At 61.9% G+C, this 115,343-nt stretch carries 83 protein-coding genes and 2 tRNA genes (1 of these 85 running past the window's edge); 31 read left to right on the plus strand and 54 right to left on the minus strand.

The window, feature by feature from the left end:
- Positions 1–147: 147 nt before the first annotated feature.
- Both J0O65_RS02130 and acs read right to left on the minus strand, forming a co-directional pair.
- Positions 148–238 (minus strand) — tRNA-Ser (locus tag J0O65_RS02130).
- 184 nt (positions 239–422) lie between these two features.
- Complete coding sequence (gene acs / locus J0O65_RS02135) at positions 423–2,429, minus strand: acetate--CoA ligase (protein WP_215403679.1); 2,007 nt, start codon at positions 2,427–2,429, stop codon at positions 423–425.
- A 294-nt stretch (positions 2,430–2,723) separates the two neighbouring features.
- Here acs and J0O65_RS02140 point away from each other — a divergent pair, with 294 nt between their 5' ends.
- The 4 genes from J0O65_RS02140 to J0O65_RS02155 all read left to right on the plus strand — a co-directional run bounded on the left by J0O65_RS02140 (position 2,724) and on the right by J0O65_RS02155 (position 6,081).
- Positions 2,724–3,338: a YqhA family protein gene (locus tag J0O65_RS02140; protein WP_152253637.1), complete on the plus strand. Its 615-nt coding sequence runs from the start codon at positions 2,724–2,726 to the stop codon at positions 3,336–3,338.
- 79 nt (positions 3,339–3,417) lie between these two features.
- On the plus strand, positions 3,418–4,959 hold the full coding sequence (locus J0O65_RS02145; protein ID WP_215403681.1) for a fumarate hydratase: 1,542 nt from the start codon (positions 3,418–3,420) through the stop codon (positions 4,957–4,959).
- Positions 4,960–5,026: 67 nt separating this feature from the next.
- The gene (gene murI / locus J0O65_RS02150; RefSeq protein ID WP_215403683.1) at positions 5,027–5,872 is read left to right on the plus strand and encodes a glutamate racemase; all 846 of its coding nucleotides are present in this window, start codon (positions 5,027–5,029) and stop codon (positions 5,870–5,872) included.
- 133 nt (positions 5,873–6,005) lie between these two features.
- Positions 6,006–6,081, plus strand: a tRNA-His gene (locus J0O65_RS02155).
- A gap of 144 nt (positions 6,082–6,225) precedes the next feature.
- Here the strand turns inward: J0O65_RS02155 and J0O65_RS02160 are convergent.
- Both J0O65_RS02160 and J0O65_RS02165 read right to left on the minus strand, forming a co-directional pair.
- Complete coding sequence (locus tag J0O65_RS02160) at positions 6,226–6,702, minus strand: hypothetical protein (protein WP_215403685.1); 477 nt, start codon at positions 6,700–6,702, stop codon at positions 6,226–6,228.
- Positions 6,703–7,076: 374 nt separating this feature from the next.
- On the minus strand, positions 7,077–7,523 hold the full coding sequence (locus tag J0O65_RS02165) for a response regulator (RefSeq protein ID WP_215403687.1): 447 nt from the start codon (positions 7,521–7,523) through the stop codon (positions 7,077–7,079).
- Between the two features lie 287 nt (positions 7,524–7,810).
- Here J0O65_RS02165 and J0O65_RS02170 point away from each other — a divergent pair, with 287 nt between their 5' ends.
- Complete coding sequence (locus tag J0O65_RS02170) at positions 7,811–9,931, plus strand: TonB-dependent receptor family protein (RefSeq protein ID WP_215403689.1); 2,121 nt, start codon at positions 7,811–7,813, stop codon at positions 9,929–9,931.
- A 240-nt stretch (positions 9,932–10,171) separates the two neighbouring features.
- On the plus strand, positions 10,172–10,621 hold the full coding sequence (locus tag J0O65_RS02175) for a hypothetical protein (RefSeq protein WP_215403691.1): 450 nt from the start codon (positions 10,172–10,174) through the stop codon (positions 10,619–10,621).
- A 365-nt stretch (positions 10,622–10,986) separates the two neighbouring features.
- Here J0O65_RS02175 and J0O65_RS02180 read toward each other — a convergent pair whose 3' ends face one another.
- The 21 genes from J0O65_RS02180 to J0O65_RS02280 all read right to left on the minus strand — a co-directional run bounded on the left by J0O65_RS02180 (position 10,987) and on the right by J0O65_RS02280 (position 36,581).
- Positions 10,987–11,367, minus strand: a complete 381-nt coding sequence (locus J0O65_RS02180) for a hypothetical protein (RefSeq protein ID WP_215403700.1) — start codon at positions 11,365–11,367, stop codon at positions 10,987–10,989.
- A 161-nt stretch (positions 11,368–11,528) separates the two neighbouring features.
- Complete coding sequence (locus tag J0O65_RS02185; RefSeq protein ID WP_215403702.1) at positions 11,529–12,101, minus strand: hypothetical protein; 573 nt, start codon at positions 12,099–12,101, stop codon at positions 11,529–11,531.
- Positions 12,102–12,268: 167 nt separating this feature from the next.
- On the minus strand, positions 12,269–12,595 hold the full coding sequence (locus J0O65_RS02190) for an energy transducer TonB (protein ID WP_139143398.1): 327 nt from the start codon (positions 12,593–12,595) through the stop codon (positions 12,269–12,271).
- 81 nt (positions 12,596–12,676) lie between these two features.
- Positions 12,677–14,416, minus strand: a complete 1,740-nt coding sequence (locus J0O65_RS02195; protein ID WP_215403951.1) for a methyl-accepting chemotaxis protein — start codon at positions 14,414–14,416, stop codon at positions 12,677–12,679.
- A 532-nt stretch (positions 14,417–14,948) separates the two neighbouring features.
- A complete protein-coding gene (locus tag J0O65_RS02200; protein ID WP_215403704.1) occupies positions 14,949–15,410 on the minus strand; it encodes a hypothetical protein in 462 nt (153 codons plus the stop codon).
- Positions 15,410–16,405, minus strand: a complete 996-nt coding sequence (gene dusA, locus J0O65_RS02205; RefSeq protein WP_076569141.1) for a tRNA dihydrouridine(20/20a) synthase DusA — start codon at positions 16,403–16,405, stop codon at positions 15,410–15,412. Before dusA ends, J0O65_RS02200 begins: the two co-directional genes overlap by 1 nt.
- A gap of 119 nt (positions 16,406–16,524) precedes the next feature.
- A complete protein-coding gene (gene typA / locus J0O65_RS02210) occupies positions 16,525–18,357 on the minus strand; it encodes a translational GTPase TypA (protein ID WP_215403706.1) in 1,833 nt (610 codons plus the stop codon).
- A 207-nt stretch (positions 18,358–18,564) separates the two neighbouring features.
- Positions 18,565–19,500, minus strand: a complete 936-nt coding sequence (gene truB, locus J0O65_RS02215; RefSeq protein ID WP_215403708.1) for a tRNA pseudouridine(55) synthase TruB — start codon at positions 19,498–19,500, stop codon at positions 18,565–18,567.
- A gap of 2 nt (positions 19,501–19,502) precedes the next feature.
- Positions 19,503–19,919 (minus strand): 30S ribosome-binding factor RbfA, encoded by a 417-nt coding sequence (rbfA, locus tag J0O65_RS02220; protein ID WP_215403710.1) that lies wholly within the window; start codon positions 19,917–19,919, stop codon positions 19,503–19,505.
- Positions 19,920–20,033: 114 nt separating this feature from the next.
- Entirely contained in the window at positions 20,034–22,892 is a 2,859-nt protein-coding gene (gene infB, locus J0O65_RS02225) for a translation initiation factor IF-2 (protein WP_215403712.1), read from the minus strand.
- A 46-nt stretch (positions 22,893–22,938) separates the two neighbouring features.
- Positions 22,939–24,504: a transcription termination factor NusA gene (nusA, locus tag J0O65_RS02230; RefSeq protein WP_086144982.1), complete on the minus strand. Its 1,566-nt coding sequence runs from the start codon at positions 24,502–24,504 to the stop codon at positions 22,939–22,941.
- Positions 24,501–24,989 carry a ribosome maturation factor RimP gene (gene rimP, locus J0O65_RS02235; RefSeq protein WP_035828693.1) on the minus strand — a complete coding sequence of 163 codons (489 nt, stop codon included), beginning with the start codon at positions 24,987–24,989 and terminating at the stop codon, positions 24,501–24,503. Before rimP ends, nusA begins: the two co-directional genes overlap by 4 nt.
- Positions 24,990–25,334: 345 nt before the next feature.
- Positions 25,335–27,371: a 23S rRNA pseudouridine(2605) synthase RluB gene (gene rluB, locus J0O65_RS02240; protein WP_215403714.1), complete on the minus strand. Its 2,037-nt coding sequence runs from the start codon at positions 27,369–27,371 to the stop codon at positions 25,335–25,337.
- Positions 27,364–28,158 carry an SMC-Scp complex subunit ScpB gene (gene scpB / locus J0O65_RS02245; protein ID WP_215403716.1) on the minus strand — a complete coding sequence of 265 codons (795 nt, stop codon included), beginning with the start codon at positions 28,156–28,158 and terminating at the stop codon, positions 27,364–27,366. Before scpB ends, rluB begins: the two co-directional genes overlap by 8 nt.
- Before the next feature lie 204 nt (positions 28,159–28,362).
- A complete protein-coding gene (locus tag J0O65_RS02250) occupies positions 28,363–28,539 on the minus strand; it encodes a hypothetical protein (protein ID WP_215403718.1) in 177 nt (58 codons plus the stop codon).
- 17 nt (positions 28,540–28,556) lie between these two features.
- The gene (locus J0O65_RS02255; protein ID WP_215403720.1) at positions 28,557–29,576 is read right to left on the minus strand and encodes a glucokinase; all 1,020 of its coding nucleotides are present in this window, start codon (positions 29,574–29,576) and stop codon (positions 28,557–28,559) included.
- A gap of 389 nt (positions 29,577–29,965) precedes the next feature.
- Positions 29,966–30,928, minus strand: a complete 963-nt coding sequence (locus J0O65_RS02260) for a VTT domain-containing protein (protein WP_215403722.1) — start codon at positions 30,926–30,928, stop codon at positions 29,966–29,968.
- Between the two features lie 27 nt (positions 30,929–30,955).
- Complete coding sequence (locus J0O65_RS02265) at positions 30,956–32,647, minus strand: ABC transporter ATP-binding protein (protein WP_215403724.1); 1,692 nt, start codon at positions 32,645–32,647, stop codon at positions 30,956–30,958.
- 9 nt (positions 32,648–32,656) lie between these two features.
- The gene (locus J0O65_RS02270) at positions 32,657–33,772 is read right to left on the minus strand and encodes an ABC transporter permease (RefSeq protein ID WP_215403726.1); all 1,116 of its coding nucleotides are present in this window, start codon (positions 33,770–33,772) and stop codon (positions 32,657–32,659) included.
- 9 nt (positions 33,773–33,781) lie between these two features.
- Entirely contained in the window at positions 33,782–34,720 is a 939-nt protein-coding gene (locus tag J0O65_RS02275) for an ABC transporter permease (protein ID WP_131374152.1), read from the minus strand.
- A 28-nt stretch (positions 34,721–34,748) separates the two neighbouring features.
- Positions 34,749–36,581, minus strand: a complete 1,833-nt coding sequence (locus tag J0O65_RS02280; RefSeq protein WP_251373301.1) for an ABC transporter substrate-binding protein — start codon at positions 36,579–36,581, stop codon at positions 34,749–34,751.
- A 621-nt stretch (positions 36,582–37,202) separates the two neighbouring features.
- Between J0O65_RS02280 and J0O65_RS02285 the strand changes: the two genes are divergently transcribed.
- The 3 genes from J0O65_RS02285 (at position 37,203) to J0O65_RS02295 (ending at position 45,846) form a co-directional block, all read left to right on the plus strand.
- On the plus strand, positions 37,203–39,983 hold the full coding sequence (locus J0O65_RS02285) for a TonB-dependent receptor (protein WP_215403728.1): 2,781 nt from the start codon (positions 37,203–37,205) through the stop codon (positions 39,981–39,983).
- Positions 39,984–40,162: 179 nt separating this feature from the next.
- Positions 40,163–42,838, plus strand: a complete 2,676-nt coding sequence (locus J0O65_RS02290) for a TonB-dependent receptor (protein ID WP_215403730.1) — start codon at positions 40,163–40,165, stop codon at positions 42,836–42,838.
- A 374-nt stretch (positions 42,839–43,212) separates the two neighbouring features.
- Positions 43,213–45,846, plus strand: a complete 2,634-nt coding sequence (locus tag J0O65_RS02295; protein ID WP_215403732.1) for a TonB-dependent receptor — start codon at positions 43,213–43,215, stop codon at positions 45,844–45,846.
- A 74-nt stretch (positions 45,847–45,920) separates the two neighbouring features.
- Here J0O65_RS02295 and aroG read toward each other — a convergent pair whose 3' ends face one another.
- Positions 45,921–46,985, minus strand: a complete 1,065-nt coding sequence (gene aroG, locus J0O65_RS02300; RefSeq protein WP_285896773.1) for a 3-deoxy-7-phosphoheptulonate synthase AroG — start codon at positions 46,983–46,985, stop codon at positions 45,921–45,923.
- 508 nt (positions 46,986–47,493) lie between these two features.
- Here aroG and J0O65_RS02305 point away from each other — a divergent pair.
- Positions 47,494–50,340: a TonB-dependent receptor gene (locus J0O65_RS02305; RefSeq protein WP_215403735.1), complete on the plus strand. Its 2,847-nt coding sequence runs from the start codon at positions 47,494–47,496 to the stop codon at positions 50,338–50,340.
- 147 nt (positions 50,341–50,487) lie between these two features.
- Here J0O65_RS02305 and tldD read toward each other — a convergent pair whose 3' ends face one another.
- From tldD to J0O65_RS02320, 3 genes are all read right to left on the minus strand, one after another.
- Positions 50,488–51,948, minus strand: coding sequence for a metalloprotease TldD (tldD, locus tag J0O65_RS02310; protein ID WP_215403737.1), 1,461 nt, complete (start codon positions 51,946–51,948; stop codon positions 50,488–50,490).
- A gap of 68 nt (positions 51,949–52,016) precedes the next feature.
- Positions 52,017–52,817, minus strand: coding sequence for a carbon-nitrogen hydrolase family protein (locus J0O65_RS02315; RefSeq protein WP_215403739.1), 801 nt, complete (start codon positions 52,815–52,817; stop codon positions 52,017–52,019).
- Positions 52,818–52,847: 30 nt separating this feature from the next.
- Positions 52,848–57,032, minus strand: a complete 4,185-nt coding sequence (locus J0O65_RS02320) for a YhdP family protein (protein WP_215403740.1) — start codon at positions 57,030–57,032, stop codon at positions 52,848–52,850.
- A 233-nt stretch (positions 57,033–57,265) separates the two neighbouring features.
- Between J0O65_RS02320 and glnE the strand changes: the two genes are divergently transcribed.
- Together glnE and J0O65_RS02330 are read left to right on the plus strand one after the other, a co-directional pair.
- Positions 57,266–60,019 (plus strand): bifunctional [glutamate--ammonia ligase]-adenylyl-L-tyrosine phosphorylase/[glutamate--ammonia-ligase] adenylyltransferase, encoded by a 2,754-nt coding sequence (gene glnE, locus J0O65_RS02325; protein ID WP_215403742.1) that lies wholly within the window; start codon positions 57,266–57,268, stop codon positions 60,017–60,019.
- Between the two features lie 13 nt (positions 60,020–60,032).
- Positions 60,033–60,797, plus strand: a complete 765-nt coding sequence (locus tag J0O65_RS02330; RefSeq protein WP_215403744.1) for a YoaK family protein — start codon at positions 60,033–60,035, stop codon at positions 60,795–60,797.
- A gap of 54 nt (positions 60,798–60,851) precedes the next feature.
- Here the strand turns inward: J0O65_RS02330 and J0O65_RS02335 are convergent, their stop codons facing one another.
- The 4 genes from J0O65_RS02335 to tkt all read right to left on the minus strand — a co-directional run bounded on the left by J0O65_RS02335 (position 60,852) and on the right by tkt (position 69,458).
- The gene (locus tag J0O65_RS02335) at positions 60,852–62,858 is read right to left on the minus strand and encodes a S9 family peptidase (RefSeq protein WP_215403746.1); all 2,007 of its coding nucleotides are present in this window, start codon (positions 62,856–62,858) and stop codon (positions 60,852–60,854) included.
- A gap of 123 nt (positions 62,859–62,981) precedes the next feature.
- Positions 62,982–65,690: a TonB-dependent receptor gene (locus J0O65_RS02340; RefSeq protein WP_215403755.1), complete on the minus strand. Its 2,709-nt coding sequence runs from the start codon at positions 65,688–65,690 to the stop codon at positions 62,982–62,984.
- 683 nt (positions 65,691–66,373) lie between these two features.
- The gene (gap, locus tag J0O65_RS02345; protein WP_152258909.1) at positions 66,374–67,384 is read right to left on the minus strand and encodes a type I glyceraldehyde-3-phosphate dehydrogenase; all 1,011 of its coding nucleotides are present in this window, start codon (positions 67,382–67,384) and stop codon (positions 66,374–66,376) included.
- Between the two features lie 76 nt (positions 67,385–67,460).
- Complete coding sequence (gene tkt, locus J0O65_RS02350; protein ID WP_215403758.1) at positions 67,461–69,458, minus strand: transketolase; 1,998 nt, start codon at positions 69,456–69,458, stop codon at positions 67,461–67,463.
- A 188-nt stretch (positions 69,459–69,646) separates the two neighbouring features.
- On the opposite strand from tkt, the gene J0O65_RS02355 reads away from it, so the two are divergent.
- A complete protein-coding gene (locus tag J0O65_RS02355) occupies positions 69,647–70,372 on the plus strand; it encodes a 16S rRNA (uracil(1498)-N(3))-methyltransferase (RefSeq protein WP_215403760.1) in 726 nt (241 codons plus the stop codon).
- 267 nt (positions 70,373–70,639) lie between these two features.
- Here the strand turns inward: J0O65_RS02355 and J0O65_RS02360 are convergent, their stop codons facing one another.
- Entirely contained in the window at positions 70,640–70,978 is a 339-nt protein-coding gene (locus J0O65_RS02360) for a hypothetical protein (protein WP_215403762.1), read from the minus strand.
- A gap of 229 nt (positions 70,979–71,207) precedes the next feature.
- On the opposite strand from J0O65_RS02360, the gene J0O65_RS02365 reads away from it, so the two are divergent.
- Together J0O65_RS02365 and J0O65_RS02370 are read left to right on the plus strand one after the other, a co-directional pair.
- Positions 71,208–73,910, plus strand: a complete 2,703-nt coding sequence (locus J0O65_RS02365) for a TonB-dependent receptor (RefSeq protein WP_251373305.1) — start codon at positions 71,208–71,210, stop codon at positions 73,908–73,910.
- Between the two features lie 242 nt (positions 73,911–74,152).
- Complete coding sequence (locus J0O65_RS02370; protein WP_215403767.1) at positions 74,153–75,781, plus strand: NAD(P)/FAD-dependent oxidoreductase; 1,629 nt, start codon at positions 74,153–74,155, stop codon at positions 75,779–75,781.
- A gap of 8 nt (positions 75,782–75,789) precedes the next feature.
- On the opposite strand, the gene J0O65_RS02375 is transcribed toward J0O65_RS02370, so the two are convergent.
- The 6 genes from J0O65_RS02375 to glnA all read right to left on the minus strand — a co-directional run bounded on the left by J0O65_RS02375 (position 75,790) and on the right by glnA (position 83,118).
- A complete protein-coding gene (locus J0O65_RS02375; protein ID WP_215403769.1) occupies positions 75,790–77,163 on the minus strand; it encodes a GAF domain-containing sensor histidine kinase in 1,374 nt (457 codons plus the stop codon).
- Between the two features lie 134 nt (positions 77,164–77,297).
- Positions 77,298–78,263, minus strand: coding sequence for a magnesium/cobalt transporter CorA (gene corA / locus J0O65_RS02380; protein WP_131688820.1), 966 nt, complete (start codon positions 78,261–78,263; stop codon positions 77,298–77,300).
- 139 nt (positions 78,264–78,402) lie between these two features.
- The gene (gene ntrC, locus J0O65_RS02385; RefSeq protein ID WP_215403771.1) at positions 78,403–79,893 is read right to left on the minus strand and encodes a nitrogen regulation protein NR(I); all 1,491 of its coding nucleotides are present in this window, start codon (positions 79,891–79,893) and stop codon (positions 78,403–78,405) included.
- A 48-nt stretch (positions 79,894–79,941) separates the two neighbouring features.
- Entirely contained in the window at positions 79,942–81,030 is a 1,089-nt protein-coding gene (gene glnL / locus J0O65_RS02390; RefSeq protein ID WP_215403773.1) for a nitrogen regulation protein NR(II), read from the minus strand.
- A gap of 5 nt (positions 81,031–81,035) precedes the next feature.
- Complete coding sequence (locus tag J0O65_RS02395; protein WP_353056147.1) at positions 81,036–81,545, minus strand: DUF4124 domain-containing protein; 510 nt, start codon at positions 81,543–81,545, stop codon at positions 81,036–81,038.
- 157 nt (positions 81,546–81,702) lie between these two features.
- On the minus strand, positions 81,703–83,118 hold the full coding sequence (gene glnA, locus J0O65_RS02400) for a type I glutamate--ammonia ligase (RefSeq protein WP_070219258.1): 1,416 nt from the start codon (positions 83,116–83,118) through the stop codon (positions 81,703–81,705).
- A gap of 384 nt (positions 83,119–83,502) precedes the next feature.
- Between glnA and J0O65_RS02405 the strand changes: the two genes are divergently transcribed.
- The 3 genes from J0O65_RS02405 to J0O65_RS02415 all read left to right on the plus strand — a co-directional run bounded on the left by J0O65_RS02405 (position 83,503) and on the right by J0O65_RS02415 (position 84,753).
- On the plus strand, positions 83,503–83,964 hold the full coding sequence (locus J0O65_RS02405) for a rhodanese-like domain-containing protein (RefSeq protein ID WP_215403775.1): 462 nt from the start codon (positions 83,503–83,505) through the stop codon (positions 83,962–83,964).
- A 157-nt stretch (positions 83,965–84,121) separates the two neighbouring features.
- Entirely contained in the window at positions 84,122–84,472 is a 351-nt protein-coding gene (locus tag J0O65_RS02410; protein WP_215403777.1) for a type II toxin-antitoxin system RelE/ParE family toxin, read from the plus strand.
- Entirely contained in the window at positions 84,469–84,753 is a 285-nt protein-coding gene (locus J0O65_RS02415) for an XRE family transcriptional regulator (protein WP_215403779.1), read from the plus strand. Before J0O65_RS02410 ends, J0O65_RS02415 begins: the two co-directional genes overlap by 4 nt.
- A gap of 4 nt (positions 84,754–84,757) precedes the next feature.
- Here the strand turns inward: J0O65_RS02415 and J0O65_RS02420 are convergent, their stop codons facing one another.
- The gene (locus tag J0O65_RS02420; protein WP_215403782.1) at positions 84,758–86,110 is read right to left on the minus strand and encodes a TAXI family TRAP transporter solute-binding subunit; all 1,353 of its coding nucleotides are present in this window, start codon (positions 86,108–86,110) and stop codon (positions 84,758–84,760) included.
- A 130-nt stretch (positions 86,111–86,240) separates the two neighbouring features.
- On the opposite strand from J0O65_RS02420, the gene J0O65_RS02425 reads away from it, so the two are divergent.
- The gene (locus tag J0O65_RS02425) at positions 86,241–86,846 is read left to right on the plus strand and encodes a glutathione S-transferase family protein (RefSeq protein WP_215403784.1); all 606 of its coding nucleotides are present in this window, start codon (positions 86,241–86,243) and stop codon (positions 86,844–86,846) included.
- Between the two features lie 45 nt (positions 86,847–86,891).
- Here the strand turns inward: J0O65_RS02425 and J0O65_RS02430 are convergent, their stop codons facing one another.
- The 6 genes from J0O65_RS02430 to J0O65_RS02455 form a co-directional block, all read right to left on the minus strand.
- Positions 86,892–90,020 carry a transglycosylase domain-containing protein gene (locus J0O65_RS02430; protein ID WP_215403786.1) on the minus strand — a complete coding sequence of 1,043 codons (3,129 nt, stop codon included), beginning with the start codon at positions 90,018–90,020 and terminating at the stop codon, positions 86,892–86,894.
- A 525-nt stretch (positions 90,021–90,545) separates the two neighbouring features.
- A complete protein-coding gene (locus J0O65_RS02435; RefSeq protein ID WP_215403788.1) occupies positions 90,546–91,331 on the minus strand; it encodes a competence/damage-inducible protein A in 786 nt (261 codons plus the stop codon).
- Positions 91,332–91,362: 31 nt separating this feature from the next.
- Positions 91,363–92,190: an EI24 domain-containing protein gene (locus J0O65_RS02440; RefSeq protein ID WP_215403790.1), complete on the minus strand. Its 828-nt coding sequence runs from the start codon at positions 92,188–92,190 to the stop codon at positions 91,363–91,365.
- Positions 92,190–93,230 carry a sterol desaturase family protein gene (locus tag J0O65_RS02445; protein WP_215403792.1) on the minus strand — a complete coding sequence of 347 codons (1,041 nt, stop codon included), beginning with the start codon at positions 93,228–93,230 and terminating at the stop codon, positions 92,190–92,192. The genes J0O65_RS02440 and J0O65_RS02445 overlap by 1 nt, the downstream gene beginning before the upstream one ends.
- On the minus strand, positions 93,227–94,054 hold the full coding sequence (locus tag J0O65_RS02450; protein WP_502793531.1) for a polysaccharide deacetylase family protein: 828 nt from the start codon (positions 94,052–94,054) through the stop codon (positions 93,227–93,229). The genes J0O65_RS02445 and J0O65_RS02450 overlap by 4 nt, the downstream gene beginning before the upstream one ends.
- Positions 94,054–95,025 (minus strand): YVTN family beta-propeller repeat protein, encoded by a 972-nt coding sequence (locus J0O65_RS02455; protein ID WP_215403794.1) that lies wholly within the window; start codon positions 95,023–95,025, stop codon positions 94,054–94,056. The genes J0O65_RS02450 and J0O65_RS02455 overlap by 1 nt, the downstream gene beginning before the upstream one ends.
- 197 nt (positions 95,026–95,222) lie before the next feature.
- Here J0O65_RS02455 and J0O65_RS02460 point away from each other — a divergent pair, with 197 nt between their 5' ends.
- The gene (locus tag J0O65_RS02460; protein ID WP_034760263.1) at positions 95,223–95,579 is read left to right on the plus strand and encodes an FKBP-type peptidyl-prolyl cis-trans isomerase; all 357 of its coding nucleotides are present in this window, start codon (positions 95,223–95,225) and stop codon (positions 95,577–95,579) included.
- Positions 95,580–95,778: 199 nt separating this feature from the next.
- Positions 95,779–96,033, plus strand: coding sequence for an acyl-CoA-binding protein (locus tag J0O65_RS02465; RefSeq protein ID WP_034782468.1), 255 nt, complete (start codon positions 95,779–95,781; stop codon positions 96,031–96,033).
- A 141-nt stretch (positions 96,034–96,174) separates the two neighbouring features.
- Here J0O65_RS02465 and proX read toward each other — a convergent pair whose 3' ends face one another.
- The 4 genes from proX to J0O65_RS02485 all read right to left on the minus strand — a co-directional run bounded on the left by proX (position 96,175) and on the right by J0O65_RS02485 (position 100,431).
- Positions 96,175–97,227: a glycine betaine/L-proline ABC transporter substrate-binding protein ProX gene (gene proX, locus J0O65_RS02470; protein ID WP_215403796.1), complete on the minus strand. Its 1,053-nt coding sequence runs from the start codon at positions 97,225–97,227 to the stop codon at positions 96,175–96,177.
- Between the two features lie 12 nt (positions 97,228–97,239).
- On the minus strand, positions 97,240–98,343 hold the full coding sequence (gene proW, locus J0O65_RS02475; RefSeq protein WP_215403798.1) for a glycine betaine/L-proline ABC transporter permease ProW: 1,104 nt from the start codon (positions 98,341–98,343) through the stop codon (positions 97,240–97,242).
- Positions 98,340–99,572, minus strand: coding sequence for a glycine betaine/L-proline ABC transporter ATP-binding protein ProV (gene proV / locus J0O65_RS02480; RefSeq protein ID WP_215403800.1), 1,233 nt, complete (start codon positions 99,570–99,572; stop codon positions 98,340–98,342). The genes proW and proV overlap by 4 nt, the downstream gene beginning before the upstream one ends.
- Positions 99,573–100,146: 574 nt before the next feature.
- Positions 100,147–100,431 (minus strand): polyhydroxyalkanoic acid system family protein, encoded by a 285-nt coding sequence (locus tag J0O65_RS02485; RefSeq protein WP_077400202.1) that lies wholly within the window; start codon positions 100,429–100,431, stop codon positions 100,147–100,149.
- 199 nt (positions 100,432–100,630) lie between these two features.
- Between J0O65_RS02485 and J0O65_RS02490 the strand changes: the two genes are divergently transcribed.
- The 4 genes from J0O65_RS02490 to J0O65_RS02505 all read left to right on the plus strand — a co-directional run bounded on the left by J0O65_RS02490 (position 100,631) and on the right by J0O65_RS02505 (position 104,552).
- Positions 100,631–102,028 (plus strand): gluzincin family metallopeptidase, encoded by a 1,398-nt coding sequence (locus tag J0O65_RS02490; protein ID WP_215403802.1) that lies wholly within the window; start codon positions 100,631–100,633, stop codon positions 102,026–102,028.
- Positions 102,029–102,116: 88 nt separating this feature from the next.
- Positions 102,117–102,404, plus strand: a complete 288-nt coding sequence (locus J0O65_RS02495; protein ID WP_215403804.1) for a protealysin inhibitor emfourin — start codon at positions 102,117–102,119, stop codon at positions 102,402–102,404.
- Positions 102,405–102,736: 332 nt separating this feature from the next.
- A complete protein-coding gene (fdxA, locus tag J0O65_RS02500; RefSeq protein WP_215403806.1) occupies positions 102,737–103,060 on the plus strand; it encodes a ferredoxin FdxA in 324 nt (107 codons plus the stop codon).
- A gap of 271 nt (positions 103,061–103,331) precedes the next feature.
- Complete coding sequence (locus J0O65_RS02505; RefSeq protein WP_215403808.1) at positions 103,332–104,552, plus strand: polyhydroxyalkanoate depolymerase; 1,221 nt, start codon at positions 103,332–103,334, stop codon at positions 104,550–104,552.
- 52 nt (positions 104,553–104,604) lie between these two features.
- On the opposite strand, the gene J0O65_RS02510 is transcribed toward J0O65_RS02505, so the two are convergent.
- The 3 genes from J0O65_RS02510 to J0O65_RS02520 form a co-directional block, all read right to left on the minus strand.
- Positions 104,605–105,282, minus strand: a complete 678-nt coding sequence (locus tag J0O65_RS02510; RefSeq protein WP_215403811.1) for a DOPA 4,5-dioxygenase family protein — start codon at positions 105,280–105,282, stop codon at positions 104,605–104,607.
- Between the two features lie 48 nt (positions 105,283–105,330).
- Complete coding sequence (locus tag J0O65_RS02515) at positions 105,331–107,895, minus strand: TonB-dependent receptor plug domain-containing protein (protein ID WP_215403813.1); 2,565 nt, start codon at positions 107,893–107,895, stop codon at positions 105,331–105,333.
- 126 nt (positions 107,896–108,021) lie between these two features.
- Positions 108,022–108,762 carry a substrate-binding periplasmic protein gene (locus J0O65_RS02520; protein ID WP_215403815.1) on the minus strand — a complete coding sequence of 247 codons (741 nt, stop codon included), beginning with the start codon at positions 108,760–108,762 and terminating at the stop codon, positions 108,022–108,024.
- A gap of 43 nt (positions 108,763–108,805) precedes the next feature.
- On the opposite strand from J0O65_RS02520, the gene J0O65_RS02525 reads away from it, so the two are divergent.
- The 6 genes in view from J0O65_RS02525 to J0O65_RS02550 are tightly spaced (at most 52 nt apart) and all read left to right on the plus strand, a layout consistent with a single transcriptional unit that may run on beyond the window.
- Positions 108,806–109,105: a hypothetical protein gene (locus J0O65_RS02525; protein ID WP_215403817.1), complete on the plus strand. Its 300-nt coding sequence runs from the start codon at positions 108,806–108,808 to the stop codon at positions 109,103–109,105.
- 19 nt (positions 109,106–109,124) lie between these two features.
- Positions 109,125–109,856: an electron transport complex subunit RsxB gene (gene rsxB / locus J0O65_RS02530; protein ID WP_215403819.1), complete on the plus strand. Its 732-nt coding sequence runs from the start codon at positions 109,125–109,127 to the stop codon at positions 109,854–109,856.
- Positions 109,853–110,500, plus strand: coding sequence for an endonuclease III (gene nth, locus J0O65_RS02535; RefSeq protein ID WP_215403821.1), 648 nt, complete (start codon positions 109,853–109,855; stop codon positions 110,498–110,500). Before rsxB ends, nth begins: the two co-directional genes overlap by 4 nt.
- A 28-nt stretch (positions 110,501–110,528) precedes the next feature.
- A complete protein-coding gene (locus J0O65_RS02540; protein ID WP_215403823.1) occupies positions 110,529–113,387 on the plus strand; it encodes a class I adenylate-forming enzyme family protein in 2,859 nt (952 codons plus the stop codon).
- A gap of 14 nt (positions 113,388–113,401) precedes the next feature.
- Entirely contained in the window at positions 113,402–115,195 is a 1,794-nt protein-coding gene (locus J0O65_RS02545; RefSeq protein WP_215403825.1) for an AMP-binding protein, read from the plus strand.
- 52 nt (positions 115,196–115,247) lie between these two features.
- A protein-coding gene (locus tag J0O65_RS02550) for a hypothetical protein (protein ID WP_215403827.1) crosses the window boundary here: on the plus strand, positions 115,248–115,343 show its start. 741 nt of this gene lie beyond the right edge of the window; only the first 96 of its 837 coding nucleotides appear in the window; it begins with the start codon at positions 115,248–115,250; the stop codon falls past the right edge of the window.

Below are 115,343 nucleotides of genomic sequence, written 5' to 3' on the forward strand. Positions count from 1 at the left end.
AGCGGCAGCAGTTGGTCGATTCGGAGAGGGCCGGGCCGGTAGGCCCGACCCTTCGAATCCCCCGCGCACGCCCCGCAGGGGGCGTGCTTCTCTCCGCGTACAGACGAAAAAAAAGCTACCCGAGGGTAGCTTTTTCTTTTTCGTCTGTGGCGGAGAGAGGGGGATTCGAACCCCCGATAGGCTATGAACCTATACACGCTTTCCAGGCGTGCGACTTCAACCACTCATCCACCTCTCCTGCAGGCAATGCGTCTACTTGCTCGCATTGCGTACTATTTCTCGCTTGTCGCGAAGCCGCAGATTATAGCAAAGATTCTACGGACTGCCAAAGTTATTTACCGTGGGGTAAAAGTTAAAGCGCACAGCGGCAAGCGGCAGCCCAACCGAGGCCATGGTCGGCCCCCGCAGGGACCGACCTTCCATTACGACGCTTCCTTCAACTGCTCCAGGATGGCCGGGTTTTCCAGGGTCGAGACGTCTTGCGTGATCGTCTCGCCCTTGGCCAGCACGCGCAGCAGGCGGCGCATGATTTTGCCGGAGCGGGTTTTGGGCAGGTTGTCGCCGAAGCGGATTTCCTTCGGCTTGGCGATCGGGCCGATTTCCTTGCCGACCCAGTTGCGCAGCTCCAGCGCCAGCTTCTTCGCTTCCTCGCCTGTCGGACGCGTTTGCTTGAGCACCACGAAGGCGCAGATCGATTCGCCCGTCGTGTCGTCCGGTCGGCCCACCACGGCCGCCTCGGCCACCAGCGGGTTGGCCACCAGCGCCGATTCGATTTCCATCGTGCCCATGCGGTGGCCCGACACGTTCAAGACGTCATCGATGCGGCCCGTGATGGTGAAGTAGCCCGTTTCCTTGTTGCGGATGGCGCCGTCGCCTGCCAGGTACATCTTGCCGCCCAGCTCTTCCGGGAAATAGCTGGACTTGAAACGGTCCGGATTGTTCCAGATCGTGCGGATCATCGATGGCCATGGGCGCTTCACCACCAGAATGCCTCCCTGGCCGTTCGGCACGTCCTGGCCCGCTTCGTCGACGATGGCGGCCATGATGCCTGGCAATGGCAGGGTGCAGGAACCGGGGACCATCGGCGTGGCGCCCGGCAGCGGGGTGATCATGTGGCCGCCTGTCTCCGTTTGCCAGAAGGTATCGACGATCGGGCACTTCTCGCCGCCGATGTGCTTGTAGTACCACATCCACGCTTCTGGATTGATCGGCTCGCCGACCGTGCCCAGCAGGCGCAAGCTGGTCAGGTCGTAGTTGCTTGGGTGGACTTTCGGGTCCACGTCGGCCGCCTTGATCAGCGAACGGATGGCCGTTGGCGCCGTGTAGAAGATGCTGACGTTGTGCTTCTTGATGGTTTCCCAGAAACGGCCCGCGTTCGGGTAGGTCGGGATGCCTTCGAACACCACTTGCGTGGCGCCTACGGCCATCGGGCCATACGCGATGTAGCTGTGGCCCGTCACCCAGCCGATGTCGGCCGTGCACCAGAACACGTCGTTCGGTTTGATGTCAAAGCTCCATTTCATCGTCAGCGCGGCCCACAGCAGGTAGCCGCCGCTCGAGTGCTGCACGCCCTTCGGCGTGCCCGTCGAACCGGAGGTATACAAGATGAACAATGGATGCTCGGCATCGACCCATTCCGGCTCGCATTGCGCGCTCTGGCCTTCGACCAGCTCGTGCAACCACGTGTCGCGGCCGGCCACCATCGGCAAGTCGCTGCCCGTGCGTTTGTAGACGATGACGTTTTTCACGCAATCGCAGCCGCCCAGCGCCAGCGCTTCGTCGACGATGGATTTCAACGGCAGCTTTTTGCCGCCGCGCAATTGCTCGTCGCCCGTGATGACGGCCACGGCGCCCGCGTCGATGATGCGTTCCTGCAGGGATTTCGCCGAGAAGCCGCCGAAGACGACCGAGTGGGTGGCGCCGATGCGCGCGCAGGCTTGCATGGCGGCCACGCCTTCGACGGACATCGACATGTAGATGATGACGCGGTCGCCCTTGGCGATACCCTTGGATTTCAGGCCGTTGGCGAACTTGCAGACTTTTTCATGCAGCTCTTTATAGCTTGCCTTGGTGACGGTGCCGTCGTCCGCTTCGAAGATGATGGCCGTCTTGTCGCCCAGGCCGTTTTCGATGTTGCGGTCCAGGCAGTTGTACGACACGTTCAGCTGGCCGTCTTCGAACCATTTGTAGAATGGGGCGTTGTCTTCGTTCAGGGTGCGGGTAAACGGCTTTTTCCAGCTCAGGTTTTCGCGCGCCAGCCTGGCCCAGAAGCCTTCGTAGTCGCGTTCGGCATCGGCCACCATGGCGCGGTAGGCGTCCATGCCGGAAATCGTTGCCTGTGCGGCAAACGCCGCCGACGGTTCAAATATGCGCGACTCTTCTGGTCCCTGCTGCTGTGTGCCCTGCCCTTGGTTCTCTGTACCGGCCATGCTAGTCTCCAGTGTAGTAATTGTTTGCTAACACAATATTCCTGCTGTCTTACGGACGCCTTACAGTCGGCGTTTTCCCCGATCAATTCTAACCATAATCGCCACAGGCGATGGGCGTCAAGCGTACGCCGCCCAGCATTCTGGATGGAAAAACTGAGAGCAAGTCAATTAGTTGACGTCGCTTTGTGTTTCATCAAGGCCAAGAATCCGGATCGAGGGCATGCGCAGTGATCAGCAGCAAGTGTAAAATGTCGGGCATACCAAAAATTGGTATTTACCCCCAGGAAACTCCAGATGATCGACCACTCACAAAAGCCCTCACATAGCAAACTGCATCCCCTGTCCGCCTTCATCTTCATGTCGCGCTGGCTGCAGCTGCCGCTGTACCTGGGCCTGATCCTCGCGCAATGCGTTTATGTATTTCACTTCTGGGTGGAACTGTCGGACCTGATCGGCGCCGTGTTCGGCAATGACGCGGCCCTGCAGCACGTCTTGACGGCCGTGGCCGTACCAGGCGGCGCCCTGCCGACCAAGCTCAATGAAGCGACCATCATGCTGGTGGTGCTGGGCTTGATCGACGTGGTCATGATCTCGAATCTGTTGATCATGGTCATCATCGGCGGCTACGAAACGTTTGTGTCGCGCATGCACCTCGATGACCACCCGGACCAGCCGGAATGGCTGTCGCATGTGAATGCGTCCGTGCTGAAGACGAAACTGGCGATGGCCATCATCGGCATCTCGTCCATCCACCTGCTGAAGACCTTCATCAACGCCAACTCGTACAAGATCGAAGTGATCATCGCGCAAACGGTGATCCACATGGTCTTCATCCTGTCGGCGATGGCGATTGCGTACACGGACCGCATCATGACCGTGACGCAAAACCAGGCCAGAGCACCACATTAAAAAAAAGCCCATGGCTGCCAGCGGCGGCCATGGGCTTTCAGCAAAGAGTCCTACCCTTCTTATCCACCGCGAGAACACCATGACTGTCATAAAGCAAGAAGACCTGATCGAATCCGTCGCCGCAGCGTTGCAGTACATTAGCTACTACCACCCTGCTGATTACATCGAGCACCTGGCGCGCGCCTACGCGGCCGAGCAAAGCCCGGCGGCAAAAGATGCGATCGCGCAAATCCTGACCAATTCGCGCATGTGCGCGGAAGGCAAGCGTCCGATCTGCCAGGACACGGGCATCGTCAATGTCTTCCTGAAAATCGGCATGGGCGTGCGCTTCGAAGGTTTCAGCGGCACCGTCACCGACGCCGTCAACGAAGGCGTGCGCCGCGCGTACAACTTCGACGACAACAAGCTGCGCGCCTCCATCGTGGCCGATCCGCATTTCGACCGCAAGAACACCAAGGACAACACGCCAGCCGTCGTGCACATGGAACTGGTCGAAGGCAATACCGTCGACGTGAAAGTCGCTGCCAAGGGCGGCGGCTCGGAAAACAAGTCGAAGATGATCATGATGAACCCGTCCGACTCGCTGGTGGACTGGGTCATGAAGACCGTGCCGACCATGGGCGCCGGCTGGTGCCCGCCGGGCATGCTGGGCATCGGCATCGGCGGCACGGCCGAAAAAGCCATGCTGATGGCAAAAGAGGTGTTGATGGAAGACATCGACATGTTTGAGCTGAAACAACGCGGCCCGCAGAACAAGCTGGAAGAACTGCGTATCGAGCTGTGCGACAAGATCAACTCGCTGGGCATCGGCGCGCAAGGCCTGGGCGGCCTGACGACCGTGCTCGACGTGAAAATCATGATGCACCCGACGCACGCCGCCTCGAAGCCGGTCGCCATGATCCCGAACTGCGCCGCCACGCGCCACGGCCACTTCGTGCTGGACGGCTCGGGCCCCGCCTACATGACGCCGCCATCGCTGTCGTCGTGGCCGGAAGTGCACTGGACGCCAGACACGGAAAAATCCAGGCGCGTCGACCTGAACACCCTGACGAAGGAAGAAGTCGCTTCGTGGACGCCGGGCCAGACCTTGCTGTTGAACGGCAAGATGCTGACGGGCCGCGACGCGGCGCACAAGCGCATCCAGGACATGCTGGCCCGTGGCGAAGAGTTGCCGGTCGACTTCAAGAACCGCGTGATCTATTACGTCGGCCCGGTCGACCCGGTGCGTGACGAAGTGGTCGGCCCGGCCGGTCCGACGACCGCCACGCGCATGGACAAGTTCACCGACATGATGCTGGAAAAGACGGGCCTGATCGCCATGATCGGCAAGGCCGAGCGCGGCCCGGTCGCCATCGAATCGATCCAGAAGCACCAGTCGGCCTACCTGATGGCCGTGGGCGGTTCCGCCTACCTGGTGTCGAAAGCCATCAAGGGCGCGAAAGTGCTGGGCTTTGCCGACATGGGCATGGAAGCGATCTACGAATTCGACGTCGTCGACATGCCGGTGACGGTGGCCGTGGACTCGAAAGGCACCTCGGTGCACAACACGGGTCCGAAAGAGTGGCAGGCGAAGATCGAGCAACTCAATAGCGTCAGCAAGATTCCCGTGACGGTTGCTTAAACAGGCTCTACCATGAACGCCGCGCGGCCACATCAGCGCGGCGTTTTTTTATCTACTTCGGCTTTATATGACTTCTATTGCAAGCACTGCCCGCCCGGACGCGCCCATCGGCATCTTTGACTCCGGCGTGGGCGGCCTGTCGGTGCTGCGCCATATCCGCGCGCAGCTGCCGCAGGAAGACCTGATGTACTTTGCCGATTCCGGCTACGCCCCGTATGGCGACAAGACGGAACAGCAAGTGGTCGACCGTTCGCTGGCGATCACCGCCTTCTTGTTGCAGCAAGGCGCGAAGGCGCTGGTGGTGGCGTGCAACACGGCCACCATCGCCGCCATCAAGGCGCTGCGCGCGCGCTATCCCGACCTGCCCATCGTCGGCGTCGAGCCGGGCTTGAAACCGGCGGCAAGTATCAGCCGCAACGGCAAGATCGCCGTGCTGGCCACGGAACGCGCCTTGCGCGGCGACAAGCTGCTGGCCCTGCGCGAGCAGGTAAGCGCCGCCACGGGCGCCACGTTCATCTTGCAGCCGTGCATCGGCCTGGCCGACCGCATCGAGCAGTGCGAGCTGGGCACCGATCCGCAGGACGCCACCAGCACCATGCTGGAACGCTACATCGCCCCCATGCTGGAACAAGGCGTCGACACCCTGGTGCTCGGCTGCACGCACTACCCCTTCGTGCAGGACGCCATCACCCGCACGGTGCGCGCGCATACGCAGGAAACGATCACCCTGGTGGACACGGGCGACGCCGTGGCGCGCCAGCTGGCCCGTTTGCTCGATGCCGCCGGCTTGCGCCGCATCAGCAACGACGCGCCGCGGCTGCAAGGCTACACGACGGCCAAAGTCGAGTCCCTGGCGAAAGCCTTCGCCGGTTTGCTGGACTTGCACCCGCCCGTGGAACACCTGTCCGTATGAGCGAAAACAGCCGTTTTCAAGCAATCTTTCGATTCTTTAAAAAAGACTGCATTTAGATTTGCCACTTTGCCGAGTTCTTTGTATAATTCGGCACCTGTTCAGCAAAACAGCTAAACAGGCAAGTAAGACAGTGGTGGCTGTAGCTCAGTTGGTAGAGTCCAGGATTGTGATTCCTGTTGTCGTGGGTTCGAGCCCCATCAGCCACCCCACAGAATTAGTGGTAAATAAAAAGGGTTACATGCTTCGGCTTGTGACCCTTTTTTGTTTTCAGGATAATTCATTGCGAGCATCATTGCACATGTTAATGACAGGCAGCCGAGACTGCCCGTAAGCCCGCACAGGGTCACCGGATTTTACGATTTCGCCACCAGCGCAGGGTGCTGCGCATCGACACAATAACCATTCCAGTACACTTCCTCGAACGAAGTCAGGGAAATCCCTTTTCTTGACGCCTCTTTGTCCTGCATGCTGGCCTCATCCATCTCGACAATATACGTGTCAAAGGTGTTGAGCTTTTCATTATCGGCACTGACGGAAACAAAACGCGTGCCGCCGGTATATGCCCCGAAGCCATTCTTGCCGTCAACGATACCGCACACGATGATTTCCATCGTTTCGCTATCCTTGCGCTTGTGAACGAGATACGAGGAGCGGATCACCGTCGAATCGGGATCTTTCATTTTCGCCTTCAATGCCTTGAGGGCATCGTCCTTCGCCCAGCCATCGGGTCCAGCCATCTTGTTACGCACATAATAACCTGCAGCCATTAGCGATGGCACGCCAATAACAAGCACCACCACAGCAATAAGCAACCACTTCAGAATTTTCATACCCACCCTTCAAAGACCAACATCAGAGAATGCACCGGCAGTGCAAATACACTGCCAGCGAGCAATAAAACTATCGCATGATCTTTTGGATATGTATGAATGTCAACTTCCAAAAATCCCCGCTATTCGTACACCAAGTTTGGCCAGCTTGCTCACGGCACCAGAATCGCATGGAGCCAATAGCAACACGTTAAGAACAAGAATTGTGCGAACGCAACGAGAAACACTCGACGCGGAGGACGTGCTTATGCTTGCGCACAGCATAGGGAGACAATCCCGGCACCTGCGGGACAGAGTGCTTTCGTGCAAGCGGGGCAGCTTAACCCAGGCAGGTAAGCAAAGGCTCGCCAGGCGGTGCTTGATGACGCGAAACCCTACCCCGCCAGCACCGACTGCACCGTCGTCGCCAGGTCTTCCAGCCGCACGGGTTTGACGAGAAAGTGGCGGAAGCCGACGGCCAGCGCGTCGTCCATGTACATGGGCAGGCTGTGGCCGGTGACGGCGATCAGCACGGCGTTGGCCGTTTCGGGATTGTGGTGCAGGCGGCGGCCGATTTCGATGCCGCTGATGCCGGGCATCTCGATATCGAGGTAGACGGCGTCGGGCACGCATAGCTTGACTTGCTCGACGGCCATCTGCCAATTGCGCACCACCACCGCATGGTGGCCCAGCGCTTCGAGCAGCATGGCCAGCGATTCGCCCACTTCCTGGTTGTCGTCGACCACCAGCAGATTGAGTTTGCGCGCAGCACGTGCCGGCTGGCCGCCCTGGCGGCGTTCCACGGGGGGATTGCCTGGTGTCGTTTCAGTTGTCTGGCTCATTGTACGTTCACGTCTGACGGCTGCAAAAACGGGAGTATACAAGAAGCACGCAGAATGCCGCCGCACCCGAGCAATGGTGCCAAGCGGCAATCGAAGTCGCCCGCTGTACCGTGTCAGCAACACTTGCCTGCTTCTCACAAGCAAAGCCGGCACTACGCAGTGTTCGCAATTGACGGATAAAATGAGAATCATTATCATTCTTATCCCCTTGCGCCGGATGTCCACGCCACGATGTTGTCGCGCCGCCCGATTGCCCGCGCAACCATCGTCATTACGGAGATCCATGCATGGCCGCCACACCTTCCCCACTGTCCTTGTCGCTGCGCCCGTGCGCGCTGGCCATCGCCCTCGCCTGCCTGGGCGCTCCACTTGCCGTGCAGGCACAGGAAGCCAGTGCGCCCAACACGGCCGATAACGCCGGCCCCATCCTGGAATCCATCCAGGTCAGCAGCAACCTGCTGGGCACCAGCATGGCCGCCAGCACGAAGAATTTCGCGGGCGCCCGCACGGTGGTGCAAAAGGACGATATCGACAACGCGGGCGCGTCCAGCCTCAGCGACGTGATGCGCCGCATTCCCGGCGTGCAGATCAGCGACAACTCGGGCAGCGCCGGCAGCGCCATCTCCCTGAATATCGGCGTGCGCGGCCTGGCCGGGCGCTATTCGCCGCGCAGCACGGTCTTGCTCGATGGCATCCCGATGTCGGTCGCGCCCTATGGCCAGCCGCAACTGTCGTTCGCACCCGTCAGCCTGGCCAATGTCGAGACGGTCGACGTGGTGCGCGGCGGCGGCGCCGTGCGCTTCGGCCCGCAAAACGTGGGCGGCATCATCAACTTCAAGACGCGCCGCGTGCCCACCACGCCAGGCGTCACGGGCGACGCCAGCGTGCGCTACAACTCGTACAGCGAAGTGGGCCACAACACGCAGGCCAGCGTCTTCGCCGGCACCCAGCTCGACAGTGGCCTGGGCCTGGCGGTGCTGTATTCGGGCATCCGCGGCAGCGACTGGCGCGTCGGCAGCGACGAGAAGGTCAACGACTTCGCCCTCAAATTCCGCTACGACCTGAGCCCGACAGCCGAGGTGTACGGCAAGCTGTCCTACTACGACGTGACGTCGCGCACACCGGGTGGCCTGACCGCCGCGCAATACAAGCAGGACCCGTTCCAGAACACGCGCCCGACCGACTTCTGGAGCGGCGAGCGCAAGGCCTTCGACATCGGCTACCTGAATGCCATTTCCGGCACGCAGGAATTCGAGGTGCGCGCCTATTACAACAAGAGCTCGCGCGAAAGCACCTTGATCAGCGCCAATCTGAAAGGCCTGGGGCATCAGCCGCGCAACTATGAAACGATGGCCATCGAGCCGCGCTATACGCAGCGTTTTATTACCGGCAAGGTATCGCAGGACGTCACCGTCGGCTACCGCTACCTGGCCGAACGGGCCGACGAGGCCATCTACAACGTGGTCATCGCCAGCGGCGTGCGGCAGGCGCCGACGCGCTACGCCGACAATGCCACCGATGCCCAGGCCGTGTATATCGACGACAAGATCGCCATCGACGCATGGCGCATCACGCCCGGCGTGCGCTACGAGCACATCAAGACGGTGCGCTACAACCACTTGCCGACCGACCAACAAATCGAGTTGCTCAACAACAAGGCTCTGCCTTCGCTGAACGTGGCTTACTTGCTCAACAACAACGTCACCCTGTTCGGCAACTACAACAGCTCGTTTGGCGCCGTGCAAAATACGCAGCTCAATGCGCAGTCAAGCAAGAACGCGCTGCAGCCGGAACTGGCAAAAACCGCCGAGCTGGGCGCGCGCTGGAAGAGCGGCCAGCTGGCGGCCGAAGCAACCTTGTTCAACATCAAGTTCGACAACCAGATCCAGTCCGTCGGCAGCGGCGAGAACGCCGTCTTCTACAACGTGGGCGCCACGCATCACCGGGGTCTGGAATCGGCCATCGACTACCATTTCGACCAATCCGGCCCGCTGGCCGGCTTGCACGCCTACGCCACCTACACTTACACCAAGGCGACCTTGCAGGATGGCGCGAACGCGGGCAATGACGTACCCTTCTATTCACGCACCACGGACACCGTCGGCGCCCACTACCAGCTGGGCGCCTGGGGCTTCGACCTGTCGAGCAGCCACCAGAGCCGCCAGTTCGCCGATGAAACCAACACCGTGGCGGAAAACGCAGCCGGCAACCTGGGCGTGATTCCGGGCTTCCGCACCTGGAACACGCAAGTGAAATGGAAAGTGCCGGGCCAGAACGGCCTGGAGCTGGTCGCCGGCGTCAACAACCTCGCCGACAAGCGCTACTTCACGCGCACCTCGGACGGCAACCTGGGCAAGATGGTGGGTGCGCCACGCATGCTCTACCTGCAGGGCCGCCTGGCATTTTAAGTGGGTTGCAGTGCACGCTAGGCGGAACGATGTTTCTCATGGACAAGCGGGTGGATTAGATTGGGAAATGTTGCCAAGAAGAATTAAATTGGCGCTACAATAGTGGGGTATCAAGCAATGCCAAGCATCGCTCCGCCAGGGCCCCTACCCCGCCCTGATCATCAGCACGCATTTTTTGAACAGGATGACTGGCGCCGCCGGGCCCGCTTGCGCTCCCGGCACGGCCACCACACACGCACCATGTCCGCAGAAAAAAACATCACCGAAACGAGTTCCTACGGCAAAGAAACCCCCGTGGGACGTCCCGACATCGACGGCCGCGCCGGCATTTTCGTGCCCACGGCGGAATTTGACATCGACAACACCACCACCATCCGCAAGGGCGCGGGCATTGTCGGCTTCGGCAACCTCGACGGCACCCTGACCGTGTATTTCGAAGCGAACCGCTTCGACGAAAGCAATCTGCACAAGTGGGAACACAAGGCGCGCAAGGCGTATGACCGCATGGTCATGGGCGCGCCCACGGTGTCGAAGGCGAAAATCGATGCGCGCATGCTGGAACAGGTCGGCATCATCGATGGCATGGGCATCAGTCTCAAGCACCCGGAACGGCTGACGCAGTGGCTGGCGATCTCGAACGTGCCGGACACGGCGCCGGAAGAGCCGGTGGTGCGCTGGAAAAACCGCTAAGCGGCGGGAGAGCGAGGCGGCACCCCAGGCACGAGGTGTTGTCCTACATCGTGGCGGACATTCATCCGATGCCCAAAAGCATTAATTCAACCTAAGATGAAAGCCTGACCACACCGCATACTACTCAGGAGTACGACATGTCCCGCCTCATCCCGATCAGCTTTGGCGCCTTGCAAATAGGTCTGGCAGCGGCGGCGATGTACATCCTGTGCTCGGCGGACGTGCTGCACCAGGGTTCGGTCTACTTCCACTGAGTTCCACTGATTCCGCACCCCGGCGCCGCGCGCCAATGACGATGCGCGCCGGGCTTCGCATGTCACGAAGCACGGCGCGCATTCTCACGCCAGTTGACCCATCTCCGGCGTCTAGCGGCGGCCGTGGTAGCGTCCATGCCCGCCCCAGCCGCCACGGTGTCCACCGTAGCGCCCAAAGCCAAACACGAAGTCCAGCCCGATCGATACGGGTGGATTGTAATAATACGGTTGCGGCGCGTACACGGGCGCCGGCACATACACGGGCTGCTGCACGTACACAGGCTGCTGCACATACACGGGTTCATTCGTGTATTCCACGCGCGGCGCGCTCATCACGCGCCCCGACTGCACCGGCTCGGAAGAGACCGTATGCCATTCATAGGGATTGTAGGCCCCCTGTGGCGCGCGCGAACCGTAATACGCGGGACCGGGCGGCGCCACGGCGCAGCCACCCAGGGCGGCCAGCGACATTACTGCCAACAGGGTTTTCATTGCCATTCTCCTTGAGTACCAATTCTATGCACTACCTTAATTAAGTACTATAAGAAATTACGCCGAGCTTTGCTGCGCTTTTACCTATTGTTACACCCCGACGCACGCCGCAACATGCAGTGTCGCAAAGCAGCCACAAGCGGCGTGCGCGGCATGTTTCCTCAGATAAATGGAATCGCGCACGCATCGATGGCCTTGCCGGCCGCATCGTAACGCTGCACGCACACCTGGTAGCGCACGCCGTAATCGAGCTCGACCTGTTCGACCTTGCCATACTTCAATTTCCAGTCGGGCCGCACCTGTTGCCGGCCAGCCAGCGCGGCCACGTCCTGCGGAATCGCCATCGCCGTCTGCGTCTCGCCCTGGCGCGCATCCTGGCGCCGCGCCACGTCCATCGATACGCTCACGGCCAGGTCCACGCCCCCATCCACATAGTGCAAAGTGGGCGCGCCGCGCTGCGCCCGCAGCACGCCCCAGGCGCAAGCCTTGCCGCCCGCCTCGCATTGCTTCAGCTGCGCCAGCGGAAAATATTCAGGGGCGATCTTGCCATCCTTGATGGGCCAACTGGTGCGCACGCCGTCGCGCTTGCCCGTCAGGGGATTGTCCCAGCTCAGGCTATTGACGACGGCGACGGTCTGCCCCGCCTGCAAGCCCACGGGCGTGCCCAGCGATGCGCAGGCGGAAAGCAGCAAGCCGGTGGCGGCCAGGAAGGAAAGTGTCAGGATGCGCTGCATGGTAGGCCTCTTGTGGTGGGAGATCCCGAAGGTATGTTTCGAGGGTAACAGAATCGGCGGCGACAGTGCCGTTGGCTGGCGCACATAACAGTACGGGCGGCACCCTTGCAGGCGCCGCCCGTAGCGGAGAGCTCATGCCGGGAGCCAGGCTCCCGGCGCGACCTGGATCAGTCCAGCTTCCAGGCGTAGTCGACCTTGGTCCAGGTTTGCGCCGCGGCGCCATCCTTGGTGCCCGGCTTGAACTTGCACGCGGACAGGGCCTTGATGGCGGCCTTGTCCAGGTTCTTGAAGCCGCTGCTCTTCTCGACTTTCGAATCGGCAACGCTACCATCGGCATTGACCAGGAAGGACATCGACACGGTGCCCTGCTCTTCGTTCATCAGCGAGGCTTTCGGATAGTCGGCCTTGCAGTTCTTGGCATCGAACGACGCCGGCACCTCGGCAGCGAAGGCCGCAGAAGAAACGGACACCAGCAAGGCTGCTGCAACACTCATCAAACGCTTATTCTCAAACATGTGCTTCCCCATGATTATCAGATACGGTAATTACAATTTCCTGTGCGCTGTTGGCCGCGCTTAAAACTCTTCCCAATCGTCATTGCTGCCGGCGCCTGCCGCCTTGCGTGGCGCAGGAGCGGCCACGGGAGCGGCTGCTTCCGTCTTGCGCGTCAGCGACTTCACCGGGCGCAAGGCCGGCGCCGGCTTGCGCGCGGCCACGGGGGTGCTGGCCACGGGAGCCGGCACATACGCTGCCGGTTTCTCTTCGCCTTCGACCAGTTTGAAGATGCTGACCACGTGGGCCAGTTCGGCCGCCTGGTCCTGCAAGCTTTGCGCCGCGGCGGCCGCCTGTTCCACCAGGGCCGCATTCTGCTGCGTCATGCCATCCATCTCGATGATCGACAGGTTGACTTGTTCGATGCCGGCGCTTTGTTCCTGGCTGGCACTGGCGATCTCGCTCATGATGTCGGTCACGCGGCGCACGCTGTCGACCACTTCGCCCATCGTCACGCCGGCCTGGCCCACCAGGCGCGTGCCGCGTTCCGTCTTCTCGGCCGAATCGTCGATGAGGATCTTGATTTCCTTCGCCGCGCCAGCGGAACGCTGGGCCAGGTTGCGCACTTCCGACGCCACCACGGCAAAGCCGCGGCCTTGCTCGCCGGCACGTGCCGCTTCCACGGCCGCGTTCAGCGCCAGGATGTTGGTCTGGAAGGCGATGCCATCGATGACGCCGATGATGTCGACAATTTTCTTCGCCGACTCATTGATCGAGCTCATGGTGTCAACCACTTGCGACACCACGGAGCCGCCCTTCAGGGCCACGTCCGAGGCCGTGGCGGCCAGCTTGTTGGCTTCGCGCGCATTGTCCGCATTCTGTTTCACTGTCGAGGTCAGCTCTTCCATGGCCGACGCCGTTTTTTCCAGCGCGCTGGCCTGCATTTCCGTGCGCGACGACAGGTCGATATTGCCGTCGGCGATCTCGCGCGACGCCGTGCCGATGGTTTCCGTACCGACGCGCACCTGGCCGACGATGCCCACCAGGCTGTTGCGCATTTCCTTCATTTCCGCCAGCAGGCTGGACGTATCGGAAGGCTGGGTGTGGATGCCGATCGACAGGTCGCCATTGGCGATGCTGCCGGCGATCGATGCCGTGTAGTCCGGCTCGCCGCCCAGCTGTTTCAGCAGGCCGCGGGTGATCACCAGTGCCGCCGCCACGCCCATCGCCACGGCCAGTACGCCGAGGATGATCATGAACAGGCGCGCGCTGTCGAAGGCCTTGCGGGCATCCGATTGCATCTGCTCATTGAGCTTGTCTTCCAGCACGGCCAGCTGCTCCAGCGCCTCCATCCATTTTTTCTGTACCGGACGGATTTCCTTGATCATCACGCGCGTGGCGCCTTCCGCATCGTTGGCCATCCACAGGGCCGAGGCCTTGGCGATGGCCGGCATGGCGGCCGCTTCATATTCCTTGATCGAGGTCAGCAAGGCTTTTTCTTCAGGAGTCGACTCGACGGCGAATTTCTCTTCGAGCTTCTTCTGCGTTTCCTGATAGGTCGCCGTTTGCGTCTTGATACGCGCCATTTCCGGCTCCATATCGCTCGCGTCGGTCATCAGGGTCAGGATGCGCAGCGAGGTGATGCGGTCGCTGACGTTGCCACGCATGTCGATCACCAGGCGGGTGACGACGTTGTTGACATTGATCACGTGATCGAGACGTTCCTGGATTTGCGCCATGCGCGCGATGCCGAGGACGGTCACGGCCACCAGCAGAACCAGTACCAGGGCGAAACCCAGGCCCAGGCGGGTACCAACCTTCATTTTTGCTAAATTCATTTCGGCTCTTCGTAAATGAAACTATTGATAAGGATTTTGCCCGGCACGACAAGACGAAGGCTGCGCAACACCGGTATCCGCCCTTAGCCATTGGTATGCTGGCGGTATCCGGCCGCACGCAGCCTGGGGTACTTCCTGATCCACTACAGCCCTGAAAACGCCAGTGACTGCGAATGCAAATTTGTTCCACATACTGAAAGTTTGACACCGTTGATGTGAGATCAACATCAAACATTCATATGAGAAATATTTGTCTATAATCAATTATAGGTGTAAATTTTGCCTCAAAGCAAGCAATAAGTACCTGAATAAATGGCTGATTAACTTTCTTCGGGGAAATGACAACAACGCCGATTCTTGCCTCTTAGAAATGCCCCATGGCAGTGCGGGCGTGCGCCGAAACAGCGCATTTACAACACATGGCATAGTCATATGACATCGTTTTTCAGGGGCTGGCAAAGGAAGGGGCAAGGCGGGCAATACCACTACGCAGGGGCGGCGGTATAGACAAGTTGAATCAGCGGTCCCAGCTGCAATGCAGCACATAGGCGTGACGCTCTGTGCCAAAGACAAAGACGCTCCAGATGGCGCCCAATTGTCCAGCCAGGCTGCGCTGACCAGACGATACCAGTTGATACCAGCGGGGTTCGCCGCCCAGCAACTCGGCCAGCTCGCGCTCGAAACCGTCGAACAGGCGCGCGTCGAGCGGCTGGCGGTCCGCCTCGCTCATCGGATTCAAGCGCTCGAGCAGCCACTGGCGCGGCGTGCACAGGACGCCGCTGCACGCGACCGTCCCGATCGGCTGCAGGCGCACATCGTCCGGCGCCAGCTGCAGCGCGCGGCACAGGGTGCCGAAGGACGCCTGCGGCGCCAGCGCCCCAAGATAGGTGCATGCGAAGAGGCTGCCGTCATCCTTGAGCGCGCTGACGGCTTGCAGGTAGCCGTCAAGCTGGCGCGCAAGGCCGTGGAAGTCTTCCATTACGCGGGCAGCGACAGGCGCGCCGCCGCTTCCAGCAGCAGGCGCGGGTCGCCCGACGCCAGCTTCTTCGAATCGGACAAAGTCTGGCGGAAGCCGCGCGCGCCGGGCAGGTTTTGCATCAAGCCCAGCATGTGGCGCGTGACGCTGTTCAGTTTCAAGCGCCCCGCTTCCTTCTCCAGCTGCGCGCTGATATAGGGAATCATCGCTTCGAGCACCTGTTCGCGCGTTTTGACGGGAGCGTCGTCGCCATAGTAGCGCTGGTCGAACTGCGCCATCACATAAGGGTTGTGATACGCCTCGCGGCCCAGCATCACGCCGTCCAGGTGCTGCAGGTGCAGATCGATCTCGTCCAGGGTCTTGATGCCGCCATTGATGATGAACTCGAACTGGGGAAAGTCGCGTTTCAAGCGATAGGCATAATCGTATTTCAGGGGCGGCACTTCGCGGTTTTCCTTCGGGCTCAGGCCTTTCAGGATGGCGTTGCGCGCATGCACGATAAACGTCTTGCAGCCGGCGTCGGCCACGGTGCCGACGAAATCGCGCACGAAGTCATACGATTCGCTGTCATCGATGCCGATGCGGTGCTTCACCGTGACGTCGATATCGACCACGTCGCGCATGGCTTTCACGCAGTCGGCCACCAGTTGCGGCTCGGCCATCAGGCAGGCGCCGAACGCGCCCTTCTGCACGCGCTCGGAAGGGCAGCCGCAGTTCAGGTTGACCTCGTCATAGCCCCACTGCTGGCCCAGCCTCGCGCTGGTGGCCAGGTCCGTCGGGTCGCTGCCGCCCAGCTGCAGCGCCACCGGATGCTCTTCCTCGTTGAAGCGCAAGTGGCGCTCCACGTCGCCGTACACGAGCGCGCCCGTCGTCACCATCTCGGTGTAGAGCCAGGTGTGGCGCGTGATTTCGCGGTGAAACTTGCGGCAATGGCGGTCGGTCCAGTCCATCATCGGGGCGACGGACAGGCGGCGGGAAGGCAAAGAAGAGGAAGTCATGGTGTCTACAAAAACAGGAGCTGCAAATGACAAACCCGCTGCGCGCCTCACCGGTGAAGGAAAGGCGGCGCAGCGGGCCGGAAGCGCATGGCCCGCAGGCCATGCTCTACAACAACAGATTACGAATCGCGCGACGCTTTTTTACGCTCGTGCTCTTTCAGGAAGCGCTTGCGCAGACGGATCGACTTCGGCGTGATTTCCACCAGTTCGTCGTCCTCGATGAACTCGACCGCGTATTCCAGCGACATCTGGATAGGCGGCACCAGGCGCACCGCTTCGTCGGTACCCGACGAACGCACGTTGGTCAGCTGCTTGCCCTTGATCGGGTTGACGACCAGGTCGTTGTCGCGCGAGTGGATGCCGATGATCATGCCTTCGTAGACCGGGTCATTGTGCGACACGAACATGCGGCCGCGGTCTTGCAGTTTCCAGATAGCGTAGGCAACAGCGGCGCCGTCGTCTTGCGAGATCAGCACGCCGTTGCGACGGCCAGCCATTTCGCCACGGGTGTTGTCGACTGGCGCGTATTCATGGAATACGTGGCTCATCAGGCCGGTGCCGCGGGTCAGGGTCATGAATTCGCCCTGGAAGCCGATCAGGCCACGCGCCGGGATCAGGTACTCGAGACGCACGCGGCCCTTGCCATCCGATTCCATGTTTTGCAGGTCGCCGCGACGACGGCCCAGTTCTTCCATGACGCCGCCCTGGTTGGCTTCTTCCACGTCGACCGACAGGTTTTCAAACGGCTCGTGGCGCACGCCATCGACCATCTTGAAGACCACGCGCGGACGCGATACGGCCAGCTCGAAGCCTTCGCGGCGCATGTTTTCGATCAGAATCGTCAGGTGCAGCTCGCCGCGGCCCGACACTTCGAAGATCGTGTCGTCGTCGGTTGGCGCCACGCGCAGAGCGACGTTGGCTTTCAATTCTTTTTCCAGACGGTCACGCAGTTGACGCGAGGTCACGAACTTGCCTTCGCGGCCAGCCAGCGGCGAGTTGTTGACCATGAAGTTCATGGTCAGGGTCGGCTCGTCGACGGTCAGCATCGGCAGCGCTTCCGGGGTGTCCACGGCGCACAGGGTCGAACCGATGCCGATTTCGTCGATACCGTTGATCAGGCAGATGTCGCCGGCGACGGCTTCGTCCACCAGCACGCGCTCCAGGCCCTTGAAGTTCAGCACCTGGTTGATGCGGCCCTTGATCGGGGTCGCGCCTGGGCCATTGATGACCAGCACGTCTTGACCGACTTTGACGGTACCGCGGTTGACGCGGCCAATGCCGATCTTGCCGACATACGACGAGTAGTCCAGCGAGGTGATCTGCATTTGCAGCGGGCCTTCCGGATTGTCGTCACGTACTGGCACGTGTTCCAGGATGGCGTCGAACATCGGCTTCATGTCGCCGCCGCGCACGTCTTCGGTCAGGCCGGCATAGCCGTTCAGGCCCGAAGCGTAAACGATGGGGAAATCCAGTTGTTCGTCGGTCGCGCCCAGCTTGTCGAACAGTTCGAACGTCTGGTTGATGGCCCAGTCCGGACGTGCGCCTGGACGGTCGATCTTGTTGACGATAACGATAGGCTTCAGACCCAGTGCCAGCGCCTTGCGCGTGACGAAACGGGTTTGCGGCATCGGGCCTTCCTGTGCATCGATCAGCAGCAGAACCGAATCGACCATCGACAGGACACGTTCCACTTCGCCGCCGAAGTCGGCGTGGCCTGGGGTGTCGACGATGTTGATGTGGGTGCCTTCGTACTCAACAGCGCAGTTCTTCGACAGAATCGTAATGCCGCGCTCCTTTTCCAGGTCGTTCGAGTCCATGACTCGGGTGTCGACCGCTTGGTTTTCACGGAAGGTGCCGGACTGGCGCAGCAGCTGATCCACCAGCGTGGTTTTGCCGTGGTCAACGTGGGCGATAATGGCGATATTACGAATTGCGCGTTTTGTATTTGACATGGTCGTAGTAGTTACTGAAAAACTGCGGAGTGCGTACAAGGTGTACGAGATACCCGAATGCTAATCTATTTCCGGAACCGCGTAGTATAGCATGTTGCGTTGCAACGCTATCTAAAAATGCTGGCGGCTCCCACAGTCGGGGACGGTTTGTTTAAAAAAGCGACACTGTTTAACGAGTGTCGCTGGGTAATGTGACGTTGCTGTGACTTATTGATGCGCCGTGGCAATGAGCCGCTCGGGAGCCAGGATGCTGTATTCCTGCAACTGGCCCGTGCCCAGCAATTTGCTGTCGTGATACACGCGCACCCTGCCCGGTTCGGCTGGCACGGCGACGTCTTCCTTGCCCAGCGCGATGCGCTGACCATGCAGGAAACGCTTGGCCAATTCTTCCGTCAGCTGGACGGCGGGGAAACTCGACAATAATGCATCGACGGGGGCCAGCAAGCTCAAGGGCTCAGCATGCGCCGTCAGCGCATCCAGGGTGACGACGCCATCGAGGGTCAGGTTGCCAACCTGCGTACGGCGCAAGGCGTTCAGATGCGCGCCGCAGCCCAAGGCGCGGCCGATATCTTCGCCCAGCACGCGGATATACGTGCCCTTGCTGCACATCACCGACAATGTCAGGAACGGGGCTGCATAGCCGAGGAACTCGAGCTTGTGGATGGTCACCGGACGCGCTTCGCGCTCCAGGGTGATGCCTGCCCTTGCATACTCATATAGGGGCTTGCCGTCTCTTTTCAAGGCCGAGTACATGGGCGGCGTCTGCAGGATGGGCCCGCGGAAGCGCGCCAGCACGGCTTCGATCTGCTCTTGCGTGACGTTGACGTCGCGCGTTTCCAGCACGTCGCCCTCGGTATCGCCCGTATCCGTCGTCTGCCCCAGGTGCACCACGGTTTCGTAGGTCTTGTCGGCTTCCAGCAAATCCTGCGAGAACTTCGTCGCCTCGCCAAAGCACAGCGGCAGCAAGCCCGTGGCGAACGGATCCAGGGTGCCCGTATGCCCCGCTTTTTTCGCGTTCAGCACGCGCTTGGCCTTGATCAGGGCGTCGTTGCTGGACCAGCCGACAGGCTTATCCAACAGCAAGACGCCATCGACCAGGTCGCGCACCCGCTTGATGCCCGGTGGTTTCTTCGGACCCGCCACTGTTATTGCTCGTCCGTCTCGGGTTTCGCGTCCGGCTCGGCGTCGGCCGCGCGCGTGGCGTTGGCCTTGTCGATCAGCAAGGACATTTCCATGCCGCGCGACGTCGAGCTGTCATGCACGAAATGCAGCATCGGCAGGGTGTGGATGTGCAGGCGCTTGCCCAGCAAGCCACGGATGAAGCCGGCCGCGGCCATCAGGCCTTCGGTGGTGTTCTTGATGGCTTCCTTGCTGTCTTTCAACATCGTGAAAAACACCTTGGCATGCGCATAGTCGGGGGTGATCTGCACTTCGGTGATGGTGATCATCGTGCCGACGCGCGGGTCCTTGAGTTCGTAGGCGATGATTTCAGCCAGATCGCGCTGGATCTGGTCGGCCACGCGCAAGCCGCGCGCTGGCATGGTTTTGCTATGTTTAGCCATGATTTTATGCTGTCCTAAGTGCCGCAGGGCGCATGGGTCAAACGGTTGCCCGTTGACCAATGCGCCCCACGTGTTTGCGCGGACATCACTATGTCCGCGCCATTGCTGCTGTGATTACAGGGTACGAGCGATTTCCTGGACTTCGAATACTTCCAGCGTGTCGCCAACCTGAATGTCGTTGTAGTTCTTCAGCGACAGGCCGCACTCCAGACCGGCGCGAACTTCTTTCGCATCGTCCTTGAAGCGTTTCAGGGAGTCGATCTCGCCGCTCCACACCACGATGTTGTTGCGCAACAGGCGGACGGAGGAAGCACGCTTGACCACGCCATCGGTGACCAGGCAACCGGCAATCGCGCCCACTTTCGAGACCAGGATAACCTGGCGGATCTCGACCTGGCCGATGACGGTTTCGCGTTTCTCTGGCGCCAACATGCCCGACAACGCCGATTTGATCTCGTCGATCGCATCGTAAATGATGTTGTAGTAGCGAATGTCCACGCCATTCGACTCGGCCAGCTTGCGTGCCTGGGCGTCAGCACGGGCGTTGAAGCCGATGATGACCGCTTTCGAGGCGACCGCCAGGTTGACGTCCGATTCCGTGATGCCGCCGACGGCGGCGTGTACCACTTGTACGCGCACTTCCGAGGTCGACAGTTTCTGCAGCGAGCCAACCAGCGCTTCCTGCGAACCTTGCACGTCGGTTTTGATGATCAATGGCAAGTTTTTCACTTCGCCTTCGGCCATCTGGTCGAACATGTTTTCCAGTTTCGCGGCTTGCTGTTTCGCCAGTTTCACGTCGCGGAACTTACCTTGACGGAACAGACCGATTTCACGCGCCTTGCGTTCGTCCGCCATGACGACGACTTCTTCACCCGCCACCGGCACTTCCGTCAGACCCTGGATTTCGACCGGAATCGAAGGACCGGCCTCAGCGATCGCCTTGCCGTTCTCATCGAGCATGGCGCGCACGCGGCCATACGAAGAGCCCGCCAAAATCACGTCGCCGCGGCGCAAGGTACCGGACTGCACCAGGATCGTCGCGACAGGACCACGGCCCTTGTCCAGACGCGCCTCGACTACCAGGCCGCGCGCAGGCGCTTCCACCGGTGCCGTCAGTTCCAGCACTTCGGCTTGCAACAGCACTTGTTCCAGCAGGTCGTCGATACCCTGACCCGTTTTGGCCGAGACCGGCACGAATGGCGATTCGCCACCGTATTCTTCCGGCACGACTTGTTCGGCGACCAGTTCCTGCGTCACGCGGTCGACGTTGCCACCTGGTTTGTCGACCTTGTTGATCGCCACCACCAGCGGTACGCCGGCTGCTTTCGCATGGGCAATCGCTTCTTTCGTTTGCGGCATCACGCCATCGTCGGCGGCAACCACCAGAATGACGATGTCGGTTGCCTTGGCGCCACGGGCACGCATCGCGGTAAACGCTTCGTGGCCCGGGGTGTCGAGGAAGGTGATCATGCCGCGTGGCGTATCGACGTGGTAAGCGCCGATATGCTGCGTAATGCCACCGGCTTCGCCGGAGGCAACCTTGGCGCGACGGATGTAATCGAGCAACGAGGTCTTGCCGTGGTCGACGTGACCCATGACGGTGACCACCGGCGCGCGCGGCTTGGTTTCGAAGTGCGCGTGTTCGCCCACGTCGGCCAGCAAGGCTTCCGGATCGTCCAGTTCGGCGGCGAACGCCTTGTGGCCCATTTCTTCCACCAGAATCATGGCGGTTTCCTGGTCCAGCACCTGGTTGATCGTGCACATCTGGCCCAATTTCATCAAATGCTTGATGACTTCGGATGCCTTGACGGACATCTTGTGCGCCAGTTCGGCCACGGTGATCGTTTCAGGTACGTGCACGTCCTTGACGACGGCTTCCGTCGGCGCCTGGAAGTTCGATTCACGGTCGTCCTGGTGCGCCGGGCGACGGCCCTTCGCGCCACCGCGCCAGCTGTCACGGCCGCCTGGACCGCTGTTGCCGCGTGGCTTGGGACCGCCGGTGGTGCCGCGTTTTTTCGCGTCATCGGACCAGGTGGACGACACATTGGCCGACTTGATGGATTTCTTGTCTGCAACAGCAGGCTTCTTGTCGCCCGGCTTGTCGCCAGGTTTCTTGTCAGCAGGCTTGTGCAGGGTGCCTTCCGGCGCCTTCGGCTTGACCGGAACCGGTGCGGGTTCAGGCGCCTTGATGGCGCGGCGTGGCGCGTTCATCATGGCCTTGATCTGGGCGACTTCGTCGGCAACGGCCTTGCGTGCGCGCTCGGTGGCTTCCGCTTTGTCAGCGGCTTCCTTGGCGGCAACAGCGGCGGCGGCGGCTTTCTTCTTCGCTTCTTCAGCGGCGGCAACTTTTTTCGCTTCGGCGGCGGCGTCGTCAACGACAGGCGCGGCGGCGCTGGCGGCAGGCGCGGCGGCAGCCTTGGCGGCCGCTTTCTTCGCTTCCGCTTCCGCTTCTTTCTTCGCAGCCAATTCAGCCTGTTGCGTGGCTTTCGCCTGGGCTTCTTTTTCCGCGTCGAGCTTGGCCAGACGTTCTTGCTTTTCGCGCAGATCGGCTTCCTGGCGGGCGATCAGTTCAGCCTGTTTGCGGGCTTCTTCTTCACGGCGCGCCACGTCGGCGGGATCGATCACCGGTGCGGCAGGCGCGACCGGTTCAGCTGCGACCGGCGCAGCTTCGTCACGCTGGACGAAAGTGCGTTTCTTGCGCACTTCCACCTGGATGGTGCGCGATTTGCCGGTGGCGTCAGCTTGCTTGATTTCAGTCGTTTCCTTGCGGGTCACGGTGATTTTTTTCTTTTCTGTGTCAGCCGCTGCGCCGTGTGTGCGGCGCAGATGATCCAAAAGCTTGTCCTTATCATCTTTCGACAATGGATCTGACGTCGAACTTTTCTCGACGCCGGCAGAACGCAGCTGCGTCAGCAGCAAATCTGCAGGCATCTTCAGTTCGGTGGCAAATTGGGCTACGTTGTTACTCGCCATTCAGTCCTCTTTTCTATGTGTCGCGGAGATGATAAAGATACTCAAATTAAGCCTTTGCGGATTCGGCCAGACTCCATGCCTTGGCTTGCAGCGCCTTGGCACGATCGTCGTATTTCGAGTCAACCAACTTCATCTCATCGTCGGTCACATCTTTAAATTCACTTGTAATCAGTTCACGCGCACGGTCCGCAGACAAGGCCAGGATTGCGCCAAATTCGTCGTATGCCAGTGCTGCAAATGCTTCAACGGTCTTGATACCAGCCAGACCCAGCTTGCCGGCGGTAATGCGGTCCATGCCTTCCAGACCGACCAACGCCTCGTCCATGCCTTCCAGACCCTCTTCCGAAGCAATCGCTTCGGTCACGAGCGCATCACGCGCACGGGTACGGAGTTCATTGACGGTATCTTCGTCAAACGATTCGATTTCCAGCATTTCGGAAATTGGCACGTAAGCGATTTCTTCCAGACTGGCGAAACCTTCTTCCACCAGAATATCGGCCACTTCCTGGTCGACATCGAGCTTTTCCATGAACAGGATGCGCACGGCAGCCGTTTCCTGGGCAGCTTTGTCAGCCGATTCTTCGGCCGTCATGATGTTGATCTTCCAGCCGGTCAGGTCCGAGGCCAGGCGCACGTTCTGGCCGGAACGGCCGATCGCGATTGCCAGGTTTTCTTCGTCCACGACGACATCCATCGCGTGTTTTTCTTCATCGACCATGATCGACGACACGTTCGCCGGCGCCAGGGCGCCGATGACGAACTGCGCCGGATCTTCCGACCACAGCACGATGTCGACGCGTTCGCCACCGAGTTCGCCGGTGACGGCCTGCACGCGCGAACCGCGCATGCCGACGCACGTACCGATCGGGTCGATGCGCTTGTCGGCCGTGTAGACGGCGATCTTGGCGCGCACGCCGGCATCGCGGGCTGCGGATTTGATTTCCAGCATGCCTTGCTCGATTTCCGGCACTTCCAGCTCAAACAGCTTCATGATGAATTCCGGCGCGGTGCGCGACAGAATCACTTGCGGGCCGCGCATATTGCGGTCGATGCGCAAGATGTAGGCACGCACACGGTCGCCGATACGCAGATTCTCTTTCGGGATCATCTGGTCGCGTGGCAGACGCGCTTCGATCTTGCCCGATTCGACGATGGCGTCGCCGCGCTCCATGCGCTTGATGGTGCCGGTGACGAGCGAATCGCCGCGTTCCAGGAAGTCGACCAGGATCTGTTCGCGTTCGGCGTCACGCACGCGCTGCAGGACGACCTGTTTGGTATCCTGGGCGAAACGGCGGCCGAATTCGACGGATTCGATCGGTTCTTCGATGTGGTCATCGACTTCGATATCGGGAATCTGTTCTTTTGCCTCGAAATGCAGGATCTCCTGATCCGGCAATTGCAGGCCTGCTTCATCGGGCACCACGTGCCAGCGGCGGAACGATTCGAATTCGCCCGTTTCGCGGTCGATTGAAACGCGGATGTCTACCTCACCCTCATACCGTTTCTTCGTGGCTTGCGCCAACGCGAATTCGAGGGCGCCGAAGACGACATCTTTATCGACGTTTTTTTCGCGCGCCAGCGCGTCAACCAATAATAAAACTTCGCGGCTCATGCTTTGCGTCCCTTAAAAACCACCTGCGGCACCAAGCGTGCCTTATCCACATCGGCGAGCGTAAACTCCAACATCGCCGGACCATCCTTACCTTCAAATTCCAACGACAATTTATCGCCCACGGGTTCTTGCAAGATCCCCTGGAACGATTTCCGGTTGTTCGTACCCGGCATCGCCACCATCAGCTTGACGATGATTTCCTGGCCTGCGAAACGGACGAAGTCTTCCAGCTTGCGCACCGGACGATCCAGACCCGGGGAAGAAATCTCGAGACGCTCGTAAGGAACGTTCTCTACCGTCAACACATGCGACAACTGGTGACTCACCGTGGCACAGTCTTCGACCGTGATCGGACCTTTTTCAGCGGCATCGGCGGCGCTGAAATCAATAAAGACGCGCAGCAGCCCGCGCTCGGCACGTTCGACATCAACGAGCTCATAGCCCAGACCTGTAACCGTCTTTTCAATTAATCCCAACTGCTGCAAGAAATTCTCCAGAAATAAGGCCCGTTTTCGGCATGCCGGCGCCGCATCGGGCGCCTACAACACGCAAAAACACGCGCAAGTCATATATATGGCCTCTTGTTGGCGCCATTACAAACGGTTCAACAAAAAAAAAATGGGCATCTGCCCATCTTCTTGTATTTCCCCAACCAGATGAAAGCACTCCCCACCAAACAACCCTGCGGAGAACTTTTATTAGGCTGCAGATTATAACCTCTTATTAACTTCGCCGCAATGCCGCACACGAGGAGCAGCACGGCTTACAACAGTTACAAGAGCGCGCGCCCGCGGCGGATTATCGGGCGCGCAAGAAGAAATCCCCTGAAATCAACCTTTGCCGCGGCGGCGCGGCATGCCATCCATGCCGCCACGCGGCTGACCACCCGAGCGCGCCTGACCACCGGCGCCGCCCGCATTGCGGCGCGGCCCCGTGTTGGCGAAGCCGAATGCCGTTTGCAGCGGATCGGGCTGGCGCGGACCGCGCTGCTGCGCGCGGCCTTCGCCGCCCGGACGCCCCTGGCCGGCGCCACGCGCACGCCCCTGACCCTGCGGCGCACCATCAAACGATGCCGACGAACGTGGCTGGCCGCCCTGGAACGGACCTTGCGGCTGGCCACGGCCGGGGCCGCGCGCTTCGCCTGGCCGGCCGGCGCCGCCCGGGCGCCCCTGGCCTTGCGGACGGGCAAGCTGGCCACGGCGCGGCGCGACCGGGAACGGATCGGCGTTGCGGTTGCTCACGTCGATGCGGTTGCCATTCGGCTCGTCATCGCGGTTCGCCTTGCGCGCTTCGCGGCCCTTGGCGGCGCCGGCGGCGCGTGGATCGCCCGATGGCGGCATTTTCTTTTCGATGCCGTAGGCGGCCAGCAGGTCGCGCACGGTGTTTTCATCCATTTCTTCCCAGCGGCCGCGTTTCAGGCCGCTCGGCAGGGTCATGGCGCCGTAGCGGGTACGGATCAGGCGCGAGACGGTCAGGCCGATGGCCTCGAACATGCGGCGCACTTCGCGGTTACGGCCTTCGCCGATGACCACGCGGTACCATTTGTTGATGCCTTCGCCGCCGCCATCGGCGATCTTCGAGAACTGCGCCATGCCGTCCTCCAGCTCGACGCCGGCCAGCAGCTTCTGGCGCATGCCCTCTTCCAGCTCGCCCAGGGTACGCACGGCGTACTCGCGGTCGATGCCGTAGCGCGGGTGCATCAAACGGTTGGCCAGGTCACCGGAGGTGGTAAACAGCAGCAGGCCTTCCGTATTGAAGTCGAGGCGGCCAACGGCCAGCCACTTGCCCGCCTTCATGGTGGGCAGGCGGTCGAACACGGAGGGACGGCCGTCCGGGTCGTTATGGCTGACGATTTCGCCGGCCGGCTTGTGGTAGACCAGGACGCGTGGCGGCTTCTTGCTGACGCGGCGCTGGATCAGCTTGCCATTGATGCGCACGTGGTCGGTCGGCAGGATGCGCTGGCCGATGTGGGCCGGCTCGCCATTCACGGACACGCGGCCCGAAATGATCAGGTCTTCCATGTCGCGGCGCGAACCGAGACCGGCCTCGGCCAGCACCTTGTGCAGCTTCGGCGCATCGTCGTCGGACGTCAGGTCGCGGCGCACGACGGCTTTCTGTACGCGGCCCGTGCCGCCATCTTCGCTGTCGAACGCGTCGGAGGTGACGAACGAGAAGACGGCGTCAGCGTCGCTGACCTTGCCTGGCGCAGCCTGGCGGCCCTTGCCCTTCTTGCGGCTCTTGCCGGCATTCTTGCCGGCGCCCGGCACGTCGTTGCGCGGACCGCGCGGTGCACGCGGGGCGGACACGAGATTGCCTTCGGCATCGAACACGTCGGCGACTGGCTCTGCGGCAACGGTGGCGGATGCGGCTTCAGCAGCCTGCGGCGCTTCGGCGCGCGGCGGCTGGCGCAGCGCGCGTTCCGCCTGCACGCCGCGCATCTGGCGCGGACCGCGGGTAGCACGCGCTTCGGCCGGCTTGTCGGCGGCCGCTTCCGGCGCCGTTTCAGCGACGGCGGCAGCGGCCTTGGCGGCGGCGCGGGCACGCGGCGGACGCGGCGCCGGGGCGGCAACCGCCTCGGCGGCAGCTTCGGCGGCATCGGCGACGGCCTTCAGGGCCGGCTTGGCACGGGTTTTCTTGGCGACAGGCGCCGCCTCAGTTTCAGCAGCGGCGGTGACGGTGGACTCAGCAACTGAGTCGGCGGCCACGTCGGCTTTCGCGCGGCGTTTCGGCTTGGCGGCGACGCTGTCGCCGGCAGCGGCGGCAGCGGCCGCATCGGCTTCGATCTGGGCCTTGGTGCGGCGCTTGGGCTTGGCAACGATGGCTTCGTCGCTGGCGGTTACTGTCTCGGGTGTGTTCGGATTATTCATTCTTCGTTTCTTGGCTGTGCTGACCTGGCGCAGCGTCAACCGTTAGTTCTGGCGCAGGGTCGTGAGTGTAGGCTTCGTCCGTGGGCGAAGCATCGGGGCCGGCATCAAGGCTTGCTGTCACATCTACATCTGTCACAGCCGTATTGCTACCTGCACCAAGCTGGGGGACAAGCTCATTGCTTGCCTTGTCAAAATTTTCTTGCAGGGCCGCTTCCAGGGCTTCGAGCCCGTTGCCCTGCATCTCGCTGATTTGCTGCAAAGGCGGCAGCTGGGACAGCGAATGCAAACCCAGGTCATCCAAAAACTGCTTGGTGGTGGCCAGCAAGGCCGGCCGTCCCACCACGTCGCGGTAGCCGATGGCATCAACCCAGCCACGGTCTTCCAGCATCTTGATCGTCTGCGAATTGACGGCAACGCCGCGAATTTCCTCGATATCGCCGCGCGTCACCGGCTGGCGGTAGGCGATGATGGCCAGCGTTTCCAGGGTCGCCCGCGAATACTTGGGCGGCCGCTCGGGCGTCAAACGGTCCAGATACATCTTCATTTCCGGGCGGCTTTGAAAGCGCCAGCCCGAGGCCAGGCTGACGATCTCGATGCCCCGCCCTTCCCACTCTTGCCGCAACTCTTCCAGCAATTGCTTGATCGTGTCGGCGCCGACGCCGACGCCGCGCACGCGACCGCTCTCGTCCGCATCGACGAACAGCTTTTTCAGGCTGTGGATCGTCAGCGGTTCACGAGCGCACAGCAACGCGGTTTCGAGGACTTTTTTAGCCTCAATTGTATTCATAGCAATTCTGTGCGGATGTGTGTTGCAATTCGTATGCAGAGAAAGAAATCAAAAACGTTCATTTCAACGTAACGGGTGGCAGACATCGATGACGACGCCGTGCTGGGGTTACAAGTTGAGGCTGTTTTCCGACGCCTTGGCCGATGCGCGCAAAGCGGGACTGATGCGGATGCAGTGAAAGTTCTGCGATCCATGGTGCTGGCCTTAAATAACCAGCAATGAAACGATCTCCGGAGCAGCTGCTGTTCCCGTGGCGGCGGACCAGCCAGACAGGTGAGCGACAGTCGTCGTTTCATCCAACGATGCCAATTGTACCTGATAAAAAGCGGAAAAGCGCAAAACCGGGCAAAACACGCGTTTTACCCGGCCCTGGCGCGACATATCGCCCGCTCCCCGCGTCACAGGGAGGCGAGTTTCTCCGAGAGAATGGCCGATGCGCCCAGGAACGCTGGGTACTGCGCCGTGATGACGAAGGTCGGCACTTGCGAGACATAATTGGCGAAGCGGCCCTTGCGCTCGAAGCGGGCGCGGAAACCGGAGCGGTCGAAACGCGCGCCCAGGCGTGGCACGATGCCGCCGCCGATATAGATGCCGCCCAGCGCGCCCAGGGTGACGGCGACGTTGCCCGCCACGGTGCCCAGCATGCAGCAGAACGCTTCGATGACGTCGTCGCACAGTTGGGATTCGCCAGCCAGCGCGCGGCGCGTGATTTCCGCCGCCGGCAAGGCTTCCGCCGGCACGCCGGCGCGGTCGGCCAGCGCGCGGTAGATCAGTTCCAGGCCATCGCCGGAAATCAGGCGTTCGGCCGAGACATGTTCGTATTCGCGCCAGGCAAATTGCAAAATGCTCACTTCCACTTCATTGAACGGCGCAAAACTGACGTGGCCGCCTTCGCTTTGCAGGGCGATCCAGCCGCCGTGCGACGGAATCAGGCCCGACACGCCCAGGCCCGTGCCGGCGCCGATCAGGCCGATGGCCGTGTTCGGACGGGCCGTGCCCGCCCCCACCTGGTGCTTCTGTTCGCTCGACAGCAGCGGCAAGGCGCGCGCCAGGGCCGTGAAGTCGTTGACCACGTCCAGCGTCGTGAAGCCGCACTCTTCGCGCATGGCGCGGATCGAGAACGACCAGTGGTGATTCGTCATGCTGAGGAAATCGCCATCGACGGGATTGGCGATGGCGATCATGGCATGGCGCACGGCTTGCCCGCCGGCGGCGGCGATGTGCGGCAAGGCCAGGTAGGCTTGCAGGGCGGCGGACAGGCTCGGGTAATCGGCACAGGGCAACACTTCCACCAGGGTGATGTGGCCGGCGGCCACTTCCAGGGCGAAACGGGCATTGGTGCCACCCACGTCGGCCAGCAGGCGCGGTCCATCGGCGAAGGCGGAAGTCGGCAGTACGGGAGAAGACGAAGCGCTCATGATTTTAAATGATGAAGTGGGACGCATGGGACGCCAAGCTTAAAGGATGAATGCGCCCGGAGGCAAGCGAAGTTTGTAGTTTAAGTACACCAAAACAAGCCTTTATTGGTAGTTCCACTCCAAATGCAACAGGCGGCGCCAAAATTGCTCAAAAACAATGATTTATAGTAAGCACTCGCACTCATCAGAAGCGGCAAAAGCATGCTGCACAGCAGCAGGAATCACCTTGAAAGCAGAGTATGCCGGAGTTTGCGCAAAGCCGCCCGGTACGCGGCGGCACGGCTGTGGCGCTGCCGTCGCGACAAACCGGCGATGCTGTTTTCGTATTATTACTACCGGTTTTCAAGGCGGTTTTTTACTGCCAGCCTGGCGTGCCGGAGGCGGCGGGATCAGGAGGGCAAGCCTTCGCCCAGCAGGCTGGCGGGCGCCGGCTGGTCCGAGCGGTAGGCGGCATTCCACGCGTCGAGGCCGCCATGCAGGGGCTTGGCCCGGTGAAAGCCGTGCTGGTGCAGCAGCTTGGCCACTTGCGCGGCCGTCACGTCGTTGGGACAGCTGCAATACACGATGATGTGGCGGTCCTTGTCCATGGCGATCATGGCGGGCACCGGTTCCTTGCCATTGAAGAACAAGGCGCCCGGCACGGCCGGGGCCAAAGACTGCGCCGTGGCGCTGCGGGCGTCGACCATCAGCGGCTCTTCGCCCTGCTCTATGAGTTCAAGCAATTCATCGATGCCGATGCGCTCGATCTGCAAGGCCTGGCGGAAACGCCGGCGTTCGAGGAATTTGTACAGCAGGAACAATCCCAGCAAGGTCGCCAGCATCAGCAAGGCCGTGCTGCCCATGGTGCTGAGCAAGTCGAGCACCTGCTGCACGCTGGCATGGAAAATTACGCCGACGACGATGCCCGTGCCGCTCCACAGCAAGGCGCCCAGGCCCGCGTACAGGAAGAACAGGCCCGGCGGCGTGCCCAGCGCGCCCGACATGGGCGCGGCCACGGTATTGAATCCTGGCACGAACTTGGAAACGACGAGGGCTTTCGGGCCCCAGCGCTTGAATTTGTCTTCCGTCTGGCTGACGCAGTAGTCGGGCGACAGCGAGATGCGGCACAACAGCCGCAGGATGCGCTTGCCGAAATGCCGGCCCGCGCGGAACCACGTGAAGTCGCTGATCAGGCAAGCGCCCAGCGCGGCGGCCAGCACCAGCCCTCCATTCATGTCGCCATCGACGGCCAGCGCCCCCGCCACCACGAGGATGGGAAAGGCGGGAATCGGCAAGCCGAGCTGCTCCACCAGCACGATGCCAAAGACAATCAGGACACCGTAATGTTCGAGCAGATAAATGAGGTTGGGCATGTCCGCTATCTTACCGTAAAAGCGTGTTTAGATTTGCACGCCCTTCGGTATGGCGCCAAGCAAGGTGCGCGTGTACGGATGCACGGGATTGCGGTACAGCTCATCCGAATCGGCCAGTTCCACCACTTGCCCCTTGTGCATCACCATCACCTGGTCGGCGATGTATTTCACTACCGACAGATCGTGCGAAATGAAGATGTAGGACAAGCCGAATTCATCCTGCAAGTCCTGCAGCAGATTGAGCACCTGCGCCTGCACCGACACGTCCAGCGCCGACACGGATTCGTCGCAGACGAGGATTTCCGGCTGCATGGTCAGGCAGCGGGCGATCGCGATGCGCTGGCGTTGACCGCCAGAAAACTCGTGCGGATAGCGGTGGAACGCCTGTTCCGGCAGACCCACCTTGTCCAGCAGCCAGTAAGCCTTGGCGATGCGTTCCTGGTCGGTCGCGCCGATCTTGTGGATGCGCATGGGTTCCAGCAAAATCTGCCCCACCGTAAAACGGGGGTTGAGCGAGGCATACGGATTCTGGAAGATGATCTGGATGCGGCGTTTATACGGCAGATACTCCCGGTTCGGCATGGCGATCAAATCCTTGCCGTGGAACATGGCCGTGCCGCCCGTCGCCTGGTGCAGGCGCAGCAGGGTCAAGCCCACCGTCGTCTTGCCGGAGCCGGATTCGCCCACCACACCCAGTGTTTTTCCGCGTGGCAAAGTAAACGACACGTCCTTGACGGCCTGGAATTCGCGCTTGCCGAACAGGCCCTCGCGCGTATAAAAGCTCTTGCTCAGGTTATTCACCACCAGCACCGGCTCGTCGCCCGGCGTATAGCCGCGCGTGCGCTGTCTGACTTCCACGCCGGGGCCGGCCTTGCCGTCCATATAATCAGCGATGACGGGCAGGCGCCATGGACGCTCGTCCAGGGACGGACGGCAATGCAGCAGCGCCTTGGTATAACTGTCTTGCGGCGCCTCGAATACCTGGCGCACCTCGCCCGTCTCGCGCACTTCGCCGTGGCGCATGACGATCACCTGGTCGGCGATCTCGCCCACCAGGCCCAGGTCATGGGTAATGAACAGCACGGACATCTGGTGCTTCTTTTGCAGCGCCGCGATCAAGTCCATGATCTGCTTCTGGATCGTCACGTCCAGCGCCGTCGTCGGCTCGTCGGCGATCAAGAGTTTCGGCTCGCAGGCGATCGCCATGGCGATCATCACGCGCTGCTGCTGGCCGCCCGACATCTGGCTCGGGTAGGCGTCGATCTTGGTGGCCGGGTCGGGGATGCCCACTTCTTCCAGCAGCGCCAGGGTGCGCGCGCGCGCCTGCTTGCGGTTCATGCCCATGTGCTGGCGCAACACCTCGGCGATCTGGAAGCCGACCGTGAAGACGGGATTCAAGGACGACATCGGCTCCTGGAAGATCATCGAGATATCCTTGCCGCACATGGTGCGGCGCTCGGCGATGGACAGTTGCAGCAGGTCGCGCCCGCCGAAGAGGATGCTGGAAGCGGGGGCTATGATGGTGTGATCTGGCGGCAACAAGCCCATCACGGCCAGCGAGCTGACGGACTTGCCGCTGCCCGATTCGCCCACCAGGGCGACGGTGCTGTTGCGCGGCACGTTGAACGAGATGCCCTTGACGGCTTCGAACGTGGTCTTCTTGTCCAGGCGGAAGGTGACGCGCAGGTCGCGCACTTCCAACAGGTTATTCTGGTCCATGAGCAACTCCTATTTCACTTTGGGGTCGAGCGCATCGCGCAAGGCATCGGTAAACAGCGAGAACGCCGTCACCAGCACGGCCATCGCCGTGGCGGCGGCCGTCAACTGCCACCATTTGCCCAGGATCAGTTCATTTTGTGCCTCGTTGAGCATGCTGCCCCACGAGACGGTGCCCACCGGCACGCCAAAGCCGAGGAAACTCAGGATCACTTCCGCCTTGATGAAGCCCACCACCAGAATCGACATTTGCACCAAGGCCACGTGACTGACGTTGGGGAAGATGTGCGAAAACATCTTGCGCCAGTGCGAGGCGCCGATGGCGTCGGCCGCCATCACGTATTCGCGCGCCTTGTGCTTGATGTATTCGGCGCGGATCAAGCGGTACGGCCCCGTCCAGCCCGTCAACCCGAGGATCAGCACGATGGTCAGCACGCCCTTTTGCTGCAAGACCGCCGCCACGGTCAGTATCATCAGGATCGACGGAATCGACGTGAAGATGCTGTAGAACCAGTTGAAGAAATCGTCGACGATGCCGCCGAAGTAGCCGGATACGGCGCCAAAGAGCGTGCCCAGCACGACGGCCAGCAAGGCCGCCACCAGGCCCACGACGATCGACGTCTCGCCACCCTTGATGGTTTTCTGCAAGATGTCGTGGCCCCACTTGTCGGCGCCGAACGGCAAGGTGGCCGCCTTGTGCGCGATCAGCTTTTTCGTCTTGCCCATGCCGGCGCGCAAGGCCGTCAAGTCGTCGGCCAGCGGGTCGGTCACGCCGTACATCTCGACGCCGGCCGATGGATTACTGCCCATCTGCGCGCGCAGTTCGGCGATATCGTCGGCCAGCGGGTCGAGCACGTTGACGGGTGTCGGCGCGCTGCGCTCGTCCGTCAGGGGAATGGCGCCGTCGCCGGCCGCGGCCGCGTCCTTGTCGGCGCCGACGAAGGTGGGCGGGGCGTAGCTGACGGCCACTTCGTCTTCCCAGTTTGCCGCCACCAGGCCGCTGGCGGAGGCCAGCACCAGCAGGAAAAAGGCGCCGACCACGGCCAGCGATACCATTGCAATCTTGTCGCCGCGCAAACGGCGCCACGCCAGGGCCCACAGGCCGGGCGATGTATGAGGTTTCGACATCGTCTCTTTCTACTTCAGTTGTACGCGAGGATCGACCGCCTGGTACAGCAGGTCGGTGAGCAGGTTGAAGAGCATGGTGGCGGCGGCCACATACACGGTGATCGCCTTGATCACCGGAAAGTCGCTGCGCTCGACGGCCAGGATCACTTCACGCCCGATGCCGGGGATGCCAAAGAAGCGCTCGAGCAGGAACGCGCCGATCAGCAGGGCCGGCAAGTTCGACATCACATAGGTGATGATGGGGATGGCGGCGTTGCGCAGCACGTGGACCCACATGATGCGGCCTTCCTTCAAGCCCTTGGCGCGCGCCGTGCGCACGTAATCCTGGTTCGCCTCGTCCAGCACGAAGGTACGGAACAGGCGCAGGGTCGGCGCGATCGACACGGCCAGGCCGATCAGGATCGGCAAGGTGGAATAGCGCAGCAGGTTTTCCCAGAAACTGTCGCCCCAGCCCTGCACGGGGAACAGGCCCAGCTTGTAGGCGAAGCCGTACTGGAAGACGATGATGTAGACGAGGATGGAAATCGACATGCCCACCGTGCAGGCGATCATGACGGCGCGGTCCGTCAGCGAACCGCGCACGAAGGCGATGGCCAGCGCCAGCGCCACGCCAAAAAACGTTTCCAGCACCGTCAATGGGATCAGCACCATCATGGACGGGCCCAGGCGCGAAGTGATGATGTGCGACACGGTTTCGCCGGTCGCCCAGCTCTGGCCGAAGTCGAACGTGACGATCTGCTTGATGAAGATCCACAGCTGCACGTAGTACGGCTGGTCGACGCCCAGCTGGCGGCGGATGTTGGCGATGCTTTCCGCACTGGACATCTTGCCGGCCAGAATGTAGGCGGGATCGCCGCCCACCCAATTGAACAGGATGAAGACCAGCAGGACGACGCCCAGCATGGTGGGCAGCATCTGCCACAAGCGGCGCAGGATATAAGCAAACATAATGATTCCTTGTTGTTATAAGCCGCGCTTATTTGCTGGCGGGAGCCGGAGCAACAACCGGTACGCCCGTGCTGTCGATATCCATGTACGCCCATTCCTGGAACAGGATCGGGTGCTTCTTGTAGCCTTGCACCGTCTTTTGCGCCAGCATGTTGCGGTAGCGCGCATAGCCGATCAGGGCGCCCGCGTTCACTTCCAGGCGGCGCGCCATCTTGTGGAACAGTTCGTCGCGCTCGGGGCTGGCCGGCATGGCCTGGCTAGCCGCGTACCACTTGTCGTACTCGGGGTCCTGGTAGCAGCCGTTGTTGTTCTGGTGCGTGTTCGGGCCGTAGAACAGCTGCATGAAGTTGTCGCCGTCCGGATAGTCGGCCAGCCACGGCGCCGTGCGCGTCTGCATCTTGCACTGCTTTTCCGTCTTGAGAATGTCGGAAAAGATCATGCGGTCGTTTTCCATGCGGATGCCCAGCGAGTTGTAGGTCTTGCGCCACATTTCCGCCTGCAGCACGCCATTGGCTTCGTTGCGCGAAGCGTAGCGGATCAAGAGCGGCTTGCCGTCCGGCAAAGTGCGCCAGCCGTCGGCACCCTTCTTGTAGCCGAATTTGTCCAGCAATTTGTTCGCCAGCACGGGATCGTATTGCAGCAGGCTCTTGTAGTGCGGGTCGTAGCCGACCACGCCCGGCGGGATCGGATAGTCGAGGCGCTTGGCCTGGCCATTCCAGATGATGCGGATTTCCTCATCGATATTGTGCGCCATGGCAATGGCGCGGCGCAGGGCGATCTTTTCCTTGCTGAAGCCGCCCAGGGTCGGGTCTTCCATGTTCCAGTAGTAATAGCTGATTTCCGGGTCCAGCAGACGCGACAGTTGCACGCCCTTCTCCGCCAGTTCGGGACGCAGCTTGCCGTTGAGCAGTGCTTTCGGCGCCAGCGGGCCGTCGAGCCAGAACACGTCCGTGCCGCCGCTCTGGAACGACAGCCAGCGCGACTGGTCTTCGATCATGACGGAAATTTCGATGCGGTCGATGGCGGGAATGCGCTTGCCCTGCATCTGGCGCACGATGCGCTGGTCTTCGGGATCGTCGCCGGCCATGAAATTCCACGTTTCCGGCAAGTGCTGCGGATTGCGGTTCAGGACGATGCGGTTGCCGCGCGTCCATTCACCGAGCGTGTAATAGCCGGTGCCGACGGGATTCGAGCCCACTTCGCCCTTCACGTCGCCATATTTGTCCACCACTTCGCGCGCCACGGCGGCCGTCGGCACGTAGGCGAGGATCATGGGGAAATTGAAATCGGTCTTGGTCAGCGTGATGCGCAGGGTGTACGGGTCGAGGATTTCCAGGCCGGCCACCTTCTTGTTGAAGTCGAGCTTGTTCGACTTGGCCGCTTCCTTGGCCAGCTCGTCCAGCCCCACCACCTTGCCTTCGAACAGCCAGCTGTGCGGCGAAGCGAGGCGCGGGTCGAACAGGCGCTTCCACGAATACACATAGTCGGCCATCGTCAGTTCGCGGCGCTTGCCGCCGAACGCGGCGTCGGGCGTGAACAGGATGCCTTTCTTCAGGCGGATGGTGTAGGTCTTGCCGTCGGCCGACACTTCCGGCATGGCCGCCGCCGCGCCGGGCACCACCTTCACGGGACGGGCCAGGTAATCATAGGTGTACAGGGTGTCAAAGACAGCCTGCGTGATGTGGTTCGAATACAGGTCGCGCGCGGTGGCCGGATCGAAGCCCGTCTCGGCGGCCGGCAGGATATAGCGCAAGGTTTTGACCGGCGCGGCCGCAGGGGCGGCGTCAACGGCAACGGCCGCCAGCGGCAGGGTGGCCAGACAGGCGAGCAGCGCCACGCGCCGCATCCATGGTGACTTCATGTAATACCCTTCATCTCGATTATCCGTCGCACCGTATTGGTGCGCTTGTACTGGCTTCCCCCTGGGATACAGGATTCCACCGCCAAAACCAGTCCATCCTCGCAAGATCTATGCCTTGTTCGTCGCCAGCCTGCCCGCATGCAGGCGAGCTGGAAAAAGGCGTAACGATAACGCATATTTTGTTCGCCGGGCGAAAAGCCGCAGCATGCGTACAACGCGCGGCAAGGGCCGCTCGTGGCATCGCAAGTATTTGCCGCAACGCAACATAGCCTGATCGGCACCGCAAAAAAGCGTATTGGTAGAAACCCTTACATCCACGAATGAGCGTCATTTCAATCCGCTGGCAGAAAGCATATATCGCAGCGCAGCATTATAGAAATTATCATCTTGAAAACACTGCAATATTGGAAAAAACACTGTTGTTTCCGTGCTGAAAGATCACATTCCAGCGTTGACAAGGTTTCTCGGCAAATGGTCTTATCAATCACGGCAACGCACCGTATGCCGTTTGACCCACAGCGATTGCCGACGCAGCAATCTTTTTTAGCCTAGCGAGGTTGTGCCGCAAACCGGCCAGCCGAACTTACTTTCGGAGTTTTGAGAATGATGATGGAAACAGTGATGTCCCGCTCCGTACGCCTGATTTTTTCGGGTAGCGTAGCAGCGCTCAGCCTTGGCATGATGGCTGCGCCGGCAATGGCGCAAGACGCCAATGTACAACGTGTGGAAATTACAGGATCGAGCATCAAACGGGCCACGGCCGAGACCGCATCGCCGGTACAGCTGATCACCCGCGACGACTTGATGAAATCGGGCAAGGCCACCGTCGCCGAATACCTGCAAACGCTGACGGCCGATGGCGCCGGCTCCCTGCCAACGGGCTTCGGCAACGGCTTTGCCGCCGGTTCCACGGCCATCTCGCTGCGCGGCCTGGGCGCCACCTCGACCCTGGTCTTGCTCAATGGCCGACGCATGGCGCCGTTCGCGCGCGCCGATGACGGCCAGAAAAGCTTTACCGACCTGTCCACCGTGCCGATGCAGATCGTCGAGCGCATCGAAATCCTCAAGGATGGCGCTTCGTCCACGTATGGCGCGGACGCCATCGCCGGCGTCGTCAACATCATCCTGCGCAAGGACTTCGAAGGCCTGACCCTGAAAGGCGACACGGGCATCTCCGGCGACAGCGACGCCAAGCAGCACCGCGCCTCGCTGACCTTCGGCAAGGGCAACCTGGACACGGATAAATTCAATGTCGTCCTCAATGCCGAGTACAGCAAATCGGACATGCTGATGAACAGCGACCGCGCCGGCCGCAAATGGATAGGCAAGGCCGACCTGCGTCCGTATGGCTATGCGATCAACACCCAGTTCGCCGGCGGCTACATCAATGGCAACAACGATGCGAATGCCGCGCCGACGGGCCTGATCCGCGACCCCGTCACCAACAACTATGTATCGCTGCCCGGCTGCTCCACCTTGTCCGTGTCGTCACCACAAGATCCGAAGGGCGGCTGCCTGTGGCACCACGACCAGTTCCGCTCGATGCAGCCGAAGATCGAATCGATCAACCTGTACACGCGCGGCACGTGGCAAGTCAATGCCGACACCCAGGTGTATGCGGAAGCGGGCTACTCGAAGCGCGACACGGCCTTCACCCTGATACCGCCATCGATCACGCCGACCATCGCCTTCCCGCCGAACGCCACCAGTCCGACCGGCGTCGTCAACTACGGTTCCGGCGCTGGCACCACCATCGTGCTGGCCGCCAACCACCCGCAAAATCCGTACGGCGTGCCGGTGCGCGTGCGCTACCAGGCCTTCGACGTGGGCGCCAGCACGCGCCAGGCCAACAACGAGTTCAACCGCATCGTGCTCGGCGTCAAGGGCAACGCCATGGGCTGGGACTACGATGCCGGCTATACGCATTCGGAATCGAAGCTGCACCTCGATTACAGCAATATGCTGAACATGGCCGTCGTCAAGGATGCGCTGGGCAATCCGAACAGCAAATATTTCCCGTACTACATCGGTGCGCAGGCGGGCAAGAATCCGGCCTCGCTGTATGCGGCCATGGTGACCAACGCCACCTCCGATTCCACCACCAAGCTCGACATCATCGACTTCAAGGCCACGCGCGAGCTGATGCAACTGCCGGGCGGCGCGCTGGGCCTGGCCGTGGGCGCCGAACATCGCCGCGACAAGCTCGACAATCCATCGCTGTCGGGCACGGAAAACGGTTCCATCAACTCCAGCTACGTGGCAGCCAAGGGCGACAGCAAGGTCTCGGCCGTGTTCCTCGAAGTGCTGGCGCCCGTCATCAAGACGGTGGAACTGTCGGGTGCCTTGCGTTACGACAAATATGACCGTTTCTCGTCAACCACGCCGAAACTGGGCGCCAAATGGACGCCGCTGAAAACCTTCGCCGTGCGCGGCACGTATTCGGAAGGCTTCCGCGCTCCGGGCCCCGCCGAAAGCAACGCCAATTCGCAATCGACGGGTACCTCGACCGTCAGCGATCCCGTGCGCTGCCCGGGCGGCACCCGCTTGCCGGGCGCCAATGCCAGCGACTGCGAACTGCAAGTGGCGGCCGTCAAGATCGGCGACCCCAGCCTGAAGCCGGAAAAATCCAAGGGCTACACCCTGGGCATCGTATGGGATCCGTTCAACGACACCAGCCTGTCGCTGGACGGCTGGAAGATCAAGCGTGAAAACGAGATCAACCCGCTGCCGTACAACGAGGCGGCCGCCCTGCCGACGGCCATCCGCGCCGACAACAACCTGACCATCAATGGCGTCGTCACGCCGAACACGGGTACCTTGCTGATCACCAAGGCGCCGTACCGCAACTCCAGCTTCACCGAGATCAAGGGTATCGACCTGGACGTCAAGCAGCGCGTGCGCCTGGGCGACTACGGCCGCGCCACGTTCGGCCTGACCTGGACCCACATCGCCTCGTGGGTACGGGCCGAGTCGTCCACCGTGCGCTACCAGTTCGCCGGCACGCATGGCAATTGCGATACGTCCAACTGCGCCGGCACGCCGAAGGACAAGATCAATCTCACCGGCTCGTGGGACCTGGGCAACTGGAACGTCAGCGGCGTGCTGAACTACCGTTCGGACATGAAGAACATCCTGTTCGAAGGCAAGCCTTGCGCTTCCAAGCTGGCCAACGGCACGCCGGCGCCGAACGGTTGCAAGATCGCCTCGTTCACCACGCTCGACCTGTCCTCGCGCTGGAACGTCAACAAACAGTTGCAATTGTTTGCCTCGATCAACAACGTGACCGACAAGATCGCACCGCTCGACCCGCTGACCTATGGCGGCATGAGCTACAACCCGATGGACGCCAGCGGCGCCATCGGCCGCTACTTCAAACTGGGCGCCAGCTATAAATTCTTCTAAGCTGACGGCCGTATCCTGACGCAAGGCGGTGAGCAATCACCGCCTTTTTTTTCGTCCGCGACTGTGGCGCAACGACACACATCCACACGCCTATTGCGCTAGCGCAAACCTTACCTCCTGTGCGCCTGTAAAACTCCCTTGCTAGCCACTTGGCCAAACCCATGCCACAGGAGTGTCAGATGACGCAAACCCGCAGTCCCTCCCCTACCTTGCGCCTGTTGTGCGCCGCCTTGCTCGGCGCGTACGGCCATGCGGCCATGGCGCAGGAAACCGACGCAGCGGGCCCGCCAGCCATACAGCGGGTCGAAGTCACCGGTTCCTCCATCAAGCGCCTCGTCTCGGAAACGGCGACGCCCCTCTCCATCTTCAAGGCCGAGGATTTCGCCAAACAGGGCTTGACGACGGCCCAGGAAGTACTGGGCAAGATCCCCTCGAATGCGTCGAGCATGGGCAGCGGCAATGCCGTCGGCGGCAATACCAGCGGCTTGCCCACGGGCGGCCAGGCCAGCGCCGACTTGCGCGGCCTGGGCGGCGACAAGACCCTGGTGCTGCTCAATGGCCGGCGCATCGCCAACCACCCCTATGACGGCGCCAGCGTCGACCTGAACATCATCCCGATTGCCGCCCTGGAACGCGTCGAAGTGCTGCGCGACGGCGCCTCGGCCATCTACGGCACGGACGCCATCGGCGGCGTCATCAACTTCATCACCAAGCGCTCCGTCAACGTCACGAATATCACGGCCGAGGTCGTCGCGCCAGAACACAAGGGCGGCGGCGAGCACCGCCTCAACCTGTCGACGGGTTTCGGTAAGCTCGACAGTGACGGCTACAATATCTTCGGCGTGGTCGACTACCACAAGCAAAATGTGCTCACGTCGCAGGACCGCGATTTTTCCAGGACCGGCATCATTCCCGAGCGGGGATTGTCGCTCACCAGCGGCACCACCTTCCCCGGCAACTACTTCGATGCGGCGGCCAACGGCGGCAAGGGCCTGGCCGGCAATCCCTACGCAGCCAGCGGCTGTTTGCCGCCGCTGTCGGTGCCGGCCGTGCCGGCGAATGGCACTTGCCGCCAGGATTACACGCGGCAGATCGACGACCTGCCCGCGCAAGAGCAGGTAGCCTTCTTCGGCAAGGGCGCCTTCAAGCTCGGCGGCGGCCACCTGGCCACCGTGGAATATCTGCATTCGGAAAACAAGGTCAAGGCACGCACGGCGCCGCCGCCGCAAACGGGCTTGATCTTGCCCATTAGCAGCAAATATTATCCGGGCAATGCGGGCGGCGTGCCGGCCCAGCCGGGCCTGTCGGGCCAGCCGCTGAGCGTCAACTGGCGCCCCGTGGAAGCGGGCCAGCGGCAGATCGATTCGGACGGCAAGGCGGACCGCCTGGTGCTGGCGCTGGAGGGGGAACTGGCCGGCTGGGACTACAAGACGGGGCTGAGCCACGCCATCAGCAAATCGTCAGAAAAATTCACGAACGGCTACGTGCAGGATGCGAGCTTTGCCGCCGGCGTGCTCAATGGCATCCTGAACCCGTTCGGCGAGCAGGATGCGGCCGGCAAGACTTACCTGGCCAGCACGGCCCTGCGCGGTGAAGTACAGAACGCCAAGGTCACCACCACGGGCTTCGACATCAAGGGCAGCCGCGATCTGATGCAGCTGGCCGGCGGCCCGCTGGCCATCGCGCTCGGTGGCGAAGTACGGCGCGAAAAGGCCGACTTCAACGTCAACCGCGACATCGCCGGCCAGGCCGCCAGTTCCGGCCTGTCCGGTTCGCTGTCGAAGAGCGGCTCGCGCACGATCCAGGCCGTCTTCGGCGAAATTAACTTGCCGCTGATCAAGGATCTGGAAGTGCAGCTGGCGGCCCGCTTCGACCATTACAGCGACGTGGGCAGCACCACCAATCCGAAGCTGGCCCTGCGCTACCAGGCCAGCAGCGCGCTGGTGCTGCGCGGCTCGGCCAGCACGGGTTTCCGCGCCCCCACCCTGTTTGAAAAGAATGCGCCGCCGTCGAAGAACGATACCAACGATTCCTACGACGACCCGATTTTGTGTCCCGGCGGCGTGCCGCAGCCGGGCGCCAATCCCCTGCGCGATTGCGACTTGCAGCAATTCAAGCTGCAAGGCGGCAATGAGAAGCTGAAACCGGAAAAATCCACCACCTTCGCCGTCGGCCTCGTGCTCGAACCGGTCAAGGAAGTGACGCTTGCCATCGATTACTGGAACATCCACCTGAAGGACAAGATTTCGTCGCTGCCCGAACAATCCATCTACGGCAACTACGAAAAATACAAGGCCTTGTTCCTGCGCAATCCCGACGGTTCGCCCTACGCCATCCTGGACTTGAACGACAACCTCGGCGAAGTGAAGACCGACGGCATCGACGTCAGCCTGAATGCCCGCCTGGGACGCGGCGCGTATGGCGATTTCAGCGTGTCGGTGGATGGCACCTGGACCCACAAGTATGACTACCAGAACGAGCGCGCCGGCGCCTTCATCGCCAACGTGGGCCGCTACGCGGACAACAATCCCGTATTTCGCTGGAAACATACGGCGGCGCTGAACTGGCGCAAGGGCAACTGGGGCGCCACCGTGTCGCAATCGTTCAAGTCCGGCTACACGGACCAGAACCAGGTGGATCCGCAGTTCCGCCACGATGTGCCGTCGTACAGCCTGCTGAACGTGTCGGGCAGCTATGTGTGGAAAGGCTTGCTGCTGACGGCCGGCGTGAAAAACCTGTTCGACAAGGAACCACCGTTCTCGAACCAGGGCACCTTGTTCCAGAAAGGCTACGACCCGCGCTACACGGACCCGATCGGGCGCGCCTGGTACTTGCGCGGCAGCTATACGTTTTAAGGGAAACTTCAGGTCAACAGATAAAACAGGCAGCGCTGGCAACAGCTTGCCAGCAACAGAAAAGCGGCGCCATCAGCGATGATGTGCGCCGTTTTATTTTTACGCATCTGAACAGGACTGACAAGGGTTCACGATACTTTATTACTGAAGGATTATAAAAAAAACAGGAAAATGTTGCGTTTCGTCCAAAAAGTCCGCACGAAATTGACAATCTGAATCGTGAATGTTTTGATGAGGGCCCGGAAAATTTACAGAATTTTCATTGGTGGATTTTCAAAAAGGCAAATAAATTGTTGGCAAGCAACAAGTTATTTCAAAATAATTGCCGCCTTTATCACAATAACAAGGAATTTCAGATGATGATAGAAAATGTAATGTCTCGGTCGCTGCGCCTGATGTTTGCTGGCAGTTTGGCCCTGGGCATGCACGCCGCATATGCGCAAGAAACAACAGATGGCGCCATGCAACGCGTGGAAGTGACGGGTTCGAGCATCAAGCGCCTGGCATCGGAGACGGCGCTGCCGATCACCTCGATCAAGGCTGACGATTTCGCCAAGCAAGGCTTGACGACGGCACAAGAAGTCCTGTCCACCATTTCCATGAATCAAAGCTCGCAAAGCAGCTCGCAATCCGTGGGCTCCGGCACGGGCGGCCAATCCGTCGCCGACCTGCGCGGCATCGGCGGCGACAAGACCCTGGTCCTGCTGAACGGCCGCCGTATCGCCAGCCACCCGTTCAACGGCTCGTCCGTCGATCTGAACATCATCCCTATTTCTGCCTTGGAGCGTGTCGAAGTGCTGCGTGACGGCGCTTCCGCCATCTACGGCACGGACGCCATCGGCGGCGTGATCAACTTCATCACCAAGCGTTCCGTCAAAGGCGGCTCCGTCACGGTCGAACATTACGAGCCACAGAAAGCGGGCGGCGGCGACGAGTCGCGCCTGAACCTGTCCGGCGGCTATGGCGACTTGAACAAAGACGGTTTCAACGTCTTCGGCGTCGTCGACGTGCATCGCCAGGCGGCGCTGAGCACGGCAGACCGTTCCTTCTCGAAGAGCGGCTATATCCCGAGCAAGGGCGTGGATAACCTGAGCGGCACCACCTTCCCGGCCAACTTCTACGATACGGGCAATGGCCTGATCGGCAACCCGGCCTTCGCCGGCGGTTGCGTGGGTGAGAACCTGTACAAGAATACCTCGGGCAAGAGCACCTGCGCCATGGATGTCACGCCATTCATCCAGGCCATCCCGAAAACCCAGCAGGAATCCTTCCTGGGCAAGGCCAGCTTCAAGCTGAACCAGGATCACCTGGCCACCATCGAATACCTGCACTCGCGCAGCACCAACGAAGCGCGCATCTCGCCGCCGCCGATGTCGAACATCGGCATCCTCATGTCGTCGAGCTCGCCTTACTATCCAGGCGGCAGCGGCGGTGTGCCAGCCGTGGCAGGCCTGTCGGGCGAACCGCTGGACATCAGCTGGCGTCCAGTGGCGTCGGGCCAGCGCAGCGGCTTCGACACCAGCACCTCGGATCGCCTGGTACTGGCTTCCGAAGGCGTCCTGGGCGCATGGGACTACAACGTCGGCCTGAGCTACTCCGTCAGCAAGGCCACCAGCGCCTTCACGGGCGGCTACCTGAATGACCAGCGCATCATCGACGGCATTGGCAATGGCATCCTGAACCCATTCGGCGAGCAGAGCGCCGCCGGTGCCGCATACCTGAAGGATTCCGTCCTGAAGGGCGAATACCTGAGCGCGAAGATGACCAGCACCGCGGTCGACGCGAAGATCAGCCGCGAGCTGTTCAACCTGCCGGCGGGCGCCGTCGGTTTCGCCGTCGGCACGGAATTCCGCAACGACAAGGCGGAATACAATGTGAACCGCGACCTGGCTGGCCAGGCATCGAGCTCCGGCTACGCCGAAGCGCAGAACCAGTCGGGCAGCCGCAACATCTCCGCCATCTTTTCGGAACTGAGCATTCCTGTCGTGAAAGACCTGGAACTGTCGCTGGCAGCCCGTTATGACCACTACAACGACGTCGGCGGCAGCTTCAACCCGAAAGTCGGCGTACGCTGGCAGCCAACGAGCCAGGTGCTGCTGCGCAGCTCCTACAACACAGGCTTCCGCGCGCCAACGCTGTATGACCTGCATGGCCCGCAAACCAAGACCTTCACGGCCAACAAGTACGACGATCCACGCCTGTGCCCAGGCGGCGTACCGATCCCTGGCGCCAACAGCAACGTCGCCTGCGGCGCGCAGCAATACATCCGTTCGGGCGGCAATCCGGACGTCGGCCCGGAAAAATCGAAAACCTTCAGCGCCGGTATCGTCATCGAGCCGACCAAGTCGCTGACCGTCTCGCTCGATTACTTCCAGATCAAGCTGCGCGACAAGATCGGCACTGTGGCCGAACAGACCCTGTTCGACAACTACGCCAAGTATCAGAGCAACTTCATCTATACCGCTGACGGCAAGCTCGATTACGTGCTGGCCACCCTGGGCAACCTGGGCGAAATGCACACCTCGGGCATCGACCTGGGCCTGAACTGGAAATTGCCACGCAGCCAGTATGGCAACTTCACGTTCGCCTTTGACGGCACCTGGGTACAGAAGTATGAGTACCAGAACGAACGCGGCGGCGAATTCGTGCAGAACGTCGGCGTGTATGGCGACAATGCACCGGTATTCCGCTGGAGACACAATGCCTCCCTGCAATGGAATCTGGACAAGTGGAATGCCACGCTGTCGAACAAGTACATGAGCGGCTACCGCGACCAGAACTATGTCGATCCGCAATTCGAGCAAAGCGTCAAGGCTTACTCGGTATGGTCGCTGTCGGGCGCGTACTCGGGCTTCAAGAACACCGAAGTCACCGTGGGCGTGAAAAACCTGCTGAACGAAGATCCACCGTTCAGTAACCAGATCGGCACCTTCCAATCCGGCTACGATCCGCGTTACGCCGATCCGCTGGGCCGCACTTTCTACGTGCGCGCCACCTACAAGTTCTAAGCTCGCCGCGAGCTGAAAACTGAAAAGCCCGGAAAGCTTAGCTTTCCGGGCTTTTTTTCATGCTGCGCGCCACGTTATTCCGCGTCGCCCTGCAAGCGGCGCTGCTTGACGGCTTGCGCCAGGTTTTCCAGCACGGCCACGCTGGCGCTCCAGTCGATGCAGCCGTCCGTGACGGACTGGCCATACACCAATTCCTTGCCCGGGATCAGATCCTGGCGCCCCGCCACCAGGTGCGACTCCACCATCACGCCGACGATGCGGCCGTCGCCGCCTGCCACCTGACTGGCGATGTCGGCGCACACGGGAATCTGGTTTTCCGGTTTTTTCGAACTGTTCGCATGCGAGGCGTCGATCATCAGGCGCGCCGCCAGGCCTTGCGCGGCGATGGCCTTGCACGCCTCGTCCACGCTGGCCGCGTCATAGTTCGGGGTTTTCCCGCCGCGCAAGATGATATGGCAATCCTCGTTGCCGTTGGTCGAGACGATGGCCGAGTGCCCTCCCTTCGTGACGGACAGGAAATGGTGCGGCTGCGAGGCGGCCTTGATGGCTTCCACGGCGATTTTCACGTTGCCGTCCGTGCCATTCTTGAAACCGACCGGACAGGACAGTCCCGACGCCAGCTCGCGGTGCACCTGCGACTCCGTCGTGCGCGCGCCGATGGCGCCCCAGCTGATCAGGTCGGCGATGTATTGCGGGCTGATGACGTCGAGGAACTCGGTACCGGCCGGCAAGCCCAGCTCATTGATATCGCGCAACAGTTCGCGCGCCATGCGCAAGCCGTCGTTGATGCGGAAGCTGTTATCCATGTACGGGTCGTTGATCAGCCCCTTCCAGCCCACCGTCGTGCGCGGCTTCTCGAAGTAGACGCGCATGACGATTTCCAGTTCGCCCGCGAAACGCGCGCGCTCCTTGACCAGCAGGCGCGCATATTCCATCGCCGCCTTGGTGTCGTGGATGGAGCAAGGGCCGATCACCACCATCAGGCGGTCGTCCTGGCCATGCAGGATACGGTGCAGGGCAATGCGAGCGCTGGCGGCAGTCTGTTCGGCTTGCTCCGAGCAGGCGAATTCGCGGATCAGGTGGGACGGCGGAGTCAGTTCCTTCATTTCGCGAATGCGCAAATCATCGGTGCGGGGCATCATTTTCTCCAAAATTTAAGGATGGGTAAAACATCTGGGTAAAAAAAAACCGCCATCAGTGGCGGTTTTTTAGAATTTGCTGGGATCTCGTTTTGCTGCTACGTGAACCGACCGCTACTCCACCGCCTTTGGGTTGGAATTGCTAAAGTAAAAATAAGCGGTAAAAAAGTGGCGAGCGAACATGCGAGTCATCCGTAAGTGATGAACGACTATAAACCTAAATTGCAAGGGTTGGCAAGCATATTTGTCGGCAAAGCCGCATGTCGCCGCCGTTTTACACTGCATAACCCGCAAAAAAGCATAAAAAGTTGCGCGCTGTGAATCTCGCTGCGACTCTGCACACCCGGCACCACCGCTGTGCCCGTCGTGGCAACCACGCCACGCCGGCCATTCTATCGACGAGAAGCAGGGCACTCCTTGATCCAGGTCTAGTCCCGGTGTCGCCGCACGGACAAAACTCAAGGACGTATCGATGACCTTTGACTGCCTGACCTTTCCGGAGAACCGCATGATCCCTACACCATCCTTGCATTCCGCTACCTTTCCCCCCCCCAGGCTGGGCCTGGCACTGGCCAGTGCACTGCTGAGTCTACCCGTCCTGGCGCAGGACACCGCACCCATTGCCCGCGTGGAAATCACCGGCTCGAACATCCGCCGCGCGCAGGCGGAAACGGCATCGGCCGTGCAAACCCTGAATGCGGCCGACATCGAAAAGTCGGGCAAGTCCAGCGTGGCCGAACTGCTGCAGACCCTGGCCGTCGACAACCAGGGCTCCGTGCCCACCTCCTTCGGCAACGGCTTTGCCGCCGGCGCCTCCGGCGTGTCGCTGCGCGGCCTGGGCACGGCCTCGACCCTGGTGCTGCTGAATGGCCGCCGCGTGGCGCCGTATGGCTTGGCCGACGATGGCCAGAAAGTGTTTGCCGACCTGAACATCATTCCCCTGGAAGCGGTGGAACGGGTGGAAATCCTCAAGGATGGCGCCTCGGCCATCTACGGCTCGGACGCCATCGCCGGCGTGGTCAACGTGATCCTGCGGCGCGACTACCAGGGCACGGCCATCAAGGGCAATTACGGCAAGACGAAGGACTGGGACGGGCGCGACGCGCGCGCCGCCATCACGCACGGCTTCGGCGACATCGACAGCGACCGCTACAACGTGCTGCTGAACCTCGAATACAGCGAAAAGGCCGCCATCTGGAACCGCGACCGTGCCGGGCGGGGCGCCGTCGGGCGCAGCGACTTGCGCGACCTGGGCTTCAGCGCGCAGGAAACCCTCAGCGGCGCGGGCGCCATCACCACCAACAATGCGGCCGGCAGCGCCGTCAACGGCAATGTGCGCAATCCCGACACGCTCGACTACTACAACCGCGGCAACCTGGCCGGCGCGGGCTTTACGCGCACCTTCCCCGGCGCCGCCTGCGGCAACTTCACCACGCATCCGCAGGGCGACCCGGGCGGCGGCTGCCTGACCGATGCCGCGCAGCAGTACGGCCAGATCCAGCCCAGGCAAAAAAACATCAATTTCTTCGGCCGTGGCGCCTGGCAACTGACGCCGGCCCTGCAGACGTATGCCGAGCTGAATCTGTATCACAGCGAATCGCACTCGGCCACCACGCCCTCGACGGTCAGCGGCTCGGTGGGCTACCCGGGCGGCCCCGTCAGCAATGCGGGCGTGTCGCTGGGCGCAGCCCACCCGGACAATCCGTATTTCGGCACGGCGGCGCGGCTGCGCTACCTGGCGGCCGACGTGGGGCCGCGCCTGTCGGAAGTCGATTCCACGTTCATGCGCTTCGTCGCCGGCATCAAGGGCGCCGTGGCGGGTTGGGATATCGACAGCGCCCTGCTGTACTCGCAGAACAAGGTGTCGAACAAGCTCGATGGCTACCTGCAGCGCGACGTCGCCTTCGCCCTGCTCAACCCCACCGCCACCAATGTGGAGCGGGCCAGCCTGAACCCCGCATATGCGGCCCTGCCGGCCGGCAGCCTGTGGCGCATCGCGGAAAACGCGGGCCTCAATTCGCCCGCGCTGTACGCGGCCCTGTCGCCGCGCATCTCGAACGACGCCAAGACGCATATCGCGCAGATCGACTTCAAGGCCAGCCGCGAGGTGGCCAAGCTTGACGGCGGCGGCCTGGGCGTGGCCGTGGGCGCGGAATTCCGCCACGAATCGACGGAACTCAAACCGACCACGGGCACGGAACGGGGCAATATCATCGGCCTCGGCTATTCCGCCTACAAGGGCAGCCGCAACGCCTCGGCCATCTATGCGGAAGTGCTGGCGCCCGTGCTGAAGACGGTGGAACTGTCGGGCGCCCTGCGCGCCGACCATTTCACCGACGTGGGCAATTCCTACACGCCAAAAGTGGGCGTGAAATGGACGCCCGTGCGCGAACTGGCCCTGCGCGGCACCTTCGCCAAGGGTTTCCGCGCCCCCAGCGCGGCGGAAAACGGCGTCGGCGGCCTGGCCGCGTTCTCCACCGCCAGCGATCCGCTGCGCTGCGCTCTGGGCGTGGAAGCCGCTTGCGATCCGGCTTCCATCGCCGTCATCACCTCGCCCAATCCCAAGCTGTCGCCCGAACGTTCGCGCAGCTATTCGGTGGGCGCCGTATGGGACCCGCTGCCGCGCACCAGCATTTCCGTCGACCTGTGGCAAATCCGCCGCAAGAATGAAATCAACCAGGAGCAAACGGACACCGCCATCGCCGAAGGCCACGTGGCGCGCGACCCGTCGACGGCCACCGGCATCGCCGGCGATCCGGGCGCCATCACCGCCGTGCTGGCCAATTATGTGAATTCGGCGCAAACAACGGTGCGCGGCATCGACGTCGACGCGCGCCAGCGCTTCAACCTCGACAGCGGCTACGGCAGCCTGACCTTCGACCTGAAATGGACGCATCTGTACAAATGGCTGCGCACGGAACAGGACGGCACGCGGCGCGATTTTGCCGGCACACATGGCAATTGCGATATCTCAAACTGCATGGGTACGCCGGACGACCGCATCAACCTGGGCGCCACCTGGGAACGCCAGAGCTGGCGCGTCACCGCCAACGTCAACTACCGCGCGCAGCTCGACAACGTGCTGTTCAAGAATGACCCGGACGGCTGCGCCACGCATTTCGCCGATGGCACGGACGCACCGCGCGGCTGCCGCATCGCTTCGTTCACCACGGTGGACCTGACGGCCCGCTGGCTCGCCACGCCCAAGCTGGAAGTGTTTGCAACGATACAAAACCTGTTCGACAAGATCGCCCCGCTCGACCCGCTCACGTATGGCGCCACGGGCTACAACCCGCTCGACTACGCGGGCGCGGCAGGACGCTTCATCAGTGCGGGGGTGAAGTACAAGTTCTGAATTTCGTCATATTTTCAACGTATCAGGCGTTTCAGGAACCGTAGCGAGCAAGCCCAATATTGGGTTGAGTAGCGCAGCTGTACTTCAGGTACAGCGAGCAACGCAAACTCAAGAGTGGGCTGCGCAGTAGGTTCCTGAAATGGCGATCTAAGCCGTGCCGCCGACGGTAATACCGTCCAGGCGCAAGGTGGGCTGCCCCACGCCCACGGGCACGCTCTGCCCCTCCTTGCCGCAGATGCCCACGCCCGAGTCGAGGCGCATGTCGTTGCCGATCATGGAAACGCGGTTGAGCACGTCCGGGCCATTGCCGATCAGGGTCGCGCCCTTCACCGGGTAGCTGAGCTTGCCGTTTTCAATCACGTACGCTTCGCTGGCCGAGAAGACGAACTTGCCGTTCGTGATGTCGACCTGGCCGCCGCCGAAGTTGACGGCATACAGGCCGTTCTTGACGGAGGCGAGGATCTCCCCCGGGTCCTTGTCGCCGCCCAGCATATATGTATTCGTCATGCGCGGCATGGGCAGGTGGGCGAACGATTCACGGCGCGCATTGCCCGTCACGGGCATCTTCATCAGGCGCGCGTTCATCGTGTCCTGGATGTACCCCTTCAGGATGCCGTCCTCGATCAGGGTGGTGCACTGCGTCGGGTTGCCCTCGTCATCGATATTCAGGGAGCCGCGCCGGCCAGCCAGGGTGCCGTCGTCGACCACGGTGACGCCCTTGGCGGCCACGCGCTCGCCGATACGCCCGGAAAACGCGGACGAGCCCTTGCGGTTGAAATCGCCTTCCAGGCCGTGGCCGATCGCTTCGTGCAGCAGGATGCCGGGCCAGCCCGGTCCCAGCACGATGGTCATGGGGCCGGCCGGCGCCGGGCGCGCATCCAGGTTCACCAGGGCCGAATTGACGGCGTCCGTCGCGTATTGGTCCAGCACGGCATCGCTGAAATAGTCATAGCTGTAGCGTCCGCCGCCTCCGGCCGAGCCCGTTTCGCGGCGGCCATGCTGTTCCGCGATCACGGTCAGCGACACGCGCACCAGCGGACGGATGTCGGCCGCCAGCACGCCGTCGCTGCGCAGCACCAGCACCACGTCGTACTCGCCGGCCAGGCCCGCCATCACTTGCACCACTCTGGGATCTTTCGCGCGCGCCATCTTTTCCACGCGTTCCAGCAATTGCACCTTGGCCGTGGCGTCCAGCGAGGCGAGCGGATCGTCGGGCAGGTACAGCGAGCGCCCGCCCTGCACCAGCGTGTGTCCCGCAATCTTGATCTTGCCCGAACCGGCGCGCGCGATGGTGCGCGTGGCCGCCGCCGCTTCCAGCAGGGCCCGCTCGGAAATGTCGTCGGAATAGGCAAAGGCCGTCTTGTCGCCGGACACGGCGCGCACGCCCACGCCCTGGTCGATGGAAAAACTGCCCGTCTTGACGATGCCCTCTTCCAGGCTCCAGCCTTCGCTCCTGGTCGACTGGAAATACAGGTCGGCATAGTCGACCTTGTGCGTAAACATCGTGCCCAGGGCTTTGAGCAGCTTGTCTTCATCCAGGCCGAACGGCGTGAGCAGGATATCGCGCGCCACGGCCAGGCTGGACAGATTGGGTTCAAATGGCTTCATAGCTTTGCACTCGCTAATTATATTCAACTCATTCTCAGTACCTGACAGCAACTTATGTCAAGTCCTCCTCACATAGTGCGGTGCGCCAGGGCCGGCAGCGACTCGCGCACGCCGGCCAGGAACACCAGGTCGATCTCGCCGCTGACCACGCCCTCGCCTTCGGGCAGCACGGCTTTGACTTCGCCCCACGGGTCGATCAGCATGCTGTGCCCCCACGTGCGGCGGCCGTTCGGATGCAAGCCGCCCTGCGCCGAGGCCAGCACGTAGCACTGGTTTTCGATGGCGCGCGCGCGCAGCAGCACCTCCCAATGGGCGCTGCCCGTCGTATGGGTAAACGCGGCCGGCACGACGATCAGCGCGCAATCGCCCATGGCCCGGTACAGTTCGGGAAAGCGCAAGTCATAGCAGATGGACAGGCCGACCCGGCCGAACGGCGTCTCGATCGAGCGCACCTGCGCGCCTGGCACGATGGTACGCGATTCGTTGTACGACTCGGTGCCGCGCGTAAAACCGAACAGGTGGATCTTGTCGTAGCGGCCGGCAGGCGCGCCTTGCGGGTCGTACACCAGCGTCGTATTGAGGACCTTGCCCTCCTCGCCCGAAATCAGGGGCAAGGTGCCGCCGATCAGCCAGATGCCGTGCTGGCGCGCCATCTGCGCCATGCCATCCTGGATCGGTCCGCTGCCGGGCTGTTCCGCATGGGCCAGCTTGTCCGTTTCCTGCTGGCCCATGATGGCCCAGTATTCGGGCAACACCACCAGCTGCGCGCCGCCGGCGGCGGCCTGCGCCACCAGGCGCCGCGCCGTGGCCAGGTTGTCTTCCACGGACGGCGAGGAAATCATTTGTACTGCTGCCACTGTATGCATCATTGCCACCTCATCTCCATTCGAACGCCTCGCCTATTTCGCCACGGCCTCCACCGCAGCGGCGGCAGGCACGGCGACGGCTTCCAATTTACCACCATCGAGCTTGGTCACGACGGGCGACTTCCACGGGCCGGCGATCTGCATGTGGTAAGTAAGCGCCTTCATCACGGGCGCACGCAGGAACAATTGCGCCAGGAAACTGCCCAGGCCAATGACGGGATTGACGGCCAGCGCATACACGAGCGGCCCCGTGCCCAGGTTGAATTCCGGGATCACCACCACATGCAAATTCGTCGTTTCATTGGCGATATCGGCCGTGCCATCCATCAGCACGGTGGCCGCCACGCCGTGCATCTTGAGGTTGTCGGTGGTCACCACGCCATGCTTGATGCTGGCGTTGGCCGTGATGCCGTCGAAGGCCAGGCCTTCGGAAAACACGTCGTGGAAATCGAGTTTCAGCAAGCGGGGCAAGGCTTGCAGGCTGAGCACGCCCAACAGCTTGGCGGCGCCCGGATCCTGCTTGAGGAACTGGCCCGATTCCACGTTCATCTCGATCTGCCCCGACAGGGTGGGAATGTCCAGCGAATACGGCAAGCCATTCCAGGCGATGTCGCCGCTCAATCGGCCCTTGCCGCGGCGCAGCGTGTCGGCAAAGCCGAAGCGGTCGAGCAACTTGCCCGCATCGACGATATCGAGGCCGAAACGCAGGCTGGTCGTGCTTTGCCCATCCTTGATGACCCACTTGCCATTGCCGCTCAGGGCGCCATCGGGATTCGACAGTTGCAGCTTGCCCACGCGCCATTCGCGGCCGCCCGCCGCCATGGTGTTATAGGCCTGTAACTCCAGCCGGCCGATCTTCTTGTTGAACAATTCAAATTGCTCGGCGACGATATCGAGCGAAGGGATGGACTGGGCGCCGCTTTTTCCTTCCAACAAATTCTTCACGTCGTTGGCGGCCGACTCCGGAATGATCAGGGACGACAGGCGCGCCGTCATCTTGCCCAGGCCGGACGGCGTTTCCAGCCAGGTCACGTAGCCGGACACTTGTTTCGCGTCAATATTGGCTTGCCACACATCTTTCTGGTGCGTGGCGCCGACCACCACGTTTTCCAGCTTGCGTTCGCCCAGCATCAGTTCGCTGGCACGGGCCGCCATCATGTCCGGCACCACGTATTGCGCGATATCGGGCGCATCGTCGGCGGCGGCGCTGTCGGCCGGCGCCGTGGCGCTGCCGGCGATTTCGCTGCCGGCATCGATCCAGCTGTCCACGTCCAGCGTTTTCATATTCACGTTGAGCATCATGCCGCTGTCCGGCTCAGGCGCCGGCACGTTCACGCCGATGCCGCCGCGCACCAGACGCCAGGCGTCCTTGCCCTGCTTCTGGCGCTGGTAACGGGCGGCGATGCCGGATCCCAGCGCGATGCGGATATCGTCCGTGCGCAGGCCGGCGGCATTGGCCGCATTGCCCGTCAGGGTGAATTTCACGGGCAGGCTGTCGCCGGCCGGCTTTTTCAGGGGGGCGGGGAAATCCAGGCCCAGGCCAGTCAGCGGCGACTCGACATTGACCACCACCTGGTGGTCGCGCGCCGTGATCAAGCCGCTGTAACGGGCGCCGCCATTCAAATGCTTCGCCAGGCGCTGCAGCACGGGCGCCGGATAGGTCTTGCGCAAACCGTCGACGGTCATGTTGCCGGCGAGTTTCACCTGGATGGAATTGTCCGGCTGCGTGCCGCCCGAGATGACCAGCGGCCCGCCCAGCAGGTTGCCGTTCAAGCCGTTCAGGTTGACGCCCTTTTCGTTGAATTCGATCTTGCCCTGCGCGCCCAGCACGGGCGGCATGTCGTGGAACAGCACCACGTCGTTGCCCGCCAACTGCAAGCTGCCCTGCACGGTCGACTCCAGCATGCGCTCGATCGGCAAGTGCAATTTGAGGGCCAGTTTGGCATTGCCCGTCGCCGTCGTTTCATCCGTGAAATGCTCGATCCAGCCCAGCACGGGGCTGGCCGTCACGTACTTGAGGAACTCCTGCATCGGGCCGGCCGCATTGCCTTCGATGTCGAGCAAGGTGTCGAACACGGTCAGGTCCGGGATCACGGCTTTCACATTCGTCAAGGCCACGCCGCCCGTGGTGGCCGTGTCGCCGCGAATTTCCATGCGCGCCCGTTCAAACACGAAACTGCCCTTGATCTTGTCCGCCTGCGGCCACAGGGGCGCCTTGCCGGCCAGCGGACCGCTTTCGGCAAATTCGCCGGGCGCGTAATTCAGGGTGCCATTCTCGATCTTGCCGGCCACGCGGAAATCGCCGCGATTGCGTTGGGCGGGCGTGTCGGCCTTGAACGGGAAGTGTTCGAGTTCGCCGCGCAGGCGCAGGCTGACATCGCGCGCCACGCCGCCTTCCAGCGCCCCCGTCAGCCAATGACGCAGGTGCTCGGGCGTTTGCAGCGGCAGGTAGCGGCCGATGCTGTTGATCTGGAAATTGTCGATCGTGCCCGCCAGGTCGACCTGGCCCAGGTTCTTGCCGTCAAGCGGCAGGCGGTGCGTGCCTTGCAAGGCGACGCGCAAGCCTTGCTGATTAAAGTCCAGCTTGTCCAGCCCGACTTGCAGCATATTCTCCGCCTCAAACGTCCAGCGCGCCTGCATGGCGAATTGTTCGAACGGCATGGCCGGTTCGCTCAGGTACGATGGAAACTGCAGCACCAGGTCGTGCGCATCGATAGCGATGCTGCCGCCCTTGTCGTTGGCGTCGATGCTGCCAGTCAGGTGGTCGAAGCCGGGAATGGCCGGTGCGGCGGCCTGCGCGGGGCTGCTCGCCGTCTTCGCCACGGCCAGGCGCGCCGGCTGCGCATTCAGGCCCAGGTCGATGAGCTTGCCGCGCAGGCGGTAGCTGGCGGGCGCGGCCATCTCCCCTTCCCATTGCGCCGAGAAATCCTGCAAACGCCCGCGCGGCGCCAGGGCGTCGAGGCGCTGGCGCTGCTGCTCGCCCAGCGGCAGCTTGTCGGCCAGCGCGGCCAGCGTTTGCAAATCGAGCGACTTGGCCGTGATTTCCGTGCGCGCCAGCTTGCGCCTGGTGGCGGCAATATAGCGCTCGGACAGGGTCGTGGGCGGCAGGCTGAGGCCATCTCGAGTTTCCACCGCGAAATTCGTCAGCTCGACCTGGTGGCCGTTCGCGCCAAAGGTTGGCTTGCCGTCCGGCGCCTGCGCCGACAGCTCTTCTTTTGCCGAGATGCGCCCGCTGACCGACAGCAAGTCGAGCGGCGCGATACGCTCGCCCAGCTGCGCCTGCACGTCCGTCAAGCCCACGTCGGCCGTGAAGCCGGCCAGGCGCGCGTGATCCAGGCTCAACCAGGCGCGCAGCGCGCCCTTGCCCTGGCTCAGTTCGAACGGGTAATCGAGATAGCGGCGCCAGGCGGCCAGGTCGGCGTTTTTCAGGTCCGCGTACAGCTCGCCTTTCCACATCGACACATCCGAGATGCGCTTGCTGAAGGGCGGATGCGTGAAGTGAGCGCGCACATCGATGGGCGCGGCCAGGCTGGCTGGCGGCGTGGCCTGCAAGCCCAGCCGGTGGCTACGCCAGCGGTTGCGCAGCAGCAAGTTGACCTGGGACAAAGCCAACTCGGGCGTGCCGCGCGCTTCGTCCGTCCAGCGCACCTTGCCGTCGCGAATGATGATGTCATGCTGCGACAGCAGCCAGTCGGCGCCCTTGCCATCGCTGCCTTGCGTGCTGTCGACGAGCACGCCTGCCACATACAGCTTGCCATCCGTGCTGCGTCGCACATCCAGGTCGGGCCGCGTGATTTCCAGGGTCGTGAAGCGCACGGAACCGAGCACGCTCCACCACGATACGGTGGCCGAGACGCTCGGCAGGCTCAGCGCCTGGCGGCCCGCCTGGTCGCGCAGGGCCACGTCACCGAGGAAGAGATTGGGCCGCACGCCATGCCAGGAGGCATAAATGCGCGCGATACTGACAGGATTGCCCAGCGCGCGGCTGGCCGCCCGTTCGATATCGCCCTTGTAATAATCGATATTCGGCAAGATCGCGTAGCGCAGGAATAAAAACAGCACGGAGAAGGCGAAATACGCCAGCAGCACCAGTTTGATGGTAAAACCTAATACATGATGGGTGGCCAGGTTGGCCATGCGATAGGCGGCACGCAGCCGCTGCCAGCGCAGGGCCAATGGCACATGTTCTGTCACGCTTGCTTCTGGCGGTTTTTGCATCAATAAGCTAATAAACTGGCCCGGCGTCAAATAATGGCAAAAATCGTCTGCATTCGTGGTGCGCGCCTGCACCCTTGCGCTTGCGTCTGAGCAAAGCCTCCCTTACCATCGTCCGGAGGGGCACGCATTGCCGGCGGTGAAGCCAGCGGCACAATTTTACCGCATCCCCCGCCGTTCGCAGCCAAGTTAAACAAGAACCTGCACGCCGCATCCACGAGACACTTAACGATACCATGAGCACACAGCCTTTGATTTCCGCCTCCCGTTTCTACCAGCGCTGGCTGGACGCCGCCCCAGAGCGCGCCGCGCAGGTAGCGCAACTGGTGCGCGCGCCGCTCGACGGGCTCGATTTTGCCGCCGCGCTGGCCGGGCAATCGCACGCCGCCACGCCGCCGCTGCCGCCCGAGCGGGCCATGCGCCGCCTGCGCAACCTGCTCGTCTGCGGCCTGATCGCACGCGATCTTGGCGGCCAAGCCGACTTGAACGAAGTCGTCACGGCCATGACGGACTTCGCCGATTTCGCCATCCGCACGCACGTGGACGCCATCATGGCCGAGATGGTGGCCCTGCACGGCATGCCCATCGGCGAGGAGTCGGGCGAGGAGCAGGCCTTGATGGTGCTGGCGATGGGCAAGCAGGGCGGCGGCGAACTCAACGTTTCGTCGGACATCGACCTGATCTTTGTCTACCCGGAAGATGGCGACACGCAAGTCACCGCAGCGGGCCAGCGCAGCCTGTCCAACCACGAGTTTTTCATTCGCATGGGCAAGAAACTGATCGCCGCCCTGGCCGAGATCACGCAAGACGGTTTTACTTTCCGCGTCGACATGGCACTGCGACCGAACGGCAACTCGGGCCCCCTGGCCGCCAGCCTGGGCATGGTGGAACAATACCTGATCGTGCAGGGACGCGAATGGGAGCGCTACGCCTGGGTCAAGGCGCGCGCCGTGACGGGCAAGGCCGAGGATATTGCCTCGCTCGACGCCATCGTGCGCCCCTTCGTCTTCCGCCGCTACCTCGATTTCGGCGTCATCGATGCCATCCGCACCATGCACGGCCAGATCCGCGCCGAGGTCAACCGCCAGGAGCGGCTGCACCCGGACCGCAGCAACAACGTCAAGCTGGGCCGCGGCGGCATCCGCGAAATCGAATTCCTCGCGCAAGTGTTTCAATTGATACGGGGCGGGCGCGACGCCGAGCTGCGCGAGCGTTCCACGCGCGCCACCCTGCGCACGGTGGCCGACAAAGGCTTGCTGGAGCCGGCCATCGTGGAACAGTTGCTGGAATCCTATACATTCCTGCGCAACCTGGAACACCGGCTGCAATACCTCGATGATGCGCAAACCCATACCCTGCCCGCCAACGACGCCGACCGTCTCATCGTGGCGCAGATGATGGGCTTGCCCGACACGCCCACCCTGCTGGCCCGGCTGGAAGCGCACCGCGTGTTCGTCGCCGGCCAGTTCGACGAGATGTTCAGCGACAAGAGCAGCGGCGCGCCGCCCGCCGACACGGGCATCGACCCGCAGACGTCGAACGACTGCGCCGCCTCCGACCAGCAGGAAGCCATCGAGGCGCGCTTCGCCGCCCTGGGTTTCCACGAGCCGGCCGCCTGCGCGCGCCGCCTGCTGGCCACGTGGCAAGCGCCCCGCTTGCAATCCTTGCCCGAGGCGAGCCGCACGCGTTTGGTGGCCCTCGTCAATTCGGCCCTGCCGCTGATCACCGATTGTTCCGTGTCCAACGGTAACGCCAGCCAGCTGGCCACCCTGGGCCGCCTGCTCGATTTCCTCGAAGCGATCGCGCGCCGCTCGGCCTATCTGTCGCTGCTGACGGAGTATCCGCATACGCTCGAGCGTGTCGTGCGCATGGTGTGCGCCAGCGGCTGGGCCGCCACCTTCCTCACCCAGCATCCGATCCTGCTCGATGAACTGTTAGACGAGCGCATCCGCAACAGCGTGCCGGACCCGGCCGCGCTGGCGCTGGACTTGCAGCGCCAGCTCGACGACGCGCCCGGCGACACGGAGCGGCAGATGGATATCCTGCGCGAAACACACCATGCGCAGCTGTTCCAGTGCCTGGCGCAAGACCTGGCGGGCGACCTCAGCGTGGAAAAGCTGGCCGACTATTTGTCGCAGCTGGCCGACATCATCGTCGCCGCCACCGTGCAAGCCGTCTGGCAAACCTTACCCACGCGCCACCGCGACGTGCCGAAATTCGCCGTCATCGCGTATGGCAAGCTGGGCGGCAAGGAACTGGGCTATGTCTCGGACCTGGACGTCATCTTCCTGTTCGACGACGATGACCAGGACGCGCCCGGCCTGTACGCCAAGCTGGCGCAGCGTTTCATTACCTGGATGACCTCGCACACCTCGGCCGGCATCCTGTTCGACATCGATATCGCCCTGCGCCCCGATGGCGCCTCGGGCATGCTGGTTTCCAGCGTGCAGGCCTTCGAGCGCTACCAGGGCAGCGCGGCCTGGGTATGGGAACACCAGGCCCTGACGCGCGCACGCTTCTGTGCCGGCGACGTCAGCATCGGCAAGCATTTCGAGCGCATCCGCGACACGATCTTGCGCAAGGAAAGGCCGGAAAACGGCCCGCTCAAGGGTGAAGTGGTGTCCATGCGCAAGAAGATGCTCGATGCGCATCCACCCCGTCCGGGCAGCTTCGATTTGAAGCAGGATCCGGGCGGCATGATCGATATCGAATTCATGGTGCAATACCTGGTGCTGCAGCATGCGGCGCAGTACCCGCAACTGACGGCCAACTCGGGCAATATCGCCCTGCTGCGCCTGTGCGGCGAGCTGGGACTGATCGATGCCCAGCTGGCCGCCCTGGTCGCCGACGCCTACCGCGCGCTGCGCAAACTGCAGCACCAGCTGCGCCTGCAGGGGCAAGACCTGGCCCGCGTGGAACCGGAGCGCGTGCGCGTGCATGCGGAGCATGTCATGCGCCTGTGGCAAGCCATCTTCGGCGCCTCAGCCTGAGGCCGGCCCGGACATGCCGCTCCATTACCTGTCGCGCCTGAGCGGATCGGCGCGCGACACGCAAGCCAACCTGCAGCTGGGCTGCGTGCTGGCGCTGGTGGCCGGCGCCGTGAATGCGGGCGGCTTCCTGGCCATCGGCGGCTATACCTCGCACATGACGGGCATCGTCTCGGGCATGGCGGACGACCTGGCGCTGGGCAATATCACCATGGCCCTGGCCGCGCTGGGCGCCTGGCTGGCCTTCGTCAGCGGCGCGGCCGTGACGGCCATTATGGTGAACTGGGGCAAGCGGCGCCGGCTGCACAGCCAGTTTGCCGCCAGCCTGCTGCTGGAAGCGGCCTTGTTACTGTTGTTCGGCTTGACGGGCAATTACCTGGCCGCCATGCCCGACGTGCTGGGCCCCGTCACCATCTTGCTGCTGTGCTTTGTGATGGGTTTGCAGAACGCCATCATCACCAAGATTTCGGGCGCCGTCATCCGCACCACGCACGTGACGGGCCTGTCCACCGATATCGGCATCGAACTGGGCAAGATGGCGTATTACAACCGGCGCCACTTGCCGGACCGGATGGTCAAGGTCAACCGCGGCAAGCTGCGAACGCACAGCCTGCTGATCGCCAGCTTCTTCATCGGCGGCGTCAGCGGCGCCCTGGCCTTCAAGCACATCGGCTTTCCCGCCGCCACCATCCTGCTCGCCGGCGTGCTGACCCTGCTGTCGGGCGTGCCCGTCTGGCACGACTTGCGTCTGCTGTGGCGCTTCTACCGGCGCCGCTTCTGAATGCAAAAATGCCGTCCAGACCAGGTCTGGACGGCATCACCTTGCTACGCAGAATTACTGCTGCACGGTCTTGTCGCCGGCAGCCGGACCAATATAGCGGTTAATGAAGCTGTAGACGGCTTCGCCCCACTTGATGTTGTTGCTTTCCTTGGACCAGCCATGGCCCTCGCCCGTCATCACCATCCATTCGACCGTATTACCCTGCTTGAGCAGCTGGTCGCGCATTTTCTCGCCGTGGATCAGGGGCACGCGGCGGTCTTCGCTACCGTAGGCCATCAGCACGGGTGCCTTGATCTTGTCCGCATGATCGATCGCCGATACTTTACGGAAATATGCGTCGTCCGTCTTCGGATCGCCGTGCATTTTCGTGCCGATGTTATCCATCACCGGGCCCGATACATCGGACCAGTTGACGGTAAACAGCATTTTCACGTCCGTCACGCCCACCCAGTTGATGCCGCATTTGTACAGGTCGGGATTTTTCACCAGGCCGTACATGGTCGCATAGCCGCCGTAGCTGGCGCCGATGATGCAGACGCGGTTGCGGTCGACCACGCCCTGCTTGACCAGTTCCTCGATACCGTCCGTGATGTCATCCTGCATGGTCAGGCCCCATTGCTTCCAGCCCGCCGTATGGTGTTTCCAGCCAAAGCCGGTCGACATGCGGAATTGCGGCTGCATCACGGCAAAGCCGCGCGACGCCAGCATCTGCGTGATCGGGTCAAAGCCGAAGCCGTCGCGCGCATGCGGGCCGCCGTGGATATACGCCACCAGCGGCAGGGCCTTGGGCGTACGGCCTTCCGGCAAGGTCAGGTAGGCCGGGATGGTCAGGCCATCGCGCGCCTTGTAGTGGATGACGGTCTGCTCGGAAAGCTTCTTGCCGTCCAGCGAGGGCTTGACGCTGTACAGCGGTTCCAGCGTCTTCATCTGCGTATCGAAGTAATACAGCTTGCCCACGTTGTTGACGCCGGTGGTGACGACGACGGCGCGGTTGCCGCGCCACTGGAATTCCACGTGCTCGCCAGGCAGGCTGGCGTCGAGCGAAGCCTGCAGGCGCGCATAGTCTTCGTCAAAGTAATACATTTCCGGCTTCATGCCGTTGACGGCCACGCCCACCACTTTCTTGCGCGCTTCGTCAAACACCAGGCCGCCCGCGATGTCGGCTTCCGCATGCTCGGCGATCAGCTCGCCCGCCGTGTTGTTGGCGCTGTTCCAGATATGCACGCCAGCCTTGTCGCGGCCATTGAAACGTCCCGCCACGAACAGGGTCTTGTTGTCGAAATCAAACCCCAGCGGATTCATTTCCTTGCCCTCATCCAGATACGCCTTGTAGATCGCTTTCCAGGGCGCCTTCTCGTCATCGCGCAGGTACACGGTTTGCACGATGCGCTTGCTGCCCTCTTCCACCGTCATGGCCGACGCCACGCGGATCACATTATTGTGGTCGAGCACCCAGCCGCTGACGGCACCCGGGTTATTAAAAGTCAACAAAACCATGCGGCCATTCGTCGTATCGAGACGGAACACATCGCTGGCGCCCAGGTCGGCATCGCGGCCCCGTTCATTGTTGACGACGATCAAGTCGTTGCTGTCGCCGCCCACGCGCTGCAGCACGGATACGGGCTTGTACGGCATGCCCGTGCTCATCGATTCCTTCACGCTGATGACCAGCTTGCGGAAACCGCTGCCGTCGCTATTGACGGCGAACAAACCACCACCGGTCTGTTTTTCCAGCACTTCTTCGCTGCCCTTGCTGATGCTGAACACCAGACGTTTGTTGTTGACCCAGATGGGATTGGCAACGTTCCAGTCCGGATCGGAAGCCACCACGGTCGAGGCCCGCGTATCGAGATTGATGACCGCCAGCACAAAGCGGCCATTGCGCGGCGTCAACACCGCCATGCTTTGGCCGTCCGGCGACAGGATGGGGCGGCCGCTGAATTCCGCTTTCTTGAAGAATTCGGCGATGGGAATGGATTCGTCGGCGCGCACGCTGGCGCTGTACAGGCCGCTACTCAGTAACAGGGTACTAAGCACGACAGGAATGATGCGTCGGTTCATGACAGTCTCCTCGATAAAAACAATGACATTAACTTCCTTAAGGCAAACATGCGCCGCTTGCCCAGCAGGATAAAAAAAGGCGCCGTCACCTCACGGTTACGGCGCCTTTTTCATCACGCGCGATTACTTGAAGCTGTAATCAGCCGTGATTTGGAAATAACGGCCCATCGCGCTATGCAGCGACGAGTAGTAGTTCGCCGTGCCGTTCGGATGGAAAGGCGGTTTGCGGTCGAAGGCATTCTGGATGGCAAAGCTCAGCTTGGTATTCTTGAAGCCGCTGTAGCTGCCGCCCAGGTTAACCACCGTGAACGAAGGAATGCCCTTGCACAGCTCCGGGAAGCCTTCGGTTGCCAATACGCAATCTTGCGTACGATCAGCAACCGACGCCATCTTGCTGATGAAGACCGTATCTGCCGACAAGGCGTAGGCCGCTTTCTTCCATGCCAGGCCCAGGGTAGCTTGCACCGACGGCGTGCCGCGGGTGCCAGCGTACTCGATCAGGCCGTCGGTTGGCGACGGCGCGTTCTTGAACGACTGCATGTGGCTGACGTTCAGGGTTGGCTGCAAACTGCCGTACTCGCCCATGTTGACACGGCCCGTCAGCTTCAAGTCCACGCCACGGATCTGCGTCACGGCCACGTTGGTCAGCAACATCTTGATGTTGGTGATTTCACCGGCGGTGGCACCGGCGAGTTTGTCGGCGGCGGTCAGCGGATCACGCGTGATGGCAACGGCCGGGTCGCCAGCGTAGCGGCTAGGATCGGACAGGACCTTGTCCAGGTCATAGGTGCTGATTTCGTTGATGCGCTTGATCTGCCACAGATCGATCGTTGCCAGGAACGACGAGCTTGGTTCCCAGGCCAGGCCCAGGGTGTAGCTCTTCGCCGTTTCCGGTTTCAGCTCCGGATTCGCGCCGCTTTGATACGGGCTGGAAGTGGAGCAGCCCAGCGTGTATTGGGCGTTGCAACGGTATGGATCGCGAATCGACACGAAGGCATTGCGCACATCGGTGGAGTTTTCCACCAGGGTCGGTGCACGGAAACCTTCCGCATAGGTGCCGCGCACCATGAACGCTGGCGTCACGCTCCACTTCAAGCCCACTTTCGGCGTAGTCGAATTGCCGTAGTCGGAGTAGTGATCGTGACGCACCGCCACCTGAGCTTCCAGCGATTTCAGCAGGGGAATCGTCGATTCCGCATAGATCGAGGAAATGTTGCGGTCATTCGAAAATCCCGGCGGCAATTGCGCCTGGTGATAGAACTCGCCTTCCACGGCGAGCGGATCGGGCGACGTGCTCAGGCTCTCACGGCGGAACTCGGTACCGACCGCCAGGCCGACGGCGCCAGCAGGCAAGTTGAACAGTTCACCGGAAATCTTGCCATCGATTTGCGTCAGACTGGACTTGAACGTGTTTTTCGAATTGGCCGTGATCGAGTCATACAGGGCCTGGTTGGCTGCGCCGCCGCCAAAGATGAAAGTGCCGTTCTTGTAGGCATTGACGAAAGGCGTCAGCATGATCGCGCTGGTATTGCGCGAAGTCACTTGGCTATCCGTACGCAACAGGGCGGTTTCCCAATCCCAGTTCTTGAAGTCACCTTTAACACCGACCAGGTAGCGGCCGAAATCGGTGGTGTTGTCCTGGCCCTGGCCCGGGAAGTCGCGCAGCGAAGCGCGCACGCGCACGGTGCCGTTACCGCCTGCCAGGGTCTTGCCGTCAGGACCGATCAGATCTTTCGGATATTGCGGATGCGTGATCGGCAAGGCTGGCGTCACTTGGCCAGTCTGGCCGGCCACCCAATGCAGCAGGCCGGTGACGGTAGCCTTGTTGCGGTTGAACATCAGTTCGCTGAACACCGTGGTGCTGGCGGTCGGCTGCCAGGTCAGGCGGCTGGTGATGCCGAAACGGTCGGTCTTGCCGGCGGAATTGATGGAGCTGTCCTGGAAGTCATCGAATACGCAAGCATTGCCGACGGCGCCAACGGCCAGCACGGGCGAGGCGGGGACCAGGCGGTCCGCCGGGCAGTTGTTGTCCAGTGTGCGCGAGACCAGCTTGTTGGTCGCCTTGTCGGTCCAGTAGATATTGCCTGGGTAGGTGTACAGCGAGCGGCGGTCCTTGTAGCCATACGCGCGCAGATCCTGCGTGCTCAGGTAGCCGTCGCGCTTGCGCAGGTACATCGGATCGCGCTGGCGCACGTCCAGGGTGGCGTAGGCGTTGAAATGGTCCTTGACCAGGCTGCCGGCACCAAAGCTGATGGTTGCACGCTTCTGTTCGCCATCGCTGCGGCTGGACTGGCCCAGCGAGCCGCCCACTTCCAGGCCTTCGAAGCTGTCGCGCAGGATGATGTTGACCACGCCGGCCATGGCTTCCGAGCCGTAAATGGCCGATGCGCCGTCTTTCAGGATTTCAATACGCTCCACCGCGCCGACCGGAATCGAGTTCAAGTCGACAAACGTCGTCTGGAATTCAGGCTGTGCGTAAGGCGCCAGGCGGCGGCCGTTGATCAGGGTCAGGGTTGCCTGGCTGCCGAAACCGCGCAAGTTCAAGCCGGCGGCGCCAGCGCTAAAACCGTTGGTGCGGTTTTCGTCGATACCGCCGACGTTCGACGAAATCGTGCGCAGCACTTCATTGAGCGACGTCGCGCCACCGCGCGTCAGTTCATCACGCGTGATGATCTGCACCGGCGAAGCCGATTCCAGCGTAATGCGGCGCACGTTCGAGCCGGTCACGTACACTTTTTGCACCGGGCTGCCATCGGCCTCGACTGCAGCCTTCGCTGGCACCGTCGCCTGCGGTCCCATGCTGGCGTCCTGCGCATGAGCTACTTGAGTCAACAAACTGGTACCGGCAATTACGCCAAGCGCCAAGCGAACCAGGACCACACTAGTTTTTTCTCTGATCAACATTACTCTTCCCTTTGTGCTTTTTTATATAGTCAATTTTGTTATTGCAACTCAGATTCAGGCAGCCAGCAGCGTTACATATTCCAAGCAGGCAATACGTCTCCCAAACGCGGGAATGCGTCGTCTGCATGAAACTTTATTATGCATGCAAGTTTTTTCATTTTGTTACAAATGTTAGTTTATGTTGTTATAAAACGACTTAACGGAATATTAAATATTAAATATAAAATTTATCGATACGAAATTCGAAAAATACAAAAAAATAAGAATTAAATTTAACCGTATAAATAGTTTCCAGTTTACTGTTTACGTTCCTGTCAGAATCATGTAAGGCTCAGGAGAACTGGTTTTTATTGCAACTGATAATAATAATGGCGGTCTACGAGGCAGCGGAACGGGACACGGCAGCAGGATGCCGCGGCAGAGTGAGGCAAGGTTTTTTGTCCGGCACAGCCGGCGAAGGAATGTAACTAACGGTAGTCATGCATGATGCGCCGCCGGGACTGCGAAACACCGGCGAGGCGCGCACGGAACGTGCGCGCATAAAAAAACCGCCCTGTCAGACAGGGCGGCCCGGCACCCCTGAGGGTGCGTTTACTGCTGCGTTTGATGAATTACTTGGCCGACATCAGCGCAACGGTGGTGTCGAGCATGCGGTTCGAGAAACCCCACTCGTTGTCGTACCACGACGATACTTTCACCAGGCGGCCCGACACTTTGGTCAGGGTCGAATCGAAATTCGACGAGGCCGGGTTGTGGTTGAAGTCGATCGATACCAGCGGTTCGGTCTGGTACGTCAGGATGCCTTCCAAGGCGCCTTCCGAAGCGGCCTTCATCAGGGCATTGACTTCTTCCACCGTGGTGTCGCGCTTGGCGATGAAGGACAGGTCGACCAGCGAGACGTTGATGGTCGGCACGCGGATGGCGAAGCCATCCAGCTTGCCATTCAGCTCAGGCAGCACCAGGCCCACGGCGGCGGCAGCGCCCGTCTTGGTCGGGATCATGCTCATGGTGGCGGAACGGGCGCGGCGCAGGTCTTCATGCATCACGTCGGACAGCACCTGGTCGTTGGTGTAGGCGTGCACGGTGGTCATCAGGCCCGTTTCGATGCCGATGGCGTCGTTCAATGGCTTGACCAGCGGCGCCAGGCAGTTGGTGGTGCACGAAGCGTTCGAGATGACGGTGTCGGTTGCTTTCAGTACCGAGTGGTTCACGCCGAACACGACGGTCGCATCGACGTCCTTGCCGCCTGGTGCCGAGATGATGACTTTTTTCGCGCCGCCCTTCAAGTGCGCCGACGCTTTCTCTTTGGTGGTGAAGAAGCCCGTGCATTCCAGCACGACGTCCACGCCCAGCTCGCCCCATGGGATTTCAGCAGGGTTGCGCTGTGCGAATACGCGGATCGGATCGCCATTGACGATCATGTTGTCGCCTTCGACAGTGACCGTGCCCGGGAACTTGCCGTGCGCGGTGTCGTAGCGGGTCAGGTGGGCGTTCGATTTGGCATCGCCCAGGTCGTTGATGGCAACGATCTGGATATCCTGTTTCTTGCCGCCTTCGTAGAAAGCGCGCAACACATTACGGCCGATGCGGCCGTAGCCATTGATTGCAACTTTGATCGTCATACTCTGCTCCTGATTAAAAAAGAAGGTACATGCACGGCCCCGGCGAGTACCTCGCCAGGACCGTTAAAAATCAATATTAGCCGGCGATAACGGCTTTCACCTTGGCGACGACGTTCTCGACCGTAAAGCCGAAGTGCTTGAACAGCACGCCAGCCGGGGCCGATTCGCCAAACGTGTCGATACCGACCACGGCGCCTTCCAGCCCCACGTATTTGTACCAGAAGCTGGTCACGCCGGCCTCGATGGCCACGCGCGGCACGCCCTTCGTCAGCACGCCGGCCTTGTAGGCGGCGTCCTGGCGGTCGTACACGTCAGTCGACGGCATCGACACCACGCGCACGGCGATGCCTTCAGCAGCCAGCGCGCTGGCGGCGGCGACGGCCAGTTCCACTTCGGAACCGGTGGCGATCAGGATCGCCTTGGCGTCGGCCACGTCGTTCAGCACATAGCCGCCGCGGAAGATGTTCTCGATCTGTTCGGCGCTACGCTCCTGGTACGGCAGGTTCTGGCGCGAGAAGATCAGGGTCGACGGGCCATCCTTGCGGCGCACGGCGGCGCCCCAGGCAGCTGCCGACTCGACGGTGTCGCATGGACGCCAGTTGTCCAGGTTCGGGATCAAGCGCATCGACGAGACGTGCTCGACCGATTGGTGCGTCGGGCCGTCTTCGCCCAGGCCGATCGAATCGTGGGTGAACACGAAGATCGAACGCAGTTTCATCAAGGCGGCCATGCGCAGCGCATTGCGGCTGTAGTCGGAGAACGTCAGGAACGTGGCGCCGAACGGGATGTAGCCACCGTGCAAGGTGATGCCGTTCATGATGGCGCTCATGCCGAATTCGCGCACACCGTAGTTGATGTGGTTGCCAGGCTGGCCCGAACGCACGGCCACGCACTCTTTCCAGTTGGTCAGGTTCGAACCGGTCAGGTCGGCCGAGCCGCCGAGGAATTCCGGCAAGGACGACGCCAGCGCCTGGATGGCGTTCTGGCTGGCCTTGCGGGTGGCAATGTTTTCTTTCTTTTCCACGCAGGAAGCGATGGCGGCGCTCAGGGCCGCTTCGAATGCCTGTGGCAGCTCGCCCTGCATGCGGCGGTTCAGTTCAGCGGCTTGCTGCGGGAATTCGCGGCTGTAAGCGGCAAAGCGCTCGTTCCAGTCCGCTTCCAGCAGGGCGCCTTGTTGCTTGGCATCCCAGGCAGCGTACACGTCGGCCGGCATCTCGAACGGTGCGGCATCCCAGCCGATGTATTCGCGCACGGCGGCGATTTCCTTGTCGCCCAGCGCGGCGCCGTGGACCTTGTCGCCGCCTTGCAGGTTCGGCGAACCCTTGCCGATGATGGTCTTGCAGCAAATCAAGGTTGGCTTCGATGCAGCCTTGGCGGCGGTGATGGCGGCGGACACGGCGGCAACATCGTGGCCGTCGACGGCGCGGATGACGTTCCAGCCGTACGCTTCGAAGCGCGCCGGGGTGTCGTCCGTGAACCAGCCTTCCACTTTACCGTCGATGGAAATGCCGTTGTCGTCGTACAGGGCGATCAGTTTATTCAGGCCCAGGGTGCCGGCCAGCGCGCACACTTCGTGCGAAATGCCTTCCATCAGGCAACCATCGCCGACGAAAGCGTAGGTGTAGTGGTTGACGATGTCGTGGCCAGGCTTGTTGAATTCAGCGGCCAGCAGTTGCTCCGACAGGGCCATGCCGACGGCGTTGGCGATACCCTGGCCCAGCGGGCCGGTGGTCGTTTCCACGCCTGGCGTGACATCGACTTCCGGGTGGCCCGGGGTTTTCGAATGCATCTGGCGGAAAGCCTTGATGTCATCCATCGACAGGTCGTAGCCCGTCAGGTGCAGCAGCGCGTAGTGCAGCATCGAGCCGTGGCCGTTCGACAACAGGAAACGGTCGCGGTTTTGCCATTTTGGATTGGCGGGATTGTGGCGATAGTGACCACTCCACAAGGCAACTGCGATCTCGGCCATGCCCATCGGCATGCCTGGATGGCCGGAGTTGGCCTTTTGTACAGCGTCCATTGCCAGTGCGCGGATCGCATTGGCCATTTTGGTAGTCGGGAGCGTAGTTGTCATGATGGTGTGGGTGAGTCGCGAGTTTGGGATTCGTGTGCAACAGCGCGGACAGGGAAGCCGGCTGCTTTCTGTAGTCAACTATTTTACCAGACTGGGGGGCCGCAAATTAGAATTGCGGCGTACTGGCCCGCCAAATGGCTATACTTTGACGTCTTTCCCACCCATGTTTCGCCCAATCTAGGATTTGCATGCCGCGTTTCTTCTGTCCCCAGCCGCTCGTTGCCGGCACCACCATCGCCCTGCCGGAGGCTGTCGCCCACCATATCCAGGTCGTGCGCCTGGCGCCGGGCGACCTCATCACCCTGTTCAATGGCGAAGGCGGCGAAGTGCAAGCCAGCCTGGTGGCGGTCGCCAAGCGCAGCGTGACGGCGGAAATCCAGGCGCACGTGGCGCGCGAAGCGGAGCTGCCCTACGCCGTGACCCTGGCGCAGGCCTTGCCGGAAGCGTCCAAAATGGACTGGATCATCGAAAAAGCCATCGAACTGGGCGCGGCCGGCATCGTGCCGCTGGCGGCGCAGCGCTGCGTCGTGCGCCTGTCCGCCGAGCGGGCCGAGAAAAAACTCGCGCATTGGCAAGGCATTATCGTTTCCGCCTCGGAACAATGCGGACGCAACCGCCTGGCCCAGCTGGCGCCCTTGCAGGATTTCAATCACTGGAGCGGCCAGCAAGACTTACACAAACGCATCATTTTGACGCCGCGCGCGGAACAATCGCTGACCGACTGGGCGCGCCACCAGCCGCCGCAGGCGATCACCGTGATGGTGGGACCGGAAGGCGGGTTTTCGGAAGCGGAAGAAAAGGCCGCGCTGGCCGCCGGCGCCATCGGCCTGTCGATGGGGCCGCGCATCCTGCGCACGGAAACGGCGGGCTTGACGGCACTGGCCACCCTGGGCGCCTTGTGGGGCGGTATGTAAAAGCAGCGCACCGCGCCCGCGGCATCTGCGATGCCCATCCGTTGTAAATAAGGCAGGCAGACGGCCCGAGGACTGGCTGCCGCCAGCAAGGCCCGCCATGGATATTACGCGGCGTCACACTGCCCGGCCAATGCACTGAGAATTACCGTGCGCCTCAATTCCGCGCCGATAATGCCAGCCGTGCCGCAATGCAGAATCTCAATGCACCATCTTTATCGCGCAGGCATCGCGAATAATACAATAAAAAAACAAAGAAAATCCGCGCATTCATGAAATGGCGGACCCGCTATTATCTTTTAAAATATAGAAATAAATAAAACACCAAAGCAATCGGTGATTAAGCACCAATATGGCACAGCGCTGCACATCTTTGATGCAGAAACCCAATATTGCACCATGATGGCGCTTACGTCTATCGTTCTCCGACTTAGTACAAAAAAACAACGCTTTTGCCGCCACACCGCCCGCATGCATCTGCCTTGCAAACACGCAGGCATGCGGCTTGCGCCCCAAGAACGGAACTACCAGTGCGGCAGAGAGGAAATACCGAACTGGACCTTGTGTTGTTTTTTCATATGCACTTCCACTATAAAAATTGACAGCCAAGTCGTTGCGATGGTTTCATTAACGTCTTGAAATTTTGAATACTCAAACGTTTCAAAGACACCGTCCATGAGACGATCGATAAAATAATAGATACATATGACGGCTAGCGTTTCCAATACAAGGAGATGTCGTGCCGCATATTCATAAAGTGAGGAGTTTTGCAATGATGGTGGAAACAGGATTATCGCGGTCTATCCGTTTGATGTTTATTGGCAGCCTTGCGTTTGGCATGCAAGTGGCAAACGCACAGACAAGCGGCGAAAGCATTCAAAAGGTCGAAGTGACCGGTTCGAGCATCAAACGCGCGGAAGCCGAAACCATTTCGGTCATTCAAACGCTGACCCGCAAGGATATCGAACAAACCGGTAAGGCTTCGATCGCCGACGTCGTGCGCAGCATCTCCGCCGACAACAACGGCAGTATCAGCGGCTCCTTCACCAACGGTTTCGCCGGTAGCGCCTCGGGCGTGTCGCTGCGCGGTTTGAGCGTCAGCTCGACCCTCGTGCTGATCAATGGCCGCCGCACGGCGCCATACGGCTTCGGCGATGACGGCCAGCGCAGCTTCGTCGACTTGAACTCGATTCCCCTCGACGCCGTGGACCGCATCGACATCCTGAAAGACGGCGCTTCCGCCATTTACGGTTCCGACGCGATCGCCGGCGTGGTCAACATCATCTTGCGCCAAAACTATGTCGGCAAGACCATCTCCGCCAACGTCGGCCAGAGCGGCCACGGCGACGGTACCGTCACCAGCATCTCCGGCGCCATCGGCTTCGGCGACATGGACACCGACAAATTCAACGTCTTCGCCACCATCGATGCGAAAAAATCGGGCGAAATCAAGCAAACCAACCGCGACAAGTGGATCGGCCAGGCCGATGCCCGTCCGTGGGGTGGCCGCGACCAGCGCGCCGGCTTTACTACTGCCGGCAATGCGGGCGGCAGCTCCTTTCTGGGCACCCTGCGTCCAGTCAACGCCGCTGGCGCTCCTGCCGGCAACGTGACCAACTTGCCTGGTTCGTGCGACCCGATCAACCTCGATCCGACAGGCGGCAATTCGAACGACAACTCGCGCGGCGGCTGCATGTGGGATCCGATCCAGTTCGCGACCATCCAGCCAAAGACCGAAAACGTCAACCTGTTCATGCGCGGCACCCTGGCGCTGGGCGCGAATGCGCAGGGCTACACGGAAGTGGGCATCTTCAAGTCGAAAGCCGACACCTACACCACCCCGTCCGGCCTGACCGGCGCCGGCTTTGACCTGGTCAATGCCCGTGTCAACAACACCAGCACCGGTCCGGATCAGCTGCTGATGCCGGCAAACCACCCGGACAACATCCTGGGCGTCGCTGCCCGTCCGCGCTGGGTCGATGCATCGCGTCCACGCGTGTCGAACCTCGAAACGACCGTCACCCGTGTCCTGGCCGGCGTCAAGGGTACGTATGCCAACTGGGATTACGATACCGGCCTGATGTACGCAGAAAGCAAAACCGACCGCACGCAAACGGGCTACTACCGTTCCAGCGCCCTGCGCACGGCGCTGAACAACGGCACCTTCCGCATCGGCAAGGGCGTGATCAACAGCCCTGAAGTACTGGCGCTGGTATCGCCTACGCTGAACAACTCGGGCACGACGAAGAGCACCTCGCTGGACTTCAAGGCTTCGCGCGAACTGTTCCAATTGCCAGGCGGCATGATGGGCCTCGCTCTGGGCGCCGAATACCGCAAGGAAGAAACCAACAGCCAATCGACGCCATACACCGACATCAACGATATCGTTGGCCTGGGCTATTCCGCTTCGCAAGGTTCGCGCAACGTCAAGGCCCTGTACGCCGAGCTCGCCGCACCAGTCATGAAAGAGCTGGAACTGCAATTCGCGCTGCGCAGCGATGATTACTCGGACTATGGCCGTTCGACCACGCCAAAAGTCGGCTTCAAGTTCACGCCAGCATCGGCCGTGGCTTTCCGCGGTACGTATGCGGAAGGTTTCCGCGCACCTAGCGCCGCGGAAAACGGCAACAGCGCCGTGGCAGCGTTCACCAGTATCGCCAGCGATCCAGTGCGTTGCGCCGTGACGAAATTGCCTATCGATTGCTCTTCGCAACAAGTTGGCGCTATCACCATCGGCAACAAGAACATCAAGCCGGAAACGTCGAAGAGCTACAGCCTGGGCATGGTGCTTGAGCCGATCAAGAACATCAGCCTGTCGATCGACTGGTGGAAAATCGTCCGCGATGGCGAGATCAACGGCTCCGATCCTGGCGCAGTGGTCGCCAACCCGGCTGGCTACCCAGATGCGGAAATCGTTCGTGGCGAACCGACGAGCAACTTCCCAGGCCTGGCTGGTCCTATCCTGATGGTCAAGGCGCCTTACCTGAACGCAGGCAAGACCAAGACCTCGGGTATCGACCTGGATCTGCGCGGCAAGTACAACGCCGGCGAATACGGCCGCTTCAACTCGGGCGTAACGGTCACGTACATGAAGGAATTCACCCGTACCAACGCCGATGGCACGGTACTGGAATTTGCCGGCACCCACGGTGACGTCAACCTGTCCGGCAACGGCGGTACGCCGAAGACCAAAGTCCGCTTGACCCTGGGCTGGGATCAAGGTCCGGTCAACATCACGGCCAACATGAACTACGTCAGCAGCATCAGCAACAAGAACGATGTCAAGGGCGATTGCCTGGACGTCGATGCCAACGACGTGCCGTACAAAAACTGCCGTATCGCTTCGTTCACCACTACGGATCTGTTTGCCAAGTGGAATGTCACGAAACAATGGGAACTCACCGCGTCGATCACCAACCTGTTCGACAAGATGGCACCACTGGACGTGCAAACCTACGGCCGCATCAACTACAATCCATCGCTGCACCAAGCAGGCGCAGTGGGCCGTTACTTCACGCTGGGCGGCCGCTACACGTTCTAATCGCCAGGCAAGATATAACAGCTAGTTAGCAAGACAAATCCGGCGGCCATGCAATGGCCGCCGGATTTTTTCTTTTGGCAACGGCATTCTTTCCTGCCGCGCCAAGGCGCCGCCGCCCGCGCGGATGCCCGCCAGATGGCCCGCAACCGGACATGCGGGTAAAATAGCGCCTTGGTACCCTCACGCGGCACCGCACACTCTCCGCTAGATACGGAGCCCGGCAATTTTTAAACATACACACCATGTTGCGACTCAACGAAGTAAAACTCCCCCTCGAACACGACGAAGCGGCCCTGCCGGCCGCCATCCTGGCACGCCTCGGCATCGCCGCCGATGAGCTTCTCGGCTTTACCGTCTTCAAGCGCAGCTATGACGCGCGCAAACGCAGCGCCGTGGTGTTGATTTACTCCCTGCATGTTGAAGTCAAGAACGAAGCGGCCGTGCTGGCGCGCCTGGGTCACGATATCCACCTGATGCCTGCGCCCGACACCGACTATAAATTCGTCGCCGGCGGCCAACAGCTGGCCGGCCACACCAATGAGCCGCGTCCCATCGTCATCGGCACGGGCCCGTGCGGCCTGTTCGTGGCGCTGATCCTGGCGCAGATGGGCTTGCGCCCCCTCATCCTGGAACGGGGCAAGCAGGTGCGCGAGCGCACGGTCGACACCTTCGGCTTCTGGCGCAAGCGCGAGCTCAATCCCGAGTCGAACGTGCAGTTCGGCGAAGGTGGCGCCGGCACCTTCTCGGACGGCAAGCTGTACAGCCAGATCAAGGATCCCAAGCATTACGGCCGCAAGGTGTTGACGGAATTCGTCAAGGCGGGTGCGCCTGAGGAAATCATGTATGTGAGCAAGCCGCACATCGGTACCTTCCGCCTGGTCAAGATGGTGGAAGAAATGCGCGCGAACATCGAACGGCTGGGCGGCGAATACCGCTTCAGCAGCAAAGTGGTCGATCTCGACATCGAGCCAGGTGCCGACGGCGGCCAGGTGCGCGGCGTGGTGCTGGACAACGGTGAAACCATCGCCAGCAACCACGTCGTGCTGGCCATCGGCCACAGCGCGCGCGACACCTTCGAGATGCTGCACCGCCGCGGCGTATACATCGAAGCGAAACCGTTCTCGATCGGCTTCCGCGTGGAGCACCCGCAATCGCTGATCGACAGCTGCCGCTTCGGCCCCAGCGCCGGCCACCCGATCCTGGGCGCGGCCGACTACAAGCTGGTGCACCACGCCAGCAATGGCCGCTCCGTCTACAGTTTCTGCATGTGCCCGGGCGGCACGGTGGTGGCGGCCGCCTCGGAACCGGGCCGTCTGGTGACGAACGGCATGAGCCAGTACTCGCGCAACGAACGCAACGCCAACAGCGCCATCGTCGTCGGCATCACGCCGGCCGACTACCCGGGCGACCCGCTGGCCGGCGTCGCCCTGCAGCGCGAGTTGGAAGAGCGCGCGTTTGCCCTGGGCGGCGGCAACTACGATGCTCCAGGGCAATTGGTCGGCGACTTCGTCGCGGGCCGCGCCTCGACGGAATTTGGCAGCGTGGTGCCATCGTACAAGCCGGCCGTGCACCTGACGGACCTGGCGCCGTCCCTGCCCGAATACGCGATCACGGCGCTGCGCGAAGCGTTCCCGGCATTCAACAAGCAGATCAAGGGTTACTACAAGGCCGACGCCGTGCTGACGGGCGTGGAAACGCGCACCTCGTCGCCGATCCGCATCAAGCGCCGCGACGACGACCTGCAAAGCCTGAACACGCGCGGCCTGTTCCCCGCCGGCGAAGGCGCCGGCTATGCGGGCGGCATCCTGTCGGCGGCCGTCGACGGCATCAAGGTGGCCGAGGCGGTGGCGCTGTCGATGGCCGCGCGCTAAGCCAGCGTTCAAGCTGCCAGCGGCAGCCTGATCTGTATATGACAGCCGGGCGTGCTGTCGATGGCGCACACCTGGCCGCCCAGTTGCTGCACGATCGTATAGACGATGTGCATGCCCAGGCCGGAGCCGCCCTGGCCCCGCTTGGTGGTGAAAAACGGTTCAAACATGTGTTCGCGCACGGCCGGCGCCAGGCCGATGCCGTCGTCGGAAAAATCGAGCAGCAGCCAGCGCGCGGCCGCGTCGGTGTCGTCCGCCTCGATGCGCGCGCGTATCGTGATGCGCCCCGGCCCGCCCTGCGGATAGCCGTGGCGGGCGCTGTTCATCAGCAAGTTCGAGAGGATTTGCGACAGCTTGCCGGCCGCCAGGCGCACCTGGCAATCGGGGGCGATGTCGAGTTCCACGCCCAGCGCCGCCTTGCGCAGTTCCGGGCTGTGCGCCGACACCAGGCCGTGCACATAGTCGTGCAGCGCCAGGTCGGCCACGTATTCGCTGACCTGGTCCACGGCCAGTTGCTTGAAATTGCCGATCAGGTCGGCGGCGCGCGCCAGGTTGCGCTCGATCAGGGCGGCCGCGCCTTTGAGCGATTCGGCAATGTCGACCAGTTCGGCACGGCTGACCTTGGCGCCGCCCAGCAGCTGCACCAGCTGGTCGGCATAGCTGCCCATGCTCGATGCGGCCGTCAGCGCCACGCCGATGGGCGTGTTGACTTCATGCGAGACACCGGCCACCAGCGAACCGAGGGCCGCCATCTGTTCCTGCTCGATCAGGTTGGCCTGCGCCGCCAGCAGCGATTCGGTGCGCACGCGCACGATCTCTTCCAGCTGCTGCGTGCGCTCCTGGTGCTGCAGCTCGGCCGCGCCGCGGGCCGAGAAGATCGACAGCAGCAGCAAGGCCAGCAAGCGCTTGTTTTCATCGATGGGACGCGTGTCGATGGCCGACAGGATGCCCAGGGTCTTGCCATCGGTATCGATCAGCGGCATGCCGACATAGCTTTCCGCCTGCATGTCGACGAGGAGACTATCGTATGGAAAGCGACGCTGGATATCGCTGCCATGAAAACACATGCTTTGGCACGTCACGTCCTGGCAGGGCGTGTGTTGCAGGCTGTATTCGATATTCGGCTGGTAGCCATTGCCGCCCCACAGGGCCAGGGTGCGGATGCCTTCGCTGCCATCGTCCAGGCGCACCAGGCGCCCGGCGATCACATAGTGCACGTCGAGCGCTTCGGCCAGGTCCTTGACGAGGATGCGCAGGAAGTCGTCGCCGCGGGCGTGCGCCGTCGAAGCGGTAATCGAGCGCAGGGCCGCTTCCGCCAAGGTGCGCCGCTGCTCGGCATCGAACAGGGGTTCTTGCGAATTCACATCAAACAACGGAATACTCATGAATGCTCCTGCACGGCACCGGAAGCGCAGACACACCTGCCGGCGCGGCGACTCTCAGCCATGGCCCGCCCCAGCGGACCTGCCGCGATTGTACCCCTGGCTATTGTTTAATAATACAGATACACAGGAATTTTTTACAGCCAGCCGGAACGTTTGAACAAGTAATACATATAACCGCAGACACAACTCATCACTGCCACGGCGGCCGGATAGCCATAATGCCAGTCCAGCTCCGGCATGAACTTGAAGTTCATGCCCCAGATGCCGGCAAACGCGGTAAACACGGCGAAGATGGCGGCCCAGGCCGCCAATTGCTTGTTCACTTCGCTCTCGTCGATGGCCACCATCGACAGATTCACCTGGATGGCCGTGCTGATGGTGTCGCGGATGGTGTCGAGCGTGCCATTGATGCGCGCCAAATGGTCGTGCACGTCGCGGAAATACTCCTGGGTATCGTGGCACAGCGGCGGCACGCGCCCGCCGTGCAGCTTGCCCACCGCTTCCATCAGGGGCGCCACCACGTGGCGCAAGACCATGACCTTGCGTTTTAATTGATACAGCCGTTCGATATTGTCGCGCTCGGTGCCGCGGTCGAAGATGCGGTCCTCGATCAGTTCCAGCTCCGATTCGAGCGCGTCGAGTACGGGAAAGTAGCGGTCGACGACGGCGTCCATCAGCGCGTACAGCACGAAGGCCGAGCCCTGGCGCAGCAGGTGCGGTTCGCGCTCGGCGCGCGCGCGCACGCCCAGAAAACCTTGCGAGCTGTTGCTGCGCGACGAGAGCACATAATTGGCGCCGACAAAGATGTCGACCTCGCCCAGCACCAGTTCGTTCTCGACCATTTCCACGGTCTTCACGACGGCGAACAGGGAGTCGCCATATTCCTCGATCTTCGGACGCTGATGGCCCCGCTGCGCGTCTTCCACCGCCAGTTCGTGCAGGCAAAACTCGTGCTGCATCTGTTTCAGCTCGGCCGGCGTGGCGTCGAGCAGGGCCACCCAGACGAAACAGTCGGGGCGCTCGACGTAATCGCTGATATCGTCAATCGGCAAGTCGGCCAGTTTTTTGCCATCCTGGTAGGCCACGCAGTTAATCAGCATACAGTTCCACAATGAAAGTTAACACCGGACGAAACAGTCCGACAGGCGCCAGCTTACCTTATCGCCTGCTGTGGGTGTTGTGGCGTGCGAGGAACACCGCTAGAAAAAGCGGACGGGGGAGCCCCCGTCCGTCAAGGCGTCAATCGTCCTTGGCGCCGTCGATGCCCAGTTCGGATATCTTGCGGGTGATGGTGTTGCGGCCGATGCCCAGGCGCACGGCGGCATCGTTCTTGCGCCCGTGCGTATGCTTGAGCGCAGTCTTGATCAGGGCCGACTCGAATTGCCGTCCCAGCACGGCCATGACTTCCTGCTGCCCCGCGCCCAGCATGCCGGCCGCCTGCAATTCCAGTAAACCGATCCAGCCCGGCGGCGCGCCGTTGGCGGGCGCGGCCGCTTCGAACACCTGGCCGCCGTGCGCATGGGCAACGGCCGCCGGTGCAGCCTCGCTCGCCGCCGTGCTGGCCGCGCCATCGCCCTGCCCCTGCGTCAATTCAAGCGGCAAGTCCTTGATTTCCACCGTCTGGCCCGGCGCCATGACGGTGATCCAGTTGCACAGGTTTTCCAGCTGGCGCACGTTGCCAGGCAAATCGAGGCTGCTGAGGAACTGCATCGTCGGCTCGCTCATGCGCTTGGCTTCCACACCCAACTGGCGCGCGCTTTGCACCAGGAAGTGGCGCACCAGGATGGGGATATCCTCGCGCCGCTCCCGCAAACTGGGCAGGCGCAAGCGGATCACGTTCAGGCGGTGATACAAGTCTTCGCGGAACAGGCCGTCGCGCACGCGCTGTTCCAGGTTCTGGTGCGTGGCCGTAATGACGCGCACGTTCGCCTTCATGGGCTGATGCCCGCCGACGCGATAGAAATGGCCGTCGGACAGCACGCGCAGCAAACGCGTCTGCAGGTCGAACGGCATGTCGCCGATCTCGTCGAGGAACAAAGTGCCGTTCTCGGCCTGTTCGAAGCGGCCCCGGCGCGTCGTCTGGGCGCCCGTAAACGCCCCCCGTTCATGGCCGAACAGTTCCGATTCCAGCAGATCCTTGGGGATCGCCGCCGTGTTGAGGGCGATGAAGGGCTGCGCCGCGCGCGGGCTGTGCTTGTGCAGCGCGCGCGCCACCAATTCCTTGCCGGAACCGGATTCGCCCGTGATGAGCACCGTCACGTTCGATTGCGACAGGCGGCCGATGGCGCGGAAGACTTCCTGCATGGCCGGCGCCTGGCCGAGGATTTCCGGCGTTTCCGACGGCCCCGATTCGACGCTGGTCTCGCGCAGGCTCTCTTCCAGGGCGCGGCGGATCAGCTCGACAGCCTTGTCGATGTCGAACGGCTTGGCCAGGTATTCGAAGGCGCCGCCCTGGAAGGCCGCGACGGCCGAGTCGAGGTCGGAAAAGGCCGTGATGATGATGACCGGCAAGCCGGGAAAGCGCGACTTGACCGTCTGCAGCAATTCCAGGCCGGACGCGCCCGGCATGCGGATATCGGACACGAGCACTTGCGGCGTGTCAAATTCCAGTGCGGCGATGGCGTCGCGCGCATTGGCAAAACTCTTGGTGGCGAGATTTTCCCGCGCCAGGGCTTTTTCCAGCACCCAGCGGATTGATTCGTCGTCGTCAACTATCCAGATTGGCTTCATTAGTGTGTGCGTCCCGCAATGGATTTCATGGGTGGGATACTTCCTCGCTTATGGCAAGGGGAGAACGATCCTGAAATCGGTGTATCCAGGCCGGCTTTCGCATTCGATCACGCCCAGGTGCTGTTGCACGAAGGTTTGCGCCAAGGTCAGTCCCAGACCGCTGCCGCCTTCCCTGCCCGACACCAGCGGGTAGAAAATCCGGTCGCGGATCTGGGGTGCGATGCCCGGTCCATTGTCGATGATATGCAAGTCTAATGCCAGGTTGTAGCGGACCTTGGCCAGAGTCACCTGGCGCGCCACGCGCGTCTTGAAAATCAGCTCCGCATCGCCCGCCTCGATGCGCTCGGCCAGCGCCTGCGCCGCGTTGTGCGCGATGTTGAGCACGGTCTGTATCAATTGTTCCTTGTCGCCGCGAAACTCGGGGATCGAGGCGTCGTAATCGCGCGAAATGGTCAGACCGCTGGGAAATTCGGCCAGGATCAGGCTGCGCACCCGTTCGCACACTTCGTGGATATTCACGTCGCCCACGATGTGCGGGCGGCGGTGCGGCGCCAGCAGGCGATCGACCAGGGTCTGCAGGCGGTCCGCTTCCTTGATGATGACTTGCGTGTATTCGCGCAGCTCGCTCAGGTGCAGGGCCGGCAATTCCAGCTCCAGCAGCTGGGCCGCGCCGCGGATGCCGCCCAGCGGGTTCTTGATTTCATGCGCCAGGTTGCGGATCAGCTCCTTGTTGACCTGGCTCTGGTCGAGGATGCGCTCTTCTCGGTCGAGCTTTAACTGCTGCACGTTTTCGCGCAGCTCGATCAGCACGCCATCGCGCGGCGCGTCGAGCGCGCTGATGATGCTGTGCACGCGCAGCGGCTCGCGCCCCAGGCGCTCCAGCGTCAGGTCCTGGCGCAGGTCGGAAAATTTATGTTCGAGCGCCTGCGCGCAGATGCCGGCCAGTTCGTCGGGATTGAGGAACAACGCCGTCAGCTTTTGCCGCGACAGAGCTTTCAAGGAGCTTTCCAGCAGGTTTTCCGCCGCCGCGTTGGCATAGCCGATGCGGCCGTCGCCATCGAGCAGGATCACGGCCGAGGCCAGCAAATCAAGGCCGGCCAGGTGGGCGGGACGGCTGGAATGGTTATCTATTGTCATGTGCTTTACCGAATATTCGCGATCTCGCGTTTCAGGGCCTCGACGTTCTGCTGGGTCCGGTTGATATTCTCTTTCAACTGCGCCACTCTTTCCTGGTATTTCGCATAGTTGCGCTCATTGCCCAGGCGCTCAGGCTGGCCGCCATTCCATTCCAGGCGCTGCGCCGCCAGTTTCTGCTCTTCGCTGCGCAATTCATCCTGCAGGATCTGGCGCCGGTCCAGGTCGCGCGCGCGTTGCTCGGCGCCATCGACCTTGGGAAACGCGCCGGCGGCCGGCGCCGCCGTGGCCACCGCCTGCGTGGCGGGCCGGGCAGGCGCGCCGGCCAGCGGCGCCGTCCTGCGCGGCGGCTCCGTCATGGCCCCCGGCAAATCGAGCAGCTGGCAATGCGCGCCGGCGCGCTTGTCCGTGTAGGTCTTGTGTCCCTGCGCATCGGCGCAGACATACAGCTGTCCGTGCGCCTGCGCCGCCGCGCCCAGCAATCCTGCCATCAGCGCCATTCTGTAATGCTTGGTCAATCTTCACTCCTGTCGGCTCGTGCCGCATCGTTCCTGGGCCGACTATACAACACCGCACTCTCCCGGCCTTGGCGTGCTACATAAAAAAAACGCGGGCGAGACCATCGCCTCACCCGCGTTCTTTATTCACTACCGGCACATTGCCGGCGTGGCGCCATTACAGCGAGTAGTACATGTCGAACTCGGCAGGATGCGTGGTCATGCGCATACGCTGCACGTCCTGCATTTTCAGTTCCAGATAAGCGTCGATCATGGAATCGCTGAACACGCCGCCACGGGTCAGGAACTCGCGGTCCTTGTCCAGGGCTTCCAGTGCTTCTTCCAGCGAAGCGCACACGGTCGGGATCAGCGCGTCTTCTTCCGGCGGCAGATGGTACAGATCTTTCGAGGCGGCTTCGCCCGGATGGATCTTGTTGGCAACGCCGTCCAGGCCGGCCATCAGCAGTGCGGCGAAGCACAGGTACGGGTTCGCCAGTGGATCCGGGAAGCGCGCTTCGACGCGGCGGCCTTTTGGATTGGCCACGTGCGGGATACGGATCGAGGCGGAACGGTTCTTCGCCGAGTACGCCAGTTTCACCGGGGCTTCGTAGCCTGGTACCAGGCGCTTGTACGAGTTGGTGCCCGGGTTGGTGATCGCGTTCAGTGCCTTGGCGTGCTTGATGATGCCGCCGATGTAGTACAGGGCGAAATCGGACAGGCCGGCATAGCCGTCGCCGGCGAACAGGTTCTTGCCATCTTTCCATACGGATTGATGCACGTGCATGCCCGAACCGTTGTCGCCAACGATAGGTTTCGGCATGAAGGTGGCGGTCTTGCCATAGCTGTGCGCCACGTTCCACACCACGTATTTCAGGTTTTGCGTCCAGTCGGCGCGCTCGACCAGGGTCGAGAACTTGGTGCCGATTTCATTCTGGCCGGCGCCGGCGACTTCGTGATGATGCACCTCAACCGGAATGCCCAGAGACTCGAGGATCAGGCACATTTCCGAACGCATGTCCTGGAAGCTGTCCACGGGCGGCACGGGGAAGTAGCCGCCCTTGACGGTCGGACGGTGGCCGCTGTTGCCGCCTTCGATGTCCTTGCCGGTCGACCACGAACCTTCGTCGGAACCGATCTTGACGAAGCAGCCCGACATGTCGATCTTCCAGCGCACGCTGTCGAAGATGAAGAATTCCGGCTCAGGGCCGAAGTAGGCGGTGTCGCCCATGCCCGACGATTTCAGGTAGGCTTCGGCGCGTTTCGCGATCGAGCGCGGGTCGCGGTCGTAGCCCTTGCCGTCCGACGGTTCGATCACGTCGCACTGCATGAACAGGGTCGTTTCTTCCATGAACGGGTCGATATTGGCCGTGTTTGGATCCGGCAGCAAGATCATGTCGGACGCTTCGATGCCTTTCCAGCCAGCGATCGAAGAACCGTCAAAGGCGTGGCCCGATTCGAATTTGTCCATGTCGAAGTGCGACACGGGAACCGTTACGTGCTGCTCTTTACCACGGGTATCAGCAAAGCGGAAATCAACGAATTTGACTTCGTTTTCTTCTACCATCTTCAAGACTTCTGCGGCTGTCATTGCCATGCGTATCTCCTAAATGAATGTGGGGTGAGCCGACCTTAGTGCGTCTGGGCTGATGAAGCGAAGCAAACATTGCGTGCCACCAAAACTCATAAGGATCATAGCAGATTCCATGCCAGCTTCTGGACGGACGTGGCCGCCAAGGTCAAAACCCGGCCATCCCAGCGAAAGTTTTCCAGCCCGCGATTTTCACGCGCGTTTGCGTCAAATCAAGAATGCACCATGCAAGTGCAAAAAACGAATAATGCACCATTATCGTGCATTTTGTGCCGATTCCTGAAAAATGCCTCGTTGTGGTGCGTGCACCGTGCACCGTGGATTCCCGTTTGCGGGGCGCGGACGGCGCACTATAATCGTACACACCTGCCCACTTTCATCGAGGACGCCATGACCACCGCCGCCGACATCCTGACCACCGCCCGCAGCCGGGCCAATGAAGGTACGCCGTATGCCGGCGCCGTCACGCCGCAGGAAGCGTATGAGCTGCTGCAAGGCGATGCCGGCGTCAAGCTCATCGACGTGCGCACGAATGCCGAGCGCGACTGGGTGGGCCGGGTCGACATCGCCGATACCCAGCATGGCGCGGTGCAGTGGGCCACGTACCCGGGCGGCGTGCCGAATCCCGATTTCCTCGCGCAGCTGGCCGCCCAGGCCGGCAAGGACGAGGTGCTGCTGTTCCTGTGCCGTTCCGGCGTGCGTTCGCGCCATGCCGCCAAGCTGGCCACCGAGCACGGCTACATCAACTGCTTCGACATCCTCGAAGGCTTCGAAGGCGACAAGGACGCCGACGGCCACCGCAAGCAGATCGGCGGCTGGTGCAAGGCGGGCCTGCCCTGGCTGGGCGCCTGACGCTGGCCGCCTGACTATCTGAACCATGTTTGATCTGGCGGGCCATGCTGCGGCCCGCCATCGGCTACAACCATCCATGCGCGCGCGATTTTCTCCAGAGCGGCGCAGATTTACCTTGCGAACATGTACCTTATATAGTACAACGTAGAGGTGCGTCATGGATGCTTCCGGCTTGCGGCAAATTACCTTGCTGTTCTATGCGAACGACCATGGCGGCGAACCCGTGCGCGACTGGCTCAAGTCTTTACCCATCGAAGAGCGCCATGTGATCGGGCAAGACTTGATGCATGCGCAATGGCGCTGGCCCGTGGGCATGCCCCTGTGCCGTCACCTGGGGCAAGGCTTGTCAGAAGTGCGCAGCAGCTTGCCCGGCAACCGCATTGCACGCGTGCTGATCTGCCATCACGGCGATTGCCTGGTGGCACTGCACGGCTTTATCAAGAAAACCCGCGCCACGCCCTACGATGACCTGGCCATCGCCCGCAAACGCTTGAAGGAACTGACATGAACGCCACCGCTCCCCACCTCGGCAGCAGCCTCGACGACTTTTTAAAAGAAGAAGGTATCCTTGAGCAAACGCAAACCCGTGCCATCAAGGAAGTGATCGCCTGGCAACTGACGCAGGCGATGCAGGAACAATCGCTGTCGAAGACGCGCATGGCGGCCCTGCTGCAGACGAGCCGCTCGCAGCTCGACCGCCTGCTCGACCCTGACAGCGACGTCACGCTCTCCACCCTGGAGCGGGCCGCCGCGCTGGTGGGCCGCAAGCTGTCCGTCACCCTCGTCTAAGTCATCAGGCCGGCTCGCCCGCCTCGGCGGCAGGGTGCTCGCCCATCAGCGTCAGAATGCGCTTGCGCACGAAATTGATGTGGCTGCGCAAGCCATACAAGCCATCGGCAAACGACAGCGGTATCGAGATCTGGTTGACCATTTCCTCGATCTGGTCCAGCCGTTGCAATTGCGCCGCATACACTTGCGCGCGCTGCTCCTCCGGCACGTCTTCCAGGGCCTGCTCCACCGTGCGCAGCTGGCCATACCAGCGGTACACGCGCGAACGGATGCGCCATACGTACAGGGGCGGCACCACGCGCGACAGGGGCAGAATCAGGGCGCCGAGCGCCACCACCAGCACCCACATGCGGTCGAAGAAATTGGCCAGCCAGAAACTCATGTAGCGCTGCAGCACGGGTGCGCCATCCTTGTAGAATTTCAGCGCTTCCGGCGCGACGGGAATTTCCGTGTAGCGCGCGGACGGGAATTGTCCCTGCTGCTGGAACCAGCCCGTGCCGCCATGGATGCCGGCCGCCGCCTGCACGAACAGATCGACCAGGGCCGGATGCAAGTCTTCGCGCGCGACCAGGGTGGCCGTCGGCGCGATCAGGTGGTAATCCTGCGCGGGAATGTTTTTTCCCAGGTCGACGATGCCGCGCGGCAGCACCACGTGCGTGAGAAAGGGCAGGCGCCGCGTGTACGCTTCCGCCTGCGAAAAATCAAACAGCTTGATGCCCGGCGTTTGCAGCAGCATCTGGATCAGCGGCGCTTCCGGCGCCGAGCTGAACACGAGACCGTCGATGCGCCCTTCCAGCAGCTCCACCGTGGCGGGCGTGTTCTGCAAGTCGCTCACCGTCAGTTCGCTCGCTTCCACGCCATTTACGGACAGCAACTGCCGGAACAAGCTGGGCACGCCCGTGCCTTCCGGTCCCAGGTTGATCTTCATGCCCTTCAATTGCGTCAACTCCGTCACCGCCTTGTCTTCGCGCAGGAACAGCCAGACGGGTTCCGTAAATAAACTCCCCAGGGAAATCAGGCCATGGCGCTCGGCATCGGCGTGCTCCGTCGAGCCGCTTTGCACGAAAGCGATATCGGTCTTGCCGCTGTTTAATCGCTGCAGGTTTTCCTGCGAGCCCAGCGATGGCTGCAAGGTCACCTTGATGCCGTGCCTGGCCAGGGTGGCCGCGTATTTCTTGCCGAACTCTTCATACGCGCTATTGTCCTGTCCCGTCGACAAGCTCACCTGGCGCGGCGGCGCCGGGTCGACCAGCCAGTAGGCGAGCGCGCAGAACGCGCCCACCAGCAGCAGGGTGGGACCGGCGGTGGCGAGAAAATCGCGCACGGAAAAGCGGCTGAACGCGAGGATTTTGGACATGTGGTGGCGCATAGGTTTCATGGGGGGCTACGATGCCAAGAAAACCCCAATTATGCAAGGCATCTCACATGCGCGGCGCGGCCAAATCCGTTACAGTGGCAGATCGATCACCTGCCCTATGGAGCCCCGCATGCTGAAAATTCTTGGAAAAGCCGCCTCGATCAATGTCCGCAAAGTCCTGTGGACGTGCGAAGAACTCGACCTGCCCTACGAACGCGAAGACTGGGGCAGCGGCTTTCGCAGCACGGACGACCCGGCATTCCTGGCCCTGAACCCGAACGCCATGGTGCCCGTGCTGGTCGATGGCGACCTAGTGCTGTGGGAATCGAACACGATTTGCCGCTACCTGTGCGCCCAGGCCGGCCGCGACGACTTGCTGCCGAGTAATCCCCGCGCTCGCGCGGAGGTGGAAAAATGGATGGACTGGCAAATGGGCGACCTCAACAACAGCTGGCGCTACGCCTTCATGTCGCTGGTGCGCCACAGCCCCGCGCACCAGGATGCGGCGCAGCTGGCGGCCGGCATTGCCGGATGGAACAAGATGATGGGCGTGCTGGAACAGCAGTTGCAGCGCACGGGCGCCTTCGTCTGCGGCGAACAGTTTACCCTGGCCGATATCGTGCTGGGCCTGTCCGTCAAGCGCTGGCTGATGGCGCCCATGCAGCGTCCCGCGTATCCCGCCATCGCCGCGTATCACGCGCGCCTGGCGGACAAGACGGCCGTATTTGCCGGCTAGCAATAAAAAACGCCGGCTGGAAGGCCGGCGTTTTTCTGACAAAGGCTAATGCGTGCACTGCTGCGCCACGCCGTCCGCCGGCGCGGGCGGCTCGATCAGCGGCATCAGGCTCGGCGCCAGCGAGACCAGCAATTGCACCGGCAAGGCGCTGGTGAAATCGTAGTTCTTCGATTCCGGTCCGCGCACATACGCCGTCATGCTGCCATAGAAGCGCTCGCCGATATTGAAGACGAACGTGGCCGAACGGTTCACATAGCGCGACTCGATCAGGCGGCCGCCGGCGCCATACACGTCGAAGCGCTGGTCGCCCGTACCCGTCTTGCCGCCCATCGGGATCGGCACGCCGTCGGCGCCGACGAACGCCGTCTTCGCCCGTTTCGCCGTACCGTCCGACACCACTTCGCGGATGGCCTTGGCGACGGCCTTGGCCACGTCCGGCGACAACACTTGCTCCGCCTCCACCTTGCTGCCCCGCTTGACCATGGTGTCGTACGGCGTGTTGGCGGCGAAATGCATGGAATCGATGCGCACGCTCGGCTTGCGCACGCCATCGTTGATGATGATGCCCATCAACTCGGCCAGCGCGGCGGGACGGTCGGCCGAGGCGCCCAGAGTCGTCGCGTAGGACGGCACGAGCGAGTCGAACGGATAGCCCATCTTCTTCCACTGACGGTGGATTTCCAGGAAACCTTCCACTTCCAGCAAGTTGGCGATGCGGCGGTCCTGCGCATGCTTGCGGTGCGTATTGAACAGCCATTTATACACTTCCTGGCGTTCTTTCTCGCTGGCCGCCACCATCTGCGACAGGGTGGAACCTTCGTGCTGGCGCAGATAAGCCACCATCCACAATTCCAGCGGATGCACGTTGGCAAGATAACCGCGGTCGGCCAGCGACCAGTTTTCCATCGCGTACTGCTGGTACAGCTTGGCCACGCGCTCGGGCGGCACTTCGTTTTGCGACGGCAAGTTGGCGTTGAGGAAGTCGCCGAATTCGGCCACCGTGCCCTTCGGATTGACGGTGCGGAAGATATTCGCCAGACGCACGGGGGTCGGGCGGATGCTGGCCAATAAAATCTTTTCCTGCTCGTCGACGCTCTTGCCACGATACTTCTGATAGAAGCGGTGCAGGAACTCGCGCCCTTCCTTGTCGGCAAAACGGCTCAGATATTGCGCGCGGCGGGGATCGTCCGCATCGGCCAGCAGCGAAGCCGAGGAATCGGGACGCGAGAACATGTAGTAGCGGGCCACGTCGCGCATCAGGCGCACGAACACCAGGTTGGTCGACTGGCGCAGCGCCTGCTGCACCGTCATGATGCGGCTGTCGTCAAGCTTGGAGAAGTTGCCGAAATGGTGCAAGCCGCCGCCCGTGAAGAAGCCTTCGCCCGGGTTGCCCGAGTATTTGCGTTCCATGGCGGCCGCCAGCATGGCGGGCAGATTCCTCGCCTCGCCGAGCGGCAAAGGTTTCAAGTAGGCAATCGCCCACTGCGACAGCATGTCCTTCGGGTCGACGGCGATTTTACCCAGTTCGGCGGCGCCCATGCCGCCGTAGCGCTGGTGCAGCTGGTCGATGATGTCCAGGTAGGTGACCAGGGTGCGCAGCTTGGCAGTGGAACCGAGGTCCAGCTTGGCGCCCTCGTTGATGTCGAGCGGCTGGTCGAAATTGTCCGTCTGCACGCGCAGCAAGTTGGCCTGGTCGCCCTTTTGCAGCAAGGTAAAGCTGTAGACCACGTTGGCGGGGTCGCCATTGCCCAGCATGCCCTTGCCCGTCAGGCCGGCCGCTTTCGCCACTTCCGGGTCGCGCAGCTCGCGCAAGACCTTGGTGACGGCGTTTTGCGCCTGCGCGTCGAGCGTGCTGACCACTTTCAAGTCCAGGCGGTCGAGGTTGTACAAGCGCGGATCGCCCAGCATGCTGGCCAGGTGGTTGCGCACGGCGTTCGAGGCCTTGCGCGTGACGAACGAGGTCGACGCTTCCGACTGCACGCCCGAGGCCGTCGATGGGCGCAGCTTCTCGGCGATGGCCGCATCGCGCAGCTGCGGCGAGATCACGCCCGCCTGCGCCAGCAGGCGCAGATGGCTGTTGGTCAGCACTTCCAGGTCGGCGCCGCCGGCCACCAGGTAGTGCGAGGGACGGCGCTGCGCGATCAAGAGGCTCAGCGCCTGCTTGTAGGCCAGGGCGCTGCCCGGCTGGTCCATATTACCCTTGAGCAAAGTCTTCACGTCGGCGAACGGACGGCCATACCAGACCCACATGCCGTCGCCGATGCCGTTGACCTCGCCAAAGCCGCTCTTGGCCGACAGCGGCACGGTATTGAGGTAATTGACGACGATCTTGCGCCGCGCTTCCATGGTGTTTTCGCCATCCTGGTACGCGCGCAGGCTGGCCGACAGCATTTGCAGCAGCTTGTCCTGCATGGAACTGGTGCGGCCATCTTCCGAATGGCGGTATTTTTCAATTTGCGTGGCCAGGGTGCTGCCGCCGCCGCCGCGGTGGCCGCCGAACAGGTTCAGCGCCTTGTCCAGGATCGCCTTGCTCAGCCGGTCCCATTCCACGGCCGGGTTGCGCATGGGCGTGCCCGGGTCGAGCAATTCGCGGTTTTCGATGAACAGCAGGCTTTGCACGAGCGCCGGCGGCGCTTCGGCGAAGCCGTCGAACATGCGCTCGGGATAGCTGGCCGCGAACAGGGGCGCGGCGCGGCAATCGAGGATGCTCAGTCCGGCGCGGTTTTTTTCGTGATACGTGGCAAAGATGCCGCGGTCGACCAGTTGCACCATTTTCGGCGACATGCGCGCCTGCGCCGTCACTTCATAGTCGCGCGCATTCAGCTTGCTAATAAAATCCGGCAGGCTGGCATAGCCGAGCCGCTCGTCATAGGGCCCGTGCTGCGGATAGCGGATGGCGCCCGCCGGTGCAGGGCCGGGCTCGACCTTGAAAGTCAGCTGGCGGTCCAGGCGCGTGAAAAATTCCGCCTGCAGGGCCGAGGTGCGCACTTCGCGCATGACGAACCACGCCACGCCGGCGATCAGCGCCAGCACGATGATGGCAAAGATCGGCCAGACGCGCGAACGACGCTTCTTCGGCGGGCTCGCCGGCGGCGGCGCCTCGGCGCCCGCGTCGGAGAGTGGATCAGAGGGGGGCCGCTCTTGCGCGGCCAGATTGACGCCTGTGTCTTTCATGGGATGCTGGGGTAAGGTTGGGTTTGGACGGCGCGGGAAATGCGGCAGCGATACCGCTCCGCGCGGGATAAGACGAGGGCCGGCCAGGGCCGGTCACAACAAAGCTTGCTTAACATGATGTCCATACCGGTGAATCAAAAAAACACGCTGCTGCACAGGCAGGCAACCTCGCGTTTGACACGCCAGGCTCCTGTTCACCATTCCACCACATCGGCATGAGAACGACTGACGAGCGCGCACAAAAATCTTGCTTCATTGAAGATTTTCGCAAAAAAACAACGTCCTGGAACGTACGCTGGCGTACTAAGAGCCTATCCCAGTAGATGAATACATCCCCTGCTGGCGCCCCTCAGAAGCGGGGACTGCGTTGATCGTCGTTGCGTGGCTCGCCACGCGTCCTCCTCACGCCTTGTCCGCGCTCCTGATGCGCTGCCAGCAGAAGACGCTCCCTACTGGGATAGGCTCTAAGATGCAAGGCGGGCGGCACGCCAGCGGAAAAGCCGCCGGCGCCGCACCGGTTGCACGTCAGATGGTGGTGTATTCCGCCTGCAAGGTATCGAGTGCGGCGCACATCTGCGCGAAGGCGGCTGCCGCTTGCGCCGGCTCGCCCTTGACGCCCAGTTCGATATGCCGGCGCGTCTGCGCGTCGCCCACGCTGGGCAGGCTGAATACCTTAATCAGCGGAAACTCCGCTTCCAGGCGCACCATCAGCGGCGTCAACAGGGATTCGGCCGTTTCATACACGAGCAAGGCGTGTTCCGCATGCGGCACCTGGTTGAACAAATGGGGATAATGCGTGTCCAGCACCCATTCGATCATGGGCCAGGACATGACGGGAAAACCGGGCACGAAATAATGTTCGCGCACGGCAAAGCCGGCAATCTTGTTATACGGATTCGGAATCAGCTCGGCGCCTTCGACAAATTCCGCCATTTTCAAGCGGTGCAGGTTTTCCGGCGAGTTCAGGTCCGCCGGCACGCCCGCCTCCTCGCCCATTTCCGTGATGCGTTGCTGGATATTCGCCTTGCCCTGCGGATGCAGCACCAGCGGCAAGCCCAGCGCATCGGCGGCCGCCTGGCGCGTATGGTCGTCCGGCGTGGCGCCGATGCCGCCAAAGCTGAAGACGATGTCGCCGCTGGCAAAGCTGCGCTTGAGCAAGGCGACCAGGCGGGCCGGTTCGTCGCCCACGTATTCCGCCCAGCTCAGCTGCAAGCCGCGCTGCTTGAGCATGTGCACCACTTTCGGGAAATGCTGGTCCGTGCGCTTGCCCGACAGGATTTCGTCGCCGATGATGATCAATCCGATAGCCATGGAACTTCCTCGTAGAATTCGATAAAAATGGTCAGGCGTCCGCCGGCGCCACATCCGTCATGCCGCGCTGGCCGCGCAGGCGCGCCAGGGCTTCCAGGCAGTAATACTGGAACCACAAGCCCGTAAAGATAAAGATCAGCACATACAGCCAGATGGCGAACGCCGCCAGGAAGGGGAAGAACACCACCGCCATCACGCCGCCCATCCACAGCAGGCCCGGCACGGCGCCGGCCGCGCCGGACACCATACCGATGGCCAGCAAGGGCCAGCGCTGCGTGCGCATGATGGCGTGGCGCTCTTCCACGCTGGCGTAGTCGGCCATGGCGTCGTACGCCATCACGCGGTAGGTCAGCCAGCCCCACAGCACGGCTTGCCCCACCAGCGCGGCCGGCGGAAACGCGTACAGGGGCAGCAGGATGACCCAGGCGACGATGAACAGCAAGAACGTGGCCAGCGACGTGCCGACGCTGCCGAGCAGGCTGCCGCCATGCTTCTTTTCCAGCTGCGGAAAGTGCCGCCCGCCCACATGGCGGCCGATGGCCGGCATGGCGAACAGGCCCATGAAAATGAGCGCCGTCAGTATCATCAGCGGCAGCAGCATGAACATGGCGATCAGCGGCACGATCACCGCCTTCAGCGCGCCCAGGCCGAAGGTGGCCAGCATCTGGCCGCTGGTGCGGAAGAAGTCGTACTGCGTGAACAGCGCATGCAGGCTGTCGATCAGCGGCTGCAGGCCCACATACAGCAAGCCCCCCCATAGCACCAGCGACAGGATGAAGGGCGCGATGCTCAGCAGCAGTATCCTGCCATGCAATTGCGACAGGAAAGCACGGCCATACGAATTCAACACTTTACGCATCAACGGCGTCCTTTTCGTTTAACTCTTGCAAATTCCACCATGCGGCGCAGGCCCAGCCATTGCTGTTGCCAGAAGCCGCGGCCATAGTTGCGCCCCGGCCGGCCCACGCCATCGCTGTCGATGCGGGCCAGCTGGTCGCGCACGCCCGTGCGCGCATAGCCCGCCGAGAAATTCGCGGTGCCCAGCAGCATATCCCAAATCGGCAGGACCACGCCGAAGTTGCAACCGCCCATGCTGCCCTTGCCTTTCGACTCGTGCCCCACGCCGATCGCGTGGTGCGTGCGATGGAAACGGGGCGAGATCAACAGCCGTTCGCCGATGCGGCCGAAGTGTATCCTCACATTCGCGTGCTGCAAGCTTTGCAGGATGCGCGAAATCGACACCAGCAGCACGTACTGGCCCGGCGGCACGCCGATGCCGAGCGCCACCAGGGCCATCACCACGTCGCGCAGGAAGTCATCGAGCAAGTGGTTGCGGTCATCGCTCCACAAGTTCATGTTTTGCTGGCTGTGATGCAGGCTGTGCAAGCCCCACCACCAGCCGAAATGGTGCGAGGCCCGATGGTAGCCATAGTCGACGAAATCCAGTATCACAAAATAAATGATAAAACTGAGCAAGGGGCTGATGCCGGGCAACAGCGATTCCAGATTCAAGGGATGGATATTGTCGAAACGCAAGGCGCCCGCCAAGGCATCCATCAGCGGATCGAGCGTAAAGAAGACCACGACGGAAAACAGGCCGACGCGGTGCAGCACCGTGTAGATAAAATCGTTCCAACGGGCGCGCGGGTCCGTCATCTTTTGCGCGGGAATCCAGGCTTCGAGCGGGCGCAGCACGAGAAACAGCAGCACCAGCTCGCACAGGCCGATCAGCAGCCACTCCGTGCCCTCGAACGCTTCTTCCGTGAATTCGCCAAAGCCCAGGTGATACACGAGGGGATTGACGATGGTCTGGAACAGCCAGCCTTGCGCCGCGCCAAAGGCGTCCACCACGGCGTCGATGACGGGCGTGACGTGGCTGAGGATGTCGGCGGCGATCATGGCTGGCCCTTCGGCGCGTAGGCGGGATGCGCGCGCAGGGTGGCAAAGCAGAAACCTTTGTCTTGCAAGCCAGAAATCAAGGCGTCCAGGTTGGCCGGTGCCCACGGCTCCTTGCGCGACCAGATGCCCATGTGGGCAATGAAAATATCGCCGCTGCGCAGGTTCGCCAGCGCCTTTTTCAGCAGCATGGCGTTCGGATACTTGTCGCTGGGCAGCTCATCGCCCGAGTAGCCCGCCGGCGCCCAGCCCGCATGCTGGTAGCCGCAGGCGCTGCCGGCGGCCAGGGTGCGCGGCGACGTGTAGCCGCCCGGCGCGCGCCAGAACGGGTCGAGCTTGTGGCCGGTCAGTTCCTGGAAGCGCGTATCGACGCGGCGCAGTTCCTCGCAGAACTGTTGATCGGTGATGGAGGCCAGCTTGCCGCCATCCTTGCCGAACTGGGGCTTGACCTGGATCAAGCCGTTGGCCAGATCCTTCTTCCAGTACACGTGGTCGAACGTATGCGTGCCGAACGCATGGCCTTCGGCCACGCGGGCTTTCCAGTACGGCGCCCACGCGGCATCGAGCGAATAGTCGCCGCGCGTCGTCTTCTCGTTGGCCAGGAAAAACGTCGCCTTCACATGGCGCTTGTTCAGCACGTCGGCGATCAGTTGCGCCTGCGACTGGCTACCCGTGTCGAACGTCATGTAGATCGTGCCCTTGCAGGCGGCCGGAGGCGCAGAGGCGGCTGGGGCAACAGGTGCGGCGGCCTGCGCGGGCGACAGCATGGCGCTGGCGCACAGCAGCATGGCAGGCACGCCGCCCGTCAAAATCAAACGCGTCCTCATCACATGCGCGGCGAGTGGGTGGCGAAATACACGCCGTGGGGCGAGCGGCCCACCGGTATGGTCTTGATGACCTTGCGCGTAGTCAGGTCGATCACGGCCACCTTCTTGATCCAGCGCAGGGTCACCCACATGGTCTTGCCATCGGGCGTGATTTCCATGCAGTCCGGGCCGCCCGGCACGTTGATGGTGCCCACGTTTTCCAGGGTTTGCTGGTCGATGATGTTGATCGTGTTCGAGACGCGGTTCGAGACGAACGTCATGCGCTTATCCCCCAGCGCGCGGAAATTATGCGTGCCGGCGCCCGCCTTGATGCGCTTGACGGTCTTTTGCGTGCGCCAGTCGATCACTTCCACGTAATCGCTGCCCATGATGCCCACCAGCAAATGCTTGCCATCGGGCGTCATCGTGATGCCGGCCGGCGCCGGGCCGACGGGCATGGTCCATTTCACCGTTTGCGTGGCCAGGTCGATGGCGCTGACCTGGTTGCTGCCCTGCTGCGTAATGAAGGCCATGGTGCTGTCGGCCGTGAACGCCATGTGGCTGGGCAGTTTCGGCAGCGGGATGCGCTTGGCCAGGGTCAGGTTCTTGCCGTCGTAGCGGTACAGGTCGATGCGGTCCAGGCGCAGCGAGTTCGAAATGAACCACTTCTGGTCCGGCGAAAAGCCGATCTGGTAGGGGTCGAGGATGTTGCTGATGCGGCGCTGGATCTGGCCCGACACGGGGTCGAGGAAGATCAATTCATTGCCGACGGAGCTGGCGACGATCAGCGACTTGCCATCCGGCGTTTCCATCAGATGGTGCGGTTCCTTGCCGACGGCAAAGGTGGACAGGGGAGCATAGGTTTTCTGGTCCAGCAGTTGCACCGTAGCATCACGGGAATTGAGCACCACCACCACTTCGGCTTGCGCCGGCGATATTGCGGAAACCAGGCACAGCGAGGAAATAACAAGGCGGCGTAGACTGCGGAACATGGCAAAAATCACTGTTAAATACAAAACATGCATTTTACGTGGAACACTGTATTTATTGTGTGAAATCCCCCCTTAAATGCGACCGGCGGCCACACATCGCCGTAATTTTCGGTTTTTACTTGCTCCGGGCCTGGAATGGCGCTTTGCAACTCATTGCTCTACAATCTGAAGCTTTCATCGCCTACACAAGGATAATCATGACCACCACCACTACCGCTTCCGGCCTGCAATACATCGATACCGTCGTTGGCGAAGGCGCTGAAGCGCAAGCCGGCAACAATGTTGTCGTGCATTACACGGGCTGGCTGCAAAACGACGACGGCAGCGCCGGTTCGAAATTTGACTCGAGCAAGGACCGCAACGATCCATTCGAATTCCCGCTGGGCGCCGGCCGCGTCATTCAAGGCTGGGACGAAGGCGTGCAAGGCATGAAAGTGGGCGGCAAGCGCCAGCTGATCATCCCGGCAGCACTGGGCTATGGCGCACGCGGCGCCGGCGGCGTGATTCCACCGAACGCCACCCTGATCTTCGACGTCGAACTGCTGGGCGTATAAGCACCGACTCCGCAGCGCTCCAGCGACTGTAGCGACGCCGCCCCTGTTCACGCAGCGGCGGCGTTTTTGTTTTGAGTGTGTCCTCTAATGCACGGCGCGCTTTTTTCACTATGATGTCAGGCACTGCAGCACGCACGGTGGCCACTCCGCCGGGCCTGCCGCACTTTTCCAGCGATTCCATCAGCACACAGGAGCCATCATGAGTTTACAAGAGCAATTCGAACAAGCGCAGCTCGATTCCAAGACCCTGTCCGAGCGTCCGGACAATATGACCTTGTTGAAAATCTACGCCTTGTTCAAGCAAGCGTCGAGCGGCGACGCCACGGGCGAGCGTCCTGGCATGACCGATTTCGTCAACCGCGCCAAGTTCGACGCCTGGGCGGCCCTGGCCGGCACCTCGAAGGAAGAGGCGCAGCAGCAATACATCGACCTGATCGAAGACTTGAAGGATTAAACGCCGAAAACGCCTGTTTTACGCAGAAATAGGCCGAAATCGGCTGAAAAACTCACCAAAAACCACAAAAACAGGCCGTTAACGTCAAAGTGGCTACCACATCGGTAGCCACTTTTTTTTACGCCGTTATCCGCCGCAAACTTACTTTTTCGCCGCCGCCAGCGCTTGCGCGATCCAGCCGTCGAACGTTTTCTGGTGGTACTTGATCCAGCCGGCCGTATGGCGGGCGATATCGGCTTGCGTGTTTTCGCCGCGGCGCATGCGCTCGTTCTGTGCATTGATATCAGCCACCGGCAATTGCATCACTTCGAACAGCTTGGCCGCGGCCGGGTTCTTCTCCGCCCAGGCTTTATTCGACACGATGCGCGCCGTGTTGACGGCAAAACCGTAATCGCTGCCATCGTCGAGCCGGGTATTCACCTTGTCCGGATTAGCCGAGAACGGCACTTTCAGCCAGACCACGTCCTTGCCCGGCACCAGCACGCCGCTGACCCAGTATGGCGTCCACGTGTAGTACAGGATCGGTTCGCCACGCTTGTAGCGGCCCAGGGTATCGGCGATCAGGGCCGCATAGCTGCCCTGCACGTGCGTCACCGTCTCGCGCAATTTGTACGCATCCATGTGGTGCTCGATCAGCGCTTCGCAGCCCCAGCCGGGGTTGCAGCCCGTCAAGTCGGCCTTGCCGTCGCCATCGTGGTCGAACAGCTTGGCCAGGGTGGGATCGCGCAACTGGTCGATATTCGTGATGTTGTATTTTTCCGCAGTCGCCTTATCGATCAGATAACCTTGTGCGGCAGGACCGGCGTACTGGCCCGTGCGCGACAGCTTGGCGTCGCCGCCTGCATTGTTATAGAAATCCTTGTGCATGGGGTCCCAGTGCACGGCCATGAAGGTGGCGTCGCCGTTGGCGATGGCGATATGCGCGGTCGGATATTCCACTTCCTTGATCGGCTGCACTTCGTAGCCCAGCTTCTCCAGGGCCTTGTCGACCAGCATGGTCTGGAAGGTTTCTTCCGCGATCGAGCTTTGCAGCGCTTGCACCTTGACGCCCTTGCCGGGCAGCGCATCGGCGGCCGGCGTCTGCGCCATGGCCAGGCTGGTGGTCAGGGCCATGGCGGCGATCGCCAGGGCGGAAAACAGCTGGAACTTGCGTTGCGATTTTTGCGTCTCTTTAAAATGTGCGATGTGATGCATGTAAATCCTTTCTTATTGTGCGTTGGCCAGCGTAGCTTGCTGTTCAACCTTGTTTTTCTCCGTGTTGCCGCGCACCAGGCGCAGCACGCAGCCGACGGGACCCGTCTGGTACCAGTGGCGCACGCCACGGCGTGGCTGGCCCATCGCTTGCGTCAAGCGGTCCAGGGTGATGGCCAGCAGCACGATGCCCAGGCCGCCCACGGTGGCCAGGCCCATGTCCAGGCGGCCGATACCGCGCAATACCATCTGGCCCAGGCCACCGACGGCGATCATCGAGGCGATCACGACCATCGACAGCGACAGCATCAGCGACTGGTTGATACCGGCCATGATGGACGGCATGGCCAGCGGAAACTGCACGCGGGTCAGCAACTGCCACGGCGAGGCGCCATACGCGCGGGCCGCTTCGATCAGGTCCGGACGCACCTGGCGGATACCGAGGTTGGTCAGGCGCACCAGCGGCGGCAGGGCAAAGATGATCGTCACGATCACGCCTGGCGCATTACCGATACCAAACAGCATCACCACCGGCACCAGATAGACGAAGGCGGGCGTCGTCTGCATGGCGTCGAGCAGGGGGCGCAGGATATTCTGCGCACGGTCGCTGCTGGCAAGGAAAATACCCAACGGCAAACCGATGGCCAGGCAGAACGCCAGGGAAGTGAGCACCAGCGACAGGGTCGTCATGGCTTCCGGCCAGATGCCCAGCATAGCCACCACCAGCAGCGCCAGCACGGTGCCGACGGCCAGGGTGCGGCTGGTCAATTGCCATGCCAGCAAGCCGATGATGGCGATCACCGTCAGCGACGGCGCCGCCAGCAGCACGCCTTCCACGCCGGACAGCACGCTGTCGATCGGCGCGCGCACGGCCTGGAAAAACGGACGGAAATGCGCGACGACCCAGCCCAGGCCCTGGTTGATCCAGCTTTCCAGCGGCAGCGAGCCGTCGAAAATCTGCGTCAGGTGAAAGCCGGCCGCGTGTTCCGGCTGCACGGCAGGCGCGGCGGCGTCCAGCCACGCGGTGCTGGCGTCGGTGGGCGGCGTCAGCGCCCAGGGATTGATCTGCGCGGACTGTTCAACAACAGCTTCTACTGTGGAAACGGTGCTTGGGTTCATGCTTGTCCTTTCTGTTGTTGTTCGGCAATGGCTGGCGTGTCGCGGTCGAGGAACTTCAGCAAGGTCGTCTTGCTGATGGCGCCGCGGAAGCTGCCGTCATTGGCTACCACGGGGACGGCGTAAGGCAGTTGCGCCACCTGGCCGAACAGGCCGGCGACTGGCTCATCTGCATTGATGGTCTGCACGTCGGGCAGATAGGCATGCGCCAGGCCCAGGGGTCCCACATGGCCGTCGAGCGCACTGCGCAGCGAATCGGCCGAGACGACACCGAGGAACTTGCGCTGCGGATTGACGACATACGCGAAAGCGCGATCCTGCTCTTCCAGCATCGACAGCGCGGCGCGCGAGCCGCGGCTCGGCGACTCGGAGACGACGATCTGGCTCTTGCGGGCGATATCGCTGGCCTTGAAGACGGCGGCCGCATCGACGCCGCGCACGAAGTTGCGCACATAATCGTTGGCAGGTTTGCGCAGGATTTCTTCCGGCGTGCCCACTTGCACCACGTGGCCGTCTTTCATGATGGCAACGCGGTCGCCGATGCGCATGGCTTCGTCGAGGTCATGCGAAATGAAGACGATGGTGCGGCGCTTGATTTGCTGCAAGCGCAGCAGTTCCGATTGCATTTCTGTACGGATAATCGGATCGAGCGCGGAGAACGCTTCGTCCATCAGCAAGATCGAGGGATCGCAGGCCAGCGCACGGGCCAGGCCCACGCGCTGCTGCATGCCGCCCGACAATTCGTCGGGATAGCTGGCGCCGTAGCCATCCAGGCCTACCTGCTCCAAAGCTTGCTGGGCCAGCGCATGGCGCTCGGCCTTGGGCATGCCGGCCAGCTCCATGCCGAAGGCAGTGTTGTCGAGCACGGTAATTTGCGGCAGCAGCGCGAACGACTGGAACACCATGCTGATGTCCTTGCGGCGCAGGGCGCGCAGCTGGGCGTCCGGCAAGGTATTGACGTCGTTGCCGTCGATCAGGATGCGGCCGGCGGTCGGTTCGATCAGGCGGTTCAGCATGCGCACCAGGGTCGACTTGCCCGAACCGGACAGGCCCATGATGACGAAGATCTCGCCAGCTTCAATGGTAAAGGTGGCGTCGAAAACGCCGATGGTGCAGTCGGTCTTGGCCAGGATGTCCTGCTTGCTGGCGCCCTGACGGACGAGTTCAAGTGCTTCTTCTGGCTTGTCGCCGAACACTTTGAACACATGGTCGATAATGATTTGTTTTGCCACGATGTGGTTCTCCCTCGATTTGACGAATGGAATGAAACCCAGCAAGCTAGCCAGCTTGCGGCGGGAATCAGCAAACCCTGTTGCGTCGGCTACGCCACGGCGCAAAAAGCGCACGGGAGCGACAGGAAACAGGGGGTGACACGCGTGTGACCAGCGGATGGCCAAAGCCGGTGCCGGGGTGCCGTGTGCGTGCTAAAAGAGGCTGTGGTTCAGGACTTTTAACAACGCTAGCGCCATGCAAATACATGGCACCAAATGTATTTGACCGAAAAAAAATCGACCAAGCTACTTTTAACTGGATGCGGGTGTAAAACCCGAAGAATTATTCACCACTCAGCGAGCGGAGAGTACTGCGAAGCAGAAGGTGAAACGCGGTGTAGCTGTTGTAAATATGACTCAAGTATAACGCAAAAAGCCACCAAAGTCCAATGGCTTTCCAAATAGAAATGTGCTAGCAATGTTCGCCAACGCACAGTCAGACGTGAAAAAGGCGAAAAGCGACGTGTTTTCATCGTCTTTCCGCCCATCGCTACAACACGTTTTCTAGCACCAAACATGGCGCCAGACAAGCGGATCAAACTGGCTCGGCAAACACCTTGCGCATCTTCTCGGCAATCTTGCCTTCGATGGTGGAAGCGAAGGCGCTGAGCATGAAGCCCAGCTTGATTTGCAGTTGCGCCTGCTCTTTTTCCAGGGTCAGCGAACCATCGACGCCGCTGCGCTCGAAGCGCAGCACATCGCCATCCCAGGCGCACGCCAGGTCATATTCCTGGGCCAGCTTGTCGGCCACTTGCTGCGCCGCTTCGCGCGCCTTTGCTGCTGTCAGCTTATGTTGCTGAACTATATTTATATCCGCCATCAAACGATCCTTTTATTATAAAAACGGGGCAAACCGGCCAGCATCATACCAGCCGCCATGCGGCGGGCAAGGCGGCAGCCGGCGCCGGACGGCTAAAAAAGCCCGTCCTTCCTGTGCATCGTTTGCGCCGGATCAAACCGGACGCACCGAAGCAGGACGACTATTCCAGTTCCAGTTGCGCGTGTCTCGGAGAGCTATCATGGATCAGAAAGTCATCGTGCCGGTCGAAGCCGTGCTGACCAAATGCGTGTCCTTGCCCGTCGGCTATGTCCCTACCCCATCGGCGCCATACCGCCAGCACCGCAAGAATGCGCAACTGACCCTGCAGCCGGGTCCGCCCCGCCTGACCGAGGCAACGGTGCGCAACCTGGCCGCCGTGCCCGTCGGTTCGCGCGTGCTGATCTGGAAGCAAGACCCGTCCGTCACCGAACTGGGTACGCGCAAGACCTTCCTGCCCGGCCTGATCCTGCAAGGCCCGCGCGACGCGCGCATCACCTTTGGCGAACCTGGCATCGCCCAGGTCAGCCCGAACGCCTTTGGCGACTTCATCGTCTCGCCCAACACCGACCAGTTCGATGCCGTGCACACCTTTGCCATCGTGCGCATGACGCTCACCATGTACCAGCGCGCGCTGGCCAGCAATGAGACGGCGCCGCCTCTGCCCTGGCAATGGAATAGCGCCAGCAACACGGCCCCGCTGCGCGTGTTCCCGCACGGCTTGCCCAATGTCATGAATGCCTATTACAGCCGCAGCGACAAGGCCCTCAAATTCGGCGACTTCATCCCCAGCGGCGCCACCGACCGCGTCTACACCTGCCGTTCGCTCGACATCGTCTCGCACGAAACAGGGCACGCCATCCTCGACGGCCTGAAGCCGAATTGGCTGCTCAGCAATAATCCACCGCAGACGGGCGGCTTGCACGAATCGTTCGGCGACCTGACGGCCATCTTCCTGGCCCTGTCGCAGCTGGACCAGGTCGAAGCGGTGATCGCGCAAACCAAGTCCGACCTGCACGACAAAACGTTTCTCGCCGATCTGGCGGAGCAGTTCGGCCTGGCGCTGGGCCGGCCGAACGGTTTGCGCAACGCCGACAATGACATCAAACTATCGGAGGCTGGCACGGAAGTGCATGCCATCTCGCAAGTGTTTACAGGCGCCATCTATGACATCCTGGCCGACATCTTTGCCCACGAACGTCAGCCCCAGCTGGAAGATGACGCGGCCGTGCTGCACCGTTGCGGCGACTACCTGCGCAGCCTGGTCTTGCGCGCCCTGGTGGCGTCTCCCGACCAAGCGGCCACGTATGCCGACGTGGCTGGCCACATGCTGACGATCGCCCAGGCCGACGGCAACGGCGCCTACCTCGATTTCATCCGCAACAGCTTTACCGTGCGCGAAGTACTCAAGGACAATGCCATGTCGGAGAGCGGGCAAATGACCTTTGCCCCAGGCATCGTCGATGACGAAGGTGCGGTGCAAGACAGGCGCGCCTGCTGCGGTACCATGAACCATGCGGAATACAGCGAATCGGATCAATTGCTGGAAGCGGAGCGCGAAGCGCTGGCGGCATGGTGCCGCAGTTACGCCCCCCGCTAAACGCCCTGCGCCGCAGGCCCGCCAGCAGTCAGCCGCAGGCGATGGTATGCCGCATCATGTCCCACCACCGTCCTCAAGAAGGAGCAGCATGAAAATTTCAGCCCGCAGCAGCGGCGGCTTTGCCGGCCTGAGCGAACAGTACGACATCGATACGCAAGCCCACCCGGCCGGCCCGGGACTGGAAGCGGCACTGGCCAGCAGCGGCTTTTTCACGCACCCGCAGGCGACGGGCGCACAGGTGGGCGCCGATATCCCCCATTGGCAGATCACCGTCGAGGCCCCCACTGCGCGCCGCACCATCACGTTTGCCGAGGATGGCAGTGCTGAAAATGCACGTTGGCAACAGTTGGTGACGCAAATACGCGCCAGCGCCTGACTGCCCTGGCATTTATTTTTACCGATCTTGATTTGGGTAAAACAAAAACACCACACGGCAAGCCCCTGCGTCGCCCGTCCCGCACCCTGCCGCTTCGGGCGACTGTCGCTTTCTTGCCGCGTTCTTCATGGCAACGTCCCGGATAGTCGCTGAATGGCACGCTCTGCGCGGCAACGCCACTGCCAGAAAATGAATTTGCTTATATGTATTGTATATAAGCGGGATTTGTGAGAAATAGCGAATTGCCTTAAAATACAATGCTTTGCTTTAGTATGCGCCGCCGAGGTTCCTGCAGGCGCTACAGCACCTCCCCCCAAATTGATAGGACTGTTATGACCCACGTTGTCACCGAATCCTGCATCGCCTGTCGCTATACCGACTGCGTCGATGTCTGCCCGGTAGATTGTTTCCGGGAAGGCCCGAACTTCCTGGCGATCGATCCGGACGAATGTATTGACTGCGCCGTCTGCGTGGCAGAGTGCCCGGTGAACGCGATTTTCGCGGAAGAAGACGTGCCGGGCGACCAGCAAGCCTTCATCAAGATCAACGTCGATCTGGCCCGTAACTGGCCTTCGATCACCAAGACGAAAGCTGCCTTGCCGGAAGCCGAGCAATACAAGGATGTCAAGGACAAGCTCGGCATGCTGGTGCGCTAAGCGCACGGCAGCCGCGGCCATTCTTGCGGGAAGACGCTACCCGCAGGGGCATGGCGGCGAAAAAACAGACTAAGAGCAGCGGCAACGCTGCTTTTTTTTGCTTTTAAAACATCGTTGCAGGTCTATCCACGCGCAGTGGCGCACTGCCACACCTGGACGCAAACTGTGGATCTATGCGCGGTAAAGCACATTTTGTCCTCAACAAATATCGTAAAATTGGATTATGATATTTGAGCCGATATTGGCGCTTGGAATTAAACAAGGACTCTATATGCTTTACCAACTGCACGAACTGCAACGCTCTTTCCTCACTCCGGTGATGCAATGGGCAGACATGTCCTCCAAGTTATTTACCAACCCGGTTTCCCCACTGGCCCACACCCCGTTTTCGCAACGCATCGCAGCCGGCTACGAGCTGATGTACCGCCTTGGCAAAGACTACGAAAAACCACAATTCGACATCAAATCCGTTCTCGTCAAAGGCGAGAGCGTCGACATCCGCGAACACGTTGTCGTGACAAAACCGTTTTGCCGCCTGATCCACTTCAAGAAAGAAGCCACTGGCTTGCAACAGCCCAAAGTTTTGCTGGTTGCCCCCCTGTCCGGTCACCACTCGACCCTGCTGCGCGATACCGTGCGCGGCTTGCTGGCCGAGCACGATGTCTACATCACCGACTGGACGGACGCGCGCATGGTACCGCTGACGGAAGGCCCGTTCCACCTCGATGACTACATTTATTATGTGCAAGAATTCATCCGCCTGCTGGCGCCTGATTTGCACGTGATTTCCGTCTGTCAACCGACCGTGCCCGTGCTGGCCGCCATCTCGCTGATGGCGACAGCCAAAGATCCGCACATGCCGAAAACCATGACGATGATGGGCGGTCCGATCGACCCGCGCCGCTCGCCTACGCAAGTGAACAACCTGGCGACGGAAAAGAAATTCTCGTGGTTTGAAAATACCGTGATCTACGCGGTGCCGCCGAACTACCCGGGCTTTGGCCGCAAGGTGTATCCGGGCTTCCTGCAGCATGCCGGCTTCATCGCCATGAACCCGGGCCGCCACGCGCAAAGCCACCGCGAGTTCTATATGCACCTGGTGACGGGCGATGACGAGCCGGCGGAAGGCCACCGCCAGTTCTACAACGAGTACAACGCCGTGTTGGACATGCCGGCCGAGTACTACCTGGAAACCATTAAAACCGTTTTCCAGGAATTCAGCCTGCCGATGGGCACGTGGAAAGTGGGCGGCCAGCTGGTGCGTCCGCAAGACATCACGAACGTGGCCCTGTTCACGGTGGAAGGCGAACTGGACGACATTTCCGGCGCCGGTCAGACGCAGGCGGCGCATGACTTGTGTTCCGGCATCCCAGCCGAGATGCAGCAAGACTTCGTGGCGCCGAAATGCGGCCACTACGGCATCTTCTCGGGCCGCCGCTGGCGCGAGATCATTTGCCCGAAAATCGGCGAATTCATCCAGAAACACGGCTGATACCCTCGTTTCGGCCAAAATGGCGCGCCAGGCCCCCTGGCGCGCCATTTTTTTATGCGCGCTCGATTTTCACGGTCGGGCGCGTATTGACAAAGATCTGCTCGACCCTCGGCTCGCCCGGCCCCGGTTTCTTCATCGCATAGCCATTCACGGGCTGCGAGCGGTTCACCCACAGCGCGTAATACAGGTGATCGGCACGCGGGTCTTCCGTGTTCGGATGGATCAGTATGGTCAGGCCCAGGCTGTTGAGCTGCAACCACGGCACGATCACGGGCAATAGATCATTCGTGAAGCCAAAGTAAAACGACGGCGTCACGTGCGGACCGCGCGGCTCCAGGTTCCAGTCGCCCAGTTCGATCTGGAAACGCTCGGCCGCCCACTTGCGTATCAGCGCCGCCTTCTGATAGCTGTCTTCATCGAAATAGATATGCGCGTGATAGCTTTCAATATCCGTATAGGGGCGCGGCTTGCCCGGCAAGGTTTCCTCGCCGGGCCGCACGCTGACGGGACGCGGCGTGGGCGCCGTATCCGTATGCTCGCCCCACGGACTCTTGCCGGGTGCTGGTTTCGCGGGTTTGACGGCGCCATCCTGCGCCACGGCTGTTCCCGCCAGGCCAGAGGCGGCCAGTGCCGCCACGAGTCCCCCGCCGCGCAGCACCGCGCGGCGCTGCGGCGAGAGGAGATTGGCCCACTCCAGGTCGATGGCCGCATGTTGATTTTGGTCAGACATATAGGATTTCCTGTTCTTGATGATAGGTATGGAGATACAGAAGGCAGATCAAAAGTGCACAGTGGCGCGGGCGTAGTAATAGCCGCCCAGCACGCCCAATGGTCCCGAGTTGTCGTACGCGCCCGTGTACTGCGCCAGATTGGCGGCGCTGCGCGCCTCGCGCGGCACATGGCTGGGTTTCTGGTCGAAGACATTGTTGGCGCCCACCGTCACGTTGATGCGCTTGCTGATGTCATAGCCGACGCTGACATCTGTCACGAAGGCGGCTTTCAACTGGTAGTCGCCGCCCGTGATGGCGTTCAGGCGCTTGAGCTTGCCGTAGCGCGTCTCGCGCACGTTCACCGTCCATCCCGCCTTTTCATACGCCAGCGTGAGGATTTCCTTGTCGCGCGGCGCCCGGTACAGCAAGTCGTACTCGGCCGACTTGCTCAGGGTGCCGATGTTCGGCAAGCCTTGCAGCACGGCCGGCAAGGCCGCCTTGCCCACCAGGCTCGTGTGGTTGATGTTGGCGGCCGCCGTCCAGCGCAGCTTGCCATCGGCCACGCGCACGACATCCTCGGCCGTCAGGTCGATGCCGCGCGTGCGCGTGTCGCCCACGTTGGCAAAATAATGGGCGACGAGGCCATTGCCCACCGTCAGGCCCGCCGAGCGCAGCAGGTTCTCGATGACGCTCGCTTGCGCCGCCGTCAGCGGCCGGCCGCTGCCGTCGAGCGCCACGCCCGAGCTGCGGTCGATGCCGATGTTCGACGACACGCCCAGGCGGTCGCTGACCTTGATTTGATACGCGTCAACGGCCAGGCGCAGGGTAGGCGTGGGATGGAGGGTCAGCCCGGCCGACAGATTCGTCGATTTCTCCGGTTGTAACGCTTGCGCACCCAGCGCCCGCGCGGCGGCCGAATTCGGCTGCGCCAGGGTGTAGGGCACGCCCGCATGGTCGGACGTGTTCGAATACGATTGCGTCACCAGGCTCGGCGCATGGAAACCGTTGCTGACGGTGCCGCGCAAGGCGACCGTGGGCGTGACGTCATAACGGGCGGACAGCCGTCCCGTCGTCTTGCTGCCGAAATCGGAGTATTTCTCGGCACGCAGTGCCGTGTCGAGCAGCCATTGCGGCGTCAGTTTGGCGCCCAGGCCGATATACGCCGCATAGCTGTGGCGCGCCGTGTCGGACGCATCGACGGGCAGGTAGCCGGCCAGCGCCGACGAACCGCTGCCCTGCCAGGAAGCGGGCTCGCCTGCCCTGCGCTGCTGTGTTTCATGCGAATACTCGAGGCCCAGGCTCAGGTCGGCCGGCTCGCTCAGCCCCAGCGGCACAGGGCGGCGCACGTCGGCGTTGGTGGTCGAGCGGCTGTAGCGCTGATTGCCGATGTCAAAATCGGTCTTGCCGCCTGGATAAGTGAGCGAGTAGTTGGCCGAGTGCTCCACGCCCACGTCGATATCGTCGCGGCCATACGTCGTGCTCAAGTCCCAGGACCAGCCCGCCGTCTCGCCCTTGGCGCCGCCCGTCAGGGAAAAATCGTTTTCACTCGTCGTTTCATACGGCGTGAATCCGTCCGGATACACGGACAGCAAGCCTTTGTTGTTATTGAAAATGGTATTGGGCAGGCGGAAATTCTGCGCCGAGCGGGCATCGCGGTGCGCATACGTGCCGAAGCCGTACAGCTGCACCTCGTTCGATACGTCATAGCCAAGGTTGGCGCTGAGCGAGGCGGTCGTGCTTTGCGGCACGCCCGTATTGCGCCACGGATTGCTGTTGCGCTTCGCTTCGGCCGGGTTCGGCGAAGCGCCGGCCGGCAAGCTGTTGTTCGGTCCCAATTTGACCAGCTGGCCATCGCTGTTGCGCACGGCCGGATACGACAGGTAGCTGGGATTCAAGCCGAAATTGCGCACGGCGATGCCCTGGCGCTGGACTTCGGCGCCGACGTGGGCAAAGCCGTGCTCGCCCAGTCGCGTGCCGCCATCGATACGCACGGAACCGTTGGTGCCGTCGCCATCGTAGGTGGAACCGAGCTGCGTGCTGAAGCTGCCCTTGTCATCGGCTTTCAGGATGATGTTGATGACCCCGGCGATGGCGTCCGAACCGTAGATGGCCGAGGCGCCATCGCGCAGGATTTCTACACGGGCAATGGCGCCCGTGGGGATCAGGGCCAGGTCGGTGGCGACGGAACCGGGAAAGCCATCTTCGTTGACGATGGCCGTCGTATGCCGGCGCTTGCCATTGACCAGCACCAGGGTATGCGAGGGATCGAGGTTACGCAGCTGCCCGGCGCGCACGATGCTGCCCAGGTCAGGCTGCACGCGGGCCGGCAAATTAAACGACGGCAAGGCCGTGTCCAGCGCATCGAGCAAGTTCAATTTACCGGTCGCCAGCAATTGCTGCGCGCTGATCACGTCGATCGGCGCGGCGCTGTTGGCCACCGTGCGGCCCGTGCCGCGCGCGCCCGTGACGATGACGGCGTCGAGCGGTGCGGCGGCCAGCGCGCCGGCGCTATCCGGCGCCGCTTGCGCATGGCTTGCGCCAGGCGCCGCCAGCGCGAACACGGCCACCGAGACGGCGTGCGCCAGTTGCCGCAGGCGTGGTGCGCGGTAGTGCTTGTGAATCAGTTCCAGCATACGAAAACATCCTTTCAAAGTCGTCAACACAGTGGCTGCAGACTAAAGGATGGACAAACAAACAAGAACGAATGGTTTCGTATTTAGATATTTCGTTTTGGCAACGTGCAACAGCGGCGCGGCACGTCAGGGCGAGGATGGGGCCGTGGCCAGGCTCTGGTCGAGCCGCTTCCAGTAGTCGCGTTCCAGCCGGGCCGTATCGATATCGCGTGCCGCCTCATTGAAGCGCTTTTGCTGCGCGGCACCTTCGGCATCGCGCTGGAAGCACACATGCACGGGACGTTCCTTGAAGATGGTGTCGATGATGGCGATGCGTTCCCGCTCGGCCTTGCTGAAGTTGCGTCCCATCAGCAAGTGCTGCAAGACATGGCGCTCGATGACGATCACGCGGTAACGCTTGATCAACAGCTTTTTCAAATTCGTGGCGTCGTTCAAGCCCTCTTCCGTCTTCAGTTCGCCGCGCGCCACCATGCCATCGAACTGCTCCCCGTTCGAATAACCGGCCACGGTGCCGATGCGCAGCTTGCCCAGCTCGGCCAGGCTGGCGCCGGGCACGCCATCCTCCTTCAGGTAGGCCAGCACGCCTTGCGTATTACCAACCGGAACAGAAAAGTGGCAGAGTTTTTCCCGCTCGGGCGTGCGCCAGACGGCCAGTAGCCCGGCATAGCGGGAACTGGCCAGGCCAAACTGCATAGCGCGCTTCCAGGGAAAATATTCATACTTGACCGTATAGCCTAGACGCTCGAAGACGGCGCTGACCATGGCGCCCGACATGCCATCGGCAGGCAGGCTGCGGGAAATGAACGGCGGCCAGTCTTCCGCGGCAAAGCGGACGATGCGCGAAGTGGCGGCGCCCGGCGGCGCCATGGGTGATCCAGCCTGCCCGTGTGCAAGGGCAAGTGCGGAGTGCATGAACAAACAGAAGGGCAAACCAACTGTCCGGAGGAAACGCATGTGTTGCTCCTATGGCCTGGCTCGCCTTGCTGTGCAGGCGCGGCAACAGGACTGGCGGTCGGCTTTTTTCATAACAGGCTTGATAAAAATCATGCTCCCACAAAAAAAAGAATTTTCAAAGTTGTTTATTTACACTTTGACATTCCCATTGGAAATAAAATACCATTGCGGCGCGCCTGCAACAGCCTGCACGGCACACGCTATCCCCTCTGACGAAACAGGTTTTTTGCTTGTGTGCGGCCCGGATGGCCGATAATGGCGTTTTACCGTGGAAGATGACCGTGCCGCACCCTGCCCCTCCCTCACTTGCCGACCAGATCGAAGACTTGCTGCCGCAAACGCAATGCACCAAATGCGGCTACAACGGCTGCCGCCCGTATGCGGAGGCGATCGCCGCCGGCAACGCCGACATCAACCAGTGCCCACCGGGCGGCGCGCAGGGCATCGCGCGCCTGGCCAGCTTGCTGGGAAAAAAAGTCATTCCGCTCAATCCCGCCAACGGCCTCGAACGTCCGCGATCGGTCGCTTACATCGACGAATCGCTGTGTATCGGCTGTACGCTGTGTATCCAGGCTTGCCCGGTGGACGCCATCGTCGGCGCCGCCAAGCAGATGCATACGGTGGTCACCGATCTGTGCACGGGCTGCGACCTGTGCGTGGCGCCCTGCCCCGTCGACTGCATCGTGATGTACCCAGTCAGCGGCGACGCCACCGGCTGGGACGCCTGGCGCCAGACGGACGCGGACGACGCGCGCGCGCGCCACGATTTCCGCACGCAGCGCCTGCGCCGTGAAACGGAAGAAAACGAGGCGCGCCTGGCCGCCAAGGCCGTCGCCAAGATGCGCGAAGTGACGCAGGAAGTGCCCGTCACGCCCGATGAACTGGCCGAGAAGGAGCGCAAGCGCGCCATCATCGCCGCCGCCATGGAGCGCGCCCGCGCCAAGGCCGCCGCCGCCGGCACGGACACCGCCCAGCCAGCCCCCGACACCCCGAAAAAAGACGCATGAACGCCGCCAAACGCCTGGAAATCTTTACGCGCTTTCGCGCCGCCAACCCTGCCCCGAAAACGGAACTCGAATACACGACGCCGTTCGAACTGCTGATCGCCGTGCTGCTGTCGGCGCAGGCGACGGATGTGTCCGTCAACAAGGCGACGCGCTTGCTGTATCCGGTCGCCAATACGCCGGCCAAGATACTGGCCCTGGGAGAGGAGGAGCTGGCCAGCTACATCCGCACCATCGGCCTGTTCCGCACCAAGGCGAAAAACGTCATCGCCACCTGCCAGATCCTGCTGCAGCAGCACGGCGGCGAAGTGCCGCGCGACCGCGCCTCGCTGGAAGCCTTGCCCGGCGTGGGCCGCAAGACGGCGAATGTGGTCATGAACACGGCATTCGGCGAACCGACCATGGCGGTCGACACGCATATCTTCCGCGTGGCGAACCGCACCGGCATCGCGCCGGGCAAGAATGTCGATATCGTCGAGCAAAAGCTGCTCAAATTCGTGCCCAAGGAATTCCTGCACGACGCCCACCACTGGCTCATCTTGCACGGCCGCTACACGTGCACGGCGCGCAAGCCGCAATGCTGGAACTGCATGATCGCCGACCTGTGCGACTACAAGGACAAGTCGCCGATGCCGGCCGTCGTCTGACTACGCGCCTCTACCAATTAGTTACACCATGTTGAATACTACCTTTACCACCCTGGCTTGCCCCGCCTGCCGGCAGCCTCTGCACAGCGACACGCCTGCCGGGGTGCCGGCACCGTTGCTGGAAGCGCTATTGCGCTGTCCGGCGTGCGCCATCGACATTCCCGTCGTGCAAGGCTTCGTACTCTTCACGGAAGCGCGGCAAGGCGGCGATGCGCGGATGCCGTCGGGGCTGCGTGCCCAGCTGACGCCCAGCACCGAGTATCTGTCCTTCATGCATCGCCGCCATGTGCGCCGCATTCCCGACCGCTATGCCGCCTTTCAACCCTTCAACGAATCCACACGCGCCTTTTATGCCTTGCTGGACCTGATCAGGGAACAACTGCGACCTGGCGACCTGATTCTTGACACCTGGGGCCGCACTGGCTGGAGTGGCGAAATGCTGGCTGCGGCATTTCCCCAGCAGCATGTCATTTCCGTATGGGAAGGCAATTTCGATGTGCTCGGTTACATGGGATACGCGCATTGGTTGCCTGCGGGACAGCGCGCGCCCAACCATGACATCATTTTCTTGCCACCGGGCAGTCCCATGCCTTTTCGCGACGGTACGTTCGCGCTGATTCATGGACTCGATTCATTGCATCGCTATGCACCGCTGAGCTTTGCCGGCGACATGCTGCGCATCGCCCGCCGCGATGCGCCGATCATTTTCCCGCACGTACACATGGCCAACAGCCAGCCCAAGCCATATTTCGAGCGTGGCGGCAACATCCTTCACGGCCGGCACTATCAGCAACGCTTTGATGCTGCGCAAGCACGCGGCGCACGCAAGACGCTGGTGATGTCGGAAGTGACCCTGTTCGACGCCAGAGGGCAACTGCATGGCGAACCGGACACGGCGCACTACAACGGCCTGGTGGCGCTGGTGCCGCCCGCATGGGAAGGGGCGCCCCTGCGCCAGGCCAATCTCGACCTCGCCTTTCCCGCATCGCGCGCCATCGTCAATACCCTGCTGCGGCTCGACAGTTTGAACGGCTGCGCCGTGCCCGATACCGATGCGCTGGGCGGCCTGATGCAAGATTTGCTGCTGCGTCATCCTTGTTATGCGGAACGCCTGGCGCGCCTCGGAGCACAACAATTGGACGCCGAGCAATTGCAGATCCTGTTCCAGCTGGGCCAGTTGCGCACCCTGGAACAAGTGGCACAGCGCCTGCAACTGCCAGTGGAATACGTTTGCCAGCAAGCCAGGAGCATGGTCGATATGGAACTGCTGCAGATGGCCCCAGTCAGTGGCGCCATGGCCCGCTTGCAATCGTACTATGCCAGCCAGATCGTGCGTCCGCTGCCATCGGAAGAAACCTTCGAATATCTGTGGCAATTACTGCCCTCGCTGTACCAGCAACGCCCGCTATTGCTCAATGGCATGGACGACAGCGCCTTTGGCTGGGCGGATGTCGAACTGCTCGTGCCGGCGTTGCAACGGGGCTTGCTGGCGATGGACGTGCGCGCCGGCGACCGCGTCGCCATGTTGTGTGCGCAACACCCTGAAGCAGTATTGCTCAGCTGGGCCTGCTGGCGCATCGGCGCTGTCGTGGTACCCTTGCGCAAGGAATTGACGGACACGCCCGCCCTGCTGCAACCCTTGCTGGAACGCATTGTTCCCGCCTTGCTGGTGCTGGATCATCCGCGTGGCAGCGCCGCTGCTTTGGCAACGTGCCCGGCGCTGCTGCTCGACGATATCCGGCCTGACGCCACGCCGACCCTGCCACCAGACTGCGCCTTGCCTGAACTGTCGGCCTTGCTGGAAGACTGGATGGACCTGCCATCGACGCCGGGCCTATCCGATCATGTCATCCACCCCGACGATCCAGCCGTGATCCTGTTTACCTCTGGCAGTACTGGCGTCCCCAAGGGCGTCGTCCACAGCCAGCGTGCCCTCATGCAGAGCGGTCAGCTGGCAGCGACGGAATTTGGCTGGCACGACGGCGACATCCTGCTGTCGCTGGGCGACTGCCACACCATGAGCGGCTTGCGCAACCCGATGGTCGCCGCCCTGTTTGCCGGCGCCAGCGTGTATCTGGCCGATGAAAACGAACGGGGCAATGTCGGCAAGACCTTGCAGGCAACACAACGCCATGGCGTGACCGTACTGGCGACAGGCCCCGCCTGGCTGGCCATGCTGCAGCGGCTGCCGGCCCACCTGACCCTGCACCCGGCCAGCTTGCGGCAAATCATTTCCACAGGCGCTACGCTGCAAACGTCGCTGCACACGGCCTTGAGCGAGCGCATGCGGCTGACCATCATCGATTATTACGGACTGACGGAAACGGGGGGCCTGTGCATGCTGTTCCAGCACCGGCCCGGTGCCACGCAGGCTTGCGGCCGTCCCGTCGGTGCCGTGGTGCAAATCTGCGATGGCGAGGGCCGGCCGCTCGGATCGGGGCAGGCAGGCGAGCTGCGCGTGCACAGCAACCAGCTCATGCTGGAATACTGGGGCGATCCGGCGCAAACCGCCGCCATCGCCCGCGACAGCTGGATCCATACGGGCGATATCGCCAGCCATGATGGCCTGGGCAACATCACCCTGCTGGGCCGGCACGATGACCAGCTCAAGAACGAATATGGCGACATCGTCCATCCTGCACCATTGGAACGCACCATGTGCAGCTATCCGCGCGTCAGGGAAGCAGCCGTCACCACCAGCCCACAGGGACTGGTCGGCCTGCTGGTGGTCGATGATGGCTTCGATTTGCCCGCATTTGTCGCTTTTTTCCGCCAGCAAGCGCAGATCGAAGCATTCCCGCGCGAGCTGCGCATACAAGCAGCGTTGCCGTACACCCCGGCAGGAAAGCTCGACCGTCGCGCACTGGCGCATTCCCTCTCACAGTAACAGACACGTCCACCATGTTTCAAACGCATCCTACACCTACGAATACGCCGTTCATGATCGGCCCCAAGTCTTTGTCGCATGTCCATCTGGAGGAACAAATCCTGCAAGTGGCAGCCAGGCTGATCAGCAAGGAACTGCACGATAAACGCGTGCTGCTGATGATACGCGACGACTTGGCCTATGCGCCCTTGTTGCTTGGCTGCCTGCGGGCGGGCGCGATTCCCCTGTTGCTCGATCCGGGAACCTCGGTGCGGCAAGTCAGGGATTTACTGCAACATACCCATATCGATGGCGTCATCGCCGATGCGGACGCCATCGACCTGTGGCGCGCCGAGGATGTCCCTCTGCCGGCGCAGCAGATACGCGTGGGCGCTGTCCAGGCCAAGGGCTTGCTGCTGAATAAGCTGCTGGGACGGCGCGCGCCAGCCGACCTGGACAACTGGCCTGGCTTGCTGTCAGTCCCCGCGCCGGCGCCGTTGCCACCCGCACGCCGGGAGGGGCCAGCCTATGTCGTGTTCACCTCGGGCAGCACCGCTCGCCCGAAGGGTGTGGAAATGCACTGGCCCGCTTTGCTCGCGCATTTGCATACGATAGGCGAACATTACGCACTGACGCCCGGGTCACGCCTGCTGAACCTGATGCCGCTGTCGCATGCCGATGGCCTGGTGCAAGGCGTGCTGCTGGCTTACCAACGCGGCTGCACGCTGGTGCGTCCCGCCCCCTTCAGCATCGTCGCCATCGAAAGCATCCTGATTGCCATTTACCGCGAACAAGTCACGCACCTGATCGCCGCGCCCACCGCATTGGCCCTGATACAGCAATATGGCGCCCACCTGGCGGAAAACTTTGAGAATGGCCATTTCCGCTTTGCCATTTCCTGCAGTGCCCCCCTGAGCGCAACCACGTGGACCGGCTTCAGCCAGTGTTTCAACGTAAAACTGATCAATACCTATGGCTTGAGCGAAACGGGCACCTGCGGCCTGTATGCGGGACCGGATGCCGCCAGCCACAAGGTCGGCAGCGTGGGGGTACCGCGCGACATGCTGGCCAAAATCGTGCGCGACGATGGCAGCGAGGCGGGCTGCGATGAAATTGGCGAACTGTGCCTGCAAGGGGCCAACCTGATGCAGGGCTACCTGGATAATCCGCAAGCGACCGCTGCCGTCCTGCGCGACGGCTGGCTGCATACGGGCGACCTGGCACGGCGCGACAGCGAGGGCGTGTACTGGATTACGGGGCGCCTCAAGGACGTGATCATTTGCGGCGGCTACAACCTGTCGCCGGAAGCCATCAATGGCGTGCTGCTGCTGCACCCGTCCGTCCTGGAAGCGGCGACCGTCGCCCTGCCCGACCCGACCTGGGGCGAAATCCCCGTTGCCTGCGTAGTATTGCGCCCCGGCATGGAGGCGGATCAGCAACAACTGCTGCAGCATTGCGCCCAGCATCTGGGCGCACACGAATTGCCGAAACGCATCAGCCTGACGGGACAATTGCCGCGCACGCCATCAGGCAAGGTCATCACGGCACAGTTGCAGCACGCGCTATCGCTTGCCCCCAAGGAAGCAAGCGCACACGGCAATCTGCAGGAAGACATTTTTGCGCTGGCCGCGGACCTGTTCAATTTACCGGCAAGTGCGCTGAAGGCGGATTCAGGCCCCGCTAATACGCCAGGCTGGGATTCGCTGGCGCACATCAACTTCGTGATCGGCCTGGAAACGCTGTTCAAGGTACGCCTGAGTCCATCGGACGTGGTACACATGGAAACGATGGATGCCACCGTGCAACTGATCAAGCGGCTGACGCGCTGAGATGGCCTCCGCACCTCCTTTGCGCATCTGGTTGTACAGCGCGCTCCTAGTCATGGGTGTGATGATCCCGCTTGCGCTACAACGCTGGTCACCCTGGCGAGGGCCTGACCATGCCATTGCCGATCATACGCGACAGTTTCTCGATGCA

Origin of the sequence: Janthinobacterium sp. JC611 (assembly GCF_018682595.1) — a bacterium.
In the GTDB taxonomy this organism is placed as follows: Bacteria; Pseudomonadota; Gammaproteobacteria; order Burkholderiales; family Burkholderiaceae_D; genus Janthinobacterium.

What these genes read in the sequence shown, in the direction of transcription:
- proX (WP_215403796.1), bottom strand. Translation starts at nt 97,227, where the DNA reads ATGCATCACATCGCACATTTTAAAGAGACGCAAAAATCGCAACGCAAG.
- J0O65_RS02520 (WP_215403815.1), bottom strand. Translation starts at nt 108,762, where the DNA reads ATGGCGCCGCCGGGCGCCGCCACTTCGCGCATCGTCCGCTTTGCCGCG.
- J0O65_RS02330 (WP_215403744.1), top strand. Translation starts at nt 60,033, where the DNA reads ATGCCGCTCCATTACCTGTCGCGCCTGAGCGGATCGGCGCGCGACACG.
- rsxB (WP_215403819.1), top strand. Translation starts at nt 109,125, where the DNA reads ATGACCGTGCCGCACCCTGCCCCTCCCTCACTTGCCGACCAGATCGAA.
- J0O65_RS02445 (WP_215403792.1), bottom strand. Translation starts at nt 93,230, where the DNA reads ATGATCGCCGCCGACATCCTCAGCCACGTCACGCCCGTCATCGACGCC.
- J0O65_RS02485 (WP_077400202.1), bottom strand. Translation starts at nt 100,431, where the DNA reads ATGGCGGATATAAATATAGTTCAGCAACATAAGCTGACAGCAGCAAAG.
- J0O65_RS02410 (WP_215403777.1), top strand. Translation starts at nt 84,122, where the DNA reads ATGGATGCTTCCGGCTTGCGGCAAATTACCTTGCTGTTCTATGCGAAC.
- J0O65_RS02315 (WP_215403739.1), bottom strand. Translation starts at nt 52,817, where the DNA reads ATGATGCATACAGTGGCAGCAGTACAAATGATTTCCTCGCCGTCCGTG.
- glnA (WP_070219258.1), bottom strand. Translation starts at nt 83,118, where the DNA reads ATGGCAATGACAGCCGCAGAAGTCTTGAAGATGGTAGAAGAAAACGAA.
- J0O65_RS02405 (WP_215403775.1), top strand. Translation starts at nt 83,503, where the DNA reads ATGACCACCGCCGCCGACATCCTGACCACCGCCCGCAGCCGGGCCAAT.
- glnE (WP_215403742.1), top strand. Translation starts at nt 57,266, where the DNA reads ATGAGCACACAGCCTTTGATTTCCGCCTCCCGTTTCTACCAGCGCTGG.
- typA (WP_215403706.1), bottom strand. Translation starts at nt 18,357, where the DNA reads ATGTCAAATACAAAACGCGCAATTCGTAATATCGCCATTATCGCCCAC.
- J0O65_RS02355 (WP_215403760.1), top strand. Translation starts at nt 69,647, where the DNA reads ATGCCGCGTTTCTTCTGTCCCCAGCCGCTCGTTGCCGGCACCACCATC.
- J0O65_RS02460 (WP_034760263.1), top strand. Translation starts at nt 95,223, where the DNA reads ATGACCACCACCACTACCGCTTCCGGCCTGCAATACATCGATACCGTC.
- J0O65_RS02365 (WP_251373305.1), top strand. Translation starts at nt 71,208, where the DNA reads ATGCAAGTGGCAAACGCACAGACAAGCGGCGAAAGCATTCAAAAGGTC.
- acs (WP_215403679.1), bottom strand. Translation starts at nt 2,429, where the DNA reads ATGGCCGGTACAGAGAACCAAGGGCAGGGCACACAGCAGCAGGGACCA.
- J0O65_RS02320 (WP_215403740.1), bottom strand. Translation starts at nt 57,032, where the DNA reads ATGCAAAAACCGCCAGAAGCAAGCGTGACAGAACATGTGCCATTGGCC.
- J0O65_RS02525 (WP_215403817.1), top strand. Translation starts at nt 108,806, where the DNA reads ATGAACAAACAGAAGGGCAAACCAACTGTCCGGAGGAAACGCATGTGT.
- J0O65_RS02435 (WP_215403788.1), bottom strand. Translation starts at nt 91,331, where the DNA reads ATGGCTATCGGATTGATCATCATCGGCGACGAAATCCTGTCGGGCAAG.
- tkt (WP_215403758.1), bottom strand. Translation starts at nt 69,458, where the DNA reads ATGACAACTACGCTCCCGACTACCAAAATGGCCAATGCGATCCGCGCA.
- J0O65_RS02505 (WP_215403808.1), top strand. Translation starts at nt 103,332, where the DNA reads ATGCTTTACCAACTGCACGAACTGCAACGCTCTTTCCTCACTCCGGTG.
- J0O65_RS02170 (WP_215403689.1), top strand. Translation starts at nt 7,811, where the DNA reads ATGGCCGCCACACCTTCCCCACTGTCCTTGTCGCTGCGCCCGTGCGCG.
- J0O65_RS02140 (WP_152253637.1), top strand. Translation starts at nt 2,724, where the DNA reads ATGATCGACCACTCACAAAAGCCCTCACATAGCAAACTGCATCCCCTG.
- J0O65_RS02260 (WP_215403722.1), bottom strand. Translation starts at nt 30,928, where the DNA reads ATGCCCAACCTCATTTATCTGCTCGAACATTACGGTGTCCTGATTGTC.
- J0O65_RS02515 (WP_215403813.1), bottom strand. Translation starts at nt 107,895, where the DNA reads ATGCTGGAACTGATTCACAAGCACTACCGCGCACCACGCCTGCGGCAA.
- J0O65_RS02455 (WP_215403794.1), bottom strand. Translation starts at nt 95,025, where the DNA reads ATGTTCCGCAGTCTACGCCGCCTTGTTATTTCCTCGCTGTGCCTGGTT.
- rluB (WP_215403714.1), bottom strand. Translation starts at nt 27,371, where the DNA reads ATGAATAATCCGAACACACCCGAGACAGTAACCGCCAGCGACGAAGCC.
- ntrC (WP_215403771.1), bottom strand. Translation starts at nt 79,893, where the DNA reads ATGAAGCCAATCTGGATAGTTGACGACGACGAATCAATCCGCTGGGTG.
- gap (WP_152258909.1), bottom strand. Translation starts at nt 67,384, where the DNA reads ATGACGATCAAAGTTGCAATCAATGGCTACGGCCGCATCGGCCGTAAT.
- J0O65_RS02195 (WP_215403951.1), bottom strand. Translation starts at nt 14,416, where the DNA reads ATGAAGGTTGGTACCCGCCTGGGCCTGGGTTTCGCCCTGGTACTGGTT.
- nth (WP_215403821.1), top strand. Translation starts at nt 109,853, where the DNA reads ATGAACGCCGCCAAACGCCTGGAAATCTTTACGCGCTTTCGCGCCGCC.
- J0O65_RS02540 (WP_215403823.1), top strand. Translation starts at nt 110,529, where the DNA reads ATGTTGAATACTACCTTTACCACCCTGGCTTGCCCCGCCTGCCGGCAG.
- J0O65_RS02250 (WP_215403718.1), bottom strand. Translation starts at nt 28,539, where the DNA reads ATGTCGCGCCAGGGCCGGGTAAAACGCGTGTTTTGCCCGGTTTTGCGC.
- dusA (WP_076569141.1), bottom strand. Translation starts at nt 16,405, where the DNA reads ATGACTTCCTCTTCTTTGCCTTCCCGCCGCCTGTCCGTCGCCCCGATG.
- J0O65_RS02180 (WP_215403700.1), bottom strand. Translation starts at nt 11,367, where the DNA reads ATGAAAACCCTGTTGGCAGTAATGTCGCTGGCCGCCCTGGGTGGCTGC.
- rbfA (WP_215403710.1), bottom strand. Translation starts at nt 19,919, where the DNA reads ATGGCTAAACATAGCAAAACCATGCCAGCGCGCGGCTTGCGCGTGGCC.
- J0O65_RS02375 (WP_215403769.1), bottom strand. Translation starts at nt 77,163, where the DNA reads ATGAGTATTCCGTTGTTTGATGTGAATTCGCAAGAACCCCTGTTCGAT.
- aroG (WP_285896773.1), bottom strand. Translation starts at nt 46,985, where the DNA reads ATGCCCCGCACCGATGATTTGCGCATTCGCGAAATGAAGGAACTGACT.
- J0O65_RS02275 (WP_131374152.1), bottom strand. Translation starts at nt 34,720, where the DNA reads ATGTTTGCTTATATCCTGCGCCGCTTGTGGCAGATGCTGCCCACCATG.
- J0O65_RS02450 (WP_502793531.1), bottom strand. Translation starts at nt 94,054, where the DNA reads ATGAGGACGCGTTTGATTTTGACGGGCGGCGTGCCTGCCATGCTGCTG.
- J0O65_RS02335 (WP_215403746.1), bottom strand. Translation starts at nt 62,858, where the DNA reads ATGAACCGACGCATCATTCCTGTCGTGCTTAGTACCCTGTTACTGAGT.
- J0O65_RS02305 (WP_215403735.1), top strand. Translation starts at nt 47,494, where the DNA reads ATGATCCCTACACCATCCTTGCATTCCGCTACCTTTCCCCCCCCCAGG.
- J0O65_RS02295 (WP_215403732.1), top strand. Translation starts at nt 43,213, where the DNA reads ATGTCTCGGTCGCTGCGCCTGATGTTTGCTGGCAGTTTGGCCCTGGGC.
- J0O65_RS02495 (WP_215403804.1), top strand. Translation starts at nt 102,117, where the DNA reads ATGAAAATTTCAGCCCGCAGCAGCGGCGGCTTTGCCGGCCTGAGCGAA.
- scpB (WP_215403716.1), bottom strand. Translation starts at nt 28,158, where the DNA reads ATGAATACAATTGAGGCTAAAAAAGTCCTCGAAACCGCGTTGCTGTGC.
- J0O65_RS02545 (WP_215403825.1), top strand. Translation starts at nt 113,402, where the DNA reads ATGTTTCAAACGCATCCTACACCTACGAATACGCCGTTCATGATCGGC.
- J0O65_RS02185 (WP_215403702.1), bottom strand. Translation starts at nt 12,101, where the DNA reads ATGCAGCGCATCCTGACACTTTCCTTCCTGGCCGCCACCGGCTTGCTG.
- proW (WP_215403798.1), bottom strand. Translation starts at nt 98,343, where the DNA reads ATGAACCCAAGCACCGTTTCCACAGTAGAAGCTGTTGTTGAACAGTCC.
- J0O65_RS02165 (WP_215403687.1), bottom strand. Translation starts at nt 7,523, where the DNA reads ATGAGCCAGACAACTGAAACGACACCAGGCAATCCCCCCGTGGAACGC.
- J0O65_RS02255 (WP_215403720.1), bottom strand. Translation starts at nt 29,576, where the DNA reads ATGAGCGCTTCGTCTTCTCCCGTACTGCCGACTTCCGCCTTCGCCGAT.
- J0O65_RS02190 (WP_139143398.1), bottom strand. Translation starts at nt 12,595, where the DNA reads ATGAGTGTTGCAGCAGCCTTGCTGGTGTCCGTTTCTTCTGCGGCCTTC.
- J0O65_RS02265 (WP_215403724.1), bottom strand. Translation starts at nt 32,647, where the DNA reads ATGGACCAGAATAACCTGTTGGAAGTGCGCGACCTGCGCGTCACCTTC.
- infB (WP_215403712.1), bottom strand. Translation starts at nt 22,892, where the DNA reads ATGGCGAGTAACAACGTAGCCCAATTTGCCACCGAACTGAAGATGCCT.
- fdxA (WP_215403806.1), top strand. Translation starts at nt 102,737, where the DNA reads ATGACCCACGTTGTCACCGAATCCTGCATCGCCTGTCGCTATACCGAC.
- J0O65_RS02200 (WP_215403704.1), bottom strand. Translation starts at nt 15,410, where the DNA reads ATGGAAGACTTCCACGGCCTTGCGCGCCAGCTTGACGGCTACCTGCAA.
- J0O65_RS02510 (WP_215403811.1), bottom strand. Translation starts at nt 105,282, where the DNA reads ATGTCTGACCAAAATCAACATGCGGCCATCGACCTGGAGTGGGCCAAT.
- murI (WP_215403683.1), top strand. Translation starts at nt 5,027, where the DNA reads ATGACTTCTATTGCAAGCACTGCCCGCCCGGACGCGCCCATCGGCATC.
- J0O65_RS02425 (WP_215403784.1), top strand. Translation starts at nt 86,241, where the DNA reads ATGCTGAAAATTCTTGGAAAAGCCGCCTCGATCAATGTCCGCAAAGTC.
- J0O65_RS02415 (WP_215403779.1), top strand. Translation starts at nt 84,469, where the DNA reads ATGAACGCCACCGCTCCCCACCTCGGCAGCAGCCTCGACGACTTTTTA.
- J0O65_RS02370 (WP_215403767.1), top strand. Translation starts at nt 74,153, where the DNA reads ATGTTGCGACTCAACGAAGTAAAACTCCCCCTCGAACACGACGAAGCG.
- J0O65_RS02280 (WP_251373301.1), bottom strand. Translation starts at nt 36,581, where the DNA reads ATGAAGTCACCATGGATGCGGCGCGTGGCGCTGCTCGCCTGTCTGGCC.
- J0O65_RS02290 (WP_215403730.1), top strand. Translation starts at nt 40,163, where the DNA reads ATGACGCAAACCCGCAGTCCCTCCCCTACCTTGCGCCTGTTGTGCGCC.
- nusA (WP_086144982.1), bottom strand. Translation starts at nt 24,504, where the DNA reads ATGAGCCGCGAAGTTTTATTATTGGTTGACGCGCTGGCGCGCGAAAAA.
- J0O65_RS02270 (WP_215403726.1), bottom strand. Translation starts at nt 33,772, where the DNA reads ATGTCGAAACCTCATACATCGCCCGGCCTGTGGGCCCTGGCGTGGCGC.
- corA (WP_131688820.1), bottom strand. Translation starts at nt 78,263, where the DNA reads ATGCTGATTAACTGCGTGGCCTACCAGGATGGCAAAAAACTGGCCGAC.
- J0O65_RS02465 (WP_034782468.1), top strand. Translation starts at nt 95,779, where the DNA reads ATGAGTTTACAAGAGCAATTCGAACAAGCGCAGCTCGATTCCAAGACC.
- glnL (WP_215403773.1), bottom strand. Translation starts at nt 81,030, where the DNA reads ATGACAATAGATAACCATTCCAGCCGTCCCGCCCACCTGGCCGGCCTT.
- J0O65_RS02145 (WP_215403681.1), top strand. Translation starts at nt 3,418, where the DNA reads ATGACTGTCATAAAGCAAGAAGACCTGATCGAATCCGTCGCCGCAGCG.
- J0O65_RS02160 (WP_215403685.1), bottom strand. Translation starts at nt 6,702, where the DNA reads ATGAAAATTCTGAAGTGGTTGCTTATTGCTGTGGTGGTGCTTGTTATT.
- J0O65_RS02490 (WP_215403802.1), top strand. Translation starts at nt 100,631, where the DNA reads ATGGATCAGAAAGTCATCGTGCCGGTCGAAGCCGTGCTGACCAAATGC.
- J0O65_RS02430 (WP_215403786.1), bottom strand. Translation starts at nt 90,020, where the DNA reads ATGAAAGACACAGGCGTCAATCTGGCCGCGCAAGAGCGGCCCCCCTCT.
- J0O65_RS02420 (WP_215403782.1), bottom strand. Translation starts at nt 86,110, where the DNA reads ATGTCCAAAATCCTCGCGTTCAGCCGCTTTTCCGTGCGCGATTTTCTC.
- J0O65_RS02285 (WP_215403728.1), top strand. Translation starts at nt 37,203, where the DNA reads ATGTCCCGCTCCGTACGCCTGATTTTTTCGGGTAGCGTAGCAGCGCTC.
- J0O65_RS02440 (WP_215403790.1), bottom strand. Translation starts at nt 92,190, where the DNA reads ATGCGTAAAGTGTTGAATTCGTATGGCCGTGCTTTCCTGTCGCAATTG.
- tldD (WP_215403737.1), bottom strand. Translation starts at nt 51,948, where the DNA reads ATGAAGCCATTTGAACCCAATCTGTCCAGCCTGGCCGTGGCGCGCGAT.
- J0O65_RS02175 (WP_215403691.1), top strand. Translation starts at nt 10,172, where the DNA reads ATGTCCGCAGAAAAAAACATCACCGAAACGAGTTCCTACGGCAAAGAA.